The sequence below is a fragment of the Pedobacter steynii genome (genome assembly GCF_001721645.1).
Taxonomy (GTDB): Bacteria; Bacteroidota; Bacteroidia; order Sphingobacteriales; family Sphingobacteriaceae; genus Pedobacter; species Pedobacter steynii_A.
On record NZ_CP017141.1, the window covers coordinates 749,729 to 865,071 of the forward strand.

The following is a 115,343-nucleotide window of genomic DNA, read 5'->3' on the forward strand; positions in this document are numbered from 1 at the left end:
AGAATATTTTTTTCGTTGGCGCACCAATAAAGGCTATGTGGCCGCACAAAAACGCCTGCTTTCTTTTATGAATAACGATGCTAAACACCGTTATGAAGAGCTGTTAAAAATGTATCCGCAACTGTACAATATGGTTCCTAAAAGTTTGATCGCAGCTTATTTAGGCGTTTCAAGGGAAACACTCAGCCGCCTTTATCAGCGTGAAAAGTGACCTACATCACTTAAACTGCTGATATTCCCGAATGTGATGTAGGTCACATGCTCTAACAGATTTTCCTCTCCACCTTTGTCTTGTTATTTAAAAACATAAAGACAATGGAAACTCAAAAATTTGAAATCGCAGGCGGCCAAAGCAATGTTGATTGGATTGGCAGAAAGGTAACCGGTTCACATAATGGAACTATAGCCATTAAAAAAGGTGAATTAATTTTAAACAACGGTGAGCTTACCGGGGGCAAAATCATTATTGACACCACCACGATCAAAATACTGGACGTAACAGATCCAGCACTCAATGCCCAATTCTACGGCCACCTGGCTTCAGACGACTTCTTCTCATCAGAAAGCTACCCCGAAGCAGTTTTACTAATCACTTCAGTTTCCGGGACCAGCATTCAAGGCGACCTGACTATTAAGGGCATCACTCATCCTATAGCTTTTGATGCTGTCCTGAATGTAAACGGTGATACGCTTGTTGCATCCGGAAAGCTGGTCGTAGACCGCACCAAATACGAAATGAGATTTCGTTCGGGTAATTTCTTTAAAGACCTGGGTGACACCCTGATCTATAATGATTTTGACCTGAATGTAACGATCACTGCTATAGCTGTAAAAGCAGACGCTCTAGCCTAATCCATAAAGCCATGCCATACGTAAAAATAGAAGTGACCCGCGAAGGGGTTACCAGGGAGCAAAAGCAAGCCCTGATCAAAGGGGTAACTGACCTGATGACTGAAGTATTAAATAAAGACCCTCAATTAACCTTTGTAGTGATCCAGGAATATGACCTGGACAACTGGGGCCATGCCGGAGAGCAGGTATCTGTACTCAGGGAAAAAGGGATAACCGCTGAAAGAAAAAAATAATGAAAAAGCAAACCATCATCGTTACCGGTGCCTCATCCGGCATCGGCAAAGAAATAGCCCGTCACTTTTTATTGAAGGGTGACCATGTCGTCATTAATTCTTCTACCGCTGAAAAACTGGAAGAAGTTTACCATGAACTTGGTGCCGGGGAAAACCTGGCCATGGTAGCAGGCAATGTGAAAGATAAAAGCACAGGCGAGCGGATTTTAAAAAGCGCTATGGAAAGATTTGGTTCCGCAGACGTGCTGGTGAATAACGCAGGCATCTACGAAACCAAGGCATTCCTGGAAGTAGACGAAGCTTACCTCGACCGCTTTTTGGATACCAATCTGAAGGGAACCTTCTTTACTACACAAGCCCTTATTCCACAAATGTTGAAGCAGCAATCCGGAGTTGTGATCAATATCGGTACCCCTCTGGTTTATCATGCCCTGGGCGGCGCGCCCTCAACAGCACCAATTTCGAGCAAGGGTGCCATTCATGCCCTTACGCTACAGCTGGCGGCTGAGTTTGGTAAAAATAACATCCGTGTCAATACGATAGCACCTGGCATTATACGCACCCCAATGCATGGCGAGCATGCAGACAGCAGCGCTGGCATACACTTATTAAACCGTGTCGGCGAAGTAGAGGACATCGCTGAAATGGTCTATACGGTGGCCAAAAGCAACTTCATCAGCGGTGCCATTATTAATGTAGATGGAGGTATGGGCGCAGGACATCACCTAAACTGATTGAAAATTTTAGATCTAAAAAAATGGAAAGTCAACAAACAGCTAAAATAGCCATTTCACAAGTGCTGAAAGACTATTATTTTAAAGGGATTTATGAGGGGGATACCAGCCTGCTAATCGAGGTCTATCATCCTGGAACGTTATTGTTTGGCGACGTTAAAGGCGAACCCTATGCCAAAACACTGGCTGCCTATTTAGCCGGTGTTGCGCAGCGCCAAAGCCCCAGAGATTCGGGCAAGCCCTTTAAGGGAGATATCTTAGCCATCAAAGTGGTACAATCTATCGCCCTGGCAGAAGTAAAGGTAAAAATGTACGAGTTTAACTACCACGAGTTTTTATCTTTCCATAAGATTGAAGGAAAATGGCTGATCGTAAATAAAATGATAGCCGACGTTAAACCATAAAAATAAAGCCATGTGGTACCATACTAAAGCAACAGCCATACTGGGTATTCAATATCCAATACTGCAGGGCCCCTTCGGAGGCAACTTATCATCAGTTGATCTGGTCGCAGCCGTATCTAATGCGGGCGGATTGGGCGGCTACGGTGCTTATACTTTAAGCCCCGCAGAGATCATCGAAAAAAACAAACAAATACAGAACGCGACCAATAAACCTTACAACATCAATCTATGGGTTTCGGATACTGATGCCCTTGATGGCCTCACTTCTGATGAGCAGTTTGAACAGGCAACAGCGCTGTTTAAGCCTTACTTTGATGAGCTTGGAATCGCATTGCCGACAAAACCAGCACCTTTCCATACCCGTTTTGAAAACCAGGTCGAAGTGATACTGGACATCAGGCCCAAAGTTTTCAGTTTTATATTTGGTGTACCCTCGGCAGACATTTTAGAGCAGTGCCGCCGACTGGGTATTGTAACCATAGGAGCAGCTACGACATTGGATGAAGCGCTCTTCCTGGAACGGGCTGGCGCAGACATGATCATCGCATCAGGCTTTGAGGCTGGCGGCCACCGCCCTTCATTTTTAGCGTCTGCAGAGTCATCTACTACCGGCACATTTGTGTTACTGCAACTGATCAGGGAAAAGGTACGGATTCCGGTTATCGCCGCAGGTGGTATCGCCAATGGAAAAGGTATCGCCGCCAGCCTGACCTTAGGTGCTGATGCTGCTCAGATTGGCACGGCATTTTTAGCTACGGAAGAATCAAATGCCCTACCCATTCACCGGCAAATGCTTTTTTCGGATGCCGCTAAATACACCACCTTGTCGCGGGCCTTCACCGGCAGACTGGCCAGAGGCATCAGCAGCCGTATAGCTAAGGACATCATCCATAAAGAAGCAGAACTCCTGCCATTTCCTTTACAAAGCACCTTCATGTCGCCCTTACGAAAAGCAGCACTTGAGCAGCAGAAATGGGATATGATCTTATTTTGGGGCGGCCAGATCGCACCGATACTCAAACATACCAGGGCGAAAGAACTGATGCAATCATTAATTGAAGAAACAACGGAATTCTTCACACATTCTAAATCACATTTTTCCTGATCTGTGCAAAAAAAAGGGGTTGCAAAGCGCAATGCCCGCAACCCCTTTTAAGGAAATTTAAATATATAATGTCGCTAAAAACTACGTTTATGCAGTTTGTAACTTAGCTATATTTCTGTATGGGAATGAATTGAAGATATGGCGACGTGCGAATCTGCCAGGAGAATCAGCATTGACCAGTTTCACATAGATGGCTTTAGGAACACCAAAGTATTCATAAGCACTACCGTCAAGGAAATGAACTGTCAAGACCAATCCAGCCCAGTTGTAGTCAGCAATTCCGCAATTGGTAGTCGTTTCGGTATACTCCTCAATAGAAAGCTCTAAAGTTTCAGGAGCGATACTTACCAGAAAGTGGTAGGCTTCAATGATTTCCTTGCTTTTAACTTCCGCTTCTACTTTGGCCTCTTCACTATCCTGGAATTTATCAGGATGCCAATCTTTCATCAAATTCCTGTAAATGGTCTTCAATTCTTTTAATTCGGTATCCTTTTGTACACCCAATAGCTTTCTGTAGTCAACAATCTTCTTCATAAATGTGTTTAATGGCAATTATTGTCTTTGAAAAGCAGCCTTATTTTATTGCTACAAATGCTCCAGGGAAACAATTTTTGCAAAGGTACACTTTTTTAATCGAAAGAAAGATTAAGATTATATTAACAAAGCAATTGATAACCTGAGAGATAAGGAAAACAAATTTGAATTACCTTTGCAGCTTTAACAAGAACCATTTTCAGGTATGTTTAAAATTGGATTAGCAGAAGATGACTTTAAAATAGCCGGACTGATCAAAACCGGATTAGAAGAGCAGGGATACCTCGTTACCATTGTTTCCAACGGAGAACAAGCGCTTCAAACCTTCAAAGAGGAAGACTTTCATTTGGTGATTCTGGACATTATGATGCCCGGGCTCAATGGGATTGAAGTCTGCAAATCCATTCGTGCTGAAAATAAAGACCTTCCTATCCTGATGCTCACCGCACTTGGTTCTATAGACGATAAAGTAAGTGGTCTGAACTCCGGTGCTGATGATTACCTGGTAAAACCCTTCCATTTTAAAGAACTGCTGGCCAGGATTGAAGCTTTGCTAAGAAGGCAACACGCCTCCCCAGGAAACCAAAAAAACGATCACCTGCTCAGTTTTGATGACATCAGCCTGAATACCTATAGCAAGGAAGTAAAAAGGGCAGGAACGCTGATTGAGCTGACTGCAAAAGAACATACCCTGCTGGAATTATTCCTGCGCAATCCTAACCGCCTGCTCTCCCGGCAGTATATTGCTGAAAATGCCTGGGACATCAGCTTTGATACCGGAACCAATGTGATTGATGTATACGTCAACTTCCTCAGGAATAAAATCGAAAAGGGGTTTGCAAGAAAACTGATCCATACCAAGATTGGTATGGGCTACATTTTAAAATAGCCCAATCCAGAGATGAAACTTAAAGACCGCCTTTCCTTATATTTTACGCTGATCAGCACCTTAACCCTGCTTGGCGTATTGTGTGCGGTATACTTTACCTTCATCAAATTTCTGGAAGCCGATTTTTTTGACCGCCTGACGGACCGTACTATGGTTACGGCAAAACTCTATCTGGAAGCAGATGAGATCTCGGCAGACTCCCTCAATACCGTAAGAGATCAATATCTGGAAACATTGAATGGCGAGGTAATCCGGATTTACAATGCAAAGAACAGTGCAACCTTTATTGGTGATGACCAGCAATACTGGAGCAGTGAAACCATCAATAAAGTAAGGAAGCAGAAAAAGATCCAGTTTATTGACGGAGAGCGACAAGTAGTCGGTATTTTCTATAAAGACAATCAGGGGGACTTTGTAATCCTGGCCTCGGCCATTGACCAGAGTACCTATTCCAGAATAGACAAACTACGAAAAGTCATGGTGATGATTTTTATCGTCATCTTTATCGGGCTGCTGTTATCCGGCAGATGGATTGCCAAGAGGATTCTGAAACCTCTCGATCTCTTCATTAACGAAGTGAAGCAAATCAAATCCAGTAACCTTCATTTCAGGGTTCAGGAAGGAACAAATAAAGACGAGATCAACCTGCTTGCCCAGAATTTCAATAATTTGATGGAGCACCTGGAACAGGCTTTCGTCTTGCAAAAGACATTTATTGCCAATGCGTCCCATGAGCTGAGAACGCCGGTTACCAGGATGATGATCGGAGCAGAAATCGCTTTATCTCAGGAACGACAGGTCTCAGATTATAAAAAAGCATTGACCTCGGTGATGGAAGATTCAGAAAAAATGGACAAAATCATCACTGGTTTACTCAACCTTGCCCAGGCAGATCTTGAATTTGGTGCCCCACAATTACAGGACATCAGAATTGATGAAACACTCTGGATCATCTCTGAAGAGTGGAATAAAAGGCCAGCGGGGAGACTGAGCATTGAGATTCAAAATATGCCCGAAGATCCTGCCCAGCTCACCATACAAGCGAACCCTACCCTACTCAGTATTGCCCTTAATAACATCATCTCCAATGCCTTTAAATTTTCGGATGATCAGGATGTTCATTGTTTACTGAACATACAGGCGCAGGCCATCGAGATTACCATTACTGATCAGGGACCGGGAATTCCGAAAGCAGAACAGGAAAACATCTTCAAGCCTTTTTACAGCTCGGCCAGCGAAAGCAGGCATCAGGGCAATGGAATGGGGCTTTATATGGCACATAAAATCATCAGTCTTTTTAAAGGCACACTTCAGGTAAACTCCGAAAAAGGGGTAGGAAGCCAGTTCAAAATTAGTTTCCCTAAATTTTAATCCCATTTTAATTTCCCTTTAATTCGGGTTTAATTCCCTCCGGATAGCTTTGCCGGAGATGAAAAGACCATTAATTCTGACCGGCTTTCTTTTACTCGGTTTGATCCTGAAAGGCAATGCCCAGGACAGCCTGAAACTCAGCCTCCCTGAAGCAGAGAAAATGTTTATAGCGGGCAACTATGAGCTGATCGCTCAACAATACCAGACAGAGCAGGCGAAAGCAGAGATCATTACCGCCAGACTTTTTGACAATCCGGAAATCAGCTATGAAAATCAACTCTACAACCGGGAAACCAAAAAATTCTTTCAGCATACCTTGCCATCAGGACAGTATAACGTACAGGTTTCTCAGCTGATCAAATTAGCCGGCAAGAGAAATAAGAACATACAACTGGCCCATACCGGGGTAAAACTTGCCGAATATGCCTATTTCGACCTCATCCGAACGCTCCGTTATCAGTTGAGGAGTAACTTTTATAAAGCGTATTACGCACAGCAATCTGCTCTTGTCTATCAGCAACAGATCAAATCTCTCGAACAATTGCTGGCCGCATCCGAACAACAACTCAAAATGGGTAATGTTGCCTTAAAGGACATCATCAGGATTAAATCGCTGCTCTACAACCTCAAAGGAGAATATACCTCATTACTCAATGAAATAGAAGATGCAGAAACGACATTGAAGATGATGTGCAATATCAAGGCAGACACGCCCTTGTCTTTAGTTGCCCCCAGGGCGGATGAACAGGACTATTCCCTCCAAAAACAACCTTTGATGCAATTACTGGAAAGCGCAAGAGCCAATCGTGCCGATCTTCAACTCGCACAAAGCAGCATTACACAAGCAGAAAACAACCTTAGCCTGCAAAAAGCAATGGCCATTCCGGATGTCGAACTTTCCCTTGTATATGATCTGCAGGGCAGTGCCCCAAATCATTATACCGGCCTGGGCATCAAGGTTCCCCTACCCCTGTTTAACAGAAACCAGGGAGAGATTAAAAAAGCAAAAATCGCCATAACTGCAGGAAATATGAACCTGAAACAGCAGGAAGCAACTTTAGAAAATGAAGTCTATAACAGCTACAAATCTGCATTGAGAACAGAAATACTTTATCAGGGTATGGACCGGAATTTTGGTTCAGACTTTAGCAGACTCATCGGCGAGGTAACTAAAAATTTCCGTAGCAGAAACATCAGTCTTGTTGAGTTTATAGACTTCTACGACTCCTATAAGGAAAGTACACTGCAGCTCAATCAGCTGAAATATGAGTGGATGAATGCCAAAGAAGAAATCAATTACGTAACCGGTTCCAACATTTTTAAATAAGCCTTATGCAAACCCTTCTAAAAAATATCTGCACACTTTCCCTGATTGGATTTGTGATCACCGGACAAAGCTGCACCAGTTCCAGGGAAGCACCTCCTGCAACCGATAAATTCGCAGTTACCGATTCCCTGATTAACAGGCTATTGATTGATACCGTACAACAAGCCAACAACAGAACGGATCTCAGCTTCTCTGCAAAGATTACCGCCGATGAAGAACGAAAAGCAGAAATCTTCCCCATGCTGAGCGGTACGGTACGCGATGTTCCCGTAAAGCTGGGAGATAAAGTAAGCGCCGGACAGGTACTGGCTACATTGGGCAGTGCCGAAATGGCCGGATTTGATAAAGAAGTGATCAGCTCTGCCGCAGAACTCCGGAATGCACAACGCCAGGTGACCCAGATTCAGGAACTCTATAAAAGCGGTCTTTCTTCTGCCAGAGAACTGGAAGAAGCGAAAAATGACCTGCTGATCAAACAGGCCGAAGATAAACGTGCAAGGGCTACTTTAAGGCTGAATGGGGGAAACAACAATGGTATTTACACCATCAAATCCCCTTTAAATGGCTTCATCATCGAAAAGAACGTCAATGCCAATATGCAGCTGCGTCCGGACAACAACAAAAACCTGTTCACTGTTGCCGATCTTTCTTCCGTATGGACAATGATCAACATCTATGAATCAGACATTTCCAGGGTAAAGGAAGGTGATGAAGTGAGCATTTCTATACTTGCCTATCCCGAGACCACCTTTAAAGGAAAAATCGATAGGGTTTATAATATGATTGATAATGAAAGCAAGGTGATGAATGCCAGAGTGCGTATTGCCAATCCCGGTTACCTGTTGAAGCCCGGAATGATGGCCACCGTAATTGTCGCCGCAAAATCAGGTTTTGACCTTCCCGTAGTAAAGTCCAGAGGCATCATCTTCGATGAAAACAAAAACTATGCACTCGTTCTGGACGCCTCAAAAAAGATCCGCATTCAGGAAATCGAGATTGCCCGTAAATCAGGTGATAAAGCCTATATCAGCAAAGGACTAAATGCCGGCGACCGCATTGTGGCTTCCAAACAGGTATTCTTATATGAGAGCCTTAAAAATTAACCTGTTCATTTTCACAAAAAACAGCTGTAATGAATAAATTCATTAAGACCGTCATAGGCTTTGCACTAAAAAATAAATACTTCATCTTCTTTGCCACTTTTATTTTAGTCCTGGCAGGCTATCTCAGTTTCAAGCACACTACAATTGAGGCATTCCCTGATGTTACCAATACCAATATCACCATCATTACCCAATGGCCAGGACGAAGTGCTGAAGAAGTAGAAAAGTTTGTGAGCAGGCCATTGGAAATCGCCATGAACCCCACGGAAAAAAGAACCAGTATCCGTTCTTCTTCCTTATTTGGCTTATCTATCGTAAAAATCACTTTTGAGGACGATGTCGATTATGCTGCGGCAAGAGTCCAGGTGAACAACCATATTGACGAAGCAGATTTACCTGAGGGCCTAAAGCCGGAGGTACAGCCACCCTATGGGCCCACAGGGGAAATCTTCCGTTATACCCTGAGCAGCGACAAAAAGTCGGCCAGGGAATTAAAAACGTTACAGGACTGGGTGATTCAGCGGGAACTGCTTTCTGTACCCGGCATTGCCGATGTGGTCAGTTTCGGCGGAGAAGTAAAGACTTACCAGATTACCGTAGACCCTCAGAAAGCCATACAATATGGCGTGAGTGCAACCGAATTGTTTGAAGCAGTTTCAAAAAGCAATATCAATGTTGGAGGGGATGTGATCGTACAAAGCGGACAAGCTTATGTGGTCCGTGGAATCGGTATTCTGAATAATATTGATGAAATCAGAAATGTGGTAGTGGATAACTTTAACGGCACTCCGGTGTATGTTAAAACCATTGCAGATGTCGCAGAGTCGGCACTACCCAGGTTAGGACAGGTAGGCCGCGATCACGATCCCGACGTGGTGGAAGGGATCGTGGTCATGCGCAAAGGAGAAAATCCAAGCGAAGTGATTGCCAGGCTAAAGGAGAAAATCACAGAGGTGAATCAAAATATTTTACCATCAGATGTAAAGATCAATCCTTTTTACGACCGGGAAGATCTCGTTAATTACGCCACCCATACCGTAATGGGCAATATGCTGGAGGGCATCATCTTTGTAACCCTGATTGTATTTCTGTTTATGGCCGACTGGCGGACGACATTGATTGTATCCATCATTATTCCATTGGCCTTGCTCTTTGCCTTCATCTGCCTAAAACTAAAGGGCATGTCGGCCAATTTGCTCTCCATGGGCGCCATTGACTTTGGGATTATTATCGATGGGGCGGTGGTCATGGTGGAGGGTATCTTTGTTGCCCTTGACCATAAAGCCAAAAAGATCGGCATGGAGAAATTCAACCGGCTCAGCAAGCTGGGCATCATCAAAAAAGCCTGTTTGGAAAATGGCAAGGGAATATTCTTTGCTAAACTGATCATCATCACCGGCCTGCTTCCTATTTTCACCTTTGAAAAAGTAGAAGGAAAGATGTTTTCTCCTCTGGCATGGACCTTAAGTTTTGCCTTATTAGGCGCCCTGCTCCTCACCTTCACCCTTGTACCCGCTATGGCAAGTATTTTATTGCGGAAAAATGTAAAGGAGAAACACAATGTATTTCTGGAATTCCTGACCAGACAGGTCATCCGTTTCTTTGATCTTTGTTTTAAATTCAGGAAGCTGGCTTTTGGCATCTCCATGGTCATTTTGATCACCGGTCTTTTCAGCTTTAAATTCCTGGGAACGGAATTCCTTCCTACCCTGGATGAAGGATCCATCTATGTTCGTGCAACCGGTCCATTGAGCATTTCCCTGGATGAAACAAAAAAACTTTCCAATGAGATCAGGAAGATCTTTTTAAGTTTTGAAGAAGTAAAACAGGTAATGTCGCAAACCGGAAGACCCAATGACGGGACCGATGCGACCGGCTTTTATAATATGGAATTCCATGTAGACATTTATCCTAAAAAAGAGTGGAAAAGGAAGGAAAGCAAGGAACAGCTGATTGAGCGCATGCAGGAAAAGCTGAAAAGCTTCCCCGGCATCAGCCTGAATTTCTCTCAGCCCATTTCTGATAACGTAGAAGAAGCCGTTTCCGGAGTAAAGGGATCTATTGTTGTAAAGCTGTTTGGAAACGACTTCAACTTTATAGAACAGCAGGAAGAAAAGATCGAGAAAATCCTGAAAACGGTAGAGGGTATTGAAGATTTAGGGATACTGAGAAACCTCGGACAACCGGAATTACAGATCAATCTGGATCAAAAGAAAATGGCATTATATGGCGTCAGTACCGCAGATGCGAATGCCGTGATTGAAATGGCTATCGGTGGAAAAGCAGCTACCCAGATCTATGAAGGGGAGCGTAAGTTCGACCTCATCATCCGCTATCCGGAGGACTTCAGAAAAGATGAACGTACCATAGCTAAGCTCATGATCCCTACTCTTGCAGGGTCAAAAGTTCCTTTGGGAGAAATTGCCAGCATCAGAAAGATTACCGGACCAAGCATGATTTATCGCGACAAGCACCAGAGATATGGCGCGATAAAGTTCTCCATCAGGGGAAGAGATATGGGAAGCGTAATTGCAGAAGCCCAGGCTAAAGTCAACGCGGAAATCAAGCTGTCCAAAGAATATAAAATGGAATGGGCAGGAGATTTTGAAAATCAGCAGCGGGCAACCAGCAGGTTATCACAAGCCGTTCCGATCAGCTTGCTGCTCATCTTTTTCATTTTGTTTGTCTTGTTTGGAAACATTAAGGATTCTTTGCTGGTATTGAACAATGTACCTTTTGCAATGGTGGGCGGGATTTTAGCCATCCTGGCTACAGGGATCAATTTCAATATTTCCGCGGGGATTGGATTTATCGCCTTATTTGGAATATGTGTACAAAATGGAGTAATTCTGATTACCCGGTTTAAGAGCAACATTACCGAGTTGAAGCACAGACCCGACTGGACTTTTGCAGATGCGATAAAAGATGGGGTAGCCAGCAGGATGCGTCCGGTAATCATGACGGCCTTGATGGCTGCAATTGGTCTGATGCCTGCCGCTTTGTCTACAGGTATCGGTTCTGAAGCTTCTAAACCCTTAGCAATCGTGGTTATCGGAGGATTGATGACCAATACTTTATTCAATCTCTTTATTTACCCGATTGTATTTTACTGGGCTTACCAGAAAAAAGTAAACCATTTACAGGCCGCGATTGCAGAGGCCTAGAGATCTATAGATACATAGATATATCGATATCCTGATATATCTATGTATCTATATAATGATGGTGATACCTACAGGTTCGGTGCCTTATATACCGCTATTTCCGACAGTACCGGGCATGCATTTGCCTCCAGCACATTGATTCTGATCTTAGTCGTTTTTATATTGGCAAAAGAAAGGATCCTTTTATGACCTATTGTGGTTTGTTGTAACAATGGTTTAAAACCTTTACCATCCAGGTACTCTACGGAGAAAGATTTAATGCGCTGTCCGAGGGCAATATATTCCTGAAGTACAATGCGGTTCAACTCTGTAGTTTTTCCGAAATCTATGGTTAAAGTGGCCTTTTTTACCTGGTCATTAGTTGCCCAGTAAGTCCGGGTATTTCCATCAGTCAGGTTTTTCGCCAGAAAGGCCTGCCCTGTCCTGGTATTGCTGGCCAGAACTTTCTTTCCTTTCGCCAGGTTTATTTTAAAACTCGCATCAATGGCCCTTTTAAATTCCATTAATCTGGCAGAATCAGTTGGATGAATTAACCCATCTCTGTTTACCGGAACATTTAACAACAGGTTGCTGTTGCGCCCAACAGAACTTTCATAAATAGACAGGAGTTCTTCCAATGTTTTCACTTTATTATCAGTTGAAGCACTGTAAAACCACCCTGGTCTGATGGAAACATCGACCTCTGCAGGGATCCAGTATTTGCCATTTTCATTTCCCGTATTTAGCACGGAAGATGCCGGTGCCGCAGCTCCCACACCGAAACCATCAGTATTCAATGTGGCCCAGTTGGTTTCTCCTGCAACCCCTCTTTCATTTCCCATCCAGCGGACATCTGGACCAATGTCACTGAAAATCACTGCCTGCGGATTGTGTGTCCGTACTACGCTGTTGAAGAGCTTAAAATCATAGTTCTGCTCCTTCTCATTTGCCCCCTTGGCACCGTCAAACCACTGTTCAAAAACAGGTCCGTATTGGGTATGTACTTCTTTTAACGTATTGGCAAAAATCTGATTGTATTCCGGAGTACCGTATTTAGGATGGTTACGGTCCCATGGTGATAAGTATACCCCAAACTTCAATCCATACTCTTTACAGGCTGCGGACAACTCTTTTAGTACATCCCCCTTCCCATCTTTCCAGGCACTTTCCCTCACGGTATGCGTACTGTATTTACTTGGGAACAGGCAAAAACCATCATGGTGTTTCGCCGTAATGATAATGGCTTTCATGCCCGCAGCTTTAGCTGTACGTGCCCATTGACGGGCATCCAGCTTTTTGGGGTTAAATATTTTAGGATCTTCATCCCCATGTCCCCATTCTTTATCCGTAAAAGTATTCGGTCCGAAATGGATGAACATGTAATATTCCATATCCTGCCAGGCCAGCTGGTTTTTATCAGGGATTGCACCATGAGGCGCAGGTGCCTTCTGTGCATAACCACCTGTGGTTAGCAAAAAGGAAAATAAAAATGGTACTGATAACTTTCTCATACGATAAGGTTTCATTTGCGGTTAGCTTGTGGTTTATAAAATTGCAATATAATCGCGGTCGGAAATTCATTTCTTTTGTCATAAAATTAAATGATTTTGGCCTGATATTTTTAAACACAAACAGAATGCGGCTTTAATTGTTATTACTCCTGCAATCTAAACCCACCAAAGATGAAAACCTATCAATCACGTCCGGAAGAATTCGATATACAGGTAAATTTAACCGGATCGGATACCTGCATGACCGTCAAACCAGATGAAACCAGTGATGGTTCCCCCTATTTTATTTGTGATGTATCGGGCAATACCGTTACTCAACTGAGAGAAGAAGCTGATGGCAGTTGGGAGCAGCTTTGGGGTAAGCTGGACCAAAAGGAAGTTACCCTGATTGGCAAAGCGATTAAACATAAGCTAACGATATGAACACAAACCTGAAACTACAGTCTGGCAGGTTCTCTATTGAGAAACACCAGTACGAAAACATCGGATGGTCAGAGCGGATGGTCTCTATGTTTTTGAGCGGAGCCTTAATTAGCTGGGGATTAAGAAAACCTTCTAAAGCTAAGTTTCTCTACGGCGCTTACATGGCCTACCGTGCAGCAACCGGGCGATGCCTTTTATATGAACAACTCGGAATAGATGCTAAAAAGCCCCGTGCAGTAAACATACGTGGGGAATTTGTGATCGAAAAATCCAGCTCAGAGGTGTATAGTTATTGGCGAAACCTGAATAATCTTCCTGGAAGCATCAGGCATCTGTTAGACGTAAAAGTGATCGATGAAAATCTATCTCACTGGAAATCTAATGTGATGGGGAATTTGTTTTCTATTGATTGGGATGCAGAAATTGTAAAGGATGAACCTGGTCGTTTAATCGGCTGGCAGTCTGCCGAAGGAGCTTTAATTCATCATGTCGGAAAAGTTGAGTTTAGCCCCGGAGCTGATGACCGGACGACGGTCTTAAAGGTGACCTTATCTTATCGCCCGCCGGCGGGAGGAGTAGGTATCGGACTCGCTAAACTGATGAACCCTTACTTAGAAGGTTTGCTGAAAAAAGAAATTAAAAGCTTCAAGCATACCATTGAAAACAGAACACCAGTCTATACCTAAAGGGGTTTTCACTTCGTTTCGCGGATGATCTTAAAAAACTCTTCTCTGTATGTCTCCCCTACCGGAATGATATTTTCTTTAATGAAGATGGAATTGCCATCTACCATTCTGATTTTGTCTATGGCCACAATATAAGATTTATGAACACGGTAAAATCGGTTTTTAGGTAAATAGAGCTCCATCTCCCTTAACGTTAAGTAAGTGATGATGCGCTCGTCTGTCGTAAAAACGGAGATATAGTTCTTTAATCCTTCGATATAGAGGATGTCTTCATAACTGACTTTGATAAACTTGTTCTTACTTTCTCCTTTGATAAACATATAATCTGTTCCGGCAGTCTGCGTTTGAAGCAAAGCCATATTTTCGCTTTCCGCAACAGGAGGCTGGAATAAGGACTGGGCCTTTTGAACCGCTTTATAGAAACGCTCAAAAGAGATGGGCTTTAGCAGGTAATCAATCACGTCGTGTTCAAATCCATCCAGGGCATATTCAGGATAGGCCGTGGTGAGGATGACTTTACATTTATTCCCACAGATCTTCAGAAACTGAATTCCGGTAAGTTCAGGCATTTGTATATCCAGAAAAACCAGATCCACTTTTCCCTCCTGCACCAGGGTTAAAGCTTCAAACGCATTAGTTGTTGTTCCCACCAATTCCAGAAACGGCAGTTTACGAATATGGGTAGCTAATATTTCCGAGGCATAAGCCTCGTCATCAACGGCAATACAACGAATCATCGGTTTATCTGTGAGTAGGGTAAAAATTTCTTAAATATAGCGAATAAACTACAGTTCAATTCTCAGATTGACCTGATAGGATTTCCCGTCATTCTGTATTTCCAGGTCATGTTTACCGGGATAAATCAGGTACAATCTTCGCTGTACATTCATTAAGCCAATGCCACTGGAATGGTCCTTCTGATGCTGGTTGATCTTATTCCAAAGGGTCACTTTCAGCTCCTGAAGGGATACATTAATTTCCATACGGATGGGGTGATCCGGATCATTCAGCACCCCATGTTTAAAGGCATTTTCTAAAAAAGGGATGAGTAACAGCGGAGCGATACGCTGTTGATCAGTAAGGCCTTTAACCTCAAAGCTGACATAAAAAAGCGGGTCAAAGCGCATCCGAAACAATTCCACATAGCTTTCGAGATAACCGACTTCTTTTAGCAAGTTCACCTTGCCATCAGAACTTTCCGTCAATGTATAGCGCATCAGGTCAGAAAGCCGGATGACCGCTTGTGCCAGTTTATCAGATACCGGAAGTGCCAGAGAATAAATATAGTTTAGGGTATTGTATAAAAAGTGAGGATTGATCTGAGATTTAAGAAATGACAATTCTGCTTTTTCAGCCTCAACCCTGAGCTGTTCGTTCATTTTTTCGTTTTTGAAAGCGTTTTCTGTACTCCAGACCGCAGCGGCAATGACAATATAAGAGGAACCAAAATACACGTTATCCCGAATATAATACCCTATAGTAGTACCCTCTGCGTAATTACCGAATCCAAAAAAATACGGATGGAGCACCTCTTCCAGCAGGTAACGCATGGAGATAAACATGCCAACCACCAGAATTACCCACGCAATCAGCTGCGGAACTTTTGATTTACGGAGATAACGAGGGTATACCCAGAGGTAACAGACATAAAATTCTACGGCATGCAAAAAGCTAACCGTCAGGATAAAATGCCATGCTACATCGATTCCGTCATTCTTTATCCAGGAACCAATATAAAAATAACAGTATAATAAACTCCAGCAAAGAATATGTATGATCACTTTCTTTTTTGTATTCATGCCCTAAAACTAGTCAAAGTCATTCTTTATTTTATTTTTCTTATCCCAACACCGCCTTTAATTACGCCAACCCTGTCTTTTAGCGGATCAAGGAAATTCGGCGAGTTTGTATCATATTTCAGGGGATTGGGATCATTTAATTTAAGAGCCGGAGCGTATTGATTCCATTTGAGGAAAAATTCAAACAAACATGTGTACTTATTCTAAATTCATCTTTTCTCTTCTATTATTACTGATCCAGACCAGTGCTTTTTGTCAGACGACAAAACTAAGCGGCAACATTCTTAACGCAACCGATGGGAAAGCAATAGAATTTGCATCCGTAGCCTTAATCCAGCTACCAGATTCCACAAGAGCAGGACTCGGCCTCAGCAACGATAAGGGTGTATTTTCATTTGAAAACATTAAACCCGGCAGTTATCAGATTAAGGTAATTGCAATAGGTTATGAGAGGGCTCAAAGTAAAGCTTTTAATCTTGGCACCACGGCCATGGTAATACCTGCCCTGAGATTAAACCCTACGGTAACCAGCTTAAAAGAAGTAGACATCAGAGCAAAAACACCACTGATCCAGCAGCAGGCAGACCGTACCGTTTTGAATGTGGAACAGATGAATACTGCAGGAGACAATGCATTGGATGTATTGAAAAGAGCACCGGGAATCAAGCTGGACAAAGATGACAACATCATTATGAAAGGCAAAAGCGGGGTAAATGTGATGATAGATGGAAAAATGAGTTATATGTCGGGATTGGAACTGAGCACTTATCTGAAATCCTTACCCGGCTCGGTAATGAGCAAGGTTGAACTGATTTCTAATCCTCCTTCCTCTTTTGACGCTGCCGGATCTGCCGGAATCATCAATATCAAATTAAAACGAAACAAATTACAAGGCTTTAACGGGAATGCGAGTATCGGCGCAGGATACGGTGAATATGGAAAAGGATATGGCAGCACCAATCTAAACTATAACGTCGGAAAAGTTAGTACCTATGGCCGGTTCAGTTATGGTTATTACAATTCTTTCAACAGGCTCACCATGAACCGCAACATTGCCGGTGAGCAGTTTAACCAGCTCAATTTCTGGCATCCGATCACCAGAAGCAGCAACTACGCCCTGGGAGCAGATTATTTCATCAACGACAAGCATACGATTGGCATCTTGTGGAAAGGTTCTTCAGCTCCATACACCACCAATAGCGAAAGCAATTCTGTCAATTACAATACCGTTCAGCAAAAGATGGGAAGTGTAAACTCTAAAAACCCACAAGACAATACTTCAGGCAACAATGCTTACAACCTGAATTACCGTTTTAAAATCGACACTAATGGCAGAGAGCTGGGTATTGACCTCGACAAAGTCGGGTACGACAATTCTAAAACGGAACAATATTTCAACAGTTACTTTGATGCTGCTGACAACAGAATCGGAGATGTGGTCAACCTGAGAAATAAAGGATTTGGCGATGTTTCTATATATGCGGTTAAGCTGGATTACGTACATCCATTTTCAAAAACACTTAAAGCAGAAGCTGGCTATAAGAGCAGTTGGGTAAATACCAGCAGTGATGTCAGGTTTGATTCCCTAAAAACAGCCGGATGGATCAATGATCCTAAGCGCACCAACCGCTTCAATTATCGGGAAAACATCAATGCACTTTACCTTTCTTTTAGTCAATCTTTTAAGCAACTGGAGCTAAAAGCAGGTTTGAGAGCAGAACAAACACTCGGAAACGGGCTTTCTTCGGGAAATGAGGAAAAGATAGACCGCAAATACTGGCAGCTTTTCCCTACCTTTTTTGCTTCCTGGAAGGTCAGCGAAAACCATCAGATTCAGGGAAGTTATGCACGTCGGATCAACAGGCCGTCTTATACCAGTCTGAATCCCTTTGCCTTCTACTCCGATCCTTATACCGCGTTAAAAGGAAACCCTCTGTTACTTCCTTCATTTTCCAATAACTTCGAAATCAATTACAACATTAAGAGTTTCAGGGTGCTCAGCCTGAGTTATGCCAAAAGCACCGATGTGATCTCCGAAGTGATCTATCAAAATGATCTGAGCAAGGAAAGCATTAGTGTGGAAGAGAATCTTGGCAGGGCACAAAATATATACATCGCTACCGGAAGTCCTTTCGATATTACTAAATGGTGGAACAACAATACTGAGCTTTCCATTGCCTATGACGATGTAAAATCGACCGTACAAGGCGGAAATTATGACAGTCATAAATTTAGCTGGTCGGTAAATTCCGAACAAACTTTTAACCTTCCTAAGGAATTACAGCTGACCTATACCTTTTTCTACAGTTCCCCTTCCGTATCCGGGTTGTTCAGGTCCCTGGAATCTTATGGGATGAATGTTTCGGCCAGGAAAACATTCATGAATAAAAAGGCAACAGTTAGTTTAAAGCTCAATGACGTTTTCGACACCAATAAATTCAGGGCCAACCTACGCTATAATAATGTCAATACCTATTGGCAAAACCAGTGGGAAAGCCGTAAAATCAACTTGAGCCTGAACTATAAATTCGGCAATATGAAAGTTAAGAATGCCAGATCAAGAAGTACAGGGACTGCAGACGAAGAAAACAGGGTTAAGAATTAGGTCTTTTTTTAAAATTTCTTTATCAACAAAAACAGCCAGAAAAGACTGGCTGTTTTTGTTGATCCTGATAGCGTATGGTAATTAGCTGACTCCGATACCGGCCACTACAGCAAATAAAATTCCGATCACATAAAAGCTGATGATCACAATGGTGAAGACTCCCCAGAATTTAAAAAATGATTTCATTTTGCTCATCGCGATTCCCAAGCTCGACTGATCCAGGAATAAAACGGCTTTCTGAGCAGCGGTAGCATATTTAAATAGCATCAGACTTGGATAAAAATAAAGCAATCCAATCAGTAAATAAGTAACAGTAAGTACTGCAGGAGCAATCTGAGTTACCGGGCTCTGACCACCCATTGCAGTCATTGATGAAATTACGGCCGGCACAAAAAAGGCACATATCACGATTAAAACACAAAATACAAATCCAATAACAGATAAGAATTTAGCCCATTTAGCAGTATCGTAAATATAACTACGGATATCCTCGGTAATTACCAGGATTTCATTTTCCTCCTGAACAGGCTCTTTTTCTTCGAAATCTTCCATATTGATCGTGTTAATCTTTAAATAGTTTTTAGATACCCTAAACATAAAGATTATTTTTAAAAATTTGGTAGCTTTGCGCCAAAACTATAAAAAATCATTCATGGCATTACAATGTGGTATAGTTGGTTTACCAAATGTTGGAAAATCCACCTTATTTAACTGTTTATCGAACGCAAAAGCTCAAGCGGCTAATTTCCCTTTTTGTACAATAGAACCTAATATCGGCGTAATTACTGTACCTGACGACAGGTTGACTAAACTGGCAGAACTGGTACAGCCAAACCGTATTGTTCCCAATACCATTGAGATTGTAGATATTGCAGGTTTGGTAAAAGGTGCTTCCAAAGGAGAAGGATTAGGTAACCAATTTTTGGGTAATATCAGGGCTACAAATGCCGTTATTCACGTATTACGTTGTTTTGACGACGGAAATGTAATTCATGTTGACGGTTCCGTAGATCCGATCCGTGATAAAGAAATTATTGATACAGAATTACAGCTTAAGGATCTGGATACCGTAATAAAACGCATCCAGAAAGTAGAAAAAATGGCAAAAACTGATAAGGATGCCAAAAGAACTTTCGATATCCTGAGCGTGATCAAAGCACATATTGAAGAAGGTAAATCGGTGCGTTCTGCAGCAGTTGCAGCAGAAGATTTTGAATTCATTCAGGACCTTGGTTTACTGACCCAGAAACCGGTAATGTACGTATGTAATGTAGATGAGAATTCCGTAATTAACGGAAACGCTTATGTAGACCGCGTTAAAGAAGCTGTAAAAGACGAGAATGCGGAAGTATTGGTCATTTCTGCGAAAATAGAATCAGAAATTGCCGAGCTGGAAAGCTATGAAGAGCGTCAGGAGTTTTTAGCCGATCTTGGACTTACAGAATCGGGCGTAAACAAACTGATTGTTGCTGCTTACCGCTTACTGGATCTGTATACTTATTTCACTGCAGGTGTTCAGGAAGTGAGGGCATGGACCATCACTAAAGGATTCACTGCTCCACAGGCTGCAGGTGTAATCCATACCGATTTTGAAAAAGGATTTATCCGTGCTGAGGTTATCAAATACAATGACTTTGTAACCCTGGGTTCAGAGGCTGCCTGTAAAGAAGCCGGTAAACTAGGTGTAGAGGGTAAAACTTATGTGGTAGAAGATGGAGACATCATGCATTTCCGTTTCAATGTATAATAGCATTAATTTATAAATGAGAAAGGCCGGATAAATATCCGGCCTTTCTTTTTTATGCTATTTTATTTAGAGCAGTACTCCCGTCAGGAACATGACTGCAACAGAGAAGTAAATGATCAGACCGGTTACATCCACCAGTGTCGCTACAAAAGGAGCAGATGAAGTTGCAGGGTCAGCTCCCAGTTTTTTCAGGATCAGGGGCAGCATAGAACCCGCCAGTGAACCCCAAAGGACTACACCTACCAAGGCGATTCCCACGGTCACTCCAATAAGTGCCCAATGTGGTCCATACATATCAGTGAAGAAGGTCCAGACAAAGATTCTCAGAAATCCGATACAACCCAGTACCACTCCCAGCATCAGGCCGGAGATGAGCTCCCTGCGCATTACCCTCCACCAGTCGCCCACCGTAATTTCTCCTAAGGCCATCGCCTGAATAATCAGCGTAGAGGCCTGTGAACCGCTATTTCCACCACTCGAAATGATCAGTGGCACAAACATGGCTAATATCACTGCTTTCGCAATGTCCGCTTCAAAATGTCCCATGGCAGTTGCCGTTAACATCTCTCCCAGGAAAAGTACCACCAGCCAGCCTATCCTTCTTTTAAATAAGCCAAAAATCGGCATATCCAGGTAAGGTTCATCCAGGGCCTGGGTACCCCCGATTTTATGCATATCTTCTGTATATTCTTCGTTTGCAATCCATAGGATATCATCTACAGTCACAATACCAAGTAACACATTATAATCGTCTACTACGGGTAAAGCCACCCGGTTATTCATTCTGAATATGTTGATCGCTTCTTCCTGATGGTCGTTCGCCTTTAGCGCGATCAGACGCTGATCTGTCAGGTCTCCGATTTTTGCTTCCGGATCTGCCAGGAGGATTTCCCGGATCCTGATGTCGTCCAGCAGTACGCCATCTTTATCGATCACATAGATCACATCAATCGTTTCGGAGTTTTTCCCATATCTTCTGATGTGTGCCAATACCCTGGATACCGTCCAGTCTTTTTTGACTGCCACATAATCCGGTGTCATCAGCCTTCCCACACTGTCTTCTTCGTAACCCAATAAGGAAAGTGCCTCAACCCTATCCTTAGCCGGCAACAGAATGATCAGTTTTTTTACCGCATCTCCTTTCAGTTCACTGAATAAGGAAGTACGGTCGTCTGGAGGTAAAAGGTTAATCAGCTCGGCAAGCTTATTTCCAGGAAGTTTTTTGATGATTCTTTCCTGAGTCGGGAAATCCAGGATTCTGAAGACATTCACTGCCCTTTTAATGGACAGGGTATCAATAAATGTAACTGCGTATTGGGGAAGTTCGTCTATTAAATGCTCGACGTCTGATATATTGAGGTCATCCAGATATATCTTCAATTGTGCACTGTCCTCCTGCTCTAAGAGCTTTACGATCTCTTCAACAATCATTTCTTCCATATACGCCTTTTCTTTACATGATTTTCATCACCATTACAATTGTTATTGTCCTTATGAAATCATCGCAATAATGGTTCAGCGATGGTATTTTTCATTTTTGCAAAAGTGCTTTTTTATTTTTGAAAAACTGCCTTTATAGGGGAATATTATTGTCATTCAGTAAATCAGGTATTTGAGCATCTTTTAGGAAATTTATGATAAGGATGTGGATAAGCATTTTAATATCCGAAATAGTTTCCTAGATTTGCAATCTTGAAAAACAGGCATTCGTAGTTCAATGGATAGAATGTCAGATTCCGGTTCTGATGATGGGGGTTCGAATCCCTTCGAGTGCACTTTGCCGGATTGAAAATCTTAATAAGATTTTCAATCCGGCTTTTTTATGCCCTAATCCCGGCATGACAGGCAGGCCGGTAGAATTCAGGCAGATTCTTCTGCATCTAAAAATATAGAAAGCTTAAATTTGTGCAATGGAAATAAAACTAAATGGGAATATCGACCTGGATGGTTTTACAATTACCAGTAAAACCAAAATCACTGACCTACCTAAATACTTCAATAATGAAAATGTGACCCGGGTTCAGGTACTGGATGAGATGAAATCAGTTCAGTTTAGTGCTACCGAAATAGAATTGAACGGGAATACGGTCCAATTATCTTTAAGGTTCGAAGAAGATGTTCTGGTTTCCATATTTATTACAGTTAAAGAACTTGACAATCAGTATAAAACCGCCGATGATTTTTATAGCGGTTCAGAGAAAAGGCATTCTCAATACAAGAAATGGCTCAAGAGCCATATAAGTTTTAAGTTAAGTGATTTTGCCGGAGGAGAAATTGGCAGCGGAGAAGATAAAAGTGGCAATGTGTTCATCTACCTTCACAACGGGAACAATAAGTGAGCTAATTCGTCTTCGTCTATTCCGTCAACGGCTTTTATTCCAGGACCATAAGCCAGATCAAAATAGACATTAAATCTCTTACCATTATACCTGCAAAGAAAAACATTGGCCTCTGCTGTCATTACCTCTTCTAAAATTTCAATTTTGTATCCTGAAGCCAGCTCCTGTAAAGCCTGCTTCAATTCCTCATAGCTCAATTTCTGAAATTCAACTTTCATTAAACCTGTTTTCCCAAAGATAGCTAATCCGGATATAAAAGATACTTTGCCCGTATAGCCTTAAACTTCTGCAATCCAGGTTCCCAGCTTTTTCTGATGTCCGCTTCCGACATTCCGGCTATGATTTGTTTTCTCAATTGATCAGTACCTATGCGCAGATCAAAAGCTGATACATCCCGGCCCGCTCTTCCGGGAGTAAAGAAATTAGCTTTATCCGGATAAGCATTGTACAGTTCAATTAACCAGGATAAATTAATTTGGCGGCTCTTCCGAAGTTTGTTAATGTCATAATTGCGAAGGTCGAGACCATAACAAACAGCGTCTTTATGATTTGGCCGTTCACTCATTCCACGAATACTTATCGGTTTGTATGAAAATGAATATTTGCCCTCCAATGCCGGGGCTCCCAAAATAGTAAATGGCATATAGGTTCCCCGCCCTTCATTGATCGCGGTTCCTTCATACATACATAAGCTCGGGAAAAGCATCACAGCCTGCTGCGTATTTAAATTCGGGGAGGGATATATTGGAAGCAGGTAAGGCATATCATGATTATAATTGGCAACCTTTATGATATTTATTTTGCATTGCTTTTTGAGATATCCTTCGCCATTAAGGTATTGTGCGAATTCCCCTATTGTCATGCCATGGGTCATGGGTGTATAATGTATCCCAATGGCCGATTTAAATTTATCATCAGTCATTACCGGTCCGTCTATTACATATCCGTTAGGATTAGGACGGTCAAGAATTAACAGTTCTTTGTTGTTTTCTGCACAGGCTTCCATCACATACTCCAGCGTATTGATGTTAGTATAGTATCGGCAGCCTACATCCTGAATATCAAAAACCATAAGGTCTATATCCGCCAGCTGTTCTTTTGTTGGTTTCTCATTTTTGCCATATAAAGAGATAATTGGAATACCGGTTTTAGCATCTTTCTCGTCGCTCACCACAGCTCCATTACTCGCATTGCCTCTAAAACCATGCTCAGGTCCAAACACCTTTACAATTTTAATTCCAAGGCTCACTAAGCTGTCTACACTGCTTTTCTTATCGATCATGGAACTCTGATTTGCAACCAGGCCAATTCGTTTTCCTTTTAGATAAGGCAAATATTTTTCAGTCTGGTCGGCGCCTGTAATAATTCCCGGTTTATTGGATATACCTTGGTTTGACGATGCCATTTGTGCGACACACCTAACGTTGCTGATCGCCAGAAGCGATAAAAAGAATATGGAAATATATCTCATCATTTTTTTAAAGTTTGTTTGGAACAAGCTTATAATTTCTTTGAAAACTTTTGGGGTTCATATCTACAAATTCGTAAGCTTCCAATGAAGCTATTTTGCTGCTGAATGCTTCTAAAGCTTCCTCCTGGCTCCATTCTTTTGGATAATGGAACCCATCAAAAATCACATTTTGTACGACGATTTTAAAATCGTGATTGAATTCATCTTCTCCGGCATAAGTAAGGGCAATCTTTCCACTCCATTCCAGATCCATTCAATCTGTAGTTTTGCTAAAAACAAAGCGATGCCCTGCGCAGCTGTCGTGCCCCAACACATATACTGAAAAAGCAAGGTTGTCATAGTCATCTTCATCTTGTAATGGCAGGGTGTCGGCTACAAGCCCTTTATCTATCAGCTCCTGGAAACGGAACGGGGCATTGGTCGTATCAAGTAGGATACCTTGATTATCTCCCCAGTAAGTAGATGACAAGGTACAGGCCTGATAATTATCCCAAACAACTTTTGAGTGCCAGTTCGAAACCGTTTCTTCTTCATCCACTGATGACAAATGATTATCGTCCACATCATAATCTTCCGATACCAGGTGAAAATCGAACCATAACTGGCCATCTTCGTCTATTCGGCCACTCCATTTGAATTCTTTTATCCCATGTCCGTTTGGATAGGGGCTATCTGTAAAATAAATTCTGTTTACCTTGTTCATATCCTGTTCTTCTTGTGTTCGTCACACAAAATTGCTGTAGTGTAAGTTGTATCCATTTCAACCCCAGGTACCTGGGCTTCTCCTATCTCTACAATATAACAGAAAGAATAGAGATTCGCGCTTATGCCCCCGCAAAAAAATCAAAATCGAATAATAGAAAAACAATATCGAATAATAAGAATGCTTTTGCCCAAGGTAACCCTTTGCCTAAATTAATACATAAAAACATAACGTTATGAAAAAATCACCCCTAACCATCGTACTGTTAATCAGCATTTTGTGTCTTAATATTAATGCAATTGCACAGATTATTGTTCCAATCAACCCCATCGTCATGACCAGGGTAGACACCTTTGGTCCAGGTATACCAGGCAATGCACCTGTTGCCTTAACTGTGACCTTAAAAAGATCTACGGGCTTTCTTACACAAACTCAATCCAGGACATTTGCTGCCAATGCGAATCAAACCGTTAATTTCACCAATTTTATAGGACTGAATGGTATCAAATTCAGTGTTTCTCTGGGTGGTCTATCCAGTCAGGGCATTTATTACTTGCCGACAGCACTCAACGAGACGACCGTTATTCCCGCTACAGATTGCGGGATGATGAACATTGCCGGGCAATATGGTTACAGCGTAAGCATCACCAATACCGGTCCCAGTCAATATGTAGTCAGACCGGTTAAACTAATTTGTCACCTTTGCATCCCCTGCAATCCACCTACGCTGACCAAATCAAAATAACTATTTAACCTCTCCATCAAAAAAGCCTTTTTATATAAAAAGGCTTTTTTGATGGAAGATACCCAGGGAGTTTCGTCTTATTTTTGCCATAAATTCAGTTCTGCTTATTTTTCTGGCCTATCAGGGCCATCTTTGCCGAAGTTTAGAAAAAATGCGTCATTTGCAGGTTGGCACCCGTCAACAGCATTGCTGAAATGAATAAGAAAAATAGGAATGATTAAAAGTTTAGGAAAAATACTCTTCTCCACCCGTACGATGGGTACCATGCTCTTGTTATATGCTTTTTCCATGGCCATGGCCACCTTTGTGGAAAACGATTACGGAACAGCAGTGGCCAAAGCATTGATTTATAATTGCTGGTGGTTTGAGCTGGTGATGGTCATCCTCGTACTGAATTTCATCGGTAATATAGGAAGGTATCAACTTACACAACGAAAAAAGTGGCCTTTGCTGGTATTTCACCTGGCCTTCATCATCATATTCATAGGCGGATACATTACCCGATACATCAGTTTTGAAGGCTCTATGCACATCAGAGAAGGAGAAACCAGTAATGAAATCATTTCTGATGCAACTTTTTTCAAAGTACAGATTGGAAAAGACGATCAGGCATTGGCTTATGATGATGTTCCTGCAATTTTAATCTCGAATAACATACCGACCTATCTGAAACCATTTAAAAAGACTTTTGCTCCGGAATACGAATACAATGGAGAGCGGGTGAAAATGAAGGTCATTGATTTTTACGCAAGGGCGCAGGATTCCCTGGTCCGCGAAGCGTCAGGCAGACCTACGCTACACCTGGTTGTACTTGAAAATGGCCAGAGGGTTAACAAATACATTCCTTCAGGGAGTGTTCAGCTGATGCAGAACATGTTGGTGAGCTATAATAAGCCAACTCCTGGAACCATCAATATTGAAGATGCCAATGGCGGGCTCCAGATTACCTCTCCCTATCCTGGAAATTATATGATTATGGCTACCCAGGAGAAGAAAACAGTAGAAGGAAATACTGCCCCTCAACCTTTCAATCTAAGAAGCTTATACACGATTGGCGCTTTGGCATTCGTCGTTCCTGAAGGTCCGGTTCCGGGTCGCATTACTTACTTTGAAGGAGATAAGAAAACCCATGAACACGATCCGGATCTGGTAAAACTGGAGATCACGACTTCCACAGCAAAAGACACTGTTTCTTTTTACGGTGGAAAAGGAATGACAAATTTCCAGCACCAGAGTGAAGTTGGCGGACTTAGAATTTCGCTGGCATACGGTTCAAAAATATACAACTCTCCCTTCGGTCTGAAGCTGGTTGACTTTAAAATGGAGAAATATCCGGGAAGTAACAGTCCTGCGGCCTATTCCTCAGATGTGATGATCCAGGAAGAAACTGGAGAACGCCCATATAAGATCTTTATGAACCATGTATTAGACCATTCCGGATATCGCTTCTTCCAGGCCAGTTTCGACGACGATGAAAAAGGAACGGTACTCTCGGTAAATCATGATTACTGGGGTACTAATGTTACCTATATCGGTTATACCTTGCTTTTCCTGGGCATGTTCGTTACTTTATTCTGGAAAGGAACCCATTTCTCTAAATTAAATGAACAGCTGAAATCGATCTCTAAATCAAAAACACTGTTGTTATTAATGCTGTTTTTACCTTTAGGCGCTGCTTTCAGTCAGAAGATAGACATGCACGGGAAAGATGGGAAAACAGCGCTACCCACAGCGGGAATTCCTGCTCAGGAAGAACATGTGCATACTGAAGGAGATGGCCATAACCATGACCACGAGCAACCCGAGGCCGCAAATCAGGCAACCAACCATGTACACGATCAGAATTTCCGAGCGGATGTTCAAAAGCTTTTAATGGCCAAGAATGTAGATGCAAAACAGTTTGCAGCTGCTATTAAGATTGATAAAGCCCATGCAGATAGTTTTGGCTACCTGTTGGTACAAAATATAGACGGAAGAATTGAGCCGATCAATACCATGGCCCTGGAGATCCTGAGAAAGTTGCACCGTAAAGATCGTTTCCACTCCCTTACGGCAAACCAGTTTTTCCTTTCCGTTTCCACCGCTCCTTTTACCTGGATGAATGTCCCATTGATTAAAGTAGGTTCCAAAGGTGGCCCGGAACTGCTAAAAGCAGTAAAGGCAAATGAAGAAGGTTATACCTCTATGATCAACCTTCTGGCCATCAGTCCTGAAGGCAGTTTAGAGTTCATTTTAAAAGATCAGTACCTGAAGTCTTTTGCGAAAAAACCGGCTGAACAAGGCAGTTATGATAAGGATGTGATCGACCTTAATGATAAGTTACAGGCGATGCAGCAATTGATTGATGGTCAGTATTTAAGGATTTTCCCTATAGCTGGTGACACCAATAATACCTGGATTGCCATGCCTCCTTCAGATCCTGTTAATAAAGCAGTGGTATCCAGTGCGCTTGATCCTTATGTGAAAAGCATCAAAGCAGCGGAACTATCCGGAAACTGGGATGGAGCCAATATAGCCTTAAATGTAATTAAGGACATTCAGCTGAAATTCGGTAAAGATGTAGTGCCCTCACAATCAAAGATCAATTGGGAGGTGAGCTATAATTCATGGAATATATTCCTGAATTTAATGATTACTTATGCCTTGTTGGGCACGGTAATCCTGACACTCGCCTTTTTCAAGCTTTTTAAATCCTCCAAAATGCTGGACAGGTTAGTGACCTTCACTTTAATTCTGATCAGTATTGCAACCCTGCTTCAGGCAGTTGGCCTTGGTGCCCGCTGGTACATCTCCGGACATGAGCCATGGAGTAATGGCTATGAGGCGGTATTGTTCATCAGCTGGATTGGGGTATTATCCGGTCTGTTGATGTACAGAAACAGCAACGCTTTTATTCCTGCTGCCGGCTGTCTTATTGCAGTAATTTTAATGGGTTTTGCCCATGGCGGTTCACAGATGAACCCTCAGATTACCCCACTCGTTCCTGTACTTAAATCTTACTGGCTGATGATCCACGTAGCCATCATCACCTCAAGTTATGGATTCTTTGGTCTCAGTGCTTTGCTGGGAATGGTGGTTCTGGTACTTTACATCATCGATAGTAAAAAGATCAGTGCTAAAGTAAAAGCGTCTGTAACGGAGCTGACCATCGTGAATGAAATGTCCCTGACAGTCGGGTTATTTCTACTTACCATCGGAACCTTTTTAGGAGGGATATGGGCCAATGAAAGCTGGGGACGTTACTGGAGCTGGGATCCAAAAGAAACATGGGCCTTCATTTCTGTCATCATCTATGCTTTTGTCCTGCATGTTCGCCTGATTCCAAAGCTAAAGAGCAAGTATTTATTCAACCTGCTTTCACTGATTAGTTTTTCAACGATTATCATGACCTATTTTGGTGTAAATTATTACCTGACCGGTTTACACTCTTATGCGCAGGGAGATCCTGTACCTATACCATCATGGGTGTATATTACCCTGGCTGTTGTTTTCCTTCTGGCCGTGGTTTCCTACAAACGGTACCAGGTCCGGAATAAATAAACGAACAAAGCCTGTGCAGATTTGCACAGGCTTTGTTGTTATCCACTAATATCTGTTTTACACAAACAGGCTATGATGACCATAATTACGGATGCAACTACCGCTATGCTACGGAGCCGGTGTAACCTGTTCCATGGCTTTTCGAATCTTTCTCTTTGTCTGGCCATATCCTCTGCAGAAGCGGCAGATAAGTTGAATTTAACCAGCATCTGATTCAAAGGGACATTTCCGAACATCGTCAGTCCAAATACACCAATCGCATAAATGAATGTTGCGGCGAGCAAAGTCCAGAAGCTATACATTGCCCCTGCCCTGTATTGTAACCAGGTGCTGAGCGGCAACAGTAAAAGGGTTCCCATAAAGCTGGCCAGGAATAAAAGATTTTGTATTTCCCTGTTAATAGACTGCATAGCTGCCAGGTACCCTTTGTCGGATAGTTTTCCCAAACCAGGATTCACCGCGCAGGAAAAGCCGTAGAAAAGCCCGGCGATAAGGGCTGTGGAGGTAGCAGTAAGCAGGAGTATGGTATCTGAAGTGGTCATTTTTATTAATCTTTAACTAAAGATAACCAACTTTAAAATCAAAAAACACCTTACCTGTTTTTAACCTTCACATATTTAAAGGCAAACATTCTGCCGCTGGCCTTGTAAATGCTATCTCTCTGGCTGTTTACCTGAGCTTCTGTCAGAGAAACATAGTCTGTCCTCACATGAATGGCTTGTAGTGTATTTATGATCCCATTAGAATTGCTGCTGCTTACTAATCCGTTAGAATTGACAGGCATCCCATAAAACATAGGAACAAATGCAGGCCCTTCATTATTTACTAATCCTCTATAAAGCTCACGTTTCCAGCGATAAACAGTATCATCATTTGGTGTTTCCTTTTTACAACTAAGCACAGACACTACCAATAGCATCAATAAAACATTTCTTATCATATCATTTATTTTCTCCAAAAATACAATAAAGATGAAGAAGATGCCATTGTCATGTCTCCATTTAACAAACTTTAACAGGATCAAAAGTTCATTTCCAGGGAAATTTGCAGGGTTTCTGATAAAAGGATTCCAATCCGGATACTGTTCAAACGCAGTCAATATTTCCTATATACGTTCAGGGTTTGCATATATTAAAATTTCTGCTTTAATTTTCCTTGTCATCTTTATTCATGATTTGGATGAATGTGATCACAGTTTTCAATTCGTCTTCATGAACTAATCCAAAATAAGATTTAACGTATTGTTCAAGTACTGTCATGGTCCGGACCGGCTTTGGTATTATTTCTACAAAGATGCGGAATCCCGGGCCTGTTTTTACTTTTCTTATGGATAAAAAAAGCCTAATTTAGCTAACTCAGGTCGGCCATGACTGGTCTGGCTACTCATAAATACCTTAACCTTAACAATGAAAAACTGGCTACAAAGAAACTACCTCCATCTGATCATCATTGCGCTTTTCCTCGCCATTAGTTTTATCTATCTCAGTCCGGTTCTGCAGCATAAAGTACTTTTTCAGAGTGATGTTGTAGAAGCTCAGGCGATGTCCAGGGAAATCATGGAGGTCAAAGCCGAAACCGGAAAAGGCCCGCTATGGACAAATTCTATGTTTGGGGGCATGCCTGCTTATCAGATATGGGTTCAGTATCCATACAATGTCAGTACTTATGTCGTCTCCTTTTTCAAGGCTGTATTTCCAAATCCGGTAGATACCGTTTTCTTATATCTGGCAGGTGCCTATTTGCTGTTCTGCGTTTTAGGCTTAAGACCATGGCTGGCTGCAGCAGGTGCCATTGCCTTTGCCTTTACCTCTTTCAACTTTATCCTCATTCAGGCAGGTCATAGCAACCAGGCCTTTGCCGTTGCATTTTATGCTCCTATTCTTGCTGGGATCATCCTCACTTTAAGGGGGAAATACCTGATAGGTGCCTCCCTAACCGCTCTTTTTTTAGCGGTTGAAATCCGGGCCAACCACATCCAGATGACATATTACCTGTTCCTGGCTATTCTTATTCTCATCGGTTTTGAGTTATACCATGCCCTGCAAACCAAGACCACCCGGACATTCTTCAGGTCGATAGGTTATTTAGCCGCTGTGGCCATTATTTCCATCGGGGTTAACGCCGGAACACTGTGGACCACCTACGAATACGGTAAAGAATCCATCCGCGGAAAAGCCAACCTCAGTAAAGCAAACCAGCCCATACAAGACGGTCTGGATAAAGAATATGCCTACTACTGGAGTCAGGGAGTAGGTGAAATGATTACCTTTCTTATTCCTGATGCTTACGGTGGTTCAACTTCTTCTCAGATTCCTGTTGAGGGTTCTGAAGTGGTAAAAACGCTGATAAAAAATGGACAGCCACAAGACCGTGCAGAAGATTTTGTGAAACAATTACCCAGCTATTGGGGAGAAAAATCTACCACTTCCGGTCCCTGGTATATTGGTGCTATCGTTTGCTTTTTAGCCATCTTCGGGATGTTTGTATTGAATGACCGGATAAAATGGTGGGTATTATCCGCATCATTTCTATTTATGTTTCTATCCTTTGGTAAGCACTTCCCGCTCATTTCCGATCTTTTTTTCGATTATGTTCCTTTATACAATAAGTTCCGTTCTGTAGAATTCACCCTGATCATCCCCTGCCTGTTGATTCCTATACTGGCTTTTCTGGCCGTTAAAAAGGCAACTGATGGCACAGAAGACCAGCAAAAAACACAAAAAAACTTATTGAAATCAGTTTATATTATAGCTGGATTTCTGATTTTGTTTCTGATGGCACCTACCCTTCTTTTCAATTTCCGCTCTTCCGCACATCCTCAGCTTATTCAAAAACTCCATGAAATCAGTGGCAATGCAACCTTTGCTGATGAAATAGGAAATGCCCTGATTAAAGACCGGATTTCGGTTGCCCGGGCAGATGCCTTCAGGTCTTTGGCTTTCGTATTGATCGCTGCCGGTTTCATCTGGTTGATCTTAAAAAAGAAAATCAGTCAGCAAACCGGCTTCATTCTGCTTGCTGTAGCGGTTCTTGTGGATGTATGGGGAATTGATAAAAGGTACCTGAACAACCGCAGCTTTGTGGATGCCGACCTGATGGCTACCCAGTTTGAGCCAAGACAGGCAGATAAGCTCATCAAAGAGGATAAAAGTTTAGATTACAGGGTACTTGACCTTTCCCGCTCTAGCCCACTTGGCGATGCTACGCCTTCCATTTTCCATAAGTCAATCGGTGGCCGTCATTCTGCGAGGCTACAACGGTACCAGGAAATGCTGGACAGACAATTCAGTAAAACCATCAACGAGCCGGTGCTGGACATGCTCAATACCAAATACCTGATTGTTACCGACACCGCCAAAGGTTTCTCAGAGAAAGTCATCACCAGAAATACCGCCAATGGCAATGCCTGGTTTGTTCCGAATGTAAATTTTGTCGATAATGCAGAGGCGGAAATCAACGCAATCAGCAGCTTTGACGCCAAGAAAGATGCTTTTATACATCGGGAATTTCAGGACCAGATTAATCAGCAAAAGCCCGGTTTTGATCCACAGTCTGAGATTAAACTGACCAGCTATCATCCTGATCACCTGGTCTACCAGTACCATTCGGATAAACCTTCCATGGCAGTTTTTGCAGAAATATGGTACAATAAAGGTTGGAAAGCTTATGTGGATCAGCAGGAAATACCCTATTTCAGGGCGAACTATATTTTGAGAGCTGCAGTTTTACCTCAGGGAAAACATGAACTGGTATTTAAGTTCGAGCCGAAATCCTACTATTGGGGTGAGCGTATTTCCTTGGCTTCCTCTATCCTGTTGGTCGGCTCCCTTCTTGCTGCGCTCTTTTTAAGCCAGGCAAAACCAAAGTCAGCCTGACCTGTACGTTTACGCACAACCAAACTGTTCATTTTCGATCATAAGGAATAAAAAAATCAACAAAATCCCCCGGGAAATTACCAAGGGGGCATAAAAACAAAGCTGGCATGCAATTCGCAAATCCGGAGAAAAACGGAATAACATGTTCAAGACAAACTTAAAAATTGCCTGGAGAAACCTTTGGAGAAGCAAAGGCTTTACTTTAATTAACGTTGGTGGCCTAGCAATTGGGCTGGCCTGCTGTCTGATGTTATTGTTATATGTGAATTACGAATGGAGTTACGACAAACAGTTTACTGATGTTGACAGAACTTATTTTACCAGGCTGAACCTGAAAATAAACGGCAAACTAAACACCACAAGAGCCACTCCCAATAAACTTGCGGCTACCGCCTTACAAACCATTCCTGGTATTGAAAACGCGGCCAGAATTGCGATGAGTACCCCAGATAAACTCTTTAGCTACAAGGAAAACAATTTCAAATTGAAAGGGCTCAGTGTTGATCCTGCTTTCTTAAAAATATTTGATTACCGCTTTATTTATGGAGATGCCAATTCTGCTTTGAAAGATCCGAATTCCATCCTTCTGACTTCTTCAACGGCAAAGAGACTTTTTGGAAATGAGAATCCTATCGGACAAAGCGTCGAATGGGATAAACGTAAATCCTTAAAAGTTGCTGCTGTCATTGAAGATCTCCCAAAAAATCAAAGCATTCAATTTGACATCCTGCAAACCTGGGCCCTTTTCGAACAGGAAAACCCTTCAGAAAAAGAAAATGGCTGGGGAACGATCACCTGCATGACCATTATCAAACTAAAGAGCAGCCAGACTTTTGCTGCAGCCGATGCAGCTGTACGAAAGTTGATATCCTTACAGGAGAAAGACACAGACCTCGAAGCCTTTCTCTTTCCTTATTCCAAATTCCACCTTTATGATGAGTTTGAGAATGGAAAAGTGACTGGCGGCAGAATCGATCAGGTTAAACTCTTCGCTTTTCTCGCCTTTTGTGTGTTGCTGATTGCCAGTATCAATTACATGAACCTTTCTACTGCCCGTTCTGAGAAACGTGCGAGGGAAGTCGGCATCCGTAAAGCCATGGGCTCTTCCAGGTTCAATCTGATGGGGCAGTTTATCTTAGAATCCCTGTTACTTTCCTTTATAGCCATGCTGATTGCCTTTGCTCTTTTGGAAATGTCCCTTCCCTATTTCAATAATCTGCTCGACATACAGATCCAGATCAATTACCATTCTTACCTTTTCTGGACGATTTTGCTGGCACTGGTTTCCATTACCGGATTTCTTGCCGGCAGTTATCCTGCCTTCTATTTATCGTCATTCAGTCCGATAAAAGTTTTAAAGGGCTTTAAAGGAAGTGCCGGATCCTCCCTCTCCGTCCGAAAAGCCCTGGTGATTGTACAATTTAGCCTTTCCGTAGCGATGATCATCTGTTCAATTGTGATTTACAACCAGATTCAGTTCATGAAAAATAAACCACTCGGCTTTGACCGTAATGGTCTGGTACAAATGGACATTGAAGGAGAATGGGCTAAACCGGGAAAACTGGAACTTTTTAAAACAGAATTAAAGAAAGCTGGTGCCATTGCATCTGCAACGGAGTTCGCCTCTACGTTTACCGAAGGAGGAAGCATTACCGGAGGAATCAGCTGGCCTGGAAAAGCAGTGAATGACAACTCTGTTATCGATTATAGAAGTACAGGCTATGAATTTACCAGGACTGTAGGTGCGCAACTACTTGCCGGACGGGATTTCAGTCCTGAATTTGTCGCAGACACAGCAACCTCCGTTATGCTCAATGAACAGGCGGTAAAAACAATGGGATTAAAAAATCCTGTTGGCACAAAAATTACCTGGGGAGACAATCCATCGCTGACCGTTATTGGTGTGATAAAAGATTATTCCAATGAGGCGATCGGACGAAAATCGAAGCCAACCCTGTTTTATTTTAACCCTGCCAAAAGCCGGATATTACTATTAAAACTGGATCCTTCACAAGCTCTGAATAAATCTGTACAGCTCATTAACACCATCAGCAATCGTCTGAACCCCGGATACCCTACCGGGTTAAAGTTTGTTAGTCAGGGGATGGAGGAACAACTCAAAAATGAGAAGTTACTCAGCGTCTTGTCTAATATTTTCGGAGGTTTTGCCATTCTGATCTCTTGCCTGGGTTTACTCGGACTCGCCCTGTACATGGCTGAACAACGCAAGAAAGAAATCAGCATCAGAAAAGTATTGGGTGCAGATTTGAGAAACATCCTGATCCTTTTGAATAAAGACTTTGTAAAACTCGTTCTGATCTCCAATATGATTGCCTTTCCCCTTGCTTATATTTTAGCGAAAAACTGGCTCAGCAAATATGATTATAAGATAGACATCGCCGTCTGGCCCTTTCTGATTGCAGGGCTGATCTCCCTTTTTATTTCGGTATTAACGGTGAGTTTACAAACCTTCAAAGTGGCAAAAGCGAATGCAGTAGATGCCTTAAAATATGAATAGTCACCGTATAGTGATAATGCTTTAATCTTTTGCTTAATCACCTCTTGAATTACTACCTTGAGAAAAAAATAAAGCATGAAATTCTTCATAAATGAAACTGATCAGATTGTAAACGAAGCGATAGAAGGATTATTAACCAATCCTAAATTAGCCAGACTAGACGCCTTTCCTGAAGTAAGGGTTGTAATCCGTAAAGACTGGGATAAATCAAAAGTGGCCATCATCTCTGGTGGTGGTTCGGGACATGAGCCTGCACATGCCGGTTTTGTAGGAAAGGGCATGTTAACCGCAGCGGTATGTGGAGATATTTTTGCTTCTCCAACGGTAGATGCGGTATTATCGGCTATCCTTGCAGCTACCGGACCTAAGGGCTGTTTATTAGTTATAAAGAATTATACCGGCGACCGTCTCAATTTCGGCCTGGCAGCAGAACAGGCACGTGCCCTGGGATATGAAGTCAGAACCGTTACCGTTGATGACGATATTGCCTTAGGTAAAGAGGTAAAAAGAAGGGGATTGGCAGGAACACTATTTGTGCATAAGATTGCCGGACAGCTTGCGGAGGAAGGAAAATCACTGGAAGAAATTGCTGCGATTGCCCAACAGGTAATAGACCGGACCGCCTCTATTGGTCTTTCTTTAACCGAATGTCAGCACCTGGGACAGGAAACCAGCTCCCGGTTAAATGATGAGCAGGTAGAACTTGGATTGGGGATTCATGGAGAACCAGGAATAGAAGTGATTCCCTATGCTAAAGCAGATCAGCTGATGGCCCTGGCTATTGAAAAACTCGAGGCAAACCTATCTGATGAAGATGGCCGTTATGCCATGATCTTTAACAATATGGGGAGTGTCAGCCCAATTGAAATGAGCTTATTGGTCAACTCTTTCCGTAAAACAAAACTCGCCACAAAAATAGCGTATATGGTTGGTCCGGCAGCGCTGATGTCTTCCATCAATATGAGTGGTTTCTCTGTTTCTGTATTGTTGCTTACGGAGGAGATAGAGAAAGCCTTGCTCGCTGAGGCAGAACCTATTGCATGGCAACTTCAACCTTTTGAAAAACCTGCAGAAATCATCAGTCCAAAACTTCCGGAAACCATTCCTTATGAGGCTTCGGCTAATGACAAAGTATATCAGCTGATCAATGAAGTGGCCCAATTACTGGTGTCTATTGAAAAGGAAATCAATGGACTGGACGCGAAAGTTGGCGATGGTGATGCGGGATCTACTTTTGCACTGACCGGCAAGCGGCTACTAACAGTTATAAACCGGCTTCCCTTGAATGATACCGGAAAACTACTGCTAAGCATTGGCCGGATTCTGGCCAGAGAAGCCGGGGGATCCAGCGGCGTCTTATTGTCTATCTTATTTACTGCCGCAGGAACCGCTTATACGAAATCTCCTGAACTGGGAAAATCACTGCTGGAAGGACTGCAAAGAGTAAAGGATTACGGTGGTGCACAGACCGGCGACCGGACCATGATAGATGCCCTGCAGCCTGCTTTTGAATCCCTGGCAAATGGAGAAACGACCGCTTTGGTTGCCCAACATGCGCGTAAAGGAGCGGAACACACCAAGACCATCATCAATACTAAATTCGGCCGTTCCTCTTACCTTTCTGAAGAGGTATTGAGAAATGTCCCTGATCCGGGAGCAGAAGTTATCGCCAGGGTTTTTGAAAAAATTGCCCTTCTAAATTAAGGTAAATGTAAACATTCCTGTCTTTGATGACCGGAGTGTTTACTGGGTTTTATCGAAATGCAATAGCCAGTGGTTCCCATATTTATCCTTTAAATCACCAAACAAAGCACCCCAGAAGCTATTTTCCAATGGATGTGTTGCCGTTCCTCCCTCAACCAGGCGCTGGTAACAGTTACGGGCTTCCTCTTCCGTGCTACAGTTGAGCATCAGCGCAACAGCATTACCTTTCACCAAACCTTCCTTGCCCACCATATCCGAACCCATAATCCGGATTGATCCCCTGGTCAGCGTTGCCTGCAAAATATATCCTTTCATCTTCTCCGGCATCTTTTCCGATAGCGGAGATGCACCGATCGTTTGAAAGCTAAGCTCTCCACCCAGACAGGACTGGTAAAAAGTCATCGCCTCCCGGCAATTGCCAGCAAAAGTTAAATAGGAGTTGATAGATGTGATCATGACGTATTAGATTATGAATTCAAACTTAGCAGGAACCTCAAAAAAAAACCTTGTGTAAAAACGACAATTAACAGGGTTGTTTACGACAATAAAACACAATATCTTTGGTATCAAATCCAATATGCAGATGAAACATATCTCCATCTTAGTTCCTGAAACAGCGGTCATAGAATCTATTGCTGATCCCGGCTATCTTTTTAGAATGGTCAACGAATTTCTGGAATCCTCAGGAAAACCTGCTTTATTTAACGTACAGCTGGTTGGCTTATCAAAAGAGACCAGATTGAATAACAGCCTGTTTTCCGTACATGCCGATCAGCTACTTTCCGAGGTGAAAAAGACAGATATGATCTTTATCCCTGCATTGAGCGGTCATATGAAAACCGCTCTGGAACTGAACAAAGAATTTGTTCCATGGATCGTTGACCATTACCACAAAGGGGCTGAAGTCGCTTCCTTATGTATCGGCGCTTTCCTGCTTGCCTCTACCGGTTTACTCAAGGGAAAGCAATGCTCTACCCATTGGTTGCATGCAACGGAATTCCGGGAAATGTTCCCGGATGTAACCCTGGTTGATGGCAGCATCATTACTGAAGAACAGCGGATTTATTCCAGTGGAGGTGCCAACTCCTATTGGAACCTACTCCTGTATCTGGTAGAAAAATATACCGATCGCGATACCGCCATTCTGGCTTCTAAATTCTTTGCGATTGATATCGACAGGGAAAGTCAGGCTGCATTTATGATGTTTCAGGGACAGAAAGACCATGAAGACCTGGAAATCAAAAAGGTCCAGGAATTTATTGAAAGTAATTTTCAGGATAAGATTACTGTAGATCAGCTGGCGGCCATGTCTGCACTTGGCAGAAGAAGCTTTGAGCGCCGGTTCAGGAAAGCGACCAACAATACCGTAATTGAATACATCCAAAGGGTAAAGATCGAGGCTGCAAAAAGAAGCTTTGAAAGCAGCAGAAAGAACATTACAGAAGTCATGTTTGATGTTGGGTATACAGACACCAAAGCTTTTCGTGATGTGTTTAAGAAGATTACCGGACTCACTCCTATTGAATATAGGAATAAGTACAACAAGCAATCTTAATCCTTCCATAGCAGCTGACATGCAGGTATTGCCTTCCCCCCACCTTTCCCATATCGTAAAACACTTTCTCCTGATTGAAAGTGATCATCAGGAACTGATGGAACATCATTTTTTTCCGGATGGCAATTCGGGAATGGTCTTTCATTTTGGAGATCCTTTTCTTCAACATCCCGAAAGCTTTATCTACGGGCAGGTAAGCAAATTCCGGCGAATTCAATCCAAAGGCAGAATTGGAATGCTGATTGTCGTTTTTCAACCCCATGGAGCCCACATGATGCTGGCTATGCCAGCGAATGAGCTCAATGACCAGATCATTTCTTTAGCTGAACTCTGGGGAGCCGGGGCAAGGATCTTACAGGATCAGATGCTAAATGCTCCTGATCACCGGAGCCGGATAGCACTCGTAGAAACCTTCCTGAGCAACAAGCTCAGCACCAGTCTGAGCATAGACCCGCACATTCAGCAAAGTCTGGATCTGATCTATACGAATCATGGCCTGAGCCCGATAAGCGAAGTCCATAAAATACTCCAGATCAGTGAAAGACAACTGGAAAGAAAATTCAAAGAAAACATAGGCATCTCTCCCAAATATTTCTCCAATATCATCAGGTTACAATTCTTTTTAAAGTTGTTCCGAACCACATCGGCGAAAAAAAACCTGACGGAAATTGCTTATGAAAGCGGGTATTATGACCAGGCACATTTAATCCGGGAATTCCGGAAAAGTGTAGGACTCAGCCCGGGCCAGTACATCTTTAAAACAAACCGGCTGGCGGTAAACCTCGTTCAGCTTAGTCCGCTACTGAACAGTGTTTTGTAAGAACAAAGCCGATGTCGGCTTTGTACAATTTCCATCTCTTTTTTACTGATAGTTTTGTCTTATTCTTTTCCGTAATCACAACCGGCGGGAACAAATCAAAAATCAAGATGATGAAAACACTAAAAATCGCAACCGCACAATTTGAGAACCGTAGTGGAGACAAAGACTATAACCTCAGCCGTATCAACGAGCTCTCTGCCCTTGCAGCAGCTTCAGGCGCAGAGGTGATTTCCTTTCATGAATGCAGCATCACCGGATATACTTTTGCAAGAACACTTAATAAGGATCAGATGCTCGGGCTGGCTGAATACATACCCGATGGTCCTTCCATTCAAAAATTACAGGAAATTGCCAGCGCGCATCAAATTGTTGTTCTGGCAGGCCTGTTCGAAAAGGACAGCAATAATGACCTGTTCAAGGCTTATGTAGCCGTAGATAAAAACGGACTGATCGCCAAATACAGAAAGCTCCATCCTTTTATTAACCCACATTTAAAACCTGGAAACGAATATGTGATTTTCGATCTGTATGGCTGGAAATGTAGTATTCTGATCTGTTATGATAACAACATCATTGAAAACGTACGGGCTACAACCCTGCTTGGTGCACAAATCGTTTTTATGCCGCATGTGACCATGTGCACCCCTTCCACCCGTCCCGGTGCTGGTTTCGTAGCTCCCGAATTATGGGAGAACAGGGTAAACGACCCTACCTCAGTCCGTGCAGAATTCGAAGGACTAAAAGGGAGGGCCTGGTTAATGAAATGGCTTCCCGCAAGAGCTTATGACAATGCCATTTATGCCGTTTTCTCGAATCCTATAGGAATGGATGATGATCAGCTTAAGAACGGTTGCTCCATGATTATTGATCCCTACGGTGATGTAATTGCGGAATGTCGTAAACTCGATGATGACATTGCCATCGCCTCAATCAGCCCCGATAAACTGGAAAAAGCAGGCGGATATCGTTATATAAATGCCCGCAACCCGGCACTATACCGGCATATCATCGGACAGGCACATGAACCTCATCAGCAGGTCGTCTGGTTAGATGATAAAAAATAGCCGTCAATGTATACAAAAAAATGGGGCTGAATAATTAATTCAGCCCCATTCTATAAAATATCTATATCGGATCAGCTCCTTATCTGGTCAATCCGAACATCAATACCAGACGATTATTCTGATAAAAGTTTAAGGTCTGATCAGCTACATCAAATCGGAAGTCTTTACTGCCTAATATGCCTAAAAACTTACTTTCCAATGCGCTTAAATTTTGATCTAAACAGGCACGACGGGTACTGGCAGCAGGGCCAAATGCAATGGTCTCTTTTCCGGCTTCATAAGTACCAAAATAGTTATTGCAGCCTGAGTTACCATTAAAACGCTTTTCAGCCGGGTTAAAGTTAATGGTAACCGGTGATTCTGATTGGGTTTCCCCATTCATTTGAATCAATTTCCATTTATTGCCGGCAATAAATTTCCAGATATCATGATCAGTATGGTTTGTACCTTCTTTTCCATTGCTAAATTCCAGCGTCTTTACTCCTCCTTTATAAAAAGCCATGGTATGGCCATTCGATTCCAGTCTGAAAGTCTTTCCGTTTAAAGTGCTGGTAAATTCATACTCCAGCTTATTTACTTTTTCATCCGAACAAGCCATTAGCGTGGAAGCGATATTTCCAATGGTAATCGCCTTAGTTTTCTCCTCATAGCTGAAGCTGCCAAAGATCCCGTTACATCCTCCTGAGCCAGACAACTTCTGACCTTTAGGATCTAAAGTCAAATGAATTTTACCGCCTTCAACCGCTTTGCCATTCATTCTTACCAGGGTCCATTTTTGATTGGCTACCGCCTCCAACGGATCTTCTACAGCGCCCGCAACTGCCACTTTCTGTTTCCTGATTACCTTTTTTAATTTGTAGGTATAAATGGACGCATCAGCAGGGACATTCTTTCTTTTAGTACGGATCACAGAAAGCGTATAGCGATACCCTTCCTGGTGTCTGAAGCCCTGAATCTCGCTATAGAACAACTCCCAGTTTTTACTATTCTTATATTTTACCTGTAAACAATTCATTGGACCAACTCCCGTGCACGCAGCCCTGTCTTCCTTTACTATCAGTCTGATAACTTCAGCAGCCATTGTACTGGAAATACTTCCCAAGACAATTAACAAGGACAAAATTCCCTTTTTTGTAATGATACTTTTTAACATTTTGTGTGTATTTATAATGTATTTTAACCTTTGTCCATTTAACCGGACGTTAATATCCTTACAATTCTCACACCAAATAAAATAAGAATCAGAACCGCTTAGTTTACTGTAATGCTTAAAGTTGCTATGCGCTCAATGCTTTCAAAAGCCTGTCCGGTTACTTTTTCATTGTGACCTGCTTCCAGTAAATAGCTACCACTCCATTCAGGATTAAAGGTTGTTTTTCCATCAGCACGGGTCTTTATTTGTTTCACCCATCCTGCCGGAGCAAATACAGAAATAGCAACTCCTGCAGCTGGCTGTGCTTTAAAGTGACTGCTTAAGGTGATTTCTTTACCTTTTTTCAAAGCCGCCAGTGCATCTACAAAAATGCCCAGTTCTGCTTTATTCGCCAATGCGCTATTGCCCGTATCTGCTTTGCCTACACTTACCAATGCAGCTGCATTGAACTGATATTGTGTTTTACCTGCAATCTCTTTAACAATATGGCTGATGCTTAAGGTATAAACACCATCTGTTGCCGGTGTAAAGCTGGCCACAAAATGATCTGCTGCCGGCGTTACTTTTAGCTGCTCTTTTTCTCCCTTAGGGTTGATGAGCCATAGGCTAAACTCTTTGGTATCCGACCACCAGTCTGCCAGTTTCTCCGGTGCGTTTTCTCCAGGCTCACCATAGAAAATTTTCACTTCCTGAGCGGTTCCTTTTTTACCGTTTGCTGCTGTTCTGATAAACAGGGCGTGGGCAAATAACTGGTTTACGCTGAACATCAGGATCAGCGATAGTGCTAGTGTTTTTAGTTTATTCATTGTTCGTTTTATAATTATTTGTGATTAGGTAATACTTTCTTCGAGCACAGCAGCTTTCTTAACCGGAGGTTTAGATTTTGCAGCAATGTTATTTTTAGGTTTCTTTTTTCTTTTGCCCCACCAGATGACAAAGCCGGTTATAGGGAGAGAAGCGCCGATTAAGGAGGCAAAAAAGGCAAGAAATTTACCAGGTAAGCCCAATATAGAGCCTACGTGAATATCGTAGTTCATTTTCCGGAGTTTTGCGGGGAAAGAGGCCTCAGAAAATTTCATATCATAAACCGGATGTGCCGGGAATTCCTTTAACGTATGGCGGTCAAAAGCAAAGCTCCTATTGTCGTAATACCTGCCTGCTGTAGGGTAGATATAGATATTAATTGTAGACTTTGCATCCGCTGTATCCGGATAACCATAATAAAAGCCCTGTGCTTCCGGGCTTTTGCTGATTACCTGTTTCCAGGCAAGGTCCATTGCGGCCCGGGGGGTATAAAACTTATTTACCTGTAAGGAATCAGATTGAACATTCCGGTAATCGGGCAGGCTCTGGCCAGCTGAGGTAACCCAATACAAACCTTTACTATACCATTCGATCCCGTACACCATTCCTGTTAATCCAATAGCCAGTACCACAAACAGGGAGTAAAAGCCGAGTACATTATGCAAATCATAATTGACCCGCTTAAATGAAGCCCCCCATTTTATCTGAAAACTTCGTTCTCTGGTACTTTTCGTCCATTTCTTTGGCCACCACAATACAATGCCTGTAATTAAAGTGATGACAAATATCAATGTGCTGTAATTCACGATCGGTCTGCCGATTTTATACGGCAACCACAAAAAGCGATGTCCGGAAAGTACGAAGCTGAAGAAATCCGTCCCCCCTTTTTCATGCACTTCTGTTTTAATCACCTTCCCGGTATAAGGGTTGATGTGGAGCATGGTGTTTCCCCTTCTTCCTTCTCCAAGTCCGAGGGTAACGGCTTTACCTTGCTGGTAAGCAGCATAACTGACCTTTTTATCCGGGTACAATTTCGCTGCAACATCAGATAGCTGAGAGGGAGTAAGCACCGGTTTATCTTGTTTAACTACATTCGTTTCCGGGCTTAATATTGCTTTGATTTCATCAATAAAAACGTACAAGCAACCTGTAACGCAAACGATGACCATGATAATTCCTGTTACCAGCCCCAGCCAGAGGTGAAGCCAGGCAGAAATCCGGTAAAATAAAGAGCGTGGATGTTTTTTCTTTTTAAGGGGGGTAGTTCTGACTGTCATGGGCAATAGCTAAAGGTGTGTTAGCAAAAAATAATTGCAAGCTATGCCCGTCAACAAAAAATCTCTAAATTGCATTGCTTTTAATTGTTCAAGGTTAAGAGTTCTTCACCATCAGGTGATCAGCCGTGCAGTTAGCGCTGTACGGCTATTTTTTTAATAATTAGTTTATTTATTAACGTCCTCAAATATACGTCTATTTAGAATAATTACAAATAAACATAAGCTTTTATACAGATCTTTTTATTAACACTGATGATTTGTCCTGAATACCCCCTTAAGAATTCTGTTTTCCTCTTTTAATCTGGCCGGATTGAACTTAACTTTAATAAAAAAAGAAATGGCGAGTATAGAACACATTAACGTATTGCGGGCGCCCATAGCAAAGGTATATGAGGCATTGACCACTAAAGAAGGATTGTCTTCTGTCTGGACTACGGAGTTGAATGTAAAAGCAGAGCCTGGTTTTATCAACGAGTTCAGCTTTGGCAAAGACACAGACCGGTTTGAGATCAAAACACTTGTACCTAACCAGCGCATCCTGTGGCATTGTATAGACTCCGATCCGGAATGGATAGGAACAAGTGTTTCTTTTGATTTGGAAGAGAAAAACGGAAAAACCTTTGTTACCCTGAAACAGACCGGATGGGCTGATGTAACGGAGTTTTACCGGCATTGCAATTATAACTGGGCTTTCTTTCTATACAGTCTGAAATGCTATTGTGAAGAAGGTAAGGGCATCAATTATCAGCAGCGACAATAGCTACATTTCCAGGATTTTCTTCATACTCGCTTCGGTATAACCGGCACTTGCAGTCATGCCTTTCCCTCCGATACAGGTACGGATATGGATGCAATTGTCGATATCATATTCCAGAATCCTTTCAGTAGGGTGCTGCGGATAAAACCCGGCCCAGGTAGTCCCCATATCTCGGAGGTTAAAATTCACTATCCTTTCCCCCTCCTTCAGCATCAGTTCATTGATGTGTTGTTTTACATTAAAGCCAAGATCATCGAAATGGTTTGCTGCAGCGTATTCATGAGAATCGCCAATGATAAAACTACCATCTACCGCTTTCTTAAAGAGCAGGTGGATTCCCCATTCTTTCAGTTCCCGGTAATGCTCAGGAATGGTCAGATTTTTAAATGAAGGGCAATACTCTTCAAAGCTCTCGTACCTTCTGATCGTTAAACCGGTCAGGATGTTTCCTTCCAATGCCACCTCCGGCATTGGAACAGTACGCATCATTTGTAGTTTACTGACCACCTGGCCGCTGCTGGCAAACAGCTCGGGAAACAATAACTTAAATTCGTAGCCATTACAAAGTACCGCTTTATCTGCCGAATAAATCCGGCCTCCGGACAAGCGTATTTCAACTCCCTGTCCGCTGGCAGCACAATCAATTACCGGCGAATTGGTCAGTAAGGTATATCCTTTAAATTTCCCCTGCATAAATTCCTGCAAACGATAAATCATTAAAGCCGGTTCTACACTAACTTCCTGCTCAAAGAACAACGCTTCTTTCGCATAGGTTCCTTTGATAGCGGGATATCTGGTCAGGATCTGTTCTTTTCCAAGGATCTCCTGAGTATAACCTAAAGTATCATAATGAGCTTTTAACTCATGGATCAGGTTTTGTTCTTCCTCATCAGAAGCCAGGTATACACTGCCATTTTTTCTTACCGAAATATCAAATTCCTGCTGGATTTCCTGATAGATCTCCAGGCCCCGGACACCATAATCAAACCATACTCCCGACATGCCGGAGGGAACCACCTGACCAAAGTTTCTTACGGTAGCACCAACCGGATAATTGTCTTTTTCCAGCTGCAACACCGTCTTACCACTTTTTAAAGCATGGTAAGCATGAAAAGTGCCCAGTATTCCTCCACCAATTACGATCAGGTCATAATGTTTAGTACTCATTTTTCAATTTTTTAATCCTGTTTATAAGAGACCTCTTTCGGTTCTGTTTTAAGCCGGAAAGGGTAATATTACTTTCTTTTTTTTATTCTTTAAACTTTTCTGACGGAAATAGAGCAGGGAGAACATGCTGCAGGTAACCCCTACCACAGCCGCAATGACTGCACTTTGTCTGAAGAAATGCCCCCAACTGATGTCTGCGTCTCCAAACTCTTTGAACAGCAGGATGCTCACACTTCCCAGGTATCCGATAGAATCCGCTATATACATCACGAAACCGATATTGCTTTTGTAGTGAAACGTGGCAATCATGCGTTCAAAGAAAATCGCGTTGTAAGGAATATAAGCCATATACAAGCCCATTCCTACCATGACCATCCAAACCACCGGACTGATGTAATGTGCATCAAAGAGCAGCGTTCCAATCCCTGTGAGTGCGCATCCTGCGATGATCATTCCATGGATGATGATAAATGCCCTCAGGTTATTCTTTACCAGGATCAGCAAGCTCACCAGCGACAATACGACGAGGGCAATAAAACCGTCTATTTTGGTATAAATATGGTTATCGGTAACCCCCAGGTCATGCCAGATCTCGACTTCAAAGTTATCCCTCAGGTCGCGGATTACTGTAAGTACGACATAGATGATCACCGTAAGCACAATTCCAGGCAGGAAATTAAGGATAAATTTTCTGCGTTGCGCCGCATCCATTGGTGCTCTTTTCGTTCTCAGCAACTGATCTTCTTTCGTTGGCGGGGGCATCACTTCCAGAAAACCGACAAACAACAAGAGTGGAACAACAAACAGCAAACCGGTACAAAAAGGCATCCAGTATTCATTTACCGGAAAAAAGTCCATGATTGTTCTGGCCACTGTTTTTATAAAGCCCGAAGCAAAGATCAGGCTGACCGACAGGATTGCTCCCATAAACTCGGTATTGCGCCTCCCTTCCAGATAACTAAAAACCAGGCCCCAGATCATTCCCAATGGAAAACCATTGATGAGCAGAAAGGCAATATTCCAGGGGGTTGGAACCAGTGCAAAGCCCAGCAATGCCAGCCAGGAGACCCCAATCAGTTTAAGGATACTACGGCCTCTGTTTTTTCCTGAGGACTCTGCGATAAAACGAATGCCATAAAATTTGCTGAACGTATAACCCAATACCTGGGCAATGACCAGCCATACTTTATAATCTATCCCCAGGTAGCTATGTCCATCAAAGGTACCTGCTGTAAATGCTTTTCGAAAAGCATACATACTCGTATAGCAACCAAAAGCTGCCAAACCAGCCAATATTGAGATCTGGTAATACGACCATCCGGCAACCTTGTTCCGGCAATGCTGTAAGAGGCTCATCCTGAAATTACTGACTGATGATTTCCAATACTTCCGAAATGTCATCAATGATGTGCGTAGGATGATACTGCAGCAATTCATTATGGGTAAATGCACCCGTGGTAATACCAATAGTGTATTTACAACCCGAATTTAAGCCCTCATTTACATCCACCTCGGTATCCCCTACCTTCGCCACTTCCATCGGATCAGTGATATTTAACCCTGCCATGATCTTTTTAATCATATCCGGATAAGGTCTTCCCTGGGGTACTTCATCACTTGCTACCATGTAATCAACGGTATCTTCCCATTTCAGACGGGAAATGATGATGTCTGCGATATCTTTTGAAAATCCGGTATCCAATCCGATTTTTATTCCCCGTTTCTTCAGCTGAATAAAAGTATCTTCTACATTCGGAAGCGGGACTACATCGGCTGAGGTCTGGTAAAAATTGATCATGAAGGATACAAAATCAGCATGGATATCAGCAATTAATGTGGCGGTAATTTTACCAGGGTCTGATTCCTCTTTCTGAAGAATCATTTCTATAGCTATAGGTTTTTCATAACCCATAATTGGATTGATGGCTTCAATATTTACTTCATAGCCATGGGCTTTCATGGCTTGCTGGAAAGCCAGACCTACGTAATTCTTATCTTTTACGGTGGTACCGGCCATGTCGAACACTACTAATTTTATGGGCATCTTAGAATATTTATATATTCTGCAATACTAAACTTTGTTTATTAATACTAAACAAAGTTAAAGTTAAGTAATTGTTAGTTTTCTTTATCTTCGCCCTGGCCGGTCAAACAGTCTGCCCGCTATTTTGTTAAGCTTATCAAAAAATAAACAGATGAAGTTCAATCCCATTGCTTTTGTCATTAATCTAGCCATTCCTTTAGCTGCCGGCGCGCTGGGCAGTATCCTGACTTTAACCTCTGTAAAAACATGGTACCCCACTTTAGCTAAGCCCTCGTTTAATCCCCCCGACAGCCTTTTTCCTCCGGTATGGACTTCCATATTCATTCTTATGGGCGTTTCCGCCTATCTGGTCTGGCAAAAGAGAGATCAGGTAGCTCATTTTCCACGTACTATCGCGATTTATTTTATACAGATCGTATTGAATATCTTATGGTCTTTTCTGTTTTTCTATGCCCATTCAATTGGTGCAGCCCTGTTTGAAATCTTCGCATTGCTGATTGCAATAGTGATCAATGCATTGGTTTTCTACAGAATAGATAAGGCAGCGGGGCTCCTTTTCATCCCTTATTTTTTATGGGTATGCTTTGCAAGCCTGCTGACTTACAACATTTTCATTCTGAATTGATAATTTACCGGACAACAGCTGAAAACATAAGTGCTTTTGCTACATTTGGGATGTTTTTTATGATCATAAATGATTTATAGCCCAATGAAACATATATTCTTATTATTTTTTCTATTCCTGAGTTCTGTAGTCGTTTCTGCACAAAATGCAGACATCAATAACTTTATTGTTAAAGAAAGTTTGCTCAAAAACAGCAAGCTGGCCATTATTGCGGCAGACTCACTAGGCAATCCGATCGAAAAAATTAATGGGATATATACGTTTACGGTGAGTGGTTTTACCCAATCCATCACCTTTAATGATGGGGTTGGGGTCTTGCCCTTACAGCTGGAAAGGTCTGCATTTGTGTACCTTAAACACCAGAATGATAAAGGCACACACAGTAAGCTTTTATACGTTTACAAAAAGGACGGCACGCTAAATCCATATACGATCAATAGCATGTGGCTGATCCTGTTTCCGGTTATCCTGGTCTTTCTGGCCTTTGCATTCCGGAAATTCATCATCGTTGCGGTAATCCTTTTGCTGATTTTCTTTTATTTCAACCATAGCAATGGCCTCAACGTCTCGACTTTCTTTGAAACGGTCTTTGACGGTTTAAAGAAAATGTTCTAGAAAGGCATTCCTATTCCAAAGTTGTATTGTACGAAGCGGTAGCTATCCGGTGAATTTTTCTCCTTATAGACGTTTTTAAAATCTCTGGCTCCGCTGAGGAACTTACTGATCACCCATTGGTCTGATCCGGTGAATTGCGGGTCTTTAAGTTTTAGTCCGACGTCAAAGCGGAACACGAAATATTGTACGTCATATCTAAGTCCTACTCCGGTACCGATAGCGATCTGTTTGCCTAGATTTTTAAGCTGGAACCTCGTTTCCGGATATCCGGAGGCAGCATCAGAGATATTCCAAACATTTCCCATATCTAAAAACACAGCCCCTTTTAACTTAGCTCCAAAAAATTTATCCAGCAGCTTATACCGGTATTCCAGGTTGGCCTCAATGTGCATCTCTCCCAACTGGTCAATGCCATAAAGCGCCTGGCGGGCCTCCTTACTATCCAAGCGGTCTCCCCGGTTATAATTACCAGGGCCAAGTGTTCTTGCCTGCCATGCCCTGACTCCTGAGGATCCTCCCGCAAAGAATAACTTCTCAAAAGGAATTTCTCTTGAGTTTCCATAAGCAAAACCTGCTCCCGCATTTAGCCTGGCTACGAATTGCTTATCACCTCCCAATCCTTTGTACCAACGGATGTCGACTTCGGGACGGAAGTATTGATTAAAGGGAAGCCCTAAAATTTTAGCATAATTTTCGTTATCAGGATCATATTTTCCACCTCCGATTTTAGAAATTGCCTGCAGCAGATTTCCTGCCACATCCACATTTCCCCTCAGGTAAACAAAACTGCGATTGCTCAATAACTTGTCTGCATTCAGGGAATAGACATACTTGATACCAAGAGTAATGTCTTTACGCTTCAACAACCTTATCGTATACAGATTGTTCTTCACGATATCAGGAATACCTCCTGCGCTATCGGTTTCATTAAAGAGCAATCCACCGAACCGATATTCAAAATTCAGAGGAGTAAGGGAATGCAGCTTCGATTTGGTTTCGATAAATTCATAGGTCAGAGAGGTTAAAAACACCTGACGTTTAAAAAAATCTTTCTGCAAGGCGTATACATAACTGGTAGAGAAAACCGTATGTGGCATTCCTCCCTTTCCGGTAACATATTTGGAAAATATAGGGGCCATTAACCTGGGTACAGAGAGACTTGCGCTTACCGAGAAATCACGTTGGTAAATATCACTGAAGAGGTTACCCCCTTGTCCGATTCTTGACTGTAGGCCTCCCTTAACCTGAAATTCAAAGCGTTCAGCTCCTCTGAGAAAGTTGTTATTCGTATAAGTGTTACTCAATGTGAAACCTACCGTCCCCCCGTTAAAAGGAACTTCTCCTTCCACCCTGTTGCTCATGATTTTCTGAGGTATCAACTGAATAAAAGGGTTCACCTTATTGGAGCTGTCTTTGGCTTTCTGATAATCAATCTTTACATTTTTGAAAACATTCAGCTCATACAAACGGTCGAAAGTGACGTTTTCATTCCGAATATCATATTGCTCCCCCTGACGTAAAAAGTTATACCTGACTATCGGGTTTCTTCTGAACTTTTTTGAAAGGTCGGTATACCTCAATCCCCTAAAGATCCGCTTATTTAAGACTATGGAATCCGGATATCCATCTGAATTTGGTGCAATCAATACATTGGTTTCTCCGATCGTATATTTAACATGATGTGGTTTATCCAATGGATTATCAATCTGCAAAGTTACTTTTGCCTTGCTTGCATTACTATTAGAATCGACCAGGTATTTCACATAAGGTTTGGCGAAATCAAAATACCCGTTTTCCTTCATCATCTGATAAATCTGGTCTCTTTCGTATCCCAGGGAATCATCATCGTAACGCATGCCCTTTTTAAAATGGGTAAACAAATCCTTTTTTGACAAATACAAGTCTTTCACCGTCTGATCGGGAATCTGATAATCAATCTCACTGATGGAAAACTCGGGCCCCATCTTCGCGGTAAAAAGCACTTCTGCTTTTTGGTCTTTCACCTTGATATCTGATTTTACCTTTGCCATAAAATAACCTTTGGAAGCCAGGTATTTTTCAATCTGGTTGCGAGAAATTTCTACCAGCGCACTATCCAGAATAGGTGGCGGACTTCCAATAGACTTGATATTGCTCGTTTTATAACGACCGTTCTTGGTATTGAAAATATTGTACAGAAACACATTCACCCCGATTGTGGAGGTAGGCCTGATGTCTTTCTGAATATAATTGTAAGCCTCTTCTTCGAAAGTTTTATTTAAGCTGTCAATTTTTACTTTTTTAACAACGGATTGGTAGTCTTCAATATATTTTGTTGAGGAACATCCTGTGACAAAAACAATAATAAGTAGTAATATTGCACGAAACCCGACATTCTTTTTATAATTATAGTATGCTTTCAAAATCTCAAATAAGTTTTATTAAATCGTTACATCAAAAAAAGTACCGTAAAGAAAATGGGATATTTATTATTGAAGGTATAAAATCTATTGCAGAGTTTATTCAATCTTCATACCAGATTCATAGCATCTACTATCTGGCACAATATCAGCCGCTACTCCCCGCTTTACCGGCAAATATAAAGTTATTTGAAGTAAACAACGCCGAACTGGATAAGATTAGTACCTTACAAACCCCACAAGGGATTCTTGCCCTCGTTCATATCCCTGAAAATCCGGCGTTGGCCATCAGACAACTCCAAAATACTTTTTCTTTAGTACTCGATGATGTACAGGATCCGGGAAATCTGGGTACCATTATCCGCACTGCAGACTGGTTTGGCTTTAAACAGATCATTTGCTCCAACCATACAGTGGAAGTCTATAATCCAAAAACCGTACAGGCAACGATGGGTTCATTAAGCAGGGTAAATGTCTTTTATCAGGACCTTGCTCCTCTTATATCGGCAACAACTATTCCGGTATTCGGGGCGGTATTTAATGGCAAAAGCATCTATGATACGAACTGGGGAAAGGAAGGATTGGTCATTTTGGGTAATGAAGGGCAGGGAATTTCCCCGGAAATCATCGGATTGATTACCGATCCGGTCACCATTCCCAGGATTGGAGGAGCAGAATCTTTAAACGTAGCTGTTTGTGCTGCAATACTATGCGCAGATATTAGCAGAAATTTTCAGAAATAAATTGCATACTAAGTTATAATTACTATTTTTGCATCCTGAATTTCAACAGGTCGAGTGGCCGAGTGGCTAGGCAGAGGTCTGCAAAACCTCCTACAGCGGTTCGAATCCGCTCTCGACCTCAGATTTATAATAAATTAAAAAATTAAAGGTTTACACCATGGCAGTTACGAGATTAAAAAGAAAAGACAGAAGAAATAAGACTTTCGCTAAATTAGACGTGAAAAACTTAAAGTTAGCTACAAACATTGAATTAGGTAGCCGTTCTAAACAATCTACTAAAGATCAATTGGCTAAAAACAATGCAGTCTTAGACAAACTTACTGCAAAAGCATAAGTTTCTGTTTCAAAACACAAGAAAAAGACCTTAGGATATCCTAAGGTCTTTTTTTATGCCTATAAAAAAGTAGCGGTTACCACGCCGCTACTCATATAATTACCTATTAACCTAATCATCCCTAATTAGATCAACAGTAAAAATACAACAAAGTTGCGTTAATAAAAGTTAAATGATGTTAAAAGAATAAAAAAAGAACCCGCTTAAACGAGTTCTTTACAAATTCTTTTCACGATACCAGGACCTTCATAAATAAAACCGGTATACAGCTGCACCAGAGAAGCTCCGGCCTCCAGCTTATCTTTGGCATCCTGCGGAGAATGAATCCCTCCTACCCCGATAATCGGAAATGCTTTATTTGATTTATTGGACAGGTACCTGATCACTTCTGTTGAACGAACGGTTAAAGGTTTCCCACTCAGTCCTCCGGCTTCATTCAGGACGGCATCACTTGTATGCAGCCCGGACCGGTCAATAGTCGTATTCGTCGCGATTACACCTGCAATCTTTGTTTCCATTACAATCTCTACGATATCATCCAGCTGTTCATCAGTCAGGTCAGGAGCGATTTTCAGCAGGATTGGCCTGCAAACCTCATGAGTCTGGTTTCTTTGCTGTAAAGTATTCAGTAAATGCATCAGCGGCTCTTTCTCCTGCAATTCTCTCAGGCCTGGTGTATTTGGAGAACTCACATTGACTACAAAATAATCCACCACATCAAACAGGCGGTCAAAACATTTGATATAATCGTTTACCGCCTCTTCGTTAGGGGTACTCTTATTCTTTCCGATATTTCCACCGATCACGATGGTTTTATCTTTGTCCTTCAGCAGCCTCAAACGCTCTGCCAGCGTATCCACCCCTTTATTATTAAAGCCCATGCGGTTGATGATTGCCTCATCTTCCTGCAGGCGGAACATCCTTGGCTTGTCGTTTCCAGGTTGCGGTAATGGGGTAACAGTTCCGACTTCAATAAAGCCGAACCCCAGGTTACTCAATGCCTCAATATATTCTCCGTTTTTATCAAATCCCGCGGCAAGACCTACCGGATTTCTAAATTTAATCCCAAAGACCTCACGCTCCAGCCCTTTGATATTGACATCAAAGCTGCTGCGTAAAACGGTCTTCCCTAAAGGGAAATGATTGTGAAACCAATTCAGTTGTTTCACCACAAAATGGTGCACTTTTTCGGGATCAAACTGAAAGAATAAGGGCTTAATTAGACGATACATGTAAAGAATAATAGAAGGTGTTTAGACAAAACGCAAAAATACGCAGTTATGTTAACAAAATACTAAGAATGCAGATAAAATTCCTGATCCCGCAGATTGCCTGAGGAACAGCTTTTTAGCAAAACTGCAGAAACACGCAAAAAACAACCCTTTAGACCCTGTAAAACAAGGAAAATAAATTACAAAACGATCGCTAATAATATACAGATGAAGAGCAAACAAAATTGTATTTTTGTAGCAAATGATTTCAATAAACGACTTAACATTCCTGATAGGCTCCAGAGCTTTATACGAAGAGGCAAACTGGCACATTAAACCAGGCGAGAGAATTGGATTAATCGGAGCCAACGGAACCGGTAAATCTACCCTTCTAAAAATAATAGTTGGAGAGTATGGCCCTTCTTCGGGTACCATTTCCATGTCCAAAGACCTGAAGATAGGTTACCTGAACCAGGATTTACTTTCTTACGATTCACACCATAGTATTTTACACGTTGCGATGGAGGCCTTTGAGCGCCAAAATCAACTTCATGATGAGATTGAAGTACTCTTAAAAAAGATTGAAACTGACTATTCTGAAGAAGTTTTAAACAAACTGAGCGATAAGCAACAGGAGTTTGAGGCCTTAGACGGGTATAACATAGAATACAGAGCCAATGAGATCCTTGCAGGTCTGGGTTTCAGTACTGCAGATCAGCACCGGCCATTGAATACTTTCTCCGGAGGATGGAGGATGAGGGTAATGCTTGCAAAAATACTTTTGCAGACACCAGATATCCTTTTGCTCGATGAGCCTACCAACCACATGGATTTACCTTCCATCAAATGGCTGGAAACTTATTTGTTAAGCTTTGAAGGTGCCATTGTGATCGTTTCTCACGATAGGTATTTCTTAGATAAAGTAGTGAACCGTATTGTAGAATCCCGCAAAGGAAAACTCACCCCTTACGCCGGAAATTACACCTTCTATCTGGAAGAAAAAGCCCTTCGCGGTGAAATCCAGAAAGGAGAGTTTAAAAACCAGCAGGCAAAGATCAAACAGGAAGAACGCCTGATTGAACGTTTCCGTGCCAAAGCTTCCAAAGCAAAAATGGCACAGTCAAGGATGAAAGCCCTGGACAAAATGGAACGTGTGGAAGATGTTGATGATGACAACCCGACAGTTAACTTCCAGTTTAAGTTCTCTAAGCCATCCGGCCGCCACGTAATCCGCATAGAGGAAGCCACAAAAAGCTATCCGAATGTAGATATCCTGGAGAATGCCGAAGGTGTAATTGAAAAAGGTGATAAAATTGCTTTAATTGGTGCCAACGGTAAGGGTAAATCCACCTTGCTACGGATCATTGCAGGTGCAGAAGCCTTTCAGGGTAAATGCGAAACCGGTCATAATGTAACCACCACTTTCTTTGCTCAGCATCAGCTGGAATCTTTACACCTGGACAATACCATTCTGGAGGAACTTCAGGCATTTGCCCCTAAGCATACCGATACAGAATTACGTGGTATCCTGGGTTGTTTCCTTTTCACCGGTGATGATGTTTTCAAGAAAATCCGCGTATTATCCGGAGGAGAGAAATCAAGGGTAGCATTAGCGAAGTCTTTAACAACAGACTCTAACTTCCTGATTCTGGATGAGCCTACGAATCACCTGGACATTCAATCTGTAAACATTCTGATCCAGGCATTAACCCAATATGAAGGTACTTTTATTGCCGTATCTCACGATAGGTATTTCCTGGATAATGTGGCCAATAAAATATGGTTCATCGAAGATAAAGACATTAAAGAGTATCCGGGTACTTATGCGGAATACGAGGAATGGAATGCCAAAAGGCCTCCTGCTGCTCCTTCCACTGTTCCGGTCAGACCTGACAAAGAAGTGAAGCCAAAGGTAGCAGAAGAGAAAGCGGCTCCCAGCAATCAGCAGCAATTAAAAAAGCTGAATGATCAATTGAAGAAAATTGAAGCAGAGATCGCTGTTTTCGAACAAAATGTAAAAAGTATAGAAGCTGAAATTGCCGATGAAACTGTATATTCAAATGCAGTAAAACTGGCAGCAGCCAACAAAAATTATATTGATGCCAAGCACGAGCTGGACAATGCCCAGAATAAATGGGAAGAACTGGCTTCGGACATTATGGAAATGGAAGAAAAATGATAAAACCAGGCGGATTCTTATTCCTGCTGTTATTAAGTATACAGATTGCTGTGGCTCAGAACCGGCAATTTGTATACGACAATAAAGTTTACCTGCCCGAAATAAGGACGGTACAATGTTACAATACACAGAAAGAACAATCCCTGCCTGTTATCGCACTGAACTCTAACGAACAGCTTTATTTTTCTTTTGATGACCTGAATGGTGGCAGTAAAATCTATTCCTATACCATAGAGCAGTGTACTTCCGACTGGAAGCCATCCCGTCTTTCCCCGCTGGATTACCTGGAGGGCCTTTCCGAAGACAGAATTACGGAATATAAATATTCTTTCAGCACTTTACAGAAATACACCAATTACTCCCTGATCTTACCCAACTCCCAGATTAAACCGAAAATATCCGGTAACTACTTACTGAAAGTATACGAGGAAGGTAATCCTCAGCAGGCTGTGCTCTCTCAACGGTTTTATGTGGTTGGTAAACAAGTCGATGTAGGGATTAATGTTACGGCAAGTCAGCAGGTTTCCCTGCGTCAGCGCAACCAGAAGATAGATCTGACCATCGCCCATACTACGCCGATACAGAATCCTTCCCTTGATTTAAAAGCGGTCATCATGCAAAATGGCATTCCTCAGACTGCCATACTCAATACAAACCCAACTTTTATCAGACCCGGCGCATTGGTATACAACGACCTGAACAGCAACGATTTCCCTGCAGGGAATGAATTCAGAAAGTTTGATATCCGCAGCTTCCGGTATAAAGCGGAGAATGTACAGGAAATCATCAGAGAAGATACTGCGATTAACGTTACCCTCTTTACCGACATCAACGGCAATGCCGCCAAGTTTACCAACAGGTTTGATGAGAACGGCAACTTCTACATCAGAAATATGGAAGGCCGGGATCCAAATACAGACAGCGATTATGCCAATATTCAGTTTAGCTTAAATGCCAGCCCTCCGGCTACCGCAGGAGACGCCTATGTAGTGGGCCGTTTCAATAACTATGTATTAAATGAAGCGAGTAAGCTCAGTTATGAGCCTTCCCGTCGTCGTTTTTATAAAAACATCAAGTTAAAACAAGGCTTATACGATTATAAGTATGTATGGCTGGATAAGCAAAGCGGAAAAACAGATCAGTCCCTGTTTGAAGGGTCTTTCTTCGAAACAGAAAACACCTACCAGGTATTTGTCTATTACCGCAGACCGGGTTCCCGCTGGGAAGAACTCATTGGTTTTGTGAATGTGAATACCACCAAAAGATAAAGCTTAGTTTTCCTGTTTAAATACCCATACTGCAAGGCTTTCCGCATCACAGAAAAACTCTGCCCAACCGGTTTCATTTACCCTTACTTCCTCTTTTCTACCACCTATTGCATCGATCATGAGCTTTCCCTGATGTTCGATCCCCATTTCCATTGCCTTAAAACCTTCCGCTCCATTGCTCATCAATACTGCCAGGCCGGAATCTTCCTTTTCGGGGATCCCTGCCCTTGTCCAGCCGATGCAATTGGAAAAATCCAGGTAATCGCGCTGTGGTCCATAAGCGAGTGCCTTTCTGATCTTAACCATTGCGCTTAAGGAAGACAATACCGGAAGTTCTACGCTCACCTCTTTCCCTTCTTTATTTTCATCTGTATACTTCGCCCCATACAGGTCAGGATAAAAAAGGCAGGGGATCCCCTGCTCCCGAAAAAGGATTAAGGCATAGGCCAGTGGGCGAAACCACCATTCCACGTAAGATTCCAATGCCTGTAAAGGCTGCGAATCATGGTTGTCTACAAAAGTAACCGTCAGCAAAGGATGACTTTGAACCAGGGTATCGTCAAATATTTTAGTCAGGTCGTAATGTTCCTTCTCTTTGGCTGCAAGCTGAAAATTCCGGTGAAGAAGGGAATCAAACAGCTGCATTCTCCCCTCTGTCAGCTCCAGATAATGCTGAAGCTCTTCCCGGCTTTCGATATTCCAGTTTTCTGCTACTACAAAAAAACCTTCTTCAAAAGTAGCTTTCATATGGTCCAGCCAATCGATTAAAAACTCAGTAGAGATGTGTTTCACTGCATCCAGCCGGAATCCCCTCATGCCGCAGGTATGAACATACCACTCTCCCCATTGTTTCAGGTCTGCCCTCACTTCCGGATTCCTGAACTCCAGGTCATTGAACATCAGGTAATCATAATTTCCCAGTTCCTTAGAGGGTACCTCCTCCCATCCTTCCCCATATTGGTTCTGAATGGAAAAGATACCCGTTTCTTTCCGGTCCTCCGCCCAGTCTATTCCGCTAAAACAATCTTTATCCCATATGAACGAAGAATATTGTCCTCCTCTTCCAGGGAAATCAAACCGGGTCCATGCCTCAATTTCAAATGCTTCTGAAGTAAACTCTTCTCTGTTTTCAGGATTGACAGACCTGACCATCACCTTTTCCAGCTCATCAGCTCCCGCCTTATGGTTAAAGACCACATCCGCAATAACCGCAATTCCATTTTGCTGCAACACCTTTATGGCTTCCTGATAAGCAGCCTTAGACCCATACTTCGTTTCTACCGTATCCTTTTGATTAAATTCACCCAGATCGTAAAGATCATAAGGGTCGTAACCTACAGAAGAAGCTCCCGAACTTGCTTTATAAGCCGGAGGAAACCAAAGCCCCGTAATACCTGTCCCGGCGAGTGCTTCCGCTTCATTTTTTGCTTTATCCCATAACTTTGCTTCTTCATTATAGTACCAATGAAAATATTGCAGCAGCGTTTGATTGTCCATGTTTAACAATAACACCAGACCTTATAATTTGTTTATCAGGCTTTACAGAATTCCCTATCTTTGAAGGATATTAATTTTATCCGGTGGCGACAACAATTTACGGGTATATTAATCCGTTAAAGCATTTTACGAATACCATGCAGTTCAGATTTCATTTTTACTCCCTCCTATTTGCCGGATGCCTCAGTTTCAGCCCCTTCATTGGAAGGGCACAATATGCAGACAGCACTTTACAACAGCCCACAGCTAACCATTTCTGGAAAAGTTCCTTTGTTAAAAAATCCACGGTTCCGGTTCTGATGTTCGGAGCTACTGCCCTGACCTGGCCTCACCGTAAAGAGATCAGAGAGGTAAGGAACCGGTTCATTCCAACATTCAGGTATAAGTTCGATGATTACCTTCAATATGCCCCCGCCGCCGCGGTTGTGGCCCTGAATATGGCAGGAGTAAAAGGAAAGCACAGTCCGAAAAGGGCCTTTGTTTCCTATGCCTTCTCCCTCGGAATAATGGGAGCAGTAGTGAACGGTGTAAAACACACTGCAAGAGTAGAACGTCCTGATGCCAGTTCAAAGAATTCCTTTCCTTCCGGACATACCGCAATGGCTTTCATGAATGCGGCAGTTCTGGATAAAGAATACGGCGAATACAGGCACCCGCTATATGGGGTTGCAGGCTATGCGATGGCCACAGCAACCGCTTTAGGCCGGGGTTTAAATAACAGACACTGGGTAACAGACGTACTTGCCGGTGCTGGTGTGGGGATTCTCTCCACGGAAGTCGGCTATCTGATTACCGACCAGCTATTTAAAAACAGGGGCATGAATGAACCTGTAAAAAGAAACCCCATCCCTATTCAGGCCAGACCAAGTTTTCTGGAGATGCACCTTGGTTATGCCACTGCGACCAGCAGAGATCTGGCCGCAGTAGAAGATGGCGGTGTCTATAGCCGGGATGGCTTTAATTATGGGCTGGAGGGTGCCTGGTTCCTCAATAAAAATTTCGGCATTGGCGGAGAGTTTGCCTTTACCAGTTTCCCATTAAGTTCAGAAAAGGCAGACCTTGGTCCGGACATCAGGGAGATCAGCAATGATTTGTTCACTCAGGCGCTTGGGGTAAGGTACCTGAATATAGGCCCCTATTTTAGTCTCCCGCTAGCCAACAACTGGTTTGTTACCGCAAAATTAAATGCAGGACTTTCTTCGGGCAGTAAGGGGAACATTATCCTCAACATCAAAGAAGAATATCAGAAAGAATACGGGACAGCAGAATTGCCATACCTGAAATATAAACCCAAAGCTGCGCCAAGCTGGTCTGCAGGCATAGGTATTCAAAAAAGAATTGGCAGAAATACGGCCATTAAGGCCTATACCACCTATTTTGGATCTGCCCATGAATTTGATATGGATATCCTTCAGGACATCGATGATGACGGCCATTACATTTACGAACACGTACCTGATGACCATATCAAGACCAGGTTCAACCACCTGACCTTTGGCATTGGTATTACCGCATTTATCTGGTAGATATGTTCATTTTTACTTACTTTTGCAGAAATTATGAGCACAAAAATAAAAAGCCCGAAAGAATCTTTCACCATCATGAATGAATTGGTATTGCCGAATGATACCAATACACTTAACAATTTAATGGGGGGCCGACTGCTCCACTGGATGGATATCGCCGCGGCTATTTCTGCTCAGAAACACTGTAACCGGATCGTCGTTACCGCATCTGTAGATAACGTATCTTTCAAACAACCGATCAAACTTGGGGATGTGATCACCATTGAAGCGAAAGTTACCCGTGCATTCAATACTTCTGTAGAAGTGAGACTTGATGTATGGGCTGAAAACATTCCTTCAGGAAGCCGTGTAAAATCAAATGAGGCCTATTATACCTTTGTAGCGGTAGACCAAAGCGGAAGAACCATTCCGGTACCGGAACTAAAGCCGGAAACAACAGAGGAAACCGAGTTATTTGAGGGGGCTTTAAGAAGAAGACAACTGCGTTTAATCCTTGGCGGAAAAATGAAAGCCAATGATGCTAAAGAACTTAAGGCGCTGTTCTTCGAAGATTAAAACCATAGCCACATAAATCCGTTATTAAATTAAAAAGGAAATATGACGACATACACGACACTCATTATTTTAAGCGGACTTGTCATTTTTTCTTACCTATTTGATCTTGTAGCCAGTAAAACCAAACTACCTTCTGTACTGCTGCTCCTGCTTTTGGGAATTGGTTTACGTGTACTGGTAGACAATCTTCAGCTACATACTTTTAATTTTCTGACGATCCTGCCTACATTAGGCACTGTGGGGCTAATCCTGATCGTTTTTGAAGGCTCCCTGGAACTCAAATATGAGCGGGAGAAAAACAAACTGATCAAAGGAGCATTCCTGTCGGCTTTTTTTATTTTGATAGCCACAGTATCGATCATTACCTTTATCATCTATCAGATCACCGGAAAAGAGCTGTACGTATGTTTTACCAACGCCATCCCTTTCAGCGTGATCAGTTCTGCAATTGCCATTCCTTCTGCCGCAGCTTTAAGTAATAAAGGGAAAGAATTTATCATTTACGAATCTTCCTTTTCCGACATATTAGGGATTATCCTTTTCAATTTCGCCATTTCGAACCCTCATATCTCTGTTTCTTCATTTGCAGGATTAGGGCTGAATACGATACTGATCCTCATACTTTCTGCCGTTTCGGGGATTACCTTGCTCTACCTGATGGGCAGGATTTCACACCATATCAAATTCTTCCTGATCATTTCGATCCTGATTCTGGTATATGCCATCGGACAATCCTACCATTTGTCGTCACTGGTGCTCATCCTCTCATTTGGCCTGTTCCTGAACAATGCAGATACGATAAAGCATGCTTATTTCAGGAGCGTATTTATCTATAAGAATTTATCAAATGACCTGACACAATTGTATCAGCTATCAGCGGAAAGTGCTTTTATTATCCGCACGTTTTTCTTCGTGATCTTCGGATTCACTATGAATATCTATGCGCTGAATGATGGAATTGTGATTGCAAACGGACTGATTATCCTGGCTACGATATTTGTTATCCGTTTTGTTTACCTGAAACTTTTCAGAAAGGAAAATAGCGGCACAGAATCTTTTATTGCCCCCAGAGGGCTGATCAGTATCTTATTGTATTTTAACCTACCTCCGGCACTAAAAATACCAGAGGTAGGCACGGCTTTTCTCTTCATGGTGGTATTGGGGTCAAGCCTGATTATGAGTATTGGTTTGCTATCTGCAAAGAAAACAGTGCAAGTTGCATCACCTGCAGAACATTAAACGGAACCCATTTCCAGGATCTTATCAAACTCCTCTGCTTTAAGCTGCATGACAGACAAGCGTCCCTGTCTAACCAGGGAAATATCTTTTAAGCTTTCTTCTGCTTTGATTTGCTCTAAGCTAACCGGAGTCTTTAAAGCTTCCAGCGGAGCAAGGTCAACCACTACCCAGTTGGCATCTTCTGTAGTCGGATCCTGATAGAATTCTTTTACCACTTTAGCAATTCCAACCACATTTTTTCCTTCATTACTATGGTAAAATAATACAAGGTCCCCTTCTTTCATCAATTTCAGGTTATTGCGTGCCTGATAATTTCTTACACCATCCCAGAAGGTTCTTCCATCCTGGTTAAACTTTTCCCAACTGTATTTAAAGGGTTCACTTTTTACGAGCCAATGATTCATGGTATTCTTTAGTTAAATGTATCCGGAGATTTCAGCTATTTCTCCGGTTGTATGATTCAGATGTCAAAACTAACAAATCAGAACGGATTAGGAAACATGCAGGCAATATCAGTAGCATTTTTACTGCATCTAAAGTATCTTGATTGAATTTGCTATTTTAGCATATGGAATCGAACGAGTTAAGGACAGGTAATATTGTAAATTTTCTTAATGGGAGTTCCTGGCTTCAGGGTTATGTGAAAAGTATTGGTGAGTCTAAGTCTGTAATTGATAGCTGGGTGGTTAAAAACAAGAATTTACAAGGTATTAAAATTCTCAAGCTTGGTTATGTGCATCAACTACAGAATCTTTATTTTGCTTTATTTGCAAAAGAGTTGAATCAAATCGAAAAATAACAATTTAGCCACAGGTTCTTCAATCACGTCTGAACTTATCTAACACTGTCGAGAGTTCTTCTGCTTTATTTGTCCCGATAAGCAATCTTCCATGGTTGTTAAATTCCAATTGCAGCCCCTGGTTCCCTGAAATATTAAATGCGTTTCCTTTATTTCCAGTCCTGATTCCCCAGCCCCCATACTCCCCTATTGGATGATAACTCCGGACATAAAACCGATCAATTACCTCCTAGGAATAATATTTAAAAGACCTGTGAAAAGGAAAAAACCTCACATAAACCCCATCAGTTTGAATGCGGGTTTCCAGTCGGAAGTTGAAGAACAGGATGCTCAGTAAAAAAACAAATCCGGTAATGAATAAAAGTGCTGTATCCGTTACCGGTTTTACAGGATGCTTACCCGTTGCTTAGCCGCTGTACACTCGCTCTTGAGCGTGTCTGCACCGAGTATACACCGCATATAGAGCTAGTTACCCTAAAACTTGTTACCTGCAAGATACAAAGCAAATTCCTTGCTTAGTGTTGGACAGGATTTGCTAATTGATAGTGGACACCTGCCAAGTTGAGCCGAAATCGCCATGCCAATGTAATTTCAAAGAAGGCCTCGCTTCAAAACTATCTTTTTCTATAAAAACTGCTGGTTCCAAAAAGTACAATACCATTAGCCAATAGTACAAGATTCCGACTTCCTCATTCCAGACTTTTGTCCTGTTAATCACTAATACCTCAGCAATGAAAAATTTATCAAACACTGGAATATTTGCCTTATTACTTTGCAGTAGTCTCACCATTATGGTGGGTACCGTAATAGCCCCGTCTTTAACAGAAGTGTCCGTACACCTGGGCTTTACCCGCAATCCAGGCTGGTTAATTACCTTACCCGCACTTGGCGTGGTACTGTTCGCCCCTATTGCAGGAAAACTGATGGACCGAAAAGGACCATATACCCTGATGTGTTGGGGATTGATACCATATGCCTTATTTGGCGTCATCGGAATATGGTTGAGCCATCCCATCATCTTAATTGCAGACCGCATTCTTTTAGGAGCTGCAACGGCCGCAATCCAGACGTCAGGAACGGGGCTGATCGCTCATTTCTTTGAAAATGAATCCCGCATAAAAATGATCGCCTGGCAGGGAATGGCCATTGAATCAGGCGGTGTACTGTTTCTAAGCCTCGGAGGGATTCTGGCGGAGCTCAACTGGCAATATCCTTTTTTTATTTACCTGATTGCCATCTTATGCCTGTTCCTTGTGAGGCTCAGTATTCCTAAAGTTAAGGCCATGCCCAATTCCGAAAAGCAGTTACAATCACCTACGATCCCCAAAAACATGATCCAAATCTTAAGCCATGTGGTCATGGCCATGATCCTGTTCTTCATCGTTGTCGTTGGCCTGCCTCAATACCTTCCTCATTCTTTTGGGTTCAGCACTTCCTTAACGGGCTATTTCATGGCTTTCATTTCCATCATTGCCGTATGCACAGCCAGTATCGTCCCACTGCTCATCAGACAGATCGGTTCAAAATACACATTGGCTACAGGTTTTGGATTTTTTGCAGCAGCACACTTACTGTATTTCTTTTCCGGTCATATCAGTTATCTGATCCTCGCTGCAATCGCTACCGGAACCGGCTTTGGGTTCACGATTCCCTTATTGAACCACCTGACGCTCGAAGAAAGCACATTCCATAACCGGGGGAGAAACCTTGGATATTATTCGATGGGAATTTTTGGAGGACAGTTCCTTTCCTCTTTCATCGAACTTTTATCACTGGACATGAAAACTACCTTTTTAATTGCTGCAACCATCGGCACACTGGTAGCTGCAAACCTCTTTTACCAGGCAAGAAAAACTGCCGCCAGCATTGTAAACAATAATTTTAACCTTAATAAATAAATATCATGAGAATTGAAGAAGCAAATGATCTGCTAAAACCCGGTTACCTTCCTTTTGAAGCCGGTTACAAACGTTACGAAGACGGACTATTGGTGATTGCCGCACGTTCCAGCCTGATGAACATTACCAAAGAAATGATAGAATGGTGGGTAGGTTATGTACACAACACGGAACAATATTCCTGGTGGCACAAAGAAGACCATGTATTCAGCGACTGGATCGGAGAACGCGGTACAGGGAAGTACATTGGCGGCACCCACATTGCACATGAACGCCTGGGAGGAAAGGAAGTCCACAAACTAAGGATCAACTTCCTGGATCCCGCTGTCATCATGGATACCGACAAATTTAAAGCTGCCGGAGTAACCGCCATTCATGCCCGTCTTGCGCTCGACGGAGAGCCTGGTTATGTGGCTAAACTACTTCATTTCGTTCGCGATACCCCTTATGGCTGTGAAATGCGAAGCCGGTTCTGGATGGGTTATTTCGAAGGTAATGACCTGAAGAACGATTTTGAAACCCGCAGCAGGATCTACCCGGACGAGATGGGTGCCGGACTGCTCAAACATTGTCATGAGGAGATGAGTAACCTTGGTATTTTCCTTCCTGAGCTTTATGAACGTGAAACAGGGATTAAAGTTAAGATCGGTTCAATGGCCGATGTCCTTTAACCCAATACTAATAAAAGCCACCTGTAGCATTACAATGCTACGGTGGCTTTTCTCATAACCTCATCAAAATACTATCTTTGCACATGAAGTTTACCCATCAGATAGATCCGGAAAAGTTTTTGATCTATAACCTGAAGAATTGTCCGGAAAGTTATCTCCAGAGTGCTCACCGGGAGGAATACTTTGAAATGATCTGGTTCAGGTACAAGGACAACATCAATCCTGAATCCCCGGAACAGGGTCAATACGTTTATCTGATTCCGCCTTACCGGGCCAACCCCATTGCCATAAAAGACAAAGAAGGTTGCCTGCTTGCGTTTAAACGGGATTACCTGGATGAGGACGACAAAGAGTACGCCCTTGATGTCTTCAACCTCTTCAACATACAAGGCCAGTATTCGCTCATTCCATTGGATATGGCTACGGTTGCCCGGTTTGTGCACCTTTATGTACTTATTGAAGAGGAATATCAGCATCCTTCAGGCACTTACCTCGTGCTAAAATCCCTGCTTAAGGTTTTTCTGCTGAACCTGATCAGGATCAACCAGAATGCTTTCTTAAACCAGGATGTCAATCAAAAACGCGTATATCAATTTATTCTCCTGATGGATGCACATTATGAGACAGAAAGAAAAGCATCATTTTATGCCGATAAATTAGGTATTAGTATCAAAAGGCTCAACCAGATCCTGGTAGAGAAAATGCATAAAACCCTGACGCAACTGCTCCACAACCGTGTGATTCTGGAAGCAAAAAGAAGATTGATCAGCAGTGATTTTACCATCAAGGAAATCGCCTATCAGCTTAATTTTGAAGATCCCGGATATTTCTCCAGGTTCTTTAAAAAGCAAACCGGGTTAAGTCCGGAGCAATTCAAAACCTCGACGGCAGGAAAACATTGATCTGTTATAGAATTGATTCCCTACATTTCAAACTCTATATTTGTACGGATTGCGATACCAGGCCTGAAAAACATTAGCCAAACCTATGAAAACCCTCAAAAAGATGATTACCAATATTGCTTCCATTTCTGATGCTTCAACCGAGAAGTTATGCAGTCTTTTTGAGGAGGTCCATTACCCAAAATCTCATCTCCTCTTTCGTCAGCATGAGATGGATCCAACCATTTATTTTATAAAATCGGGTATTGCCCGCGCCTATAACCGGACGGAAGACTGTGATGTAACCTTTTGGTTTGGGACGGAGGGTAATGCAGTGGCTTCTTACAATAGTTACATCAATCAGACTCCCGGATATGAGAGTGTCGAACTGCTGGAGGATACGGTACTTTATCGTCTTGAACATCAACACCTGGCTTTGCTATACGATACAGATATAGAAATTGCCAACTGGGGAAGAAAACTGATGGAGAAAGAAATCATCCTGGTAGAAGAAAGACTGATCTCCAGGTTATTACTCAACGCTACAGACCGCTACAAAAACCTGATGCGTGATCATCCTGAATTGTTGCAGCGGATACAGCTGAATTACCTCGCTTCTTACCTTGGCATCACTCCGGTTTCTTTAAGTAGGATCCGGGCAGAGATCAGGTAATTTCTTATCATTTGTTTAGTCATCATTTAAATGGAATTGTGGAACTTTGTTGGAGAATTTAGCAGCAATTAATGCTGTATAAACATAAAGAACACAACTATTATGAGCTGGATATTTTTAGTTTTAGGAGGCATTTTTGAAGTCGCTTTCGCCTCTTGTCTTGGAAAAATGAAAGAGACAACAGGAAACACCATGATCATGTGGGGAGTAGGTTTCGTTGTTTGCCTAACCATTAGTATGGGCTTATTAATTAAAGCCACTCAGGTTTTGCCTATAGGAACTGCTTATGCAGTGTGGACGGGTATTGGAGCAGTAGGAACAGTGCTGGTTGGGATCTTTGTATTCCACGAGCCTGCAACCTTCTGGCGGGTTGTTTTCATCACTACCCTGATCTGTTCGATCATTGGATTGAAAGCAGTTTCTTCTCATTAATAACGCTTCGGATAGCCTGCAGGATTGCTTCGGGGATCCTCCGTACAGACTCTGGGGTTGGAAGGTAATTGCGAGGTAGTTGAAAAGTAGCTAAGAGGTAGTTGAAAGGTTAAATAACCTTTCAACTACCTCGCAATTACCTCGTAACGACCTTCCAACCCCAGACTCATTACAGAGGAATCCCGAAGTAAAACTACACCTCAGGCAGGAGTCTGATCATCGGCCGATTACTGCCAGACCGTATACAGATTTTTGTTTTAATGCAGCATTTTAAAAAGTAATTCCTTTAATAGCTCTCCATCGGTGATGTTACCGGTACTGTCTACCCCCTTGCTTTTCAGGTCGTACTCTCTCAAAAGGCTGATGATGTCAAAAGTCTTAGGCAGACTATAACTACGTGCAGCCGTTTCAAAGTCCTTAACAAAATAAGGGTTTACGCCCAGCTCCTTTGCAGCGTCACCTTTATTCGGCAAATAATGGTATTTAAGGATTTTGGAGAAATAAGCATTTAAGTTGGCCATCACCATCACCATAGGGTTGGCTTTAGGGTTATCGGCAAAATAATTAATGATCTGGTTGCACTTCAGTACATTCTTTACTGCAAGTGCTTTTTGCAGTTCAAACACATTGTATTCTTTACTGATACCAATATTTCTCTGGATCAGATCAGTATCAATGGTTACTTCCTTACCAATATTCAGCAACAGTTTCTCTACCTCATTGGCAATCTTGGAAAGGTCGGCACCAAGGTATTCCGCCATTAAAGCTGATGCCTGCGGGGCAATTTTATACCCTTTCTCTTTCACAAGATCATCTATCCAGGCGGCAAGTTTATAATCCCTTACCGGCTCAGACTGGAAGATCTGCCCATTTTTATCTATTGATTTATAAAGTTTCTTACGTTTGTCAAAGTTGGCATATTTATACCCAAACACCAGAATGGTGCTGGGCAATGGCTTTTCGAAATAGCTCTGAACAAACTCGGCCTCTTTACTGCTGCCTTCAGTTTCCTTTGCCCATTTTAAATCCTGTGCTTCCTTGACGACGATCAATTGATAATCCGACATCATCGGATAACGCTTGGCAGCATTCATAATGGTTGCCATATCGGTGTCCTTGCCATAGAGAACGGTTTGATTAAACCCTTTTTCCATATCAGTCAGAATATGCTCTTCCATATAATGAATAATCTGATCTATATAATAAGGCTCTTCACCATGTAACAGGTAAACAGGCTTAAACTTTCTGGCTTTAATGTCTTTGATTATGTCGGCAGCACTCATATATTTATCCAAATGTAACGGCTAAAAACTAAATATTAAAGGTTATTTTTGCACAAATGGCATTTACCCCTACAGCACTGAACCTTCCGCAGTATCCTTTTAAAATTACACTGAAGGATAACAGACACTTTATCTTCGATGAAATCCGAAAAAAGCATCTTGTACTCACGCCTGAAGAATGGGTAAGGCAGCATTTCATTCAGTTTCTTATTCTGGAAAAGAAATTCCCCCGGACACTGATTCAGATTGAAGGCGGACTGAACCTGAACCAGCTGCAAAAAAGAAGTGACATCGTCATCTTTAATAATTCGGGAGAAAGAATTATGGTGATAGAATGTAAAGCGCCTTCGGTAAACATTACACAAGCCGTGTTTGACCAGGCTTCCCGTTACAATTCGGTATATAAAGCTAAATGGCTGGTAGTCACCAACGGACTAAAACACTGCTATGCGCAGATCGACCATATGGCAGAAAAATTCCTTTTCAGCCCTGAATTACCGGAATATCTTCAGCTATAGGTGCTACATAAAACGGCTCCTTTTTAATAAAAAAAAGAGCGGAGCTTCATTTTAGTATTACCTTTGTGAAATGACAATTCCTGAATTAGAAGATTATTTTTCCGGCATAAATCTACCGCAAACCCTGGAACTTTATCCCGGAACAAAACTCAATGATGTAGCGCAATGCGTGGATACCCACCTTACAGTATTGAAAATCTATGGCAATGTCAGGCCCTATGAATGTTTTTACGACAGGCTCCTTAAAATCAAGGAAATGGTGGAAAAAGAACAGGAGAACTCCGAGGAATAAAGCGTAATAAAAAAGACAACCCTGAGGTTGCCTTTTTTATTTGATCATATTTATGATAAAAGAATCCTGAGTACTAACCCAGAGATTCGATCTGTCCGACAATAATGCCAATCTTAGATTCAGCATCCGCCTTTTTATTGCGTTCATTCTGAATAATTTCCGGCTTCGCATTCTGAACAAAACGTTCATTGCTTAGCTTCGCATCCACAGACTTCAGGAAGCCTTGCAGGTAAGTTAACTCTGCGTTTAAACGTTCCTTTTCTGCTTCCACATCAATCGTCTCGTTCAACTGGATAAAGAACTCATCGTTACCCACCATGAAACTGGCAGCCCCAACAATCTTATCATTTACAAACTCCACTTCGTTGATATTGGCCAGCTTGAAAACAATATTTAACCATTTCTCATAATCCAGTCCGGAGTTTACCTTAATATTTAAAGGCAAAGCTTCTTTAGGCGAAATCTGTTTGGTATTACGTACGTTTCTGATCTCTGCAACCAGGCCTTTCACTACTTCAACGTCTTTCAGTAACTGTGCATCTGCTGGCCCAACTACAGGATAAGCAGCAACGATACAGCAATCCATCTCTCCTTTTTCACCGAACAATTCATCATGCCATAATTCTTCTGTTAAGAAAGGCATATATGGATGCAATAAGGTTAAGATCTTCTCAAAGAACCCAATGGTTACCTTTAATGTCTCCGCATCAATCGGATGCTGATAAGCAGGCTTCACCATCTCCAGGTACCAGGCACAGAAATCATCCCATACCAATTTGTAAGAAGCCATCAATGCCTCAGATAAACGATATTGTTTAAAGTTTTCTTCAATCTCAGTTAATGCCTCATTAAAGCGGTTTTCAAACCATAAGATGGCCTGTTGATTAGGGTTTTCCAGGTTCTCATCAACTTCCCATCCCTTAACCAAGCGGAAAGCATTCCAGATCTTATTGGCAAAGTTTCTTCCCTGTTCACAATAGCTCTCATCAAACATCAGGTCATTTCCGGCAGGAGAGCATAATAACATCCCTACCCTTACTCCGTCAGCACCATATTTTTCGATCAGGCCAATCGGATCAGGAGAATTGCCCAGAGATTTAGACATCTTACGTCCTTGTTTATCCCTTACAATACCAGTCAGATATACATTGTTAAATGGTTTCTTTCCACGGAACTCATGTCCTGCCATGATCATTCTCGCCACCCAGAAGAATAAAATCTCCGGAGCAGTAACCAGATCATTGGTCGGATAGTAATAGTTAATCTCTGCATTGTCCGGATTTCTGATTCCGTCAAACACCGAGATCGGCCATAACCAGGCAGAGAACCAGGTATCCATCACATCAGGATCCTGTTTCACAAAGGACGCCAACTGATGTTTAAAGCCAATAGCTTCCGTCTCCGTAAACGTACCGTCAATATCTTTAAGCTTTAAAAATTCATTCAAAGCTTCCTCTTTCGTTTTTGCAACCACCCAATTCCCCTGGTCGTCATACCATACCGGAATCTGGTGTCCCCACCATAACTGCCGACTGATATTCCAATCCCGGACATTTTCCATCCAATGACGGTAAGTATTACCAAATTTCTCCGGAATCAGCTTTATATCGCCATTTAACACATCTTCCAGGGCCGGCTTAGCCATCTCGTCCATCTTACAGAACCACTGTAAAGACAACTTTGGCTCAATTGCTACATCAGTACGTTCTGAATAGCCAATCTGTGATTTATAGTCTTCAACCTTATCCAGATGTCCGGCTTCATCCAATAAAACTGCGATTTTCTTTCTCGCAATAAAACGGTCTTCACCAACAAGAATCTGCGCCAGCTCATTAAGCGTGCCATCGTCGTTTAAAATGTCAATTACCGGAAGTTTATGTCTTAGTCCCAGCTCATAGTCATTTAAATCATGTGCAGGTGTTACTTTTAAACAACCTGTTCCAAAGTCCATAGTTACATACTCATCTTCAATTACAGGAATCTCTCTGTTGATCAATGGCACAAAAACCTTTTTACCTTTCAAATGAGCATAGCGCTCATCATTCGGGTTAACACATATAGCCGCATCCGCCATAATGGTTTCCGGACGGGTAGTCGCGATCGTCAGGAAATCCTGACCATTACCACCAGACACAGTGTATTTGATATAATATAGTTTTTGATTTACCTCTTTACGGATTACCTCCTCGTCAGAAACGGCAGTCTTACCCGCAGGATCCCAGTTCACCATCCTTACGCCACGGTAAATCCTTCCCTGCTTATGCAAATGAATGAAACAATCAATCACAGCTTCAGACATGCCTTCGTCCATCGTAAAACGAGTCCGCTCCCAATCACAGGAAGCACCCAGTTTTTTCAATTGCTCGAGGATAATACCACCGTATTTTTCCTTCCATTCCCAGGCATATTTCAGAAATTCTTCCCTGCTCAGGTCTTTCTTCTCAATACCTCTCTCCTTTAACATGGCTACCACCTTTGCCTCTGTAGCAATAGATGCATGGTCAGTACCAGGTACCCAACAGGCATTCTTTCCCTGCATCCTCGCCCTGCGGACCAAGACATCCTGAATCGTATTGTTCAACATGTGTCCCATATGTAAAACACCCGTCACATTGGGTGGTGGGATTACTATGGTGTAAGGCTCGCGCTCATCAGGCTCAGAATGGAAAAAGTTCTTTGACATCCAGTAGCTGTACCATTTATCTTCGGTTGCTGCCGGATCGTATTTTGTAGAAATGCTCATTTTAAAAGAAAAAGTATCAGTTGAGTTGCAAAAATAAGAAAAAAAATAGGGATACTATTCGCTGGCTCAAATCTTTTGCTGAAGGGCAAAACATTTGGAAGGCCAGCTCATAGCACCCAATTTTTTATTGAGCGGCTAAGCAGGGTGGCGAGGGAAGGAGGGCCAGAGGAAGGGGTCAGGGAAACGGTTGAGGGAAGGGGGTGAGGGAAGGGGGATAAGGAAGGGTATCGGGGAAAATGTTATTTTTGTTAAGGGGTCTAATTACAGAATAATTTTAAGACGTAAAGTATTTTTAAAGCGAAAATGCGGGATAAACGATTTGTGGCCAGTCATCGGGGCGGTCCTTTAACCAGAAAGCAACATTATCAATTGATAAAATGGGCTCATGATTGTGTTGCCCACGTATTGTTGCTTTCTGCTGTAAATCTCAATGACCAGTTACTTGATGTTTTGGCGGTTGCCAAAGCATGGGAAAATGAAATGGCAACGGTTGCTGAGGCTAGAAATGCTTCAGTAATGGCGATAGCACTGGCTAACGGGTGCTCTGATCCGGTTTCGATTGCAGTTGCCCGCGCAGCCGGGCATGCCGTTGCAACTGCTCATATGGCCGACCATTCCTTAAGAGCCGCTGAGTATGCCTTGAAGGCGGTAAAAGCTTCAGGTCAATCTATAGAGAAAGAAAGAAAATGGCAGGATGAACGTATTCCGGCTGAGGTTAAGGAACTTGTTTTGTCAGCCCGTTACAACAGTTAAAGAGCCAAGCATTTTGCTGCGGGGTACTACTGAAGGAACTTAATTTTACAAAAAAACCTGTGTACTTTGAGGGCATGTAAAATCTTTCCTTCAAAAGACTTTGAGACCGAAAAGTACACAGGCTTTTTTTAGCACAGAATTCTGTGCAGAATTACTTTAGATGAAGCATAAAATAATCCGTTACTTTCTGATAAAGATGTGCGCGATCTTTACCCGTCACATTGTGCTCATGCCCCGGATAAATCATATAATCTACCTGAACATTCTTATCAACTGCATGTTTCACAAAGTCAACGGTATTCTGCTGCAATACCACCGGATCCTGTATACCGTGAATCAACAACAACTTCCCTTTAAGGTTAGCCACCTTATCAGATAAGTTTGTTGCGGCAAATCCTTCCGGGTTTTCCTGAGGAGTATCCATATAACGTTCTGTATACATCACTTCATAGAAGTTCCAGTTGATCACTGCACCGCCAGCAACCGCAGCCTTAAAGACTCCCGGATGATTTACCATGAAATCAACGGTATTAAATCCGCCAAAGCTCCAGCCAAATAAGCCCATATTGTTGCTGTCAACGTAAGGCAAACCTTTCAGATGGTCAACTGCTTTCATCATATCCTCCATCTGCACATCACCTACTTTTCTAAACATAGATTGTTCAAATGCCTTACCCCTGTTGTCACTTCCGCGTGTGTCAATGGTCAGGACCACGTAGCCTTGTTGCGCCATATACCTGAACCAATAGTCTCCCGCACCAGCATTCCAGCTATTGGTAATCAACTGTGCATGAGAACCGCCATACCAGTATACGATTACCGGATATTTTTTACTTTCATCAAATGATGTTGGTTTGTATAGGCTGCAATAGATATCATCGCCATTATTTCCTTTGATGGTAAAGATAGCAGACTTCTCTGTTGCATAGGCGGCAAGCGGATTGGCAGCAGTAAGCAATACCTTAGTTTTAGCGGAGGCGGTTTCTACCAGTTGAATAACTCTTGGCTGATCCGGACTGCTATAGCTATCGATCACTGTATTTCCAGAGCTGCTTACCTGTGCATTGTGAACCGCAAATCCCTGGGTAATCCTTTTTGATTTACCTGATTTAATGTCCAGTACATAAAGGTTTCTGGTAATCGGTGATTCTTCGGTAGATGCATAATATAACTGATCACCTTTAGCATTGAAATCTTTTACTTCAATAACTTCCCAGTTGCCTTTGGTCAGTTGTTTTAAAACTTTTCCTTTCAGGTCATACAGGTACAAATGATTCCAACCATCACGGTTACTCTGCCAGATAAATTTAGAAGGGTCATTTTTGAGGAATAGCATCGGCACCAAAGGCTCGACATATTTTTCATCTTTTTCTTCGAAAATTGTCTTTACGAAATCACCTGTTGATGCATCATACTGGTTCAGCTTCATATGATTTTGTCCGCGGTTTACAATGGCAATAAATACATATTTATCATCCGGGCTCCAGGCGATATTGGTCAGGTACTGTTCTGCAGGCGTTCCTGTTTTCAGGTAAACCAATGCTTTTGTTTCGGCGTTATAAACCCCTACAGTTACCTCGTGACTTTTATTACCGGCCATTGGATACTTGATATTGACATTCTTTGCCGGACGGGTAGTCCAGTCGATAATCGGATAGTCAGCCACCATTTGCTGATCCATTCTGTAGAAGGCCAGCTGTTTTCCATTGTTGCTCCAGAATATGCCTTTGGAAATCCCAAATTCATCTCTGTGCACAGAAGAAGCATATACGATATCCTTAGTGCCGTCAGTAGTTACTTGTTTTGACTCTTTTCCGTCGGCTACGAACAGGTTGAAATTATCCAGATAGGCAATATATCCTGATTTGCTTTCTTCGGCATTTGTTTTTTCCGCTATATCAGCATTTACTACAGTTTTATAGGTATTCTTTGCCGGATTAAAGGCTACTTTAGCTCCATTAAGAAAAATAATCCAGTCCGGTCCCTGGTTAAACTGGATAAAAGGCATTGCTTTTAAGGTATCCTTTTGCGCTGCTTTTAATTTCCCGTTCAACTGGGTAAGGGATAGAAATGGTTGTTCTGTTTTAGATTTAAAATTACCGGTCATCCATACTGGTCCGTTCGCAAGGCGTTTCGCATATACATAATCTTCTGTTCCATAAATGAACTGGATTTGCGACAGGTTTTCAGGGGCAAGCGTAGTGCGGGCATTACTCATTGCATCCTGCATCGTCAGCATTTTATTCTGGGCGACTCCGACAAAAGTAATCGATACCAGCTGACATACTAAGATAAGTTTCTTCATTGTTTTTTAATTGATGCGCCAAATGTAACAATTAACCAGGTACCGGTGTTAGACTGCAACAACATTGCAACATTTAATGATCATTTCCACACAGGACTAATTGAGTTTAAAGGCGTATACATTCCCTGCGAAATCGGCCACAAAGAGCTCCTTTCCTATTAGAGCAGGATCTGCGAAAACGGGAGCTCCCAGATTTAGCTTTTGTAAAATTATACCTGAATCTTCATTAATCACATACAGATAACCGTCAGAAGCACCAAATAAAAGCTGATTTTTATATTTAACCACTGTACTTTCTACTGTTCCCGACTCCGGTCCGGTATAAGGTGCAGAATAAACCAGGGCATTACCGGCAGGTCTGTTCCACACTTCTTTCAATGTTTTAAGATCATAAGCTACTACCCCATTTTTAGCGGTTGGCATCACGATATATTTATCTGTGATCAGTGGAGTAGCCATTACCTTAAACTCATAGCCGGCTTCTATTTTATCGATATTTTTGCCGGTTTCAGGATCTATAATCAAGAGAGTGTTTAGTCCGGTGATGTAAAGCTTCCCTTCTTTGTATACCCCTGTACTGCTCCTGAAACGAAGTCCGTCGTCGCGTCTTTGCCATAAAAGTTTTCCTGTTTTACGGTCATGCCCAAACAGACTCTGCCAGTTGCTTCCGGTTACGATCACCTCTCCGGCAATGGTCATCTTCTCCGGAGTTCCCTCTCCTCCGGTCCATTCTTTATTGGTCCATAGGGTCTTTCCGGTAGCCACTTCTAATGCCTGGAAGTAAGCGCCCGATCCGGTATAATAAATTCCTTTTTCGGCAATTCCGCCCGATACATATCCCGGGAGGTATTTCATCCCCAGATCTTTTTTCCAGACCAGTACACCCGTACCGGCATTTAGTGCATAGGTAAATCCTTCCATGTCAGTACATAAAATCATTCCTGAATCATAAGAAATCTCATGCTTTACAGAATTCTTTGTTTTAAAATGCCAGGCAACTTTTCCGGTTTTGGCATCCAGGGCAGTAACTCCGCACAAAAGGTTATTCGCATCGTCTATGGTTGCTGTAAACAGCTTTCCTTCGGCAAATAAAGGTTTAGCTTTCCATATACTTCCCTTTACATTATTGGTCCATTTTAAGGATAATCCTGCAGACTGACCTTTCAGGCTAAACTCTTGTTTTGCGATGTGTTGCTGTCCGTCTTTAAAGGTCACTTCGGTCTGAATTGTCCATGTTTTCCCCTTACTCAATTTTGCTACGGGAATCTGCCCAGACCAACTCCAGTCCGTATTTGCAGTCAGAGAAGCCTGTGCAACCTTATTTCCCTGCTCATTATAGATGATGCTTTTTGCAGCCTGCACACTGGTTTCACTATCGTAGATATTGGCATTGATCTGTAATGCCCCATCTTTTATCAGCACCATATCCTTGCCGGAAGGCGTATTTACCACCAGATGTTTATGCAGATAAGTATAATGTGGTTTAATCTCTTTGACTCCGTCTTTATCAATCTCTATGGATAAAAACTGACCAGCAGAATTGTCTATCCCACCCATGCTTGGTGACGCAGAAGAAATATATTGTATTCCGGTCTTCTCACTCTTTCTGACGAAGTTATTATGCCAGTGACCATATACCCATGCTTTGAGGTTAAGCTCATTCAGGTTGATGGAATCGTTCTTTCCTTTTAGTACAAACTGATCGCTATAGGTCAGCAGGTCATGGTTAAAAATGATTACCGGTTTATTCTTATCTGTTACCGCAAGGTCGTTCTTCATCCAGCTGATCACTTCATCTACGGTATAAGAAGGTTGCACATCACCCGAACGCATCGGGGTAACGATAAAGTGTGCAGGTCCGGCATCAAAAGAATAATATACCGGTCCGAACAGCTGCTCAAACAACTCTTCTCCATAAGCTCCTTTTACCAGGTCATGGTTTCCGATACAATAAAACACCTGTTTTCCAAGTGTCTCTGCCGTTACCTGGTTCGCATGAAAATTAAGCCCTTTTTCATAACATATATCGCCGGTATGGACAATAAAGCTAATGTCCTGCTTTTTGGAGAAGTTCTTTAAATTGCCAATCCAATCGTTGTATTTATCAGTTTCCGTATCGGTAATCTGCAACATTTTTACCGAGGATCCTGCACTGGTTGGATCGGGAAGGATACCGAAATCATAAGATTTCCGTTGATCTTCTATCTTGAGGTAATGTTTGGCTGCTAATTTATAGCCTGCGGGAACAGTAATAAATATAAACCTTGCTTTAGCATGTCCGGGCAAATTGAAATTTCCATCCTTATCCGTGCGGATCACCTGCTGTCCGTCGGAAACCGCCACTGTTTGCATTCCCAATTCTCCGGCTTCCTGTGTGTTATTTCCATTTTTGTCGACAAAGACCTTCCCTTTGTATTGGGCAGCTGCAACCGAAGTCAGCAGTGCCAGCGTTACTGTTAAAATTAACCTCATGATGTTTCGTTTGTGTGTTTAGAGATATGTTTAGATATAAAAAAAGCAGCAGGCTTTTCAACCTGCTGCTGGATTATGGCATTAGTTCTGTTCCATTTATTACCAGCCGAATACTTGTTTCAACTGTGGGTTCACGACCACCTCACTGGTAGGAATAGGTCTGTAATAATATTTAGGCTCAATAAAATTCCGGGGCTGATCTCTATCACGGGTAAAGGCGATGAAACCTGAAGTGCCTTTAGTCAGGTAGAAATTCTGGTCCTTTCCGTCTTTATCTTTCAGATAATACTTGGATAATTTATCCCTTACTTCTGCCGGCAGGCCAGCGATTGCAGATTCATCATTCGGAGAATTCAGGATGGCAATATCAGGTTTCCCATCACCGGTTACATCCATAGCACCCATTGCAGGAATATACATCCCCTCCTGGCTGTCCTGGAACAACTTACCTGATTTCCAACGCATCAAATCATCAAAACGACGACCTTCACAAGCCAGTTCTACCCTTCTTTCTCTTCTGATTTCCAATAGTAAAGCCCTGTTTGCCGCATTGGCATTCGGATAAGTAGCAGATAAAACCGGATCCAGGGCAACCCCCATGTTCAGTAATGGCATTTTAACACGGGCACGCAACAGGTTAACGGTCTGATCCAGGTCCGTCTGACTGATGACCCCGGATTCAGCTTTCGCTTCCACATTGTTCAACAAGACCTCTGCATACCTGAAAATCGGCAGATCCGTATAATTCATTTCCCAGCCTTGTCTGAGGTCTGCAGAACGGGGATAAAATTTGATTTGATTATAACCACCTAAAGTCGGCTTAATGCGATAAGGTTCATCCAGTGTACTCGCTCCTCTGAATGCCGGATTGATAATCGTTTCCATCATTCTCGGATCCCGATCGGTAAAAACCTCAGTATAGACTTTGGTATCATATCCCGGACCTGAGGTAAAAGGAGTACCGTCTGTTTTCAGATAAGTATCCGCAAGGCTTCTGCTCAGGGACCAGGTATAATCAAGAACCGTATGTGTATTGTTACCCACGCCCAGTTCTTTGCCGTAATCGGCTAAAGTGATGATTTCCTTGTTGGAAGAAAGGTTGGCACTGGAAAATAAATCCCGGTAGTCCAACCCACCTCTTCCGGTATTATAAATACTGAAACCACCATCCTTCATGATTTTTGCAGAGGCAGAGATCGCCACATCTAAAAACCGCTGATAATCAGACGTCAGCTGAATTTCATCATGGTATTTTCTGAAAGTACCTTCATGCAACGCAAAGCGTGATAACAAAGCCAGCGCGGCCCATTTTGTGATGCGGGTATTCGTTCCATCAGATTTGATATTTTCTACCGCATAATTAAGATCGCTGAGCACCGAATCAACTACCAATGCTCTTGGGTCCTGCCCTTTATACAAAGCCGGATCATCAGAAGCCAGGGTCTTATTGAACCAGGGTACGTTGTGGTATTTTTTTATTTTATCATAATAAAAATTAGCGCGAAAGAAGCGTGCAATGCCGACAAAATGTTTGATCAGCGTAGGATCACCTTTTACCTGCGGGATATGGTCCAGCATAAAATTAATCTTTCTCAAAGCTTCCCAATCCGCTTTACCCCAGCCTCCGCTATTCGAGGCAGAGATACCACCCCTTACCAGTAAATCAACTTCTCCGCTGGCATTATAGTTGGAGATGTTATCAGAATTAATGTCCGAATACGTTGGGGAAAGATACCTGTAAAAACCGTTGGTATAGGTTTCCAAATCGGCTGGCGACTGGAAGAATGAGCCTTCAGTAATTTCAGTTTGCGGGTCACGTTGCAGGAAATCTTTCTTGCAGGCCGTAAGCCCTATGGTGATTAATCCTAAAGTGAGGATATATGTTATTCTTAGTTTCATGATTCTTCTTGCGTTAAAAATTAAGGTTTAAACCAAAAGAGAATGTTTTTTGAAATGGATAGAGTTTTCCATTCAACCCTTCAGGGTCAAGTCTGGCTTTGATATGCGATATATCAAATACGTTTTCTGCACTGAAATACACCCTTAATTTATCCATTTTCATTTTGTTGGTTAAAGATTTAGGAAGGGTATATCCTAACGTGAGATTCTTTAAACGCAGATAAGAAGCATCCTGAAGGTATTTGGTCTGAGGGTTTCCAAGTTCCGTCTCATCCTCAGCGATATAAGCTTTCACCCTTGGGAAATAGGCATTCGGGGTTTCCGGCGTCCAGCGGTCCAGGTTATGTTCCTGAACATTCGTCCATGGTTGTGCGTAAACACCCCAGAAATAATGGTTGCTGGCATTGGGATACCAATCTCTTTTTCCTACTCCCTGGAAGAACAACCTGATGTCAAAACCTTTCCATCCGGCACCCAGATCAATCCCATACTGATAACGTGCTTCATCATTTCCGATGATTTTCTGATCGCCATGATCAGCAAGGGTATTTTTACCTTTGTCGACCTTACCATCATTATTGAGATCCTTAAATTTTAAATCTCCGACATCAAACTTATAGCCGGTATCATCCGCACCTACTGCGCTCTGATCCGCATGGTTTGCCAGTTCTTCTTTAGACTGGAAGAAACCCTCGGTTTCTAATCCCCAGATCTCGCCGATACGTTGTCCGACATAGTAATCTGATAAAAGGCCATTTGGGTTGTCAAACCTGGTGATATAAGTTTTACTATCGCCCATGTTGAAGCCGATGTTATAATAGAACTGGCTATTATCCAACATGAAACCATCTTTCCATCCGATCCTGAATTCCCAGCCTTTGGTTTTCAAATCCGCCGCATTTACTTTAGGTTCTACTGTTCCAAATGGGCCTGGAAGTGTCTTTCCTTTAGTCAGCATTCCCTCGGTATATCGGGTATAGGCGTCAAAATTAAGATCAAGACGGTTTTTAAACATGCTGATGTCTCCACCAAAGTTCAGTGTTGAGACCCTTTCCCAGGTCAGGCTAGGCGCTACTGCTCCCGGAGGCCTTACTTCTACCGGTCTTTTGCCATCCAGAATCTGTCCGATTTGCCCTGATCCCATGGAAGGGATGTAATAGTAAGCACCTACGTCCTGATTACCCAATGCTCCATAAGAAGCACGCAATTTCAACAGGTCGATTCCCAGTTTTTCTGCTACCGGCTCAAAGAATTTTTCTCTGCTCAGCAGGTATCCGACAGATGCTGAAGGAAAGAAACCCCAGCGGTCGTTAGTCGGAAAGCGGGATGTACCATCATAACGGCCATTCAATTCTACTATATATTTATCATCAAAGATGTAATTCAGACGGTAAAACCAACCCCTTACCGCCCAGTCTTCGATGTATTCCTTACTCGTCATTTCACCCGTTGCCAGGTTAATGGAAGGCAATGTATTACTGATTAAACCTTTACGGTTTACCCATGCAGCATTGCGGTTTCTATATTCCTGATTAAAACCTGCCAATACCTGCACATAATGTTTGGTATTAAATGTTTTATGAAAATCAGTGTAAATGTTATAGATATTGTGTCGGATATGCCTGTCGTCATTTTGAGCCCAGCCTGGATTTGCACCACTATAGCTGATGGCCGAATTCGGTCCTGTTTTATACGGTACTGCAATTTCATAAGATTTTCCGGCAGTATCAATTCTTCGGATCGTAGCATCCGCCTTCAGATCCCATACCTCTTTAACAAGTGATGCTTTTGCGGTAAAAGTGGTCTGAAAATTATTACTTCTGGTTACCGAACGACCGCCATTTTGCAATCTGCCCAATAAAGCAGCGCCGGTAGAAGTCCAGCTTCCATCCGGGTTTCTCGGCACGTCTAAAGAATTCTGTCTGTTCACGTTATGAAAGAAACCTTCTCCGCTATAGGAAGAACCGTCATAAGTGCTCGACATAAAAGAGGTGTTATTTCCAATATTCAACCATTTAGAAAGGTTGTAATCGGCTTTTGCACGCAGGTTATAACGATCGTAAGTATCATTGCCATAACGGAACATTCCTTCATTACGGAAATACTCCGACGACATGTAATAACTCAGCTTATCGTCTTTTTTTGAGAGGTTTATATTTGCGCTATACGTTGGTGCAGATGGTTTATACACCTCATCCATCCAGTTTGTAGTTCCGTAATACATCCATGCATTTGGATCTGACGGAGACACAATTACTGCAGGTAATGAAGGGTTTTGAGAACGTTCTCTCGCATATGCTCTGACATTCTCCGGGTAAAGGCTATACAATGGATACGCTGCATCGTGTTTGTATTCCATTACTTTCAGCGGGTCGGTTACAATCTCCGGAACCTTACCTAAACTCCTTATCGCATAATAGGTATTTGCTGCTATTTTAAGGTCTGCACTTTTTGCAGATTTGGTAGTGATCAGTACCACCCCAAATGCGGCTCTTGCTCCGTATATTGCTGCTGCTGCCGCGTCCTTCAATACCGTCACATTCTCGATATCTGCAGGATTTAAAGCCAGCAATTCATCAGCCGTAAACGGAACGTTATCTACCAGAATGTAGGGTCCACCACCATTTATAGAAGTAAAACCACGAACATTAAAACTGGGTGCTTTATTTACCTGTCCGCTGGAAGCGGTGATGTTCAGATTGGGAATCAAGCCCTGTAAGCCCGCCCCCACACTGGATAAAGGTCTGTTTTCAATGTCTTTACTGGTTACACCATCCACGGCACCACTGAGGTTCACTTTCTTTTGTACACCATATCCCACTACGACTACCTCAGTCAGCGATTTCTGGTCGTCCTTCATCACTACATTGATTTGTTTCCGGGTACCGATTACGATTTTCTGAGAACTTAGTCCCACATAAGAAAATACCAGCACGTCAGCAGGCGACCCCGCCTCGATCTGATAAGCACCGTTTGTATCGGTCGTGGTACTTTTTTCTGTCCCCATAATCCGGATAGATACTCCTGGGATAGGTCCCCCCTGTTCATCCGTCACCACACCTTTAATCAGGATGGCTTCATTGATCCAGGACAATACCGGAACTGCATCCTGATCTCTTTTCCGGAAGATCACTACATTTCTATCTGCTTCGCGATAAGAGAAGGGAGTTCCCTTCAGCAATTGAATCAGTACTTCATTCAATGGCATCCTATTCACATCCAGCACAACCCCTTTGATCTTTCTCAGTTCATTATTGTTATAAGAAAAATCCATTTTACTGGTCTTACTGATTTTTTCTATTGCCTTTTCTAAGGATTCCCCTTTAAGATGAATACTAACTTTTACATCTTTAAGGTTCTGACTAAATACTGTCTCTGCTAATAAGGTTCCTGCAGAGGTCAGTAAAGTGGCAAACACTATTAATCCTACCTTCATTATCTTAAGAATTAGTGTAGTAATGTTTTTTTTCATATTTTTATTTCGTTTTAAAATTCTTTGAAACAGCACAGCCATCCGGAAAATTTTTCGAAGAGTTGCCCGCATGCTGTACAATCAGATCAGTATCTGCTCCAACAGGTACTGATCATTTTTTTATCTTAATGACTCGCTAATTACATCCGCTACCTACTATAGACACCTCCTTTTCTTTTATTTGGTAAGTTATTCCCTGTATATCTTTAATCGTTTCCATCACATCCGTTAAACTTTGTTCCGTATCAAAACGAATCGTACTGAAACAGTTCTTAAATACGTCTTTATCATAATTTATCTTCACCTGATAAGCATTCTCTACCGCCAGGATCAGGTCTTCAAAATGAGCGGCATGTAAGATCACTTTACCATCATTCCATTCGGTACGCTCATGGGCTTTTACCGGAATTACTTTGGGTTTACGGTGATCTTTGGTGTAAACCGCTTCCTGGTCTTTCACCAAAACACTCAGCTGCTTGTGGTCGTCGCTTACCGCTACCTTTCCCGTAACTACAGAAACACTCATGGTAGATAAGCTTTTATAGGATTTCACGACAAAAGAAGTTCCCAGTACATGCGTTTTGATCCCCGAAGCTTCGACCACAAAAGGCACATTTTTATTGTGCACCACATCAAAGAAGCCTTCCCCGTCCAGTAGGTAAACTGTTCTCTTTTTCCCGAATTTTTTTGGATATTTTAAGGTACTTGCTGCATTTAACCAAACGGTAGAACCATCTGGCAGTACCACTTCCCTGGTTTCTCCCTGCGGAACTACAACCGTGATATAATTGCTGCTAAAGGCAGAATAATTGTAATAAAACATCAGTGCAGCAGAAACCAGGAGCAAGCCTATTGCTGCAGCCACACTCATCATGGTCCTCCGCCTCTTTACCGAAGTCTGGAGTGCCTGTTTCGTGTGAATTTCTTTAGTCGCCTGTATCCGCCCCAGAATTTCCTGCTGCAGCATTTCCCGTTCTTTTTCTCCATCGAAAAATTCATCGGGATCATTGATTCCAAACTCCTTATAGAGGTCTCTTTTATCTTTTTCGTTCATATACTAAGTACATAACGAACCAGCATCAAAGAGGTACTATGAGAAATTAAAAAAAATATCCCGAAGAAATGTCTCCGGGATATATCATCACTATAAAGGATCGGTTTTAGTTTTTCACACCCGTAAAAGTGATCACGCTTTGTGCCGGAACAGTCAGGCTGAAGCTTCCGTCAGCAGCAACACTGACAGGAGTTCCCTGCTGCCAATGGTTACTGCTACTTCCCGTGGTCTGATAGCTGATTAAAGAACCCGCGGCAAAACCTTGTAAGTGTAGAGTACAATTTAATGCATCTGTTCCTGGATTAATGGCTACCAGACTGAACTTTCCTGTAGCCGGATCCTTATAGGCAGACACCTTTAATACCGAATTGTTCTGGACAGTCGCCCCAAAACGAAAGTATCCTGCGTGGATATATCTGGAAAACTGCCCCATTACATCATACGTTTTTGGAAAATCAAGGGAACCATCTCCATTGGTGCAGATCAGGGATTCATTGTTACGGATGGCCAGCATCCCCAGCCAGTAAACAAAAGCATTCACATTACATTCTGCAAGGAATTTATGCATGCTGGTTGCCAGCTTTAAGCCTCCGCCTATTGTGTTGTCGTAAGTACCACCATCATCAGAAGTTTCGGTCATCCATACTGGTTTATTTCCCGTTGCATAATTCCAGGTTACCGGATTTTGGTTCAAACCTCTTTTACCAGTAATCAATTCTCCGATTTCCACATAACCATGACCGGCAAGAATATCGACATTACTCCGGTCCATTCCCGCCAGGAAGGTATTTGCAGTACCCCATGCCGCGTTTTCCGAAGACAGGATTTTCGTACTTCCCAGGCCCTGCTGGTTCAATGCAGGTCTTAAATTATTGGTAACGAATTCTCCCAGATGCGCGGAATTCCAATACGAAGCATCCCAGTCTGAAAACACATTTTCAGGTTCATTAGAAGGAGATATTGCATAGAAATTAATTCCTTCATTTTGATAAGCCTTCGCAAATCCCGCAAGGTAACGTGCAAAAGCAGTTGAGCTGGTACTAAAGTTCAATCCGTTGAACCACTTTCCGCTTTCGCTATTTGGGTTCGTCTTCATATATAAAGGAGGAGTCCAGGTACTCGCAAACATAATGGGCACCTGATAGCGCTCTTTTATTTTTTTAAGGATCCATAGCTGTCCTAAATGCTCTTTCTGGATATCCGTTAATGTTTGATAAGTACTGCTGTTAACATCGACATCAATATCCACTCCTGCAGGTTTGATGGTAACTACGCCGCTTTGTTGATTAAAGCCATAAGTATGGAGTACTTTACCACGGACCATGTTCAGTTGTAAACCATTTGCTCCCCAGAGATAAGCCATAATGCTATCTCTTTTCTGAGATTCAAAAAAGGGAACAATACGGCCACCAAAGGCGCCGAAGCCATCGATTCTCTGATAGGTCTGATCCCAGTTAACGGTAATATCCGCAGTTCCCGTTGCGCCTGCAACAGCCGCCTTTTGATTTGCATTTCGCTGATTTGCGTCCGACAGCAGGTCCTCGGTAGACTGCTGTTTACAACTTCCTGTTACTGCAATTGCTGCCATTGCAAGAAAGGCCATTTTTAGATTTTTGTAGGTCATGGGTTATATAATTTTGATGATTTTCTTTCTACATAAATCTATTTTAAACCTGACGGGTTTTTAAATGGTTTTTTCGCATAAACCGATAGTTTTTTTACACAAAACACTACAAATGAAACAACTGTAAAACACCTGACAACTCAGAACGAGCATCAGCAGATTGATTGGAACCCCAATTTAGTGGAAAGGGTATTTAGATTTTAGTCTTTTCAGGGCACTGGTGATTTGATTTTTAACCGTTTGCGAAGAGATGGAAAGCTTACCCGCAATTTCATTTACGGAAAGGTCATCTTCTCTGCTCATTAAAAAAACCTTACGCATCCCTGCCGGCATATTTTGAATCTCCAGCTGCAGGTGTTGAGCCGTATCTTTAGAGGCGAACTGCTCGAATAGAGAATGCCCGGTCTCCTCCCTGGTCTTAACCAGCTCGACATCATGTTTGATCCTCAAAGTCTGACGACGGTTCAGGTCTGTCAGCTTATTCTTTAAGATCACATAAATATATCCGATAAAAGTAGTGGTAATTTTAAGACTGTGACGTTTGATCCAGATCAGCATAAACAAGTCGTGCACCACGTCTTTTGCTTCTTCCCGGTTATTTAGCTTCTTACAGGCAATGGCATATACCACATCCCAATAACGCGCATAAATTTCATTAAATGCTTCGTCATTGTCTTGTTTCAGTAAAGCCAGCAAAGCCGGGTCCGTCAGCGATTTCAATAAAATTTGGTCTTAGGTGGTTTATTTGGTGATACAATATATAAATTAATTGCAAAAGTAAAGGAATAGAAAAACACCTTCGACACCAGGACCATTAAGTTTTCATTAAATTCTCTGCTTAATCCTGCACCTGAGCAACCACCTTCAGGATATGTTCCCTGTTTTTATTTCCCCATTGGTCCAGGGCCTGTATTACCGGTAAAGTACCTTCACCTATTTCAGTCAGGTAATATTCCACCTTTAAGGGAAGTCCGGGATAAACTTTCTTATAGAGAATTCCAAACTCTTCCAATTCCCGAAGCTGCATATTGATTACCCTTGGCGCTGCAGCATCAATCAGGGCATGTAATTCACTCGGCCTTCTGATTCCCTGATTAATTCCATCAATGATACATGGTTTCCATTTCCCGCTCAATACTTTCATGGCAACGTTAATCCCACATTCCAGGTCTTCCGGTATTTTCCTCTCATACATAAGCACAAATTTTAACTCACAATGTATTAAAAATAATGAATCCCTGATCCCAAAACAGGGAATAATTATTCCCCCAGGGAATCTGTTTTCCCTTATTTTATCACTGTACTATTCTGTTGAAGTTTGTCTTATTAAAATTAAAGAAGATGACAACAGAAAACAACAACAAAGTGACTGTTATAGGTCTGGGTTCAATGGGAACCACATTAGCCCGGTTGCTATTAAACAAAGGATACCAGGTAACCGTATGGAACCGCAGCAGCGGGAGAGCGAAAGATTTAATACCTGAAGGTGCCATAGAAGCCAAAGACATCAGCACAGCCATTGCCGCAAGTCCGCTTATCGTGATCTGCGTTTATAACTATGAAGCTACCCGACAAATCCTGGACAACAGTGAGGTGGGTACACTTCTTAGCGGAAAATTGCTTCTTCAACTCAGCACCATCAGCCCCAGAGAAGCGGTGGAGAGCGAAATATGGGCAAAAGGACATGGAGCAATTTATCTCAACGGAGGAATTCAGGCAGCCCCGACACAGATGGGAAAGGCAGATACCCCAATCCTGATCTCCGGAAATCAGGAAGCATATCACCTGGCCGAACCTGTGTTGAATGTTTTTGGAGGGGCCATCAGCTACCTTGGGGAGAAAATAGCCGCATCTCCAACCGTAGACCTGGCCACACTATCCTATATCTACGGGGCTTCTATCGGCTTCTTCCATGGAGCAAGGATTATAGAATCACAAGGTCTTTCCGTGGCAGATTATGGCGACATTGTGGCCGGTATCAGTCCTTCTTTCGGAGCCTTTCTGAAACACGAGGGAAACATGATCCATACCGATAATTATGCCATCACAGAAAGTCCCCTGCGCATTTCTGTTGAAGCTACTGCCAGGCTGGAGCAAACCGCTCTTGAAGCAGGCATCAATACCGAATTTCCAGCTTTCGCAGCCGGGCTTTTTAAGAAAGCACACTTGTCTGGCTATGGCGATCAGGAAGTTGCCGCAATGATTAAGGTACTGAGGACACAATAATTGAGGTCACAATCTCAATTTAAATGAGCGGATAAATCCCCAAATTTGCTAGGTTTAACAGCAAATGACAAAAGACAGCCTCAAGAACATCGGAATCGGCATATTGTTTTCTATGCTATGGGCCTCTGCATCTGTAGCCACCAAATTCGGGGTACAATCCGCTCCGCCTTTAATTCTGGCAAACATCCGCTTTTTTCTGGCCGGTCTGGTCTTACTGGGTTATTGTTATGGATGGAGCAGGGCTAAAGTCTATCGCCTTCCTAACAGAGAAGAGTGGATACAGCTTTCCATCTTTGGCTTGTTAAATACTACGCTTTATCTGGGACTTTACGTCTACGCAATGAAGTTTACCGCTGCGGGAATCGGAAGTTTAGCCGTATCCACAAATCCATTGCTCATTGTCCTGTTTTCTTCCTGGATGATCAGGCGGCGGCCCTCCCTCCCTGAAGTATTCAGTATCATTCTGGGGATGTCGGGGATCGCTTTTGCCACCTATCCCTTATTAGGTGATCAGCGGACCAGCATAACCGGAATTGCATTACTCATGCTCAGTATGGTGATCGTTTCTTTTGCCAGCGTTTATTATGCCCGGGTAAAATGGACTTTGCCCAATCTGCTCATCAATGGCTGGCAGGTTACCCTTGGGGGGATATTCCTCCTGCCGCTGACCATTTCCTTCGGAGAATTATCTTCTTTTCATGCCGACCAGACTTTCTGGTATTCTGTACTCTGGCTCAGCCTTGCTGTATCGGTAGTCGGGCTCATCTGCTGGTTTTACCTCCTCAAGCTTGATACGGTGAAAGCTTCTTTATGGCTATTTCTATGCCCTCTTTTTGGTTTTTTTTATGCCTGGTGGCTGATGAACGAACCGATCACCTGGTACACCATCTGTGGCACCCTGCTCGTTGTTTTGGGACTCTATATCGGACAACGCCAGCGACAGAAAAAAACAAACATTATAACATCTATTTTCATTCGAACACAATAAAATATGTTAAAATATGTTAAATAGATATAAATACCCAAGGCATGAAAGCAATAAAATTAGTTTTATTTACAGGGGTGATCATCAGAAAACTCGGGTTAACCAAAATCTATTACTGGTTCAATAAGTAATATTTTTATTAAGAATATTATTTGTTTAGCGGTATTTCCTAAATTGATCCCTTTGATGGATTAATACCCTTCACCCTATTAACTTATTATTACTTATGAATATAAAACTGAAAAGCTATTTTGCTGCTTTGGGCATTTTGGCTGCAAGCTATTCTGCACAGGCTCAATCTCCGGCAAAATTTATAGATCCTGCGAATATGGATCTTACCGTAAAACCAGGAGACGATTTTTATAAATATGCAAGTGGTACCTGGATCAAAAACAATCCTGTTCCTGCAAAAGAAACACGTTGGGGAAGTTTTAATGCCCTTCGTGATTTCAACATCAACGCCGTAAAAGGCCTGGTTGAAGACGCAGCGGCAGACAAATCTGCTCCTGCAGGTTCCGTTAAAAGACGTGTAGGCGATTTTTACGCTGCTGCTATGGACAGCATTACCATTGAAAAGCTGGGTTATACTCCTATAAAAGCTGATCTTGCCAAAATAAAGCTGATCAAAGACATCCCAGGAATATTGGATCATGCAGCCTATCTGCGTACAACAGGCCTTGCTTCTCCTATGTTTAGCTTCTCTGTTGGCCAGGACAGAAAAAATGTCAACAAATACCTGACACAACTTGGACAGGGGGGAACGACTCTACCCGACCGCGATTATTACCTGAAGGATGATAGCAGAAGTGTAAAAATCAGGGCAGCATATGATACTTATATCACCACCCTCTTTACCTTAACCGGAAGTTCTGCAGCAGAAGCGAAGAAAAAAGCATCCGCCATCATGGCGATTGAAAAACAACTTGCAGAAGCACAGATGGCAAGAGTGGAAATGCGCGATCCACATAAAACCTATAACAAATTTACAGTTGCTGAATTCAGTAAGACCACTCCGGGACTAAACTGGACAACCATGCTTCCTAAGTTTAAAGTAAACGGACAGGATACCATTCTGGTTTCCTCACCCAAGTTCTTTACCAGCCTTGACGGAATGCTGAAAACGGTTTCTATTGCAGACTGGAAAACTTACCTGGAATGGAATGTATTAAAGTCTGCGGCTCCAAACCTGAGCAGTCCTTTTGTAAATGCCTCTTTCGCATTCACTCAGGCCCAAACCGGACAAAAAGTACAAACACCAAGATGGCAAAGAATGTCGCAACTTACTGATGGAACTATTGGTGAGCTATTGGGTCAGCTTTATGTAGCTAAATATTTCAAACCAGATGCCAAAGTAAGAATGACTGAGCTCATCAGTAACCTTAGAAAGGCGTTTGAGATCAGAATTAAAGGACTGGACTGGATGAGTGATGCCACTAAAGAAAAAGCACTGGCAAAGCTACATGCTTTTGTCCCTAAGATCGGCTATCCTGAAAAATGGAAAACCTATGATGGTTTACAGATCGGTCGTACCACCTATTTACAAAACCTGCGCAATTCCGGTACCTGGGCTTATCAGGAAATGGTTAGTCAGCTGGGCAAACCAGTAGACCGTACCCGTTTCGGAATGACTCCGCCAACAGTAAACGCTTATTACAGTCCGACGATGAATGAGATTGTATTCCCTGCCGGTATTCTTCAATTTCCATTCTTTGATCCAAATGCAGATGACGCAGTGAACTATGGTGGAATTGGTGCCGTAATCGGACACGAAATGTCTCATGGATTTGACGACTCAGGTAGCCAGTATGATAAAGATGGAAACCTACGCAACTGGTGGACACCCGAAGACAAAGTTAAATTCGAAGCGAAAACCAAAGCATTGGGTGAGCAATTTGATGCCTATACTGTATTGGACACCATCCATGTGATTGGTAAATTGACCATGGGCGAAAACATTGGTGACCTTGGTGGATTAAATGCGGCATACACTGCTTTTAAGTTAACCAAACAAGGTCAGTCTGAGGAAAAAATTGACGGCTTTACACCAGATCAACGTTTCTTCCTGGCCTGGGCACAGGTATGGAGAGGAAATGTTTTGGATGAAACTGCTGCACAGTTAATTAAAACAGATCCGCATTCGCCTGGCCCGTACAGAACCATTGGTGCTCCGGTAAATATGGATGCCTGGTATAAAGCATTTGACGTTCAGCCGGGAGATAAATTATATAAGAAACCCGAAGACAGAATCAGAATGTGGTAACACACATCAATACATCTAGATATGTAGATATCTAGATGTATTGATTTAAAAATACAGGTTAATTAGTTGTATCGTCCTGGATTATAAGCATCAGTGATGCAGTGCAAAGGCATACTTGCGATAGACTGGATATAAAGTCCTGTGCTTCTTCTATCTTCAACACATCCACCTCTGTCGTTTGTCCATCTCATTCCTCCATTAATAGATTTAAGATCATCTTTCGACAATTTAATTGCCTTTCCTTTTAAGCTTTCTAAATTTTTCATACTCATGTTATTTAATTTATTTGTACTTGTTTACTATAAATATAACCAGCATGAATCGCATAGATTCTTAATAAACCAGAACGGTGAACAATCAATTCATATTCGCCTATATTGATCCCATATTCGTTTTTTGAATAGAGTAGACAATCTCTTTCGCTTATTTATATTTTTCCTGAAGCTTCTTACTCAGCTTGGCCATGATCAATGCTCTTGATTCCGAGATTCTTCTTCTCAGCTCCTCATCCGGCATTACTTCCAAACCTTCCACCCTTATCCATTGCCGCTTAGCCATATGTGATGCCTGTTGAATTCCAGGCCGACCTGTGAGTGCATCAAAATCTTCCGGATCGCATTTAACAGAAAAGCTTCCGTCTTCCAGAGAGATAATCACATACATCTTTTCTTCAATCATGAAGCAAAGATGTCCCCATTTCATCCCCTCGGTAGTACCATTTAAAGTCAGACAATAATCTCTGAATGTTTCGATATCCATAATGTGCAAATAATTTTAAGCGAATAACCTTTTGGATAAAGGTAAGCCCTGCCCGGCACAATTTAAAAAACATTATCTTGCGGCTCATCTGTACAAATGAATAAGATAACCATTACTGCCGACGGCTCGAACACCTTATACAACGAAACCATTGGTGAACACTACCATTCCAAACATGGCGCTTTACAGGAAAGCAAACATGTATTTATTGATGCCGGACTGAAACATGTGGCTACCAACCGGAATGAGATCTCGGTTCTGGAAATCGGGTTTGGCACCGGGTTGAATTTTTTATTGACACTGGCACATGCAGTACAGGAAAATCTTCAGCTCAGTTATACTGGAATAGAGGCATTTCCATTAGAACCAGCGGAATTGCAATCCACCGGCTACCACCAGTATGTTCCTGAAGAAATATGGAATAGTCTGGAAACGCATTACCTCAGCGCGTTAAAAACACCTGTTGAACTGCTGCCTGCACAGCATTTATTCATCCCTCATACCACTCTTGATCAATTCCGGACTTCAGCACAGTTTGACCTCATCTATTATGACGCTTTTTCTGTCCAGCACCAACCCGAAATGTGGTCAGACGAAATCATCGCACATGCCTGTAGTTTCCTTAAACCGGGGGGTACTTTTGTGACCTATGCCATCACCGGAAAACTAAAACGCGCGCTAAAAGCAAATGAGTTCAGCATTGAAAAGCTTCCCGGAGCACCAGGAAAAAGGGAGATGCTAAGGGGAACAAAAATGTAAAAGTCAGGGAAATGTTTAATTCCTGCATTTCTTTAGATTTTCCAGTAAGAAGCTAGATATTGTGGAAATATACTGTGAACTATGGAAAAAAGAAAATTAGGAAATTCAGACTTATTTGTATATCCCATCACCTTTGGTGGCAACGTTTTTGGCTGGACAATCGATCAGGCAAAATCATTCGAAATATTAAATGGCTTTACAGAGGCGGGCTTTAACTTTATTGATACTGCAAATGTTTATTCCCGCTGGAAACCTGGAAATTCCGGTGGAGAATCGGAGACGATTATTGGTAACTGGCTGCAGGAAAGAAAAAACCGTAGCCAGGTGATCATTGCAACCAAAACAGGTGCGGATATGGGAGAAGGAAAATCACTGTCCAAAAAGAGCATCCTGGAATCGGTAGACGCCTCTCTGAAAAGATTAAAAACAGATTACATCGACCTATATCAGTCTCATTACGATGACCCGGCGACGCCGATTTCTGAGACACTGGAAGCTTATGATGAGCTGATCAAAGCTGGTAAAATCCGCTGGATCGGCGCTTCAAATTATTCAGCAGCACGCTTAAAAGAATCCTTAGAGACCGCACAGAAGCTCAGTCTCCCAAAATATCAGACCTTCCAGCCCGAATACAATTTATATTCCCGTGAGGATTATGAAAGGGAGCTGGAACAGGTCGTTACCGAACATCAGCTTGGCGTAATCAATTATTATGCATTGGCCAGTGGATTTTTAACTGGGAAATACCGTTCTGAGGCTGACTTAAATAAAAGTCAGCGTGGAGGCGGGATCAAAGAATATTTAAACCCCAGAGGACTCAGAATCTTAAAAGCATTGGATGAAGTATCGGAGCAATACAATGCGGCTCCGGCAAGTGTTGCCCTGGCCTGGCTGATTGCCCGTCCTTCAATCACTGCTCCAATTGCCAGCGTAACCAGTCTGAACCAACTTGAAGAATTGAAAAGAGCTGCTGCATTAAAATTAAACATCGAAGATATTGCGATATTAGATCAGGCAAGCGACTGGAAATAGGCATTTCGCTTTCTTTAAAAAAAATAAAATATAACTTTTTAATGCCCTGCCGAAAAATAATTGGCAGGGCATTTGTCTTTATGTGTAAATTACATTGAATTTAAATCCCGGAATCATCTATGAAGAACCTCTCCTCACAACCCTTCAACACCAAATTGGCGATGGCGCTCTTCTCCATCATCTGTATCGGATACCTGGCGATTTTAGGCCAGACCCTACTCGCCCCGCTGCTGACCTCATTTCTACTGGCTGTACTTTTATTGCCAATGGCCAACTTTCTGGAGCAAAAATGGCGGTTTAAACGCAGTCTGGCATCCATTGTTTCCGTTATCCTGATGATTGCGGTGATTTCAAGCATACTCTACTTTCTGGCCAATCAGCTTACCGATTTATGGCAGGACTGGCCATTACTCAAAAAACAGGGAGAGACCTCTTTTCACGACTTACAACATTGGATCTCCTCTACTTTTGGTGTAAATACCCAAAAGCAGATTGAGTATATCAAAGACGGGGCTTCAAAAGCACTTTCTACCAGCGCCACTGTATTGGGCGCCACTTTGCTGACCCTTTCCTCAACCCTTTTATTCTTATTCTTCTTGTTGTTATTCACCTTTTTCCTGCTCAATTACCGTAAGGTATTGTTCAGTTTCCTGACCTCAGTATTCGAAGAAGAGCATACCGAAAAAGTAGGCGAAATTGTAAGACGTATCCAATACATTATCAAAAAATACATTACCGGGCTATTCTTACAGATGTTCATCGTGACCTTAATGATGATGCTTGTACTTTGGGCACTGGGCGTAAAATATGCCGTATTATTAGGTCTGATTGCAGGGATATTCAATATCATTCCTTATATCGGAATCTTCAGTGCTTTGCTCATTAGTGTGCTCATTACCTTTGCAACTGCCGGAGCGGCTAAAGTATTGCTGGTCGTTATTGCCTACGCTGCAGTTCATGCCATAGATGGCAACATTCTGATGCCCCTGGTGGTTGGCTCTAAGGTTAAAATCAATGCTTTGTTTGCGTTTATAGGTATTGTGGTGGGAGAAATGGTCTGGGGAATTTCCGGGATGTTCCTTTGCATACCCTACATGGCGATGCTAAAGATCATTTTTGATCGGGTAGATTCACTTAAGCCATGGGGCATACTCCTTGGTGGCGAAGATAAACCGCATAAAAAGAGAAAAATTTATAGGATTACCAAGAATATCCAATTGGAAGAACAGGAATAAATCATGCCCGAAACCAGGTCCCCTCATATATTAAGCACTTCAGCCAACCTGCTGGGCTTATGTTTCATTGTACTCACCTCGATCAAAGTTTCCAAGATGCAGGATGTCACCCTGATTGATGAAACTACTGCCCTGGCGATAATCCTGTTTATGACCAGTTGTATCCTTTCCTTTTTATCGATGAGAAAGAAACGGGGAACTAATGACCGACTGGAGAAAACAGCGGACATCATATTTTTATCCGGGCTGATTGTTCTTTTTTTAACCACAATGATGATTACCTTTAACGTCATAAAATAACACATATCAATGCCCAATCATATCGCCCCCTCTACCGCTTCCGATCCCTCAGCTGCTTTTCTACGGTTATTAACTGTCCTGGATACCCTTCGTACCGATTGTCCATGGGATAAAAAACAAACGATGGAAAGTCTGCGTCATTTAACCATTGAAGAGACTTATGAATTGTCTGACGCCATACTTGAAGGGGATCTTGATGAAGTAAAAAAAGAACTTGGAGATGTGATGATGCACCTGGTATTTTATGCCAGGATTGCTTCAGAAACCAATGATTTCACCATTGTTGACGTACTGAATGGAGTTTGCGACAAGCTCATCAACAGACACCCCCATATTTATGGAGATGTAGAAGTTCAGGATGAAAATGATGTGAAACGCAATTGGGAACAAATTAAACTTAAAGAAGGAAACAAATCTGTTTTGGCAGGAGTTCCGGCCGGATTGCCCTCTTTGGTTAAAGCCAGCCGCATTCAGGAAAAGGCCAGAGGTGTTGGATTTGACTGGGATGACAAAACCCAGGTTTGGGAAAAAGTAGAAGAAGAGCTGGAAGAATTCAAGAATGAGTTCAATACTACAGATCATACTGCAATAGATGTAGAAAAAGCAGAAGCAGAGTTTGGAGATTTGCTCTTCTCCCTGATTAACTATGCCCGTTTCATCAATATCAACCCGGAGAACGCATTGGAAAAAACCAATAAAAAGTTCATCAGGAGGTTCCAGTATCTGGAAGCGAAGGCTAAAGAAAATGGTAAAGCCTTACAAGACATGACCCTTGCTGAAATGGACGTATACTGGAATGAAGCAAAGAAGGTATAAAGAGAATCGTTAGTTTTGTTTCATCAGTCTCTCCAGGGCCCTTTTCCCTCCACCATTATTTGGATTTAAAATCAGCGATTTCTGGTACATTACGATTGCTTCCTGCTTTTGTCCATATTTTAAAAGGGCTTCCCCGTAACTATCGTAAGCATTCCAACTGTTTGGATAAAGTTCTGTTGCCAGCTTAAAGATTTTAACCGCTTCTTTTGTTTGTTTATTACTTAACATCCGGTATGCCCAATCGTTCAGGTCTACTTCTGAAGGATTAAAACCTGTATTTTTCTTTTTCAATTCATGATACACCCCTATTGCATTTTCAAATCCTTTTTCTCTTAATTTCATTCTTAATGCCGAAATCGGATCATAAGCAGGAATATCAGGATTATAAAACCCGGCAACTTCATCGATAAAATCTTCCGGATATGCACCCGCTAAATTTGTCAATACCACAATAGCCAGGTCATCATCCGGATAAACAAAAAATGCAGACCGGCCTCCTCCTGTTGCAATGACAGCCCGATGCTTTTGACGCGGTTTTGCCACCCAGCCCAATGCCCATTGCGTTGGATTACCGTTGTTATAAGTTCCGGTTGTCCAAAGTCTATTTATCGCATCTTTAGTTTTAAGCAGTTTACCGTTTTGTAAAGCAATCAGCCAATTGGCAATGTCTTCAGCAGTACTATTTAATCCGGAAGCAGTACGTCTAAAGGCCGGAAATTCTGCATAATTGCTGATCAGTTTATCTTCATTTAACCTTTGCCCGTCGATAAACGAGACATATTTGTAAGTTGGTGTCATGTGCGGAATCACATCTCTTGAATCTGCAAAAACAGTCCTTTTCATATCTGCTGCTTTAAATTGTCTTTCACTGAAAACCTGCTCAAATGGCTTAGCACTAATTTTATCAATTATTTTACCCAACAGGGCATAGTTTGTCTGGTTATAACTAAACTGTTCACCGGTATTAAACTCCATGGGCATAGTTTTAACTTTCGCCCATAATGCCTCCTCATTTGCAAATCCTGTAAGTCCGTTTGTGGCGGGATTTAAAAGCTGAAGTAAATTGGGTAATCCTGAAACATGAGTTAACAGCTGCCGGACTTTTATAGGCTTCCAATTGACAGGTAAGCTGTCCAAATAGAGCGAAACCGGAGCATTGAGGTCGATCTTCCCATCCTCTACCAATTGCATCATCGCTATACCAGTAAATGCCTTTGTGCAAGAATTGATTGCAAATATATTTTGATTGTCTACAGGTATAGAATCCTGAATATTACCTATACCATAAGATTTCAGCAGCACAATTTTGCCTTTACTTACCACTGCCAGTTGAAGTCCGGGGATACGTTTTGTTTTCATTTCCTGCCTGATAAACGAGTCCACTCCTTCTTCTTGTGCCAACAACAAAACTGGAGTTCCAGCTAAGAATAGGAGTATTCCGGAAATGTGGAGAAGGTATTTTATGACGTTATTTTTCATCAGAATATATTTGTTTTTTTGGCGGTCATGAAGCTATCATGATCGTTTTATTATTCATTGATATTTATAGTTTTCATGAGCTCGGTTCAATCGTGATGTGATCTGTAACCTCATGATGGTTCATTTAAGATTTTTCTTAGATTTTAGACGGTAATTTAATCCCAGAGTTTAATTAAAAATCCGAACTTCAACATTCATCATTTTCTCATTCTTCGGAATTTTTGTCCGCATGCAATAACCTTAATTTGAGGCACATATATTGAATCGGGAAATCTGAGGCATCAACAAACAAAAAATGTCTTCGTTATATGCTGTAAAAGTCCTATATTATAATTAAAATTAGGTTTTAAACTCAGCTCCTAATCCATAAACATATGTTAATAATTAATAATTTCGAAGAGTATCAATCCCATTTAGGTAAAGAATTAGGTGTTTCAAACTGGCATAAAATAGACCAGGAACAGATCAATAAATTCGCTGATGCAACCTTAGATCATCAGTGGATACACACCGATAAAGAAAGAGCTGAAAATGAAGGTCCATTTAAAGCGACTATTGCACACGGTTATTTAACGCTATCGCTAATTCCATATTTATGGAAGCAGATTGCCGATGTTCGCAATATCAAAATGGAAATCAACTATGGTATAGAGAGTTTCAAATTTGGTCAGGCCGTTGTCGTAGACAGCGAGGTTCAGCTAAAAGCTAAACTTATGTCGATCGCAAACCTGAGAGGAGTAACCAAAGTTACGATTGAAGCCACGCTGGTAATTAAAGATCAGCCAAAGCCGGCATATGTTGGTAATGTGGTATTCCTGTATCATTTTATATAGGGTCATCTTTCGATTTCCTTTAGCAGGAGCTCCCAAATGTTAGCTCTTGATTTTTCCTGAAAGATTCCGAAATGCCCTATTTGATCCATACCGAAATCAGCTGGGGTCAGGTGCAGTCGTTTAACCCTGGCCGCACTATATTTTGCAGTTATCCAGTCTACGTTTTTTACGGGTGCAAAGGGGTCATCAGCTATACTGAATGAAGTTAATTGCGCAGATATATTTTTAAAATACAGGTCCTGTTCCGGAATATCACCAAAAAGATAATCCGGATCCAGGCACCATTTACACCATTGTCTGGCAACATTTTTAGGCAGATTTTCCATACCCGTAATTTTCTTGGAAGGCAGATACCCAAAAATATAAAGCAACATGGGAAACCCAATATTCCAGTTGGTCCACATGCGGTATTTTCTAAAACCAGTCCAGAATCTCCAGTATCCTGTTTGGGCAGCCATAAGAATAATCTTCCTGGCTTCCGCAGCAGATTTTGACAGACCAATTAATTGTCCCCCTATACTGTGTCCCAGTAAGTTGATAGTCGCTCCCGGATAATGCTCCTTTGCATATCTCATCACCGCTTCCAGATCTGTTGCTCCCCAGTCAGATGCGTTAACATCATTTCTTTTGATGGGGCCATTTAAAGAGTTTCCGATTCCGGAATAGTCGAACGTCATTACCGTTATTCCATTGTTAGCAATGAATTCAGAAAATTTCCGGTAATAAGATTGCTTTACCCCCGTTGCAGAAGAGATCACAAGCACCGTATGGTTGTCTTTAGCTTCAAAAATGCTTCCGGTAATAAAATACCCTTTACCTGTCTTAATTTGTACAGTACTCATATCTAAAGATGCTTTATTACTGTGTCCCACCTATCTTTTATTTTGATCAAAAGTAATATTTATGTACGTTAGTACAACCAAACAAAATGTCCTACAAACTCCATAATGACCAGGAATTAACAGATTTACTGAAGTCCGATGACAGGCTGGCGTATGCTGAAATTTACAAGCGCTATCACGCTGCCTTATACATCCATGCTTTTAAAAGACTTCAGTTAAGAGAAGAGTGCAGAGACCTGGTGCATGAGCTTTTTACCACTCTATGGATCAAACGTCAGGAGATTACCTTTAAAACCACCCTATCCGGCTACCTTTATACTTCAGTCAGAAACAAAATATTTGACCTTCTTGCCAGACAGAAATTAAAAACATCTTATACCCAATCCATTCAGCAATTTGCGGAAACCGGACTTGTGACCACAGATCACCTGGCCCGTCAAAACCAACTCAAAACACTTATAGATCAGGAAATCGCAAACCTCCCTGAACGCACCCGTCAGATATTTGAACTGAGCAGAAAGAGATTCCTTAGTCACCAGGAAATTGCAAAAGAATTGAACATCTCTGAACAGACTGTGAAAACCACCGTAAACAACGCGCTAAGGGTATTGCGCATTAAGTTTGGTTCCATGCTCTTCCTTTCTTTATAATTTTTTTTAATTCCTTTACCCCCAAGGCCAATCTGCTTCGTCTTTAATCTTTGAATGCGGGAGGTACGCTCCTTCCCTACCCAATAATGATGCAACAAGAAGAAATAGACAAACTTTTACAAAAAAAACATGCGGGTAACTGTAGCCCGGAGGAAATCGCTTTTTTAGAAAGTTGGTATGCCCAGTGGAATAAGGACCTTCCATTAGGCCTAACTGCAGAAGAACTCCACGAGGACCTGCTTGCGATCAGGAAGATGACCAGTACCCTGCCTTCGGCCGCTAAGTCTCAAAAATTGAAACAAGGCTTATTGGTCGCAGCAACGCTATTCCTGATTTTAAGCACCGGCCTGTACTTTTACCTGCAATCACAAATTAAAAAGGGCTCCACTGCCTACTTAGCCCTTCATGATATTAATCCTGGAGGCAATAAAGCTACCGTAACCTTGGCAAATGGTCAAAAGGTAGATTTAAACAGTCTTAAAGGTGGGGTAATGATCGGTAAATCCGGCCTGGCTTATAACGATGGGACCGATATCAGCCAGATAGACTCTGCCGCTAAAGGAACAGCACAGCAACTGACGCTGGCCACCCCTGTTGGAGGTCAGTACCACATCACGCTCTCTGACGGAACCAGGGTCTGGTTAAACGCCACATCTTCTTTAAAATTCCCTTCCAGCTTTGCCAGGCTTAAAGAACGCAAGGTCGAATTAACTGGTGAGGCTTATTTCGAAGTTACCCACAACGCAAAGCAGCCATTCCGCGTTTATACTTCCAGACAAATTGCAGAAGATCTGGGAACATCATTTAACATCAATAGCTATGCTGATGAACCCACTATCAAAACTACCCTCGTAGAAGGAAGTATGCAGGTTCAAAGCTTAAAAGAGCCTCAAGGTAAGCAGCCGATTATTTTAAAACCTAGTCAGCAAGCCTCCGTCAGTATTACAGGTATCATAAATGTACGTCAGGTAGATACTGATGAAGCATTGGGCTGGAAGAATGGCGAGTTCATTTTCGATGGCGAAGACTTCAAATCCGCCATGCGCAAAATCGCAAGATGGTATAATGTAGAGGTGGTTTATGAACCCGGTGCGAAAGCCAGCTCAACACTGATTCTGGAGGGATTAGTATCCAGGAAAAGCAAGCTGTCTGAAGTACTGAAATGGATAGAATCAATCAGTAGTGTACATTTCAAAATAGAAGGAAGGAGGATAACTGTGACGGAATAACTACTACTCAGAAATGCCAAATCACCAGGGGTGCTGGACACACCCCCGATAATTACCTGGCATCAGTTAATAAATAAATCCACTAACCAAAACTTGCAGCTGCCAAACATTAGACCTGAGCGGCCTCTGCACAACCAAATATAACAAAATGTATAGATTTTATGCCAGCAAACCGGGTATAACAGACCGTTATATCCGTAAAATATGGATGATTATGCGATTAACCACCACATTGCTCCTATTCACTTTAATGCAGGTAAGTGCCGCCAGTTTTGGGCAGCGCATTACTCTTAATGAACATCAGGTGTCATTAAAAAGTGCATTAGAAAAGATCCATAATCAAAGTGGATACAATTTTTTGTTCGACCGGAAAGTCATCAACGGAATCAAGCCCATTACCATTTCTCTGAAAAATGAAGAGCTGGAAGTTGCGCTGAAGAAGATTCTCACCGACCTTCCGCTGACTTATCTCATTGATGGAAAAACCATCCTGATTAAGCCAAAAGAGACTTCACTGCTGGATAAAGCCGTAGATAAGCTGGTCGACATTTTCAACGATCAGGAAATCCGTGGTCAGGTGACCGATTTAAAAGGCATTCCGATTCCGGGCGCAACCATCTTGATTAAGGGGACCAAGAAAGCAACTTCCACAAATTCCGATGGGAATTTCAAAATCCAGGCAGATAACAAAGATATCCTGGTGATCCAAATGGTGGGTTTTGTGACCAGAGAAATACCTGTTAACGGGGAAACAGTCCTCAACATTACCCTCACAGAAGAAGACAAAGCACTTGATGAGGTCGTTGTGGTGGGTTATGGTAAACAGAAAAAGGTCACCATTACCGGAGCAGTAAGTACCATCAATATGGGAGATATGCTTACCCCTAACCGCTCCCTGTCCAATGCACTGGCCGGTAAAGTTGCCGGGGTCATCTCTATGCAGAGAAGCGGGGAACCGGGTTATGATAATGCTTCCTTTACCATCAGGGGTATTGGTACTTTCACCGGCAATTCAGAACCGCTGATTATTATTGACGGAGTACAACGTGATGATGTTAACAGTTCTTTCGGAGGCTCGTACAACAACATAGATCCCGAAGATATACAAAGCATTTCCTTATTAAAGGATGCTTCCGCTACTGCAGTATATGGCGCCAGGGGTGCCAATGGTGTGTTGATCATCACTACAAAACGCGGTGTTGCAGGCAAACCACAGATTTCCATTAAGACGGAAGCCTCAATGTCTGGCCTTACCAAAACCCCAAAAATGCTGGAGGGTGTTTCCTGGATGCGCTTGTATAATGAGGCCACAGTTAACGACGGGAACCAACCCGTATATTCTGAAGAAATAATCCAAAAAACCGCCAGCGGCCTGGATCCCTACCTTTATCCAAATGTAAACTGGATAAAATCTACCTATAAAGACTGGGCACCAGGTTTCAATACCAACTTGAATGTAAGCGGTGGATCTCAAAGTGTAAGATATTATGTTTCTGCCTCTTTCTACAATCAGGACGGCAGTTATAAAGTAAGTAAACAAAATGGCTATAACCCGAATTTAAACTTTAAAAGATATGATTTCAGGACCAATCTTGATATCGATCTGAGCCCTACTACCCTGCTGTCCATGAACCTGGATGCCATGCTGGTTAGCAGCAGATATCCTGGCTTATCAGCCAGTAAAATCTGGTATAATGCCTATTTAACCCCACCCATTGCCTTTCCCATTCAGTATCCTGACGGATCATGGGCAGGCCCTTTTAACAATGGAGGGACCAACCCACTTAACGAAATCCAGAATTCCGGTTATGCAACCGAGTTCAGGCCAACCATACAGTCTATTTTTTCCGTTAACCAGAAACTGGACCGCTTTACAAAAGGGCTAAGTGCTATGGCCAGGTTCTCCTTTGACTCCTATAGCGAAAACAACAACAGAAGGTCTGGAAGAAACAATCTTTTTCTCGCCACCTCGAGAGATGCGGAGGGGAACCTGATTCTGAACCAATCCAGGGTTGGAGATCAGTTCTTAGGTTATTCCCAATACTCACAGGCAGAAAAAAAGATGTACCTGGAAACCAATATCAATTACGACCGCAGCTTTGGTAACCACCATTTTGGAGGATTGTTTTTATACAATATGCGCACAAGGGTAGTCAGCTCTGCAGGAGATGTCATTTCTTCCATCCCTTACAAAAACCAGGGCATGGCATTCAGGGCTACCTATGCTTATGCGGATCGGTACATGGTAGAATTTGACGCAGGTTATACCGGTTCAGAGAACTTTGAACCCGGTAAAAGATTTGGATTTTTCCCATCTTTTTCTGCAGGCTGGGTGATCTCCAAAGAATCTTTTTTCAACAAGCTCTCTTCGGGCATTAACCTGCTAAAAATCAGAGGATCTCATGGTATTGTTGGAAATGACCAGATCGGATATCAGGCAGGTCTGAAAAGGTTCCCTTATCTGAATCAATATGGCCCTGGTCGTTCTATAGGATTAGGCTTTAACGGAGCCATCTTTAACGGGGTTACAGAAAGTGTAATCGGCGTAGAAAACCTCACCTGGGAAAAGGCCACCAAAGACAATATTGGTATAGAAATCGGCTTGTTCAATAAACTAAACCTGACCGTAGACCTGTATAAGGAAAGAAGGAAGAACATCTTAATTTCCCGCAGCTCCTTATCCGGGATCCTGGGCGTAACCGGAACCGTATATGCCAATTTAGGCGAGATGAACAACCATGGTGTGGATGCCAATATCGAGTATAACGAAAACATAGGGAATGTATCCCTTCGTCTATATGGCAATTTCACCTATAACAACAATAAAATTATCCAGCGTGATGAACCGAAACAACTGTATGCTTATCAACAGGCAACCGGACAAAAATTAGGCGACAACCTGATGTACGTTGCCGAGGGTTTATTTACCTCTGCTGAGCAGATTGCCAACAGTCCGAGTCAATTTGGTGCGGTCTTGAGGCCAGGTGACATTAAATACAAAGACGTTAATGGTGATGGCGTGATCAATCCTTTTGATCGCGTATATACCGGCAAATCAGATGTTCCTACCATCTTGTACGGATCAGGTTTTACCGTAGGTTATAAGGGCGTAGATCTCTCACTTTTCTTCCAGGGCATTTCCAATGCTACCTTCATGGCCAATGGCTCTGCGGTAACAGGTGATGGGGCAAGCGGTGCCGGTATTGTCCCCTTTACCGGCATGGGCCAATATCCTTCCGGAATGCTGGCCAATCTGGAAGACAGATGGACTGCTGAAAACCCCAGACAGGATGCCTATTATCCGAGATTAGGGATCTCCAATCAGAATAGCAATAACTACCAACCCAGCACCTGGTGGTCTAAAGACGGCAGCTTTGTTCGTTTAAAACAAGCCACTTTAGGATATAAATTTTCAGATGCTTTTCTTACCAAATCCGGTATTAAGTCAGTCTATTTTTATCTGACCGGACAGAACCTGTTCACCTTCTCCAAATTTAAGTTATGGGATCCGGAGCTCGGCGCCAATGCCTCAGGTTATCCGCCCTTAAGAACATTTGCCCTGGGACTGAAAGTATCATTTTAACAAGAACTATTGATCAATTACAAGCATTAAAAAATATTCTGATGAAAAAGAAAAATATACCTCTATTCATTATCGCCGTAGGATCATTGTTTTTAACAAGCATTTTATCCTCCTGCAAACACCTGGATGAAAAACCTGATAATTTGCTCACCTCCGATATCCTGTGGAGCAACCGGGCTAATGCGGAATCTTATCTCTACAACATTTATGGTGCAGTACTCGAAATAGACTATCCACATATTGGCATCAGTGACGAAGCCTCGGTTTCCATCCCAGGCACCAATATCCGGCAAATGGTAGCCGGCAACTGGAGCTCCGTAAATGCCTATTACGACCATTGGGACAATTATTATACCGGTATCCGTTCTTCCTTCATTTTTGAAGCCAATGTAGATAAAGTACCGGATTCTCAACTCGGCGCTGATTTAAAGGTTCAGTACAAAGCAGAATCTAAATTCCTGAGAGGCTGGTTTTACTGGCAGCTGATCAAACAATACGGGCCGGTGGTAAAGTTAACCGGTGCCCTTTCCCTGGATGAAGACTTTAACAAATATCCAAGGGCTACTTTTGACGAATGTAAGGATTACGTTAACCAGTTAATGGATGAAGCTGCGGTTGATCTGCCTGTACGCTGGGCTTCTTCCAGCAATTATGGGCGCCCTTCCAAAGGATCTTGCCTGGCCGTTAAATCACAACTTGCCTTATGGGCTGCCAGTCCATTGTGGAACGGGAACCCTGCTTTCAATTCCTTAAAAAATCAGGACGGAACTGCCTTGGCCCCTGCTGTATATGATGCAAACAAATGGAAAATTGCCGCAGATGCTGCTAAAGCAGTGATAGACCTTAACTCCTACAAACTATTTACCAATCTGGATAACGGTGGTACTCAGTTTGATCCCTACCTTTCCGTCCGGGATCTTTTCCTGACCAACTGGAACAGTGAAATCCTGTTCTCCAGAAATTCCTGGAACTACTGGGGCTATACCAAAGCCTCTTCTCCCAACCCCGGAGGGATTAACCTGTACAACGCCACTCAAAACGTAGTCGATGCGTTTTATATGGGTAACGGACGCAGCATTGAAGACCCTTCTTCAGGTTATGACGAAACCGGTTTTGCAGAAAACAATAGCAGCCAGTACTGGGCACATAAAAAAGGACAATGGAATATGTATGCCAACCGGGAGCCCCGCTTTTATGCCTATATTCAGTATAACGGCCGCCCGGTATTACCTGCACCTACCGTTGATGATAAAAATTATTACTCCTCAGCAGGTAACGTAGATGGCACTGGTCGTGTAGAGTTCTATTATGGCGGGAAAGCCGGGGCTAAAGCGACCGGAATTACCAATAACATTACCGGTTATAACTTCCTGAAAAATGTAAGCCCCGCCGATAACATCAGGCAAGATGCCACGAATTACAGGCCTTTCATCCTCATGCGCTATGCGGAAATCCTCCTTAATTATGCAGAAGCCCTGAATGAATACTCCCCTTCCAACCCGGATGTGGTGAACACGCTCAATCTGGTCCGCTCCAGAGCAGGACTACCAGGGATAGAAACCGTTTATCCCGCCGCAGTTGGAAACAAGGAGCTCATGAGAAAGTACATCCTGAAAGAAAGACAGGTAGAGCTGTGTTTTGAAGGAGACCGTTATTATACCCTCATCAGAAGGTTACAGCTCGGTGCTCCCGAGAATCAAACCATCTATGGGATGAATGTGAATGAAGACGATGGAGGCCAGGGATTTGGCTTTACCCGCTTTTACAACCGGACATTCTTTCAAAAAAGAGCATGGGCAGATAAAATGTACCTCTTCCCTATTTCCCAATACCAGCTGGACCGGGACAGGGCCCTGGTACAGAATCCAGGTTGGTAAGCCAACGCATCATTTATGTATTTAAAAAAAGCGATCATGAAACAATTCATCAATATAAAGGCATCATGCAGGTATACCTTATCCTTTTCCATTTGCCTGCTTTTCTTTCTTAGCGGTTGCAAAAAAGACAAAGAAGCCAGCTATAATCCTTCCTCTCCCATCACCATTTCAGATTTCATTCCTAAAAAAGGTGGAGGTGGCACTGAGGTACTCATTACCGGAAGCAATTTTTCTTCCGACCTCTCTAAAATCTCTGTAACCCTGAATGGACTGGCCTTAAAAGTAATTGGTGCCAGTGCCACACAAGTTATGGCAGTAGTTCCAAAAAAATCAAAATCAGGCCCCTTAAAAGTAACTATAGAAAACGGGGAAGCTTCCAGCGAAGCTGTTTTTACTTACGAGTACACCCGTACGGTGAGCACCCTTGCCGGATCAGGTGCTGCGGGCTTTGCCAATGGAAAAGGAACAGATGCCTCTTTTAACCTGAACGGTCAAAACTGGTACAGGAGTTCAGGTATTGTGGTAGACGACCAGCTCAATGTTTACGTAGCTGATCCCGGCAACCACTGCATCCGGAAAATAGATTCGGCCGGAAACGTGACCACTCTAGCCGGTAATCCCAATCTTGCTGGTTATGCCGATGGCAAAGGTACCGCAGCAAACTTCTCTTTACCCTATGACCTCGCTATTGACGGACAGGGCAACCTGTATTGCGTAGATCCTGGCAATTGGGACATCAGAATGATCACACCAGACGGACAGGCCAAGACCTGGGGTTTTGGAAGTCAGGCACCATGGAGTGTCGCCTTTGATAAGGTAGGCGGAAAACTATACTATGCCAGCTGCTCCAGCCCCGGAAATATTTATGAGATCAACGCCCAGGGTGTCAACAAGGAAATCATCTCCGGTTTAAATTATCCGGCAGGTATTAAATTCGACAATACCGGTAACTTATTTGTATGCGGACATGGCGATCAGGTGATCAGGAAATTTACAGCCGGCACCTGGCAGAGCAGCATTGTTGCCGGCCAACCGGGAAATGTCGGATATGTAAACGGAGTGGCCAATGCCGCCTTATTCGCATATCCATGGGGAATTGCCATAGACAACAGCAATAATATCTATGTTGCCGGCAATGGTACCGGGGGTGGAAGCACCAGCAATCCCGATCAAAGCATCCGCTATCTGCAGGCCAATACTTACGAAGTCGGCACATTTGCCGGAAGCAGCAAAGCAGGTTACACTGATGGATTCGGCGGACTCGCCTCTTTTAGCGCACCTGGCGGAGTTGCGGTAGACAAAAACGGAACGGTATACGTACTGGACAAAAACAACAACAGGATCAGGAAGATCATTTCTGAATAACACAATTTTAATCAACACATGAAACCATATGCTTTTTTAAGCCTGGTTTTAGTTGTACAAACTCTGGTTTGTACAACTAAAACCTTTGCCGCTATACCCCAGACTAAAGAAAAACCCCGTAAGTATTATGTATCTGTAAATGGCTCCGATGGCAATACCGGCAGCATTAGTGCCCCCTTCCAAACCATCAATATTGCGCTAGCTCATGCTAAACCAGGAGACCAGGTATTGGTTAGAGGCGGCACCTATTATCAGGAAGTAAAATTCCCTAGATCCGGTGAACCTGGCAAAACCATCAGCCTGCAAGGTTATCCGGGAGAAAAGCCCATCATTGATGGCAGCAGGATTAAAGTTTCCGGATGGTTATCACTGGTTACCATCAGCAACGTAAGTTATGTAACTATAGATGGGTTTGACATTTGTAACCTGAGCAGCTCCGCTGTAAACACCGATCCTCAAGGCATTGCAATTAACGGCAAAGGGCAACACATCTCTGTTAAAAACTGTCACATCTACAACATCAAGAGTCACGCTACACTTGAACAGGGAAGAAGTGCACATGCCATACTTGTTATTGGCAGCAGCCCTACCCCCATCTCTCACTTATTGATTACAGGATGTACCGTAAATGACACCCAAACGGGAACCAGTGAGAACGTAACCCTTGCCGGGAATATAGAAGGCTTCATCTTCAGTCACAATCTGGTATACGATACAGAGAATATTGGCGTCATTGTAGCTGGCGGCGATGGTATTAATCCGCGTGGAGCAGTGGAAAGCAATTACGCCCGAAATGGGGTGATCAGCGACAATGTTTTTCACCACAACACCATGACCAGAACACCGGAAACCTGGGGCCCAGACCGGTTCGGCGCCATCTCCATTTATGTTTGCGGAGGAGCCAACACCCTTATCGAAAGAAACATTGTTTATGAGAGCGACAGAGGGATTGGTCTGGTTAGTGAAAGCAATATTTACCCAACCAGAACCACGACGGTAAGAAACAACCTCGTTTACAACTGTTACCGGGCAGGTATTTATATGGGTGATTATTTAAACTATACCATTGCCGGCACTAAAAACTGCAGTATACTGAACAATACTTTATTCCAGAACAATCGTGTTGCCGGTGCATTTGGAGAAATTGAAGGAGAGCTCAGGTTAACCGAACACTGTGAGGGCAATGTCATTAAGTACAACCGGGTTTATGCCGGGCCTAAAGACTTGCTGGTCCATAAATATACCTTAACCGGAAGTCAAAACATTATCGATCACAACAGTTATTTCAGCATCGGGCAACCGCAATGGATCTGGAACAGTACCAATGGCAGTCCGATTACCGACTTTCAGACCTGGAAAAAAACCAGCGGTCAGGATGCCCACTCCAGCCTGAAGAAAGTCAGTTCTAAGTTTTACTCTAATTTAAGCAGAAAATGGAAAAGATCCCTACCATCAAAGATATAGCCAGGCGACTAAACATTGATCCATCAACCGTATCCAGGGCACTTCGCGGGCATCCCAGTATAGGCCTTGTCACGACAATGAGGGTCAATAAAATTGCTAAAGAGATGAACTTTCATCACAACCAGAATGCAGTATTGCTTAAACAGGGCAGGACTTCCACCATAGGTGTGGTTCTGCCTGATATCTCAAATGCTTTTTACTGTGCTACACTGAGCGAAATAGAACGTTATTCCCATAACAAAAATTACAACATCATCTTTGGCCAGTCGTTCGAAAAACCGGAACGGGAAAAACAAGTTCTGGATAATATGAAGAACCTCAGAGTAGATGGGATCCTCATTGCCATTGGCAAATCTTCCCTACCTTCTGAGGAGTTAGAACAATTCAGAAGGTACCATATCCCTGTGGTCATTTTAGAGCATAGAGATATGGTACAAGGTCTGCCTTATCAGGCTATTGAACATCTATTTTCAGTTTTAGAATCTCAGCAGTCACCTGATCCAGTGTCTTAGCCGGCATTTCCGGCCTGAGCTCCATATTTTTCTCTACCCATGCGCGCTCCCACCAGAAAAAGTCGGGAGCCTGCGTGTTTTTTCCCTGCAGGTTGCTTTGTAAATGAGCAATGTACATTTCCCATCTTACCTGGTAATAATCTTTCATCAGCCCTCCCCATTCTTTATAAGCATACTCGTGCAGGTTATCTTCTGCCGGGATATTCTCACCCCAATAGGTGATCAGCATCATGGCATTCTTTATATTGAGGCGTTTCTCTTCTTCTGTTTTTCCCAGATTTAAAGCCTGAGTCTTATAGGTATTTAACTGATAATAAGGATGGCTGGAAAGCAGGTCATCCGTTAAACGGATCATGTCCAGAAACTGCGCCGAAAAACGGCTGAATTGTGCTGTATTTTTATCATTATAAGCCTTTACCATCGCTTCAAAAACCCGTTCCCCATCATTGGCCAATACCTGTCTTAACATATTGATCAGGTCGATCTGATAGGTGTCTGAACTTTTAAAATCAGGCGCTGCTTTAGCAAATTCCAAAGCTGCTTCTTTAAATTTAGCCAGGTCATAGGTTCTCACACGTGTCCCCCATCTGGAGGCCGGTTTAGAATCCAATGCCGGTCTGATACAAAATACAGACTCACTGGCCCCTTCCTGATACCCTGGAATACTTTGATAAATGGTTTCCAGGAATCCCTGCCAGGCTTGCTGAATGTGTTGATCTGAGCTTCCATAACGATATTTCGTATAATCAGTAAGCCAGTTCTTTACCTCAACATGGTCCTTTCTCCAACCCAGTTCCAGCATCAGGTCATAGACAGGGGGATTGTTATTTAATCCTTCAGGCATCACCCCTACTCCTTTTAAAACTTCTTTATAGGGGCCTTTCCGGATCCGGTCGACTTCATCTGCAAAGCGTTGCAATTTACCATATACACCAGGTCTTTCACCAAAATTATTCACTACGCACCAGATAAATGGCGTGGAATCATAACCGTTTCTTTTCTCCCAGTTATTGGTAAACTCACCAAACAGCTCCTGTACCAGGATATGTGATTTATCCAGACCATCCAGCATTTTCTGTTTAGGATTGTCCTGCCAGCCCTGTAATACCCATGTTGATCCCGGAAAACTTCTTTGCATTTCAGTCTGAATGGATTTGCCCGCTTCCTTTAAATCTATCCCTTCTGTAATTCCACCTTCATGAAAAGGGTCTCCAGCAAAAAACCGGATATTTTTGCCATAAGCCTTTTGCAGTTCCTTGTAATATATTCCTGCTATTCTGGAGAAGTCCGGATAACCGGGAACTAAAATATCCGGGCGTTTAAATGCACCCCAAGTTTTCTGGTCAATGATTTTTGCTTTACTCTTCTCTTTTAAAGAGCCAGGAACCATTCCATAAAAACCTTGTAATACTGGCTCTATTCCAAATTCTTTCATCCGCCGCATCATCTTTTGCTGCAACATTTTGCGGCCATCAATCTGGCTTTGAGGCATCGGGCCTCCCCAGCTTTGAATGTTCCCCATTAACCACCAGGCAGTATAGGCAGGGCCGACTAAAAAATCATTAATTTCCTGATCCGAATATCCGATCTGCTTTAAAGTATTTTGCCATACTGCTTCCATTCCATTGACGGTAAGCATCAGGTTTACTCCATTTAAAGCCATCCAGTCCAGCTCATGCTCCCAGTCTTTCCAATCGTAAAAACTCATGGTATAATTGTAGGTGCAATAGTTTAAAGCATAACGGTATTTTGCAGGTGCCTCTACACGTACTTTCTCCTTTACTACAGGAATTGGATAAACAGGAGCAAGGTTATCGCCCATGTGCGACATAGAACGGTGGCAATAGTATTTTAGATACCAGTTTAGTCCCACTGCCGCAGCATTTGGACCGGAAGCACTAATGATCAGTTTGCTTCCGATGCTCTGCAATTCAAACAGGTCTTTCTGATCGCTTTTTAAGGGCTTAAAAACCACCTGATTGATCAACCAGGGCGTTCTTCGTTTAATCAGGTCCTGGACTGGTTTAAATTGCCGGGCTAAAAGCTCAAGGGGGATCAGGAACAAAAGCAAACAGGTAAATTTTCGCATAAAATCAGGTGGTTTTTCTATTTCAAAGAGATCAAAACTAGTTAAAATCTATTGTAAAAAACCAGCGTAATCAGCCCTTAACCACGTTAAAACTTACACAATCGATTGTATTCCCTCACACAATCGATTGCGTAAGTTTCAGGTATTTTATTTCTTCTTTTTTTGCTTAGCATTGTAGTAAATGTTCGTGTTTTTACAACTATTCCCCCTTATGAAGAAGCAGCTAATTGGTTTATTATTTTTGATACTATCCGGATCTTATTTACAACCTGCATTTGCACAGCAAGAAGCAGATGCACCTTTTAAGATCAGTACAGAATCCTTTATTTTAAATGGCAAACCATATGTTATTCGTTGTGGTGAACTGCATTTTGCCAGGATTCCAAAAGCATACTGGAGACAGCGTTTAAAAATGGTAAAAGCGGTTGGCTTAAATACCGTTTGCGCCTATCTGTTTTGGAATTACCACGAAACCAGCCCTGGCAAATTCAATTGGGAAGGGCAGGCTGATGCGGCCGAGTTCTGCAGAATAGCTCAGGAGGAAGGGTTATATGTGATCTTGCGTCCTGGTCCCTATTCCTGTGCCGAATGGGAATTTGGCGGATTTCCGTGGTGGCTGCTGCAAAAGAAAGATCTTAAATTACGGACACAAGATCCTTATTATTTAGCCCGTAGTCGCCAATATATAAAAGAAGTTGGACGCGTGCTGAGCCCATTGCAAATTACCCATGGTGGCCCGATCCTGATGGTACAAGTAGAGAACGAATATGGAAGCTACGGCACTGACAAGGAATATCTGTTAAAGCTGAGAGACTACCTGAAGGAAGCCAACTTTAATGTACCATTTTTCACCTGTGATGGTGTAGTTCAGTTAAAAAACGACGTGCAGAAAGAGCTTTTTGCAGTGGTCAATTTTGGAAGTAATCCGGAAGCCGGTTTTAAAGCTTTGCGCGAAGTTCAGCCTGAAGGGCCTTTAATGTGTGGAGAATATTATCCGGGATGGTTTGATTCCTGGGGCAATGCGCATCATACCGGCTCCAGCGACAGGATGGTGAAAGAGCTGGATTGGATGCTGGAGCATAAAGCCTCTTTCAGCATTTATATGATCCATGGGGGAACCTCTTTCGGGCTATGGGCAGGCGCTAATTGTCAGCCTTATTTGCCGGAAACATCCAGTTATGATTACGATGCACCTATTAGCGAAAACGGATCGGCCAACCCTAAATTTTATGCATTGCGGGATATGCTCAAAAAGCACCTTCAGCCTGGTGAAACTCTGCCGGATGTACCTGCAGCAATTCCTGTACAAAAAATAGCTCCGTTTAACCTTAGCTCAGTAGCCCCTATCCTACCACAATTAACAAAGCCCGTTACTTCTGATACGACCTTATATATGGAAGATCTTGGACAGGGTTATGGCATGGTGGCATATGAAACGACTTTACCTGCGGGAGCAAAAAGCACACTGGATTTCACTGAGGTACATGATTACGCGGAAGTGTATCTGGACCAGAAACTCATTGCTGTGTTAAACAGGATGAAAAATGAGCATAGCATAACAATTCCGGCACTATCAAAAAGAACCCGGTTACGCGTATTGGTGGAAGCCATGGGCCGTGTAAATTATGGTGATTATATGCATGACCGTAAAGGGCTACAAGGGGAAGTTTATCGCATTTCCAATACCGGAAAATTGCAGCTGAAAGGATGGAAACATTATTCTATCCCATTGGGAGAGGACAATCCGGCATTCAAATATCAAAGCATTAAAACCGCAGGCAAGGTAAACGAACCGGCTTTTTATAAAGGCAGCTTTACCGCGAAAAACAACCATGATTTTTACCTGGATATGCGTTGGTTTAAAAAAGGTGTGGTCTGGATCAATGGGCATTGTCTGGGACGTTACTGGAATATTGGCCCTACTCAAACCATGTATGTTCCCGGAGTATGGCTAAATACAGGGAAAAACGAAGTGGTGGTGCTGGACCTTCATCGCCCCCTTGCCCCACGGTTACAAGGATTGGAAAAACCAATCCTGGATAGTCTGACAGAGGTTAAAGCAATCAGCAGCAACCATCGTAAAGCGGGACAGCAATTTGGCAACAATGCAGAGTACCTGGTCTATAGCGGAACTATGAAAAATTCTGCGGAATGGCAAAACATTATTTTTCCGGTAAAGAGTGGCCGGTATATCGCTCTGGAAGCGTTAAACAACTTCGCTGAAAATCCATTTACTTCGGTAGCAGAGTTGGAGTTACTGGACGAAAATGGTAAGCAAATTCCAAGGAATTTATGGAAAGTGGTTTACGTGGATAGCGAGGAACTGAAAAGCCAGGATGGCAAATCGGAGAATGTTTTTGATCTTCAGTATACGAGTATCTGGCATAGCCAATGGAAAGATAATACCCCTAAACACCCTCATCAGATTGTGATTGATTTAGGTGTACAGACAAGCATCGGCGGGATCAAAGTATTGCCCAGACAGGATATGGAAACGGGAAGGATTAAAGATTTTAAGCTTTATCTGGCAAATAAGATATTTAAGGGGTTATAATATGCTGTTCCCGATTTACTATATTTATCGTTTAAATATTGTTTTATGCACCATGATTTCTATCAACAAAAATTTCTCGAAAAACGGTGGTATAAATTCACAAATGAAGGCTTACATGTAAGTAAGAAAAAGTTTTGGAATTTCTACGAGTATGAATTGAAATACGAAGAGATGGGAAATAAAATAATTCGGTTTAAAGGAGGGGCAAACGCTTGGTGGATCCCTGCTTCAATCTTGATTTTTATATCTTCGATATTATTTTTAGATAAAAAAAAATGGCGGTGATGTTGAAAATGGAGCTGTATTATTCTATTTATCACTCGCCTTTGTATGTATTATCGGTTACATTATAACATTTAAAAATGTTTGCTATCTGAGCAGAGCCAACAATACCAATGCGATAGAATTCATAAATAACAATCCAGGCAAGGAGGAATTAAAAACCTTTATAGAAGAAATACAGTCGAAAAGAAAGGAATTTCTTTTACAACGTTTTGGACAGCTAAACAAAAATCTAAGCTATGAACCTCAA

97 protein-coding genes and 2 tRNA genes (1 of these 99 cut by a window edge) are annotated in these 115,343 nt (G+C 42.4%); 61 read left to right on the forward strand and 38 right to left on the reverse strand.

What is annotated here, in order from left to right; translation table 11 throughout:
- From BFS30_RS03075 to BFS30_RS03100, 6 genes are all read left to right on the forward strand, one after another.
- Positions 1-211, forward strand: the 3' portion of a protein-coding gene (locus BFS30_RS03075; protein WP_069377926.1) for a Crp/Fnr family transcriptional regulator. The gene continues 371 nt to the left of window position 1, outside the view; only the last 211 of its 582 coding nucleotides appear in the window; its start codon lies beyond the left edge, outside the window; its stop codon occupies positions 209-211.
- Positions 212-315: 104 nt separating this feature from the next.
- Positions 316-852, forward strand: a complete 537-nt coding sequence (locus tag BFS30_RS03080) for a YceI family protein (RefSeq protein WP_069377927.1) — start codon at positions 316-318, stop codon at positions 850-852.
- An 11-nt stretch (positions 853-863) separates the two neighbouring features.
- Complete coding sequence (locus BFS30_RS03085; RefSeq protein WP_069377928.1) at positions 864-1,085, forward strand: tautomerase family protein; 222 nt, start codon at positions 864-866, stop codon at positions 1,083-1,085.
- Positions 1,085-1,819, forward strand: coding sequence for an SDR family NAD(P)-dependent oxidoreductase (locus BFS30_RS03090; protein ID WP_069377929.1), 735 nt, complete (start codon positions 1,085-1,087; stop codon positions 1,817-1,819). The genes BFS30_RS03085 and BFS30_RS03090 overlap by 1 nt, the downstream gene beginning before the upstream one ends.
- Before the next feature lie 23 nt (positions 1,820-1,842).
- Positions 1,843-2,223: a nuclear transport factor 2 family protein gene (locus BFS30_RS03095; RefSeq protein WP_069377930.1), complete on the forward strand. Its 381-nt coding sequence runs from the start codon at positions 1,843-1,845 to the stop codon at positions 2,221-2,223.
- Positions 2,224-2,233: 10 nt separating this feature from the next.
- Positions 2,234-3,328 (forward strand): NAD(P)H-dependent flavin oxidoreductase, encoded by a 1,095-nt coding sequence (locus BFS30_RS03100; protein ID WP_069377931.1) that lies wholly within the window; start codon positions 2,234-2,236, stop codon positions 3,326-3,328.
- Between the two features lie 87 nt (positions 3,329-3,415).
- Here the strand turns inward: BFS30_RS03100 and BFS30_RS03105 are convergent, their stop codons facing one another.
- Positions 3,416-3,862 (reverse strand): KTSC domain-containing protein, encoded by a 447-nt coding sequence (locus BFS30_RS03105; protein ID WP_069377932.1) that lies wholly within the window; start codon positions 3,860-3,862, stop codon positions 3,416-3,418.
- A 205-nt stretch (positions 3,863-4,067) separates the two neighbouring features.
- Here BFS30_RS03105 and BFS30_RS03110 point away from each other — a divergent pair, with 205 nt between their 5' ends.
- From BFS30_RS03110 to BFS30_RS03130, 5 genes are read left to right on the forward strand one after another with little or no spacing between them, the layout of a single operon-like run.
- On the forward strand, positions 4,068-4,751 hold the full coding sequence (locus tag BFS30_RS03110) for a response regulator transcription factor (protein ID WP_069377933.1): 684 nt from the start codon (positions 4,068-4,070) through the stop codon (positions 4,749-4,751).
- Positions 4,752-4,763: 12 nt separating this feature from the next.
- A complete protein-coding gene (locus BFS30_RS03115; RefSeq protein ID WP_069377934.1) occupies positions 4,764-6,122 on the forward strand; it encodes a sensor histidine kinase in 1,359 nt (452 codons plus the stop codon).
- Between the two features lie 58 nt (positions 6,123-6,180).
- Positions 6,181-7,449 (forward strand): TolC family protein, encoded by a 1,269-nt coding sequence (locus BFS30_RS03120; RefSeq protein ID WP_069377935.1) that lies wholly within the window; start codon positions 6,181-6,183, stop codon positions 7,447-7,449.
- 5 nt (positions 7,450-7,454) lie between these two features.
- Complete coding sequence (locus tag BFS30_RS03125; RefSeq protein WP_069377936.1) at positions 7,455-8,552, forward strand: efflux RND transporter periplasmic adaptor subunit; 1,098 nt, start codon at positions 7,455-7,457, stop codon at positions 8,550-8,552.
- 29 nt (positions 8,553-8,581) lie between these two features.
- On the forward strand, positions 8,582-11,716 hold the full coding sequence (locus BFS30_RS03130) for an efflux RND transporter permease subunit (RefSeq protein WP_069377937.1): 3,135 nt from the start codon (positions 8,582-8,584) through the stop codon (positions 11,714-11,716).
- A gap of 68 nt (positions 11,717-11,784) precedes the next feature.
- Here the strand turns inward: BFS30_RS03130 and BFS30_RS03135 are convergent, their stop codons facing one another.
- On the reverse strand, positions 11,785-13,206 hold the full coding sequence (locus BFS30_RS03135) for an alpha-L-fucosidase (protein WP_069382269.1): 1,422 nt from the start codon (positions 13,204-13,206) through the stop codon (positions 11,785-11,787).
- A 171-nt stretch (positions 13,207-13,377) separates the two neighbouring features.
- Between BFS30_RS03135 and BFS30_RS03140 the strand changes: the two genes are divergently transcribed.
- Positions 13,378-13,629, forward strand: coding sequence for a hypothetical protein (locus tag BFS30_RS03140; protein WP_069377938.1), 252 nt, complete (start codon positions 13,378-13,380; stop codon positions 13,627-13,629).
- Positions 13,626-14,315, forward strand: coding sequence for an SRPBCC family protein (locus BFS30_RS03145; RefSeq protein ID WP_069377939.1), 690 nt, complete (start codon positions 13,626-13,628; stop codon positions 14,313-14,315). Before BFS30_RS03140 ends, BFS30_RS03145 begins: the two co-directional genes overlap by 4 nt.
- A gap of 8 nt (positions 14,316-14,323) precedes the next feature.
- Here the strand turns inward: BFS30_RS03145 and BFS30_RS03150 are convergent, their stop codons facing one another.
- The gene (locus BFS30_RS03150) at positions 14,324-15,052 is read right to left on the reverse strand and encodes a LytR/AlgR family response regulator transcription factor (protein WP_069377940.1); all 729 of its coding nucleotides are present in this window, start codon (positions 15,050-15,052) and stop codon (positions 14,324-14,326) included.
- Positions 15,053-15,100: 48 nt separating this feature from the next.
- Positions 15,101-16,114 (reverse strand): sensor histidine kinase, encoded by a 1,014-nt coding sequence (locus BFS30_RS03155; protein WP_069377941.1) that lies wholly within the window; start codon positions 16,112-16,114, stop codon positions 15,101-15,103.
- A gap of 190 nt (positions 16,115-16,304) precedes the next feature.
- Here BFS30_RS03155 and BFS30_RS03160 point away from each other — a divergent pair, with 190 nt between their 5' ends.
- A complete protein-coding gene (locus BFS30_RS03160) occupies positions 16,305-18,719 on the forward strand; it encodes an outer membrane beta-barrel family protein (RefSeq protein ID WP_069377942.1) in 2,415 nt (804 codons plus the stop codon).
- A gap of 81 nt (positions 18,720-18,800) precedes the next feature.
- On the opposite strand, the gene BFS30_RS03165 is transcribed toward BFS30_RS03160, so the two are convergent.
- On the reverse strand, positions 18,801-19,316 hold the full coding sequence (locus BFS30_RS03165; protein WP_237028703.1) for a DUF5362 family protein: 516 nt from the start codon (positions 19,314-19,316) through the stop codon (positions 18,801-18,803).
- Between the two features lie 55 nt (positions 19,317-19,371).
- On the opposite strand from BFS30_RS03165, the gene ychF reads away from it, so the two are divergent.
- On the forward strand, positions 19,372-20,466 hold the full coding sequence (gene ychF / locus BFS30_RS03170; protein WP_069377943.1) for a redox-regulated ATPase YchF: 1,095 nt from the start codon (positions 19,372-19,374) through the stop codon (positions 20,464-20,466).
- A 66-nt stretch (positions 20,467-20,532) separates the two neighbouring features.
- Here the strand turns inward: ychF and mgtE are convergent, their stop codons facing one another.
- Complete coding sequence (gene mgtE, locus BFS30_RS03175; protein WP_069377944.1) at positions 20,533-21,906, reverse strand: magnesium transporter; 1,374 nt, start codon at positions 21,904-21,906, stop codon at positions 20,533-20,535.
- A 263-nt stretch (positions 21,907-22,169) separates the two neighbouring features.
- Here mgtE and BFS30_RS03180 point away from each other — a divergent pair.
- Positions 22,170-22,241, forward strand: a tRNA-Arg gene (locus tag BFS30_RS03180).
- 135 nt (positions 22,242-22,376) lie between these two features.
- Positions 22,377-22,805 (forward strand): hypothetical protein, encoded by a 429-nt coding sequence (locus BFS30_RS03185; RefSeq protein WP_069377945.1) that lies wholly within the window; start codon positions 22,377-22,379, stop codon positions 22,803-22,805.
- On the opposite strand, the gene BFS30_RS03190 is transcribed toward BFS30_RS03185, so the two are convergent.
- The 4 genes from BFS30_RS03190 to BFS30_RS27345 are packed head-to-tail and all read right to left on the reverse strand — an operon-like array spanning position 22,784 to position 24,979.
- Complete coding sequence (locus BFS30_RS03190; protein WP_069377946.1) at positions 22,784-23,023, reverse strand: hypothetical protein; 240 nt, start codon at positions 23,021-23,023, stop codon at positions 22,784-22,786. The two genes, BFS30_RS03185 and BFS30_RS03190, sit on opposite strands and share 22 nt — an antisense overlap.
- Positions 23,024-23,046: 23 nt before the next feature.
- The gene (locus tag BFS30_RS03195; protein ID WP_069377947.1) at positions 23,047-24,279 is read right to left on the reverse strand and encodes an exo-beta-N-acetylmuramidase NamZ domain-containing protein; all 1,233 of its coding nucleotides are present in this window, start codon (positions 24,277-24,279) and stop codon (positions 23,047-23,049) included.
- 4 nt (positions 24,280-24,283) lie between these two features.
- Positions 24,284-24,529, reverse strand: coding sequence for a hypothetical protein (locus BFS30_RS27340; RefSeq protein WP_083251931.1), 246 nt, complete (start codon positions 24,527-24,529; stop codon positions 24,284-24,286).
- Positions 24,530-24,979, reverse strand: coding sequence for a hypothetical protein (locus BFS30_RS27345; RefSeq protein ID WP_083251932.1), 450 nt, complete (start codon positions 24,977-24,979; stop codon positions 24,530-24,532).
- A gap of 235 nt (positions 24,980-25,214) precedes the next feature.
- Between BFS30_RS27345 and BFS30_RS03205 the strand changes: the two genes are divergently transcribed.
- Positions 25,215-25,724, forward strand: coding sequence for a hypothetical protein (locus tag BFS30_RS03205; protein WP_069377948.1), 510 nt, complete (start codon positions 25,215-25,217; stop codon positions 25,722-25,724).
- 213 nt (positions 25,725-25,937) lie between these two features.
- Positions 25,938-29,264 carry a cytochrome c biogenesis protein gene (ccsA, locus tag BFS30_RS03210; protein ID WP_237028704.1) on the forward strand — a complete coding sequence of 1,109 codons (3,327 nt, stop codon included), beginning with the start codon at positions 25,938-25,940 and terminating at the stop codon, positions 29,262-29,264.
- Positions 29,265-29,302: 38 nt separating this feature from the next.
- Here ccsA and BFS30_RS03215 read toward each other — a convergent pair whose 3' ends face one another.
- Both BFS30_RS03215 and BFS30_RS03220 read right to left on the reverse strand, forming a co-directional pair.
- Complete coding sequence (locus BFS30_RS03215) at positions 29,303-29,806, reverse strand: DUF1772 domain-containing protein (protein WP_069377949.1); 504 nt, start codon at positions 29,804-29,806, stop codon at positions 29,303-29,305.
- A gap of 50 nt (positions 29,807-29,856) precedes the next feature.
- Complete coding sequence (locus BFS30_RS03220; protein ID WP_069377950.1) at positions 29,857-30,363, reverse strand: hypothetical protein; 507 nt, start codon at positions 30,361-30,363, stop codon at positions 29,857-29,859.
- Between the two features lie 307 nt (positions 30,364-30,670).
- Here BFS30_RS03220 and BFS30_RS03225 point away from each other — a divergent pair, with 307 nt between their 5' ends.
- The 3 genes from BFS30_RS03225 (at position 30,671) to BFS30_RS03235 (ending at position 37,361) form a co-directional block, all read left to right on the forward strand.
- A complete protein-coding gene (locus BFS30_RS03225; RefSeq protein WP_069377951.1) occupies positions 30,671-33,139 on the forward strand; it encodes a YfhO family protein in 2,469 nt (822 codons plus the stop codon).
- A 142-nt stretch (positions 33,140-33,281) separates the two neighbouring features.
- Positions 33,282-35,657: an ABC transporter permease gene (locus BFS30_RS03230; protein WP_069377952.1), complete on the forward strand. Its 2,376-nt coding sequence runs from the start codon at positions 33,282-33,284 to the stop codon at positions 35,655-35,657.
- A gap of 75 nt (positions 35,658-35,732) precedes the next feature.
- Positions 35,733-37,361 carry a dihydroxyacetone kinase subunit DhaK gene (locus BFS30_RS03235; protein WP_069377953.1) on the forward strand — a complete coding sequence of 543 codons (1,629 nt, stop codon included), beginning with the start codon at positions 35,733-35,735 and terminating at the stop codon, positions 37,359-37,361.
- Between the two features lie 39 nt (positions 37,362-37,400).
- On the opposite strand, the gene BFS30_RS03240 is transcribed toward BFS30_RS03235, so the two are convergent.
- A complete protein-coding gene (locus BFS30_RS03240; protein WP_069377954.1) occupies positions 37,401-37,817 on the reverse strand; it encodes a VOC family protein in 417 nt (138 codons plus the stop codon).
- Positions 37,818-37,944: 127 nt separating this feature from the next.
- On the opposite strand from BFS30_RS03240, the gene BFS30_RS03245 reads away from it, so the two are divergent.
- The 3 genes from BFS30_RS03245 to BFS30_RS03255 all read left to right on the forward strand — a co-directional run bounded on the left by BFS30_RS03245 (position 37,945) and on the right by BFS30_RS03255 (position 40,800).
- On the forward strand, positions 37,945-38,916 hold the full coding sequence (locus BFS30_RS03245; protein ID WP_069382272.1) for a GlxA family transcriptional regulator: 972 nt from the start codon (positions 37,945-37,947) through the stop codon (positions 38,914-38,916).
- Entirely contained in the window at positions 38,882-39,736 is an 855-nt protein-coding gene (locus BFS30_RS03250; protein ID WP_069377955.1) for a DUF6597 domain-containing transcriptional factor, read from the forward strand. The genes BFS30_RS03245 and BFS30_RS03250 overlap by 35 nt, the downstream gene beginning before the upstream one ends.
- A gap of 107 nt (positions 39,737-39,843) precedes the next feature.
- Positions 39,844-40,800: a nitrilase family protein gene (locus BFS30_RS03255; protein ID WP_237028705.1), complete on the forward strand. Its 957-nt coding sequence runs from the start codon at positions 39,844-39,846 to the stop codon at positions 40,798-40,800.
- Between the two features lie 79 nt (positions 40,801-40,879).
- Here the strand turns inward: BFS30_RS03255 and BFS30_RS03260 are convergent, their stop codons facing one another.
- From BFS30_RS03260 to BFS30_RS03270, 3 genes are all read right to left on the reverse strand, one after another.
- A complete protein-coding gene (locus BFS30_RS03260) occupies positions 40,880-41,953 on the reverse strand; it encodes an META domain-containing protein (protein WP_069377956.1) in 1,074 nt (357 codons plus the stop codon).
- 98 nt (positions 41,954-42,051) lie between these two features.
- A complete protein-coding gene (locus BFS30_RS03265) occupies positions 42,052-42,759 on the reverse strand; it encodes a DUF4198 domain-containing protein (protein ID WP_069377957.1) in 708 nt (235 codons plus the stop codon).
- Between the two features lie 24 nt (positions 42,760-42,783).
- Complete coding sequence (locus BFS30_RS03270) at positions 42,784-44,034, reverse strand: PepSY-associated TM helix domain-containing protein (protein WP_069377958.1); 1,251 nt, start codon at positions 44,032-44,034, stop codon at positions 42,784-42,786.
- 310 nt (positions 44,035-44,344) lie between these two features.
- Here BFS30_RS03270 and BFS30_RS03275 point away from each other — a divergent pair, with 310 nt between their 5' ends.
- Positions 44,345-44,794: an SRPBCC family protein gene (locus tag BFS30_RS03275; RefSeq protein WP_237028706.1), complete on the forward strand. Its 450-nt coding sequence runs from the start codon at positions 44,345-44,347 to the stop codon at positions 44,792-44,794.
- Here BFS30_RS03275 and BFS30_RS03280 read toward each other — a convergent pair whose 3' ends face one another.
- From BFS30_RS03280 to BFS30_RS03290, 3 genes are read right to left on the reverse strand one after another with little or no spacing between them, the layout of a single operon-like run.
- Complete coding sequence (locus tag BFS30_RS03280; RefSeq protein ID WP_069377960.1) at positions 44,795-45,958, reverse strand: TIGR03364 family FAD-dependent oxidoreductase; 1,164 nt, start codon at positions 45,956-45,958, stop codon at positions 44,795-44,797.
- A 48-nt stretch (positions 45,959-46,006) separates the two neighbouring features.
- A complete protein-coding gene (locus tag BFS30_RS03285; protein ID WP_069377961.1) occupies positions 46,007-47,314 on the reverse strand; it encodes a DUF5690 family protein in 1,308 nt (435 codons plus the stop codon).
- A 7-nt stretch (positions 47,315-47,321) separates the two neighbouring features.
- Positions 47,322-48,002 (reverse strand): HAD hydrolase-like protein, encoded by a 681-nt coding sequence (locus BFS30_RS03290; protein WP_069377962.1) that lies wholly within the window; start codon positions 48,000-48,002, stop codon positions 47,322-47,324.
- Positions 48,003-48,153: 151 nt separating this feature from the next.
- Here BFS30_RS03290 and BFS30_RS03295 point away from each other — a divergent pair, with 151 nt between their 5' ends.
- Complete coding sequence (locus BFS30_RS03295) at positions 48,154-48,627, forward strand: TspO/MBR family protein (protein ID WP_069377963.1); 474 nt, start codon at positions 48,154-48,156, stop codon at positions 48,625-48,627.
- Positions 48,628-48,711: 84 nt separating this feature from the next.
- Positions 48,712-49,242 (forward strand): hypothetical protein, encoded by a 531-nt coding sequence (locus tag BFS30_RS03300; RefSeq protein WP_069382274.1) that lies wholly within the window; start codon positions 48,712-48,714, stop codon positions 49,240-49,242.
- Here BFS30_RS03300 and BFS30_RS03305 read toward each other — a convergent pair.
- Positions 49,239-51,644, reverse strand: coding sequence for a BamA/TamA family outer membrane protein (locus BFS30_RS03305; RefSeq protein ID WP_069377964.1), 2,406 nt, complete (start codon positions 51,642-51,644; stop codon positions 49,239-49,241). The genes BFS30_RS03300 and BFS30_RS03305 overlap by 4 nt on opposite strands.
- On the opposite strand from BFS30_RS03305, the gene BFS30_RS03310 reads away from it, so the two are divergent.
- From BFS30_RS03310 to BFS30_RS03320, 3 genes are all read left to right on the forward strand, one after another.
- Positions 51,635-52,384 (forward strand): TrmH family RNA methyltransferase, encoded by a 750-nt coding sequence (locus BFS30_RS03310; protein ID WP_069377965.1) that lies wholly within the window; start codon positions 51,635-51,637, stop codon positions 52,382-52,384. The two genes, BFS30_RS03305 and BFS30_RS03310, sit on opposite strands and share 10 nt — an antisense overlap.
- A 48-nt stretch (positions 52,385-52,432) precedes the next feature.
- Positions 52,433-52,503, forward strand: a tRNA-Cys gene (locus tag BFS30_RS03315).
- Positions 52,504-52,541: 38 nt separating this feature from the next.
- Entirely contained in the window at positions 52,542-52,718 is a 177-nt protein-coding gene (locus BFS30_RS03320; protein WP_069377966.1) for a spore protein, read from the forward strand.
- 203 nt (positions 52,719-52,921) lie between these two features.
- Here BFS30_RS03320 and BFS30_RS03325 read toward each other — a convergent pair whose 3' ends face one another.
- The gene (locus BFS30_RS03325; RefSeq protein ID WP_069377967.1) at positions 52,922-53,950 is read right to left on the reverse strand and encodes a quinone-dependent dihydroorotate dehydrogenase; all 1,029 of its coding nucleotides are present in this window, start codon (positions 53,948-53,950) and stop codon (positions 52,922-52,924) included.
- Positions 53,951-54,191: 241 nt separating this feature from the next.
- On the opposite strand from BFS30_RS03325, the gene BFS30_RS03330 reads away from it, so the two are divergent.
- Positions 54,192-56,108 (forward strand): ABC-F family ATP-binding cassette domain-containing protein, encoded by a 1,917-nt coding sequence (locus BFS30_RS03330; RefSeq protein ID WP_069377968.1) that lies wholly within the window; start codon positions 54,192-54,194, stop codon positions 56,106-56,108.
- Positions 56,063-57,376 carry a DUF5103 domain-containing protein gene (locus BFS30_RS03335; RefSeq protein WP_237028707.1) on the forward strand — a complete coding sequence of 438 codons (1,314 nt, stop codon included), beginning with the start codon at positions 56,063-56,065 and terminating at the stop codon, positions 57,374-57,376. The genes BFS30_RS03330 and BFS30_RS03335 overlap by 46 nt, the downstream gene beginning before the upstream one ends.
- A 3-nt stretch (positions 57,377-57,379) precedes the next feature.
- Here BFS30_RS03335 and BFS30_RS03340 read toward each other — a convergent pair whose 3' ends face one another.
- Positions 57,380-58,873 carry an alpha-amylase gene (locus BFS30_RS03340; RefSeq protein ID WP_069377969.1) on the reverse strand — a complete coding sequence of 498 codons (1,494 nt, stop codon included), beginning with the start codon at positions 58,871-58,873 and terminating at the stop codon, positions 57,380-57,382.
- 137 nt (positions 58,874-59,010) lie between these two features.
- On the opposite strand from BFS30_RS03340, the gene BFS30_RS03345 reads away from it, so the two are divergent.
- Genes BFS30_RS03345 through BFS30_RS03355 form a run of 3 tightly spaced genes read left to right on the forward strand, consistent with a single transcriptional unit; the run spans position 59,011 to position 62,193 of the window.
- Positions 59,011-60,399, forward strand: coding sequence for a phosphatase PAP2 family protein (locus BFS30_RS03345; RefSeq protein WP_069377970.1), 1,389 nt, complete (start codon positions 59,011-59,013; stop codon positions 60,397-60,399).
- Positions 60,400-60,432: 33 nt separating this feature from the next.
- Positions 60,433-60,954, forward strand: a complete 522-nt coding sequence (locus BFS30_RS03350; RefSeq protein WP_069377971.1) for an acyl-CoA thioesterase — start codon at positions 60,433-60,435, stop codon at positions 60,952-60,954.
- Between the two features lie 42 nt (positions 60,955-60,996).
- Complete coding sequence (locus BFS30_RS03355; protein ID WP_069377972.1) at positions 60,997-62,193, forward strand: sodium:proton antiporter; 1,197 nt, start codon at positions 60,997-60,999, stop codon at positions 62,191-62,193.
- On the opposite strand, the gene BFS30_RS03360 is transcribed toward BFS30_RS03355, so the two are convergent.
- Positions 62,190-62,597 carry an EVE domain-containing protein gene (locus tag BFS30_RS03360; protein ID WP_069377973.1) on the reverse strand — a complete coding sequence of 136 codons (408 nt, stop codon included), beginning with the start codon at positions 62,595-62,597 and terminating at the stop codon, positions 62,190-62,192. The genes BFS30_RS03355 and BFS30_RS03360 overlap by 4 nt on opposite strands.
- Before the next feature lie 1,126 nt (positions 62,598-63,723).
- Here BFS30_RS03360 and BFS30_RS03375 point away from each other — a divergent pair.
- The 5 genes from BFS30_RS03375 (at position 63,724) to BFS30_RS03395 (ending at position 67,547) form a co-directional block, all read left to right on the forward strand.
- The gene (locus BFS30_RS03375; RefSeq protein ID WP_069377976.1) at positions 63,724-64,890 is read left to right on the forward strand and encodes an MFS transporter; all 1,167 of its coding nucleotides are present in this window, start codon (positions 63,724-63,726) and stop codon (positions 64,888-64,890) included.
- 5 nt (positions 64,891-64,895) lie between these two features.
- The gene (locus tag BFS30_RS03380; protein ID WP_069377977.1) at positions 64,896-65,561 is read left to right on the forward strand and encodes a DAPG hydrolase family protein; all 666 of its coding nucleotides are present in this window, start codon (positions 64,896-64,898) and stop codon (positions 65,559-65,561) included.
- 83 nt (positions 65,562-65,644) lie between these two features.
- Positions 65,645-66,463 carry a helix-turn-helix domain-containing protein gene (locus BFS30_RS03385; protein ID WP_069377978.1) on the forward strand — a complete coding sequence of 273 codons (819 nt, stop codon included), beginning with the start codon at positions 65,645-65,647 and terminating at the stop codon, positions 66,461-66,463.
- 85 nt (positions 66,464-66,548) lie between these two features.
- On the forward strand, positions 66,549-67,115 hold the full coding sequence (locus BFS30_RS03390) for a Crp/Fnr family transcriptional regulator (protein WP_069377979.1): 567 nt from the start codon (positions 66,549-66,551) through the stop codon (positions 67,113-67,115).
- 102 nt (positions 67,116-67,217) lie between these two features.
- Positions 67,218-67,547: a DMT family transporter gene (locus BFS30_RS03395; protein WP_069377980.1), complete on the forward strand. Its 330-nt coding sequence runs from the start codon at positions 67,218-67,220 to the stop codon at positions 67,545-67,547.
- Positions 67,548-67,804: 257 nt separating this feature from the next.
- On the opposite strand, the gene holA is transcribed toward BFS30_RS03395, so the two are convergent.
- Positions 67,805-68,830 (reverse strand): DNA polymerase III subunit delta, encoded by a 1,026-nt coding sequence (holA, locus tag BFS30_RS03400; protein ID WP_069377981.1) that lies wholly within the window; start codon positions 68,828-68,830, stop codon positions 67,805-67,807.
- Between the two features lie 56 nt (positions 68,831-68,886).
- Here holA and BFS30_RS03405 point away from each other — a divergent pair, with 56 nt between their 5' ends.
- Together BFS30_RS03405 and BFS30_RS03410 are read left to right on the forward strand one after the other, a co-directional pair.
- Positions 68,887-69,348, forward strand: coding sequence for a type I restriction enzyme HsdR N-terminal domain-containing protein (locus tag BFS30_RS03405; protein ID WP_069377982.1), 462 nt, complete (start codon positions 68,887-68,889; stop codon positions 69,346-69,348).
- Between the two features lie 70 nt (positions 69,349-69,418).
- On the forward strand, positions 69,419-69,640 hold the full coding sequence (locus tag BFS30_RS03410) for a DUF6965 family protein (protein ID WP_069377983.1): 222 nt from the start codon (positions 69,419-69,421) through the stop codon (positions 69,638-69,640).
- Positions 69,641-69,713: 73 nt separating this feature from the next.
- Here BFS30_RS03410 and BFS30_RS03415 read toward each other — a convergent pair whose 3' ends face one another.
- Positions 69,714-72,383 carry a valine--tRNA ligase gene (locus tag BFS30_RS03415; RefSeq protein WP_069377984.1) on the reverse strand — a complete coding sequence of 890 codons (2,670 nt, stop codon included), beginning with the start codon at positions 72,381-72,383 and terminating at the stop codon, positions 69,714-69,716.
- Positions 72,384-72,686: 303 nt separating this feature from the next.
- Between BFS30_RS03415 and BFS30_RS03420 the strand changes: the two genes are divergently transcribed.
- The gene (locus BFS30_RS03420; RefSeq protein ID WP_069377985.1) at positions 72,687-73,136 is read left to right on the forward strand and encodes a putative immunity protein; all 450 of its coding nucleotides are present in this window, start codon (positions 72,687-72,689) and stop codon (positions 73,134-73,136) included.
- Between the two features lie 151 nt (positions 73,137-73,287).
- Here the strand turns inward: BFS30_RS03420 and BFS30_RS03425 are convergent, their stop codons facing one another.
- From BFS30_RS03425 to BFS30_RS03460, 8 genes are all read right to left on the reverse strand, one after another.
- A complete protein-coding gene (locus tag BFS30_RS03425; protein WP_069377986.1) occupies positions 73,288-75,441 on the reverse strand; it encodes a S9 family peptidase in 2,154 nt (717 codons plus the stop codon).
- A gap of 96 nt (positions 75,442-75,537) precedes the next feature.
- A complete protein-coding gene (locus BFS30_RS03430) occupies positions 75,538-77,913 on the reverse strand; it encodes a PQQ-binding-like beta-propeller repeat protein (RefSeq protein WP_069377987.1) in 2,376 nt (791 codons plus the stop codon).
- Positions 77,914-78,012: 99 nt separating this feature from the next.
- Complete coding sequence (locus BFS30_RS03435; protein ID WP_069377988.1) at positions 78,013-79,812, reverse strand: RagB/SusD family nutrient uptake outer membrane protein; 1,800 nt, start codon at positions 79,810-79,812, stop codon at positions 78,013-78,015.
- 13 nt (positions 79,813-79,825) lie between these two features.
- Positions 79,826-83,284 carry a TonB-dependent receptor gene (locus BFS30_RS03440; protein WP_208603027.1) on the reverse strand — a complete coding sequence of 1,153 codons (3,459 nt, stop codon included), beginning with the start codon at positions 83,282-83,284 and terminating at the stop codon, positions 79,826-79,828.
- Positions 83,285-83,420: 136 nt separating this feature from the next.
- Positions 83,421-84,338 carry a FecR family protein gene (locus BFS30_RS03445; protein ID WP_069377989.1) on the reverse strand — a complete coding sequence of 306 codons (918 nt, stop codon included), beginning with the start codon at positions 84,336-84,338 and terminating at the stop codon, positions 83,421-83,423.
- 106 nt (positions 84,339-84,444) lie between these two features.
- Positions 84,445-85,962 (reverse strand): glycoside hydrolase, encoded by a 1,518-nt coding sequence (locus BFS30_RS03450; RefSeq protein ID WP_069377990.1) that lies wholly within the window; start codon positions 85,960-85,962, stop codon positions 84,445-84,447.
- A 177-nt stretch (positions 85,963-86,139) separates the two neighbouring features.
- On the reverse strand, positions 86,140-86,682 hold the full coding sequence (locus tag BFS30_RS03455) for an RNA polymerase sigma factor (protein ID WP_069377991.1): 543 nt from the start codon (positions 86,680-86,682) through the stop codon (positions 86,140-86,142).
- Positions 86,683-86,800: 118 nt separating this feature from the next.
- Positions 86,801-87,157, reverse strand: coding sequence for a winged helix-turn-helix transcriptional regulator (locus tag BFS30_RS03460; protein WP_069377992.1), 357 nt, complete (start codon positions 87,155-87,157; stop codon positions 86,801-86,803).
- A gap of 146 nt (positions 87,158-87,303) precedes the next feature.
- Between BFS30_RS03460 and BFS30_RS03465 the strand changes: the two genes are divergently transcribed.
- The 3 genes from BFS30_RS03465 (at position 87,304) to BFS30_RS03475 (ending at position 91,433) form a co-directional block, all read left to right on the forward strand.
- Positions 87,304-88,188: an NAD(P)-dependent oxidoreductase gene (locus BFS30_RS03465; protein WP_069377993.1), complete on the forward strand. Its 885-nt coding sequence runs from the start codon at positions 87,304-87,306 to the stop codon at positions 88,186-88,188.
- A gap of 64 nt (positions 88,189-88,252) precedes the next feature.
- A complete protein-coding gene (locus BFS30_RS03470) occupies positions 88,253-89,176 on the forward strand; it encodes a DMT family transporter (protein ID WP_069377994.1) in 924 nt (307 codons plus the stop codon).
- A 223-nt stretch (positions 89,177-89,399) separates the two neighbouring features.
- On the forward strand, positions 89,400-91,433 hold the full coding sequence (locus tag BFS30_RS03475) for a M13 family metallopeptidase (RefSeq protein WP_069377995.1): 2,034 nt from the start codon (positions 89,400-89,402) through the stop codon (positions 91,431-91,433).
- Positions 91,434-91,495: 62 nt separating this feature from the next.
- Here the strand turns inward: BFS30_RS03475 and BFS30_RS03480 are convergent, their stop codons facing one another.
- Positions 91,496-91,699, reverse strand: a complete 204-nt coding sequence (locus tag BFS30_RS03480) for a hypothetical protein (RefSeq protein ID WP_069377996.1) — start codon at positions 91,697-91,699, stop codon at positions 91,496-91,498.
- 157 nt (positions 91,700-91,856) lie between these two features.
- Positions 91,857-92,192: an MmcQ/YjbR family DNA-binding protein gene (locus tag BFS30_RS03485; protein WP_069377997.1), complete on the reverse strand. Its 336-nt coding sequence runs from the start codon at positions 92,190-92,192 to the stop codon at positions 91,857-91,859.
- Positions 92,193-92,288: 96 nt separating this feature from the next.
- Here BFS30_RS03485 and mnmD point away from each other — a divergent pair, with 96 nt between their 5' ends.
- The 5 genes from mnmD (at position 92,289) to mazG (ending at position 96,334) form a co-directional block, all read left to right on the forward strand.
- Positions 92,289-92,951: a tRNA (5-methylaminomethyl-2-thiouridine)(34)-methyltransferase MnmD gene (gene mnmD / locus BFS30_RS03490; protein ID WP_069377998.1), complete on the forward strand. Its 663-nt coding sequence runs from the start codon at positions 92,289-92,291 to the stop codon at positions 92,949-92,951.
- Positions 92,952-93,032: 81 nt separating this feature from the next.
- Positions 93,033-93,983, forward strand: coding sequence for an aldo/keto reductase (locus BFS30_RS03495; protein ID WP_069377999.1), 951 nt, complete (start codon positions 93,033-93,035; stop codon positions 93,981-93,983).
- A 119-nt stretch (positions 93,984-94,102) separates the two neighbouring features.
- Complete coding sequence (locus BFS30_RS03500) at positions 94,103-95,218, forward strand: AI-2E family transporter (protein WP_069378000.1); 1,116 nt, start codon at positions 94,103-94,105, stop codon at positions 95,216-95,218.
- A 3-nt stretch (positions 95,219-95,221) separates the two neighbouring features.
- Positions 95,222-95,518, forward strand: a complete 297-nt coding sequence (locus tag BFS30_RS03505) for a hypothetical protein (RefSeq protein ID WP_069378001.1) — start codon at positions 95,222-95,224, stop codon at positions 95,516-95,518.
- Between the two features lie 9 nt (positions 95,519-95,527).
- The gene (gene mazG, locus BFS30_RS03510) at positions 95,528-96,334 is read left to right on the forward strand and encodes a nucleoside triphosphate pyrophosphohydrolase (RefSeq protein WP_069378002.1); all 807 of its coding nucleotides are present in this window, start codon (positions 95,528-95,530) and stop codon (positions 96,332-96,334) included.
- Positions 96,335-96,343: 9 nt separating this feature from the next.
- On the opposite strand, the gene BFS30_RS03515 is transcribed toward mazG, so the two are convergent.
- Positions 96,344-97,813, reverse strand: a complete 1,470-nt coding sequence (locus BFS30_RS03515; protein WP_083251936.1) for a serine hydrolase — start codon at positions 97,811-97,813, stop codon at positions 96,344-96,346.
- A gap of 374 nt (positions 97,814-98,187) precedes the next feature.
- Between BFS30_RS03515 and BFS30_RS03520 the strand changes: the two genes are divergently transcribed.
- The gene (locus BFS30_RS03520) at positions 98,188-98,646 is read left to right on the forward strand and encodes a MaoC family dehydratase (RefSeq protein ID WP_069378003.1); all 459 of its coding nucleotides are present in this window, start codon (positions 98,188-98,190) and stop codon (positions 98,644-98,646) included.
- A gap of 2 nt (positions 98,647-98,648) precedes the next feature.
- Here the strand turns inward: BFS30_RS03520 and BFS30_RS03525 are convergent, their stop codons facing one another.
- Positions 98,649-99,488, reverse strand: a complete 840-nt coding sequence (locus tag BFS30_RS03525; RefSeq protein WP_069378004.1) for an alpha/beta fold hydrolase — start codon at positions 99,486-99,488, stop codon at positions 98,649-98,651.
- Positions 99,489-99,574: 86 nt separating this feature from the next.
- Between BFS30_RS03525 and BFS30_RS03530 the strand changes: the two genes are divergently transcribed.
- The 7 genes from BFS30_RS03530 (at position 99,575) to BFS30_RS03560 (ending at position 110,168) form a co-directional block, all read left to right on the forward strand.
- Entirely contained in the window at positions 99,575-100,138 is a 564-nt protein-coding gene (locus BFS30_RS03530; RefSeq protein ID WP_069378005.1) for an RNA polymerase sigma factor, read from the forward strand.
- An 86-nt stretch (positions 100,139-100,224) separates the two neighbouring features.
- Entirely contained in the window at positions 100,225-101,367 is a 1,143-nt protein-coding gene (locus BFS30_RS03535; protein WP_083251937.1) for a FecR family protein, read from the forward strand.
- Between the two features lie 148 nt (positions 101,368-101,515).
- Positions 101,516-104,950, forward strand: coding sequence for a TonB-dependent receptor (locus tag BFS30_RS03540; protein WP_083251938.1), 3,435 nt, complete (start codon positions 101,516-101,518; stop codon positions 104,948-104,950).
- A 41-nt stretch (positions 104,951-104,991) separates the two neighbouring features.
- Positions 104,992-106,827 (forward strand): RagB/SusD family nutrient uptake outer membrane protein, encoded by a 1,836-nt coding sequence (locus BFS30_RS03545; protein ID WP_069378006.1) that lies wholly within the window; start codon positions 104,992-104,994, stop codon positions 106,825-106,827.
- A gap of 36 nt (positions 106,828-106,863) precedes the next feature.
- Positions 106,864-108,192 (forward strand): IPT/TIG domain-containing protein, encoded by a 1,329-nt coding sequence (locus tag BFS30_RS03550; RefSeq protein WP_069378007.1) that lies wholly within the window; start codon positions 106,864-106,866, stop codon positions 108,190-108,192.
- 18 nt (positions 108,193-108,210) lie between these two features.
- The gene (locus BFS30_RS03555) at positions 108,211-109,656 is read left to right on the forward strand and encodes a DUF1565 domain-containing protein (RefSeq protein ID WP_069378008.1); all 1,446 of its coding nucleotides are present in this window, start codon (positions 108,211-108,213) and stop codon (positions 109,654-109,656) included.
- Positions 109,626-110,168: a LacI family DNA-binding transcriptional regulator gene (locus BFS30_RS03560; protein WP_069378009.1), complete on the forward strand. Its 543-nt coding sequence runs from the start codon at positions 109,626-109,628 to the stop codon at positions 110,166-110,168. Before BFS30_RS03555 ends, BFS30_RS03560 begins: the two co-directional genes overlap by 31 nt.
- On the opposite strand, the gene BFS30_RS03565 is transcribed toward BFS30_RS03560, so the two are convergent.
- Positions 110,110-112,257, reverse strand: a complete 2,148-nt coding sequence (locus BFS30_RS03565) for an alpha-N-acetylglucosaminidase (protein WP_069378010.1) — start codon at positions 112,255-112,257, stop codon at positions 110,110-110,112. The genes BFS30_RS03560 and BFS30_RS03565 overlap by 59 nt on opposite strands.
- A gap of 211 nt (positions 112,258-112,468) precedes the next feature.
- Here BFS30_RS03565 and BFS30_RS03570 point away from each other — a divergent pair, with 211 nt between their 5' ends.
- Positions 112,469-114,811, forward strand: a complete 2,343-nt coding sequence (locus BFS30_RS03570; RefSeq protein WP_069378011.1) for a beta-galactosidase — start codon at positions 112,469-112,471, stop codon at positions 114,809-114,811.
- Positions 114,812-115,343 lie beyond the last annotated feature (532 nt).

Coding starts and splice junctions, on each gene's coding strand:
- BFS30_RS03375 (WP_069377976.1), top strand. CDS start 63,724: ATGAAAAATTTATCAAACACTGGAATATTTGCCTTATTACTTTGCAGT.
- BFS30_RS03435 (WP_069377988.1), bottom strand. CDS start 79,812: ATGAAACTAAGAATAACATATATCCTCACTTTAGGATTAATCACCATA.
- BFS30_RS03155 (WP_069377941.1), bottom strand. CDS start 16,114: ATGAATACAAAAAAGAAAGTGATCATACATATTCTTTGCTGGAGTTTA.
- BFS30_RS03270 (WP_069377958.1), bottom strand. CDS start 44,034: ATGACAGTCAGAACTACCCCCCTTAAAAAGAAAAAACATCCACGCTCT.
- BFS30_RS03570 (WP_069378011.1), top strand. CDS start 112,469: ATGAAGAAGCAGCTAATTGGTTTATTATTTTTGATACTATCCGGATCT.
- BFS30_RS03095 (WP_069377930.1), top strand. CDS start 1,843: ATGGAAAGTCAACAAACAGCTAAAATAGCCATTTCACAAGTGCTGAAA.
- BFS30_RS03190 (WP_069377946.1), bottom strand. CDS start 23,023: ATGAAAGTTGAATTTCAGAAATTGAGCTATGAGGAATTGAAGCAGGCT.
- BFS30_RS03090 (WP_069377929.1), top strand. CDS start 1,085: ATGAAAAAGCAAACCATCATCGTTACCGGTGCCTCATCCGGCATCGGC.
- BFS30_RS03340 (WP_069377969.1), bottom strand. CDS start 58,873: ATGGACAATCAAACGCTGCTGCAATATTTTCATTGGTACTATAATGAA.
- BFS30_RS03530 (WP_069378005.1), top strand. CDS start 99,575: ATGTCCTACAAACTCCATAATGACCAGGAATTAACAGATTTACTGAAG.
- BFS30_RS03440 (WP_208603027.1), bottom strand. CDS start 83,284: ATGAAAAAAAACATTACTACACTAATTCTTAAGATAATGAAGGTAGGA.
- BFS30_RS03215 (WP_069377949.1), bottom strand. CDS start 29,806: ATGACCACTTCAGATACCATACTCCTGCTTACTGCTACCTCCACAGCC.
- ychF (WP_069377943.1), top strand. CDS start 19,372: ATGGCATTACAATGTGGTATAGTTGGTTTACCAAATGTTGGAAAATCC.
- BFS30_RS03505 (WP_069378001.1), top strand. CDS start 95,222: ATGCCCGAAACCAGGTCCCCTCATATATTAAGCACTTCAGCCAACCTG.
- BFS30_RS03260 (WP_069377956.1), bottom strand. CDS start 41,953: ATGTTAAAAAGTATCATTACAAAAAAGGGAATTTTGTCCTTGTTAATT.
- BFS30_RS03265 (WP_069377957.1), bottom strand. CDS start 42,759: ATGAATAAACTAAAAACACTAGCACTATCGCTGATCCTGATGTTCAGC.
- BFS30_RS03395 (WP_069377980.1), top strand. CDS start 67,218: ATGAGCTGGATATTTTTAGTTTTAGGAGGCATTTTTGAAGTCGCTTTC.
- BFS30_RS03255 (WP_237028705.1), top strand. CDS start 39,844: ATGATGAAAACACTAAAAATCGCAACCGCACAATTTGAGAACCGTAGT.
- BFS30_RS03410 (WP_069377983.1), top strand. CDS start 69,419: ATGACAATTCCTGAATTAGAAGATTATTTTTCCGGCATAAATCTACCG.
- BFS30_RS03450 (WP_069377990.1), bottom strand. CDS start 85,962: ATGACCTACAAAAATCTAAAAATGGCCTTTCTTGCAATGGCAGCAATT.
- BFS30_RS03195 (WP_069377947.1), bottom strand. CDS start 24,279: ATGATGAGATATATTTCCATATTCTTTTTATCGCTTCTGGCGATCAGC.
- BFS30_RS03480 (WP_069377996.1), bottom strand. CDS start 91,699: ATGAAAAATTTAGAAAGCTTAAAAGGAAAGGCAATTAAATTGTCGAAA.
- BFS30_RS03165 (WP_237028703.1), bottom strand. CDS start 19,316: ATGTTTAGGGTATCTAAAAACTATTTAAAGATTAACACGATCAATATG.
- mazG (WP_069378002.1), top strand. CDS start 95,528: ATGCCCAATCATATCGCCCCCTCTACCGCTTCCGATCCCTCAGCTGCT.
- BFS30_RS03535 (WP_083251937.1), top strand. CDS start 100,225: ATGATGCAACAAGAAGAAATAGACAAACTTTTACAAAAAAAACATGCG.
- BFS30_RS03350 (WP_069377971.1), top strand. CDS start 60,433: ATGAGCACAAAAATAAAAAGCCCGAAAGAATCTTTCACCATCATGAAT.
- BFS30_RS03360 (WP_069377973.1), bottom strand. CDS start 62,597: ATGAATCATTGGCTCGTAAAAAGTGAACCCTTTAAATACAGTTGGGAA.
- BFS30_RS03485 (WP_069377997.1), bottom strand. CDS start 92,192: ATGGATATCGAAACATTCAGAGATTATTGTCTGACTTTAAATGGTACT.
- BFS30_RS03345 (WP_069377970.1), top strand. CDS start 59,011: ATGCAGTTCAGATTTCATTTTTACTCCCTCCTATTTGCCGGATGCCTC.
- BFS30_RS03105 (WP_069377932.1), bottom strand. CDS start 3,862: ATGAAGAAGATTGTTGACTACAGAAAGCTATTGGGTGTACAAAAGGAT.
- BFS30_RS03145 (WP_069377939.1), top strand. CDS start 13,626: ATGAACACAAACCTGAAACTACAGTCTGGCAGGTTCTCTATTGAGAAA.
- BFS30_RS03540 (WP_083251938.1), top strand. CDS start 101,516: ATGTATAGATTTTATGCCAGCAAACCGGGTATAACAGACCGTTATATC.
- BFS30_RS03130 (WP_069377937.1), top strand. CDS start 8,582: ATGAATAAATTCATTAAGACCGTCATAGGCTTTGCACTAAAAAATAAA.
- BFS30_RS03420 (WP_069377985.1), top strand. CDS start 72,687: ATGCGGGATAAACGATTTGTGGCCAGTCATCGGGGCGGTCCTTTAACC.
- BFS30_RS03445 (WP_069377989.1), bottom strand. CDS start 84,338: ATGAACGAAAAAGATAAAAGAGACCTCTATAAGGAGTTTGGAATCAAT.
- BFS30_RS03380 (WP_069377977.1), top strand. CDS start 64,896: ATGAGAATTGAAGAAGCAAATGATCTGCTAAAACCCGGTTACCTTCCT.
- BFS30_RS03355 (WP_069377972.1), top strand. CDS start 60,997: ATGACGACATACACGACACTCATTATTTTAAGCGGACTTGTCATTTTT.
- BFS30_RS03545 (WP_069378006.1), top strand. CDS start 104,992: ATGAAAAAGAAAAATATACCTCTATTCATTATCGCCGTAGGATCATTG.
- BFS30_RS03290 (WP_069377962.1), bottom strand. CDS start 48,002: ATGCCCATAAAATTAGTAGTGTTCGACATGGCCGGTACCACCGTAAAA.
- BFS30_RS03385 (WP_069377978.1), top strand. CDS start 65,645: ATGAAGTTTACCCATCAGATAGATCCGGAAAAGTTTTTGATCTATAAC.
- BFS30_RS03500 (WP_069378000.1), top strand. CDS start 94,103: ATGAAGAACCTCTCCTCACAACCCTTCAACACCAAATTGGCGATGGCG.
- BFS30_RS03120 (WP_069377935.1), top strand. CDS start 6,181: ATGAAAAGACCATTAATTCTGACCGGCTTTCTTTTACTCGGTTTGATC.
- BFS30_RS03080 (WP_069377927.1), top strand. CDS start 316: ATGGAAACTCAAAAATTTGAAATCGCAGGCGGCCAAAGCAATGTTGAT.
- BFS30_RS03460 (WP_069377992.1), bottom strand. CDS start 87,157: ATGTATGAGAGGAAAATACCGGAAGACCTGGAATGTGGGATTAACGTT.
- BFS30_RS03560 (WP_069378009.1), top strand. CDS start 109,626: ATGGAAAAGATCCCTACCATCAAAGATATAGCCAGGCGACTAAACATT.
- BFS30_RS03320 (WP_069377966.1), top strand. CDS start 52,542: ATGGCAGTTACGAGATTAAAAAGAAAAGACAGAAGAAATAAGACTTTC.
- BFS30_RS03115 (WP_069377934.1), top strand. CDS start 4,764: ATGAAACTTAAAGACCGCCTTTCCTTATATTTTACGCTGATCAGCACC.
- BFS30_RS03280 (WP_069377960.1), bottom strand. CDS start 45,958: ATGAGTACTAAACATTATGACCTGATCGTAATTGGTGGAGGAATACTG.
- BFS30_RS03425 (WP_069377986.1), bottom strand. CDS start 75,441: ATGAAGAAACTTATCTTAGTATGTCAGCTGGTATCGATTACTTTTGTC.
- BFS30_RS03235 (WP_069377953.1), top strand. CDS start 35,733: ATGAAATTCTTCATAAATGAAACTGATCAGATTGTAAACGAAGCGATA.
- BFS30_RS03550 (WP_069378007.1), top strand. CDS start 106,864: ATGAAACAATTCATCAATATAAAGGCATCATGCAGGTATACCTTATCC.
- BFS30_RS03310 (WP_069377965.1), top strand. CDS start 51,635: ATGCTTTCAAAATCTCAAATAAGTTTTATTAAATCGTTACATCAAAAA.
- mnmD (WP_069377998.1), top strand. CDS start 92,289: ATGAATAAGATAACCATTACTGCCGACGGCTCGAACACCTTATACAAC.
- BFS30_RS03330 (WP_069377968.1), top strand. CDS start 54,192: ATGATTTCAATAAACGACTTAACATTCCTGATAGGCTCCAGAGCTTTA.
- BFS30_RS03405 (WP_069377982.1), top strand. CDS start 68,887: ATGGCATTTACCCCTACAGCACTGAACCTTCCGCAGTATCCTTTTAAA.
- ccsA (WP_237028704.1), top strand. CDS start 25,938: ATGATTAAAAGTTTAGGAAAAATACTCTTCTCCACCCGTACGATGGGT.
- BFS30_RS03325 (WP_069377967.1), bottom strand. CDS start 53,950: ATGTATCGTCTAATTAAGCCCTTATTCTTTCAGTTTGATCCCGAAAAA.
- BFS30_RS03520 (WP_069378003.1), top strand. CDS start 98,188: ATGTTAATAATTAATAATTTCGAAGAGTATCAATCCCATTTAGGTAAA.
- BFS30_RS03230 (WP_069377952.1), top strand. CDS start 33,282: ATGTTCAAGACAAACTTAAAAATTGCCTGGAGAAACCTTTGGAGAAGC.
- BFS30_RS03225 (WP_069377951.1), top strand. CDS start 30,671: ATGAAAAACTGGCTACAAAGAAACTACCTCCATCTGATCATCATTGCG.
- BFS30_RS03475 (WP_069377995.1), top strand. CDS start 89,400: ATGAATATAAAACTGAAAAGCTATTTTGCTGCTTTGGGCATTTTGGCT.
- BFS30_RS03085 (WP_069377928.1), top strand. CDS start 864: ATGCCATACGTAAAAATAGAAGTGACCCGCGAAGGGGTTACCAGGGAG.
- BFS30_RS03160 (WP_069377942.1), top strand. CDS start 16,305: ATGTGTACTTATTCTAAATTCATCTTTTCTCTTCTATTATTACTGATC.
- BFS30_RS03565 (WP_069378010.1), bottom strand. CDS start 112,257: ATGCGAAAATTTACCTGTTTGCTTTTGTTCCTGATCCCCCTTGAGCTT.
- BFS30_RS03285 (WP_069377961.1), bottom strand. CDS start 47,314: ATGAGCCTCTTACAGCATTGCCGGAACAAGGTTGCCGGATGGTCGTAT.
- BFS30_RS03100 (WP_069377931.1), top strand. CDS start 2,234: ATGTGGTACCATACTAAAGCAACAGCCATACTGGGTATTCAATATCCA.
- BFS30_RS03470 (WP_069377994.1), top strand. CDS start 88,253: ATGACAAAAGACAGCCTCAAGAACATCGGAATCGGCATATTGTTTTCT.
- BFS30_RS03515 (WP_083251936.1), bottom strand. CDS start 97,813: ATGAAAAATAACGTCATAAAATACCTTCTCCACATTTCCGGAATACTC.
- BFS30_RS03465 (WP_069377993.1), top strand. CDS start 87,304: ATGACAACAGAAAACAACAACAAAGTGACTGTTATAGGTCTGGGTTCA.
- BFS30_RS03185 (WP_069377945.1), top strand. CDS start 22,377: ATGGAAATAAAACTAAATGGGAATATCGACCTGGATGGTTTTACAATT.
- BFS30_RS03295 (WP_069377963.1), top strand. CDS start 48,154: ATGAAGTTCAATCCCATTGCTTTTGTCATTAATCTAGCCATTCCTTTA.
- BFS30_RS03110 (WP_069377933.1), top strand. CDS start 4,068: ATGTTTAAAATTGGATTAGCAGAAGATGACTTTAAAATAGCCGGACTG.
- BFS30_RS03205 (WP_069377948.1), top strand. CDS start 25,215: ATGAAAAAATCACCCCTAACCATCGTACTGTTAATCAGCATTTTGTGT.
- BFS30_RS27340 (WP_083251931.1), bottom strand. CDS start 24,529: ATGGATCTGGAATGGAGTGGAAAGATTGCCCTTACTTATGCCGGAGAA.
- BFS30_RS03495 (WP_069377999.1), top strand. CDS start 93,033: ATGGAAAAAAGAAAATTAGGAAATTCAGACTTATTTGTATATCCCATC.
- mgtE (WP_069377944.1), bottom strand. CDS start 21,906: ATGGAAGAAATGATTGTTGAAGAGATCGTAAAGCTCTTAGAGCAGGAG.
- BFS30_RS03135 (WP_069382269.1), bottom strand. CDS start 13,206: ATGAGAAAGTTATCAGTACCATTTTTATTTTCCTTTTTGCTAACCACA.
- BFS30_RS03125 (WP_069377936.1), top strand. CDS start 7,455: ATGCAAACCCTTCTAAAAAATATCTGCACACTTTCCCTGATTGGATTT.
- BFS30_RS03245 (WP_069382272.1), top strand. CDS start 37,945: ATGAAACATATCTCCATCTTAGTTCCTGAAACAGCGGTCATAGAATCT.
- BFS30_RS27345 (WP_083251932.1), bottom strand. CDS start 24,979: ATGAACAAGGTAAACAGAATTTATTTTACAGATAGCCCCTATCCAAAC.
- BFS30_RS03415 (WP_069377984.1), bottom strand. CDS start 72,383: ATGAGCATTTCTACAAAATACGATCCGGCAGCAACCGAAGATAAATGG.
- BFS30_RS03240 (WP_069377954.1), bottom strand. CDS start 37,817: ATGATCACATCTATCAACTCCTATTTAACTTTTGCTGGCAATTGCCGG.
- BFS30_RS03525 (WP_069378004.1), bottom strand. CDS start 99,488: ATGAGTACTGTACAAATTAAGACAGGTAAAGGGTATTTTATTACCGGA.
- BFS30_RS03430 (WP_069377987.1), bottom strand. CDS start 77,913: ATGAGGTTAATTTTAACAGTAACGCTGGCACTGCTGACTTCGGTTGCA.
- BFS30_RS03335 (WP_237028707.1), top strand. CDS start 56,063: ATGGGAAGAACTGGCTTCGGACATTATGGAAATGGAAGAAAAATGATA.
- holA (WP_069377981.1), bottom strand. CDS start 68,830: ATGAGTGCTGCCGACATAATCAAAGACATTAAAGCCAGAAAGTTTAAG.
- BFS30_RS03300 (WP_069382274.1), top strand. CDS start 48,712: ATGAAACATATATTCTTATTATTTTTTCTATTCCTGAGTTCTGTAGTC.
- BFS30_RS03140 (WP_069377938.1), top strand. CDS start 13,378: ATGAAAACCTATCAATCACGTCCGGAAGAATTCGATATACAGGTAAAT.
- BFS30_RS03390 (WP_069377979.1), top strand. CDS start 66,549: ATGAAAACCCTCAAAAAGATGATTACCAATATTGCTTCCATTTCTGAT.
- BFS30_RS03150 (WP_069377940.1), bottom strand. CDS start 15,052: ATGATTCGTTGTATTGCCGTTGATGACGAGGCTTATGCCTCGGAAATA.
- BFS30_RS03555 (WP_069378008.1), top strand. CDS start 108,211: ATGAAACCATATGCTTTTTTAAGCCTGGTTTTAGTTGTACAAACTCTG.